This window comes from Serratia sp. JSRIV006, from assembly GCF_019968685.1.
GTDB classification, from domain to species: Bacteria; Pseudomonadota; Gammaproteobacteria; order Enterobacterales; family Enterobacteriaceae; genus Chania; species Chania fonticola_B.
This window is the reverse complement of record NZ_CP074137.1, coordinates 173,015-288,357: the sequence shown is the minus strand read 5'-3', so window position 1 is coordinate 288,357 and position 115,343 is coordinate 173,015. Positions and strand designations below refer to the sequence as shown.

98 protein-coding genes and 4 tRNA genes are annotated in these 115,343 nt (G+C 56.0%); 33 read left to right on the top strand and 69 right to left on the bottom strand.

From position 1 onward, the window contains the following. Positions 1–32: 32 nt before the first annotated feature. From ugpB to KGP16_RS01240, 7 genes are all read right to left on the bottom strand, one after another. Complete coding sequence (gene ugpB / locus KGP16_RS01270) at positions 33–1,352, bottom strand: sn-glycerol-3-phosphate ABC transporter substrate-binding protein UgpB (RefSeq protein WP_021181494.1); 1,320 nt, start codon at positions 1,350–1,352, stop codon at positions 33–35. A gap of 193 nt (positions 1,353–1,545) precedes the next feature. Beyond that, positions 1,546–2,733, bottom strand: a complete 1,188-nt coding sequence (locus tag KGP16_RS01265; RefSeq protein WP_223498719.1) for a PLP-dependent aminotransferase family protein — start codon at positions 2,731–2,733, stop codon at positions 1,546–1,548. 67 nt (positions 2,734–2,800) lie between these two features. Then, entirely contained in the window at positions 2,801–3,502 is a 702-nt protein-coding gene (gene livF, locus KGP16_RS01260; RefSeq protein ID WP_021807790.1) for a high-affinity branched-chain amino acid ABC transporter ATP-binding protein LivF, read from the bottom strand. A gap of 4 nt (positions 3,503–3,506) precedes the next feature. Then, the gene (gene livG, locus KGP16_RS01255; protein WP_025120109.1) at positions 3,507–4,274 is read right to left on the bottom strand and encodes a high-affinity branched-chain amino acid ABC transporter ATP-binding protein LivG; all 768 of its coding nucleotides are present in this window, start codon (positions 4,272–4,274) and stop codon (positions 3,507–3,509) included. Continuing rightward, positions 4,271–5,554, bottom strand: coding sequence for a high-affinity branched-chain amino acid ABC transporter permease LivM (locus KGP16_RS01250; protein ID WP_024529578.1), 1,284 nt, complete (start codon positions 5,552–5,554; stop codon positions 4,271–4,273). The genes livG and KGP16_RS01250 overlap by 4 nt, the downstream gene beginning before the upstream one ends. After that, positions 5,551–6,477, bottom strand: coding sequence for a high-affinity branched-chain amino acid ABC transporter permease LivH (gene livH, locus KGP16_RS01245; RefSeq protein WP_021181499.1), 927 nt, complete (start codon positions 6,475–6,477; stop codon positions 5,551–5,553). Before livH ends, KGP16_RS01250 begins: the two co-directional genes overlap by 4 nt. A gap of 148 nt (positions 6,478–6,625) precedes the next feature. After that, a complete protein-coding gene (locus KGP16_RS01240) occupies positions 6,626–7,741 on the bottom strand; it encodes a branched-chain amino acid ABC transporter substrate-binding protein (protein WP_037376583.1) in 1,116 nt (371 codons plus the stop codon). A gap of 463 nt (positions 7,742–8,204) precedes the next feature. On the opposite strand from KGP16_RS01240, the gene panM reads away from it, so the two are divergent. The 3 genes from panM to KGP16_RS01225 are packed head-to-tail and all read left to right on the top strand — an operon-like array spanning position 8,205 to position 11,879. Further along, positions 8,205–8,597, top strand: a complete 393-nt coding sequence (gene panM, locus KGP16_RS01235; protein ID WP_059199090.1) for an aspartate 1-decarboxylase autocleavage activator PanM — start codon at positions 8,205–8,207, stop codon at positions 8,595–8,597. After that, the gene (locus tag KGP16_RS01230; RefSeq protein WP_223500668.1) at positions 8,594–9,811 is read left to right on the top strand and encodes a DUF3142 domain-containing protein; all 1,218 of its coding nucleotides are present in this window, start codon (positions 8,594–8,596) and stop codon (positions 9,809–9,811) included. The genes panM and KGP16_RS01230 overlap by 4 nt, the downstream gene beginning before the upstream one ends. Then, positions 9,798–11,879, top strand: a complete 2,082-nt coding sequence (locus tag KGP16_RS01225; RefSeq protein ID WP_223500666.1) for a hypothetical protein — start codon at positions 9,798–9,800, stop codon at positions 11,877–11,879. The genes KGP16_RS01230 and KGP16_RS01225 overlap by 14 nt, the downstream gene beginning before the upstream one ends. A 58-nt stretch (positions 11,880–11,937) precedes the next feature. Here the strand turns inward: KGP16_RS01225 and rpoH are convergent, their stop codons facing one another. The 4 genes from rpoH to ftsY all read right to left on the bottom strand — a co-directional run bounded on the left by rpoH (position 11,938) and on the right by ftsY (position 16,277). Then, the gene (gene rpoH, locus KGP16_RS01220) at positions 11,938–12,795 is read right to left on the bottom strand and encodes an RNA polymerase sigma factor RpoH (RefSeq protein ID WP_021181503.1); all 858 of its coding nucleotides are present in this window, start codon (positions 12,793–12,795) and stop codon (positions 11,938–11,940) included. A 314-nt stretch (positions 12,796–13,109) separates the two neighbouring features. Next, on the bottom strand, positions 13,110–14,063 hold the full coding sequence (ftsX, locus tag KGP16_RS01215; RefSeq protein ID WP_021807785.1) for a permease-like cell division protein FtsX: 954 nt from the start codon (positions 14,061–14,063) through the stop codon (positions 13,110–13,112). Next, positions 14,053–14,724 carry a cell division ATP-binding protein FtsE gene (gene ftsE / locus KGP16_RS01210; protein ID WP_021181505.1) on the bottom strand — a complete coding sequence of 224 codons (672 nt, stop codon included), beginning with the start codon at positions 14,722–14,724 and terminating at the stop codon, positions 14,053–14,055. Before ftsE ends, ftsX begins: the two co-directional genes overlap by 11 nt. 5 nt (positions 14,725–14,729) lie before the next feature. Further along, positions 14,730–16,277 carry a signal recognition particle-docking protein FtsY gene (gene ftsY, locus KGP16_RS01205; protein ID WP_223500665.1) on the bottom strand — a complete coding sequence of 516 codons (1,548 nt, stop codon included), beginning with the start codon at positions 16,275–16,277 and terminating at the stop codon, positions 14,730–14,732. A gap of 209 nt (positions 16,278–16,486) precedes the next feature. Between ftsY and rsmD the strand changes: the two genes are divergently transcribed. Then, complete coding sequence (gene rsmD / locus KGP16_RS01200) at positions 16,487–17,110, top strand: 16S rRNA (guanine(966)-N(2))-methyltransferase (RefSeq protein WP_021181507.1); 624 nt, start codon at positions 16,487–16,489, stop codon at positions 17,108–17,110. Further along, positions 17,100–17,372, top strand: coding sequence for a DUF1145 family protein (locus tag KGP16_RS01195; RefSeq protein ID WP_021181508.1), 273 nt, complete (start codon positions 17,100–17,102; stop codon positions 17,370–17,372). The genes rsmD and KGP16_RS01195 overlap by 11 nt, the downstream gene beginning before the upstream one ends. 29 nt (positions 17,373–17,401) lie before the next feature. Here KGP16_RS01195 and KGP16_RS01190 read toward each other — a convergent pair whose 3' ends face one another. Next, positions 17,402–17,761 (bottom strand): DUF2500 domain-containing protein, encoded by a 360-nt coding sequence (locus KGP16_RS01190; RefSeq protein ID WP_021181509.1) that lies wholly within the window; start codon positions 17,759–17,761, stop codon positions 17,402–17,404. Positions 17,762–17,924: 163 nt separating this feature from the next. Here KGP16_RS01190 and KGP16_RS01185 point away from each other — a divergent pair, with 163 nt between their 5' ends. Further along, a complete protein-coding gene (locus tag KGP16_RS01185; protein WP_021181510.1) occupies positions 17,925–18,551 on the top strand; it encodes a lysoplasmalogenase in 627 nt (208 codons plus the stop codon). Positions 18,552–18,693: 142 nt separating this feature from the next. Further along, the gene (locus tag KGP16_RS01180) at positions 18,694–21,030 is read left to right on the top strand and encodes a zinc/cadmium/mercury/lead-transporting ATPase (protein ID WP_223500664.1); all 2,337 of its coding nucleotides are present in this window, start codon (positions 18,694–18,696) and stop codon (positions 21,028–21,030) included. 49 nt (positions 21,031–21,079) lie between these two features. Here KGP16_RS01180 and tusA read toward each other — a convergent pair whose 3' ends face one another. Further along, complete coding sequence (gene tusA / locus KGP16_RS01175; RefSeq protein WP_021181512.1) at positions 21,080–21,331, bottom strand: sulfurtransferase TusA; 252 nt, start codon at positions 21,329–21,331, stop codon at positions 21,080–21,082. A 198-nt stretch (positions 21,332–21,529) separates the two neighbouring features. Between tusA and KGP16_RS01170 the strand changes: the two genes are divergently transcribed. From KGP16_RS01170 to KGP16_RS01160, 3 genes are read left to right on the top strand one after another with little or no spacing between them, the layout of a single operon-like run. Further along, entirely contained in the window at positions 21,530–22,195 is a 666-nt protein-coding gene (locus tag KGP16_RS01170; RefSeq protein WP_021181513.1) for a 7-cyano-7-deazaguanine/7-aminomethyl-7-deazaguanine transporter, read from the top strand. Between the two features lie 48 nt (positions 22,196–22,243). After that, a complete protein-coding gene (locus KGP16_RS01165) occupies positions 22,244–22,678 on the top strand; it encodes a GNAT family N-acetyltransferase (protein ID WP_059199096.1) in 435 nt (144 codons plus the stop codon). A gap of 53 nt (positions 22,679–22,731) precedes the next feature. Continuing rightward, on the top strand, positions 22,732–23,298 hold the full coding sequence (locus KGP16_RS01160) for a DcrB family lipoprotein (protein ID WP_218519991.1): 567 nt from the start codon (positions 22,732–22,734) through the stop codon (positions 23,296–23,298). 35 nt (positions 23,299–23,333) lie between these two features. Here the strand turns inward: KGP16_RS01160 and glpC are convergent, their stop codons facing one another. Genes glpC through glpA form a run of 3 tightly spaced genes read right to left on the bottom strand, consistent with a single transcriptional unit; the run spans position 23,334 to position 27,440 of the window. Further along, positions 23,334–24,533 (bottom strand): anaerobic glycerol-3-phosphate dehydrogenase subunit GlpC, encoded by a 1,200-nt coding sequence (gene glpC, locus KGP16_RS01155; RefSeq protein ID WP_071681780.1) that lies wholly within the window; start codon positions 24,531–24,533, stop codon positions 23,334–23,336. After that, positions 24,530–25,801, bottom strand: a complete 1,272-nt coding sequence (gene glpB, locus KGP16_RS01150; RefSeq protein WP_115160213.1) for a glycerol-3-phosphate dehydrogenase subunit GlpB — start codon at positions 25,799–25,801, stop codon at positions 24,530–24,532. Before glpB ends, glpC begins: the two co-directional genes overlap by 4 nt. Next, positions 25,791–27,440: an anaerobic glycerol-3-phosphate dehydrogenase subunit A gene (gene glpA / locus KGP16_RS01145; protein WP_021807778.1), complete on the bottom strand. Its 1,650-nt coding sequence runs from the start codon at positions 27,438–27,440 to the stop codon at positions 25,791–25,793. The genes glpB and glpA overlap by 11 nt, the downstream gene beginning before the upstream one ends. A 361-nt stretch (positions 27,441–27,801) precedes the next feature. Between glpA and glpT the strand changes: the two genes are divergently transcribed. Continuing rightward, positions 27,802–29,154, top strand: coding sequence for a glycerol-3-phosphate transporter (gene glpT, locus KGP16_RS01140; protein WP_021181519.1), 1,353 nt, complete (start codon positions 27,802–27,804; stop codon positions 29,152–29,154). A 103-nt stretch (positions 29,155–29,257) separates the two neighbouring features. After that, a complete protein-coding gene (gene glpQ / locus KGP16_RS01135; RefSeq protein WP_021807777.1) occupies positions 29,258–30,337 on the top strand; it encodes a glycerophosphodiester phosphodiesterase in 1,080 nt (359 codons plus the stop codon). A 122-nt stretch (positions 30,338–30,459) separates the two neighbouring features. Here glpQ and KGP16_RS01130 read toward each other — a convergent pair whose 3' ends face one another. Beyond that, on the bottom strand, positions 30,460–31,362 hold the full coding sequence (locus KGP16_RS01130) for a LysR family transcriptional regulator (protein WP_021807776.1): 903 nt from the start codon (positions 31,360–31,362) through the stop codon (positions 30,460–30,462). Positions 31,363–31,793: 431 nt separating this feature from the next. On the opposite strand from KGP16_RS01130, the gene budA reads away from it, so the two are divergent. Beyond that, positions 31,794–32,573 (top strand): acetolactate decarboxylase, encoded by a 780-nt coding sequence (gene budA / locus KGP16_RS01125; protein ID WP_021807775.1) that lies wholly within the window; start codon positions 31,794–31,796, stop codon positions 32,571–32,573. A gap of 28 nt (positions 32,574–32,601) precedes the next feature. After that, the gene (alsS, locus tag KGP16_RS01120; protein WP_021807774.1) at positions 32,602–34,281 is read left to right on the top strand and encodes an acetolactate synthase AlsS; all 1,680 of its coding nucleotides are present in this window, start codon (positions 32,602–32,604) and stop codon (positions 34,279–34,281) included. A gap of 308 nt (positions 34,282–34,589) precedes the next feature. On the opposite strand, the gene yigL is transcribed toward alsS, so the two are convergent. Further along, positions 34,590–35,390 (bottom strand): sugar/pyridoxal phosphate phosphatase YigL, encoded by an 801-nt coding sequence (gene yigL / locus KGP16_RS01115; RefSeq protein ID WP_179249272.1) that lies wholly within the window; start codon positions 35,388–35,390, stop codon positions 34,590–34,592. 11 nt (positions 35,391–35,401) lie between these two features. Then, positions 35,402–36,439 carry a lysophospholipase L2 gene (gene pldB, locus KGP16_RS01110; RefSeq protein ID WP_218519994.1) on the bottom strand — a complete coding sequence of 346 codons (1,038 nt, stop codon included), beginning with the start codon at positions 36,437–36,439 and terminating at the stop codon, positions 35,402–35,404. A 116-nt stretch (positions 36,440–36,555) separates the two neighbouring features. Here pldB and rhtB point away from each other — a divergent pair, with 116 nt between their 5' ends. Further along, positions 36,556–37,176 (top strand): homoserine/homoserine lactone efflux protein, encoded by a 621-nt coding sequence (gene rhtB / locus KGP16_RS01105; RefSeq protein WP_021181524.1) that lies wholly within the window; start codon positions 36,556–36,558, stop codon positions 37,174–37,176. 33 nt (positions 37,177–37,209) lie between these two features. Here rhtB and rhtC read toward each other — a convergent pair whose 3' ends face one another. Genes rhtC through pldA form a run of 3 tightly spaced genes read right to left on the bottom strand, consistent with a single transcriptional unit; the run spans position 37,210 to position 40,615 of the window. Next, positions 37,210–37,836, bottom strand: a complete 627-nt coding sequence (rhtC, locus tag KGP16_RS01100; protein ID WP_179249273.1) for a threonine export protein RhtC — start codon at positions 37,834–37,836, stop codon at positions 37,210–37,212. 12 nt (positions 37,837–37,848) lie between these two features. After that, the gene (gene recQ / locus KGP16_RS01095; protein ID WP_021181526.1) at positions 37,849–39,681 is read right to left on the bottom strand and encodes an ATP-dependent DNA helicase RecQ; all 1,833 of its coding nucleotides are present in this window, start codon (positions 39,679–39,681) and stop codon (positions 37,849–37,851) included. A gap of 55 nt (positions 39,682–39,736) precedes the next feature. Beyond that, positions 39,737–40,615, bottom strand: a complete 879-nt coding sequence (gene pldA / locus KGP16_RS01090; protein ID WP_021807771.1) for a phospholipase A — start codon at positions 40,613–40,615, stop codon at positions 39,737–39,739. Positions 40,616–40,816: 201 nt separating this feature from the next. Here pldA and KGP16_RS01085 point away from each other — a divergent pair, with 201 nt between their 5' ends. Continuing rightward, positions 40,817–41,287, top strand: a complete 471-nt coding sequence (locus tag KGP16_RS01085) for a thioesterase family protein (RefSeq protein WP_021807770.1) — start codon at positions 40,817–40,819, stop codon at positions 41,285–41,287. A gap of 101 nt (positions 41,288–41,388) precedes the next feature. After that, entirely contained in the window at positions 41,389–42,276 is an 888-nt protein-coding gene (gene rarD, locus KGP16_RS01080; RefSeq protein WP_021807769.1) for an EamA family transporter RarD, read from the top strand. Here rarD and KGP16_RS01075 read toward each other — a convergent pair. The 3 genes from KGP16_RS01075 to ysgD form a co-directional block, all read right to left on the bottom strand. Further along, the gene (locus tag KGP16_RS01075; protein WP_209524014.1) at positions 42,268–43,329 is read right to left on the bottom strand and encodes an AbrB family transcriptional regulator; all 1,062 of its coding nucleotides are present in this window, start codon (positions 43,327–43,329) and stop codon (positions 42,268–42,270) included. The two genes, rarD and KGP16_RS01075, sit on opposite strands and share 9 nt — an antisense overlap. Before the next feature lie 132 nt (positions 43,330–43,461). Further along, a complete protein-coding gene (gene corA / locus KGP16_RS01070; protein WP_021807767.1) occupies positions 43,462–44,412 on the bottom strand; it encodes a magnesium/cobalt transporter CorA in 951 nt (316 codons plus the stop codon). 166 nt (positions 44,413–44,578) lie between these two features. Next, positions 44,579–44,650, bottom strand: a complete 72-nt coding sequence (gene ysgD / locus KGP16_RS27625) for a YsgD/CorL family protein (RefSeq protein WP_363136375.1) — start codon at positions 44,648–44,650, stop codon at positions 44,579–44,581. A gap of 208 nt (positions 44,651–44,858) precedes the next feature. Between ysgD and KGP16_RS01065 the strand changes: the two genes are divergently transcribed. Next, positions 44,859–45,332, top strand: coding sequence for a WbuC family cupin fold metalloprotein (locus tag KGP16_RS01065; protein WP_021807766.1), 474 nt, complete (start codon positions 44,859–44,861; stop codon positions 45,330–45,332). A gap of 344 nt (positions 45,333–45,676) precedes the next feature. On the opposite strand, the gene uvrD is transcribed toward KGP16_RS01065, so the two are convergent. The 6 genes from uvrD to KGP16_RS01035 all read right to left on the bottom strand — a co-directional run bounded on the left by uvrD (position 45,677) and on the right by KGP16_RS01035 (position 51,330). Continuing rightward, positions 45,677–47,839, bottom strand: a complete 2,163-nt coding sequence (uvrD, locus tag KGP16_RS01060) for a DNA helicase II (protein WP_021181533.1) — start codon at positions 47,837–47,839, stop codon at positions 45,677–45,679. Between the two features lie 77 nt (positions 47,840–47,916). Beyond that, the gene (yigB, locus tag KGP16_RS01055) at positions 47,917–48,633 is read right to left on the bottom strand and encodes a 5-amino-6-(5-phospho-D-ribitylamino)uracil phosphatase YigB (RefSeq protein WP_021807765.1); all 717 of its coding nucleotides are present in this window, start codon (positions 48,631–48,633) and stop codon (positions 47,917–47,919) included. Then, positions 48,633–49,544 (bottom strand): tyrosine recombinase XerC, encoded by a 912-nt coding sequence (xerC, locus tag KGP16_RS01050; protein WP_021807764.1) that lies wholly within the window; start codon positions 49,542–49,544, stop codon positions 48,633–48,635. The genes yigB and xerC overlap by 1 nt, the downstream gene beginning before the upstream one ends. Then, positions 49,541–50,245 (bottom strand): DUF484 domain-containing protein, encoded by a 705-nt coding sequence (locus KGP16_RS01045; RefSeq protein WP_021807763.1) that lies wholly within the window; start codon positions 50,243–50,245, stop codon positions 49,541–49,543. Before KGP16_RS01045 ends, xerC begins: the two co-directional genes overlap by 4 nt. Continuing rightward, complete coding sequence (dapF, locus tag KGP16_RS01040; protein WP_021807762.1) at positions 50,242–51,066, bottom strand: diaminopimelate epimerase; 825 nt, start codon at positions 51,064–51,066, stop codon at positions 50,242–50,244. The genes KGP16_RS01045 and dapF overlap by 4 nt, the downstream gene beginning before the upstream one ends. Positions 51,067–51,135: 69 nt before the next feature. After that, positions 51,136–51,330, bottom strand: coding sequence for a lipoprotein (locus KGP16_RS01035; protein ID WP_301178823.1), 195 nt, complete (start codon positions 51,328–51,330; stop codon positions 51,136–51,138). A 78-nt stretch (positions 51,331–51,408) separates the two neighbouring features. Here KGP16_RS01035 and cyaY point away from each other — a divergent pair, with 78 nt between their 5' ends. Then, the gene (cyaY, locus tag KGP16_RS01030) at positions 51,409–51,729 is read left to right on the top strand and encodes an iron donor protein CyaY (protein ID WP_021807760.1); all 321 of its coding nucleotides are present in this window, start codon (positions 51,409–51,411) and stop codon (positions 51,727–51,729) included. A gap of 42 nt (positions 51,730–51,771) precedes the next feature. Here the strand turns inward: cyaY and KGP16_RS01025 are convergent, their stop codons facing one another. Continuing rightward, positions 51,772–54,330 carry a class I adenylate cyclase gene (locus KGP16_RS01025; RefSeq protein WP_021181540.1) on the bottom strand — a complete coding sequence of 853 codons (2,559 nt, stop codon included), beginning with the start codon at positions 54,328–54,330 and terminating at the stop codon, positions 51,772–51,774. A 314-nt stretch (positions 54,331–54,644) separates the two neighbouring features. Between KGP16_RS01025 and hemC the strand changes: the two genes are divergently transcribed. The 4 genes from hemC to hemY are packed head-to-tail and all read left to right on the top strand — an operon-like array spanning position 54,645 to position 58,667. After that, positions 54,645–55,586, top strand: coding sequence for a hydroxymethylbilane synthase (hemC, locus tag KGP16_RS01020; RefSeq protein ID WP_021807759.1), 942 nt, complete (start codon positions 54,645–54,647; stop codon positions 55,584–55,586). After that, entirely contained in the window at positions 55,583–56,323 is a 741-nt protein-coding gene (gene hemD, locus KGP16_RS01015; protein WP_059199108.1) for a uroporphyrinogen-III synthase, read from the top strand. The genes hemC and hemD overlap by 4 nt, the downstream gene beginning before the upstream one ends. Before the next feature lie 22 nt (positions 56,324–56,345). Continuing rightward, positions 56,346–57,470, top strand: a complete 1,125-nt coding sequence (gene hemX, locus KGP16_RS01010) for a uroporphyrinogen-III C-methyltransferase (protein ID WP_021807757.1) — start codon at positions 56,346–56,348, stop codon at positions 57,468–57,470. A gap of 3 nt (positions 57,471–57,473) precedes the next feature. Beyond that, positions 57,474–58,667, top strand: coding sequence for a protoheme IX biogenesis protein HemY (gene hemY, locus KGP16_RS01005; protein WP_223500663.1), 1,194 nt, complete (start codon positions 57,474–57,476; stop codon positions 58,665–58,667). A 1,375-nt stretch (positions 58,668–60,042) separates the two neighbouring features. Here the strand turns inward: hemY and KGP16_RS01000 are convergent. The 19 genes from KGP16_RS01000 to trxA form a co-directional block, all read right to left on the bottom strand. After that, positions 60,043–60,119, bottom strand: a tRNA-Pro gene (locus KGP16_RS01000). A gap of 76 nt (positions 60,120–60,195) precedes the next feature. Next, positions 60,196–60,282, bottom strand: a tRNA-Leu gene (locus tag KGP16_RS00995). 47 nt (positions 60,283–60,329) lie between these two features. Then, positions 60,330–60,405 (bottom strand) — tRNA-His (locus KGP16_RS00990). Between the two features lie 70 nt (positions 60,406–60,475). Then, positions 60,476–60,552, bottom strand: a tRNA-Arg gene (locus tag KGP16_RS00985). A gap of 135 nt (positions 60,553–60,687) precedes the next feature. After that, positions 60,688–62,091, bottom strand: coding sequence for an amino acid permease (locus tag KGP16_RS00980; RefSeq protein WP_223500662.1), 1,404 nt, complete (start codon positions 62,089–62,091; stop codon positions 60,688–60,690). Between the two features lie 349 nt (positions 62,092–62,440). Continuing rightward, on the bottom strand, positions 62,441–63,181 hold the full coding sequence (gene wecG / locus KGP16_RS00975) for a lipopolysaccharide N-acetylmannosaminouronosyltransferase (RefSeq protein ID WP_021807753.1): 741 nt from the start codon (positions 63,179–63,181) through the stop codon (positions 62,441–62,443). Between the two features lie 8 nt (positions 63,182–63,189). After that, positions 63,190–64,557, bottom strand: a complete 1,368-nt coding sequence (gene wzyE, locus KGP16_RS00970) for an ECA oligosaccharide polymerase (protein WP_021807752.1) — start codon at positions 64,555–64,557, stop codon at positions 63,190–63,192. After that, on the bottom strand, positions 64,554–65,639 hold the full coding sequence (locus tag KGP16_RS00965) for a TDP-N-acetylfucosamine:lipid II N-acetylfucosaminyltransferase (protein WP_223500661.1): 1,086 nt from the start codon (positions 65,637–65,639) through the stop codon (positions 64,554–64,556). The genes wzyE and KGP16_RS00965 overlap by 4 nt, the downstream gene beginning before the upstream one ends. Beyond that, complete coding sequence (gene wzxE / locus KGP16_RS00960; RefSeq protein ID WP_059199111.1) at positions 65,636–66,886, bottom strand: lipid III flippase WzxE; 1,251 nt, start codon at positions 66,884–66,886, stop codon at positions 65,636–65,638. The genes KGP16_RS00965 and wzxE overlap by 4 nt, the downstream gene beginning before the upstream one ends. A gap of 1 nt (position 66,887) precedes the next feature. Next, complete coding sequence (gene rffA, locus KGP16_RS00955) at positions 66,888–68,018, bottom strand: dTDP-4-amino-4,6-dideoxygalactose transaminase (protein WP_037376578.1); 1,131 nt, start codon at positions 68,016–68,018, stop codon at positions 66,888–66,890. Further along, a complete protein-coding gene (gene rffC / locus KGP16_RS00950) occupies positions 68,005–68,724 on the bottom strand; it encodes a dTDP-4-amino-4,6-dideoxy-D-galactose acyltransferase (protein ID WP_037376577.1) in 720 nt (239 codons plus the stop codon). Before rffC ends, rffA begins: the two co-directional genes overlap by 14 nt. Further along, positions 68,702–69,583 (bottom strand): glucose-1-phosphate thymidylyltransferase RfbA, encoded by an 882-nt coding sequence (gene rfbA, locus KGP16_RS00945; RefSeq protein ID WP_059199113.1) that lies wholly within the window; start codon positions 69,581–69,583, stop codon positions 68,702–68,704. Before rfbA ends, rffC begins: the two co-directional genes overlap by 23 nt. Before the next feature lie 66 nt (positions 69,584–69,649). Beyond that, positions 69,650–70,717 (bottom strand): dTDP-glucose 4,6-dehydratase, encoded by a 1,068-nt coding sequence (gene rffG / locus KGP16_RS00940; protein ID WP_021807748.1) that lies wholly within the window; start codon positions 70,715–70,717, stop codon positions 69,650–69,652. Further along, positions 70,714–71,976, bottom strand: a complete 1,263-nt coding sequence (gene wecC / locus KGP16_RS00935; protein WP_021807747.1) for a UDP-N-acetyl-D-mannosamine dehydrogenase — start codon at positions 71,974–71,976, stop codon at positions 70,714–70,716. Before wecC ends, rffG begins: the two co-directional genes overlap by 4 nt. Beyond that, positions 71,973–73,103 (bottom strand): non-hydrolyzing UDP-N-acetylglucosamine 2-epimerase, encoded by a 1,131-nt coding sequence (gene wecB / locus KGP16_RS00930; RefSeq protein WP_021181555.1) that lies wholly within the window; start codon positions 73,101–73,103, stop codon positions 71,973–71,975. The genes wecC and wecB overlap by 4 nt, the downstream gene beginning before the upstream one ends. A gap of 86 nt (positions 73,104–73,189) precedes the next feature. After that, positions 73,190–74,242: an ECA polysaccharide chain length modulation protein gene (gene wzzE / locus KGP16_RS00925; protein ID WP_021181556.1), complete on the bottom strand. Its 1,053-nt coding sequence runs from the start codon at positions 74,240–74,242 to the stop codon at positions 73,190–73,192. Positions 74,243–74,261: 19 nt separating this feature from the next. Next, positions 74,262–75,359, bottom strand: a complete 1,098-nt coding sequence (gene wecA, locus KGP16_RS00920) for a UDP-N-acetylglucosamine--undecaprenyl-phosphate N-acetylglucosaminephosphotransferase (protein ID WP_024484187.1) — start codon at positions 75,357–75,359, stop codon at positions 74,262–74,264. Between the two features lie 277 nt (positions 75,360–75,636). After that, the gene (rho, locus tag KGP16_RS00915; RefSeq protein WP_021181558.1) at positions 75,637–76,896 is read right to left on the bottom strand and encodes a transcription termination factor Rho; all 1,260 of its coding nucleotides are present in this window, start codon (positions 76,894–76,896) and stop codon (positions 75,637–75,639) included. 447 nt (positions 76,897–77,343) lie between these two features. Beyond that, complete coding sequence (trxA, locus tag KGP16_RS00910) at positions 77,344–77,670, bottom strand: thioredoxin TrxA (RefSeq protein ID WP_021181559.1); 327 nt, start codon at positions 77,668–77,670, stop codon at positions 77,344–77,346. Positions 77,671–77,801: 131 nt separating this feature from the next. On the opposite strand from trxA, the gene rhlB reads away from it, so the two are divergent. From rhlB to KGP16_RS00895, 3 genes are all read left to right on the top strand, one after another. Beyond that, a complete protein-coding gene (rhlB, locus tag KGP16_RS00905; RefSeq protein ID WP_024484189.1) occupies positions 77,802–79,091 on the top strand; it encodes an ATP-dependent RNA helicase RhlB in 1,290 nt (429 codons plus the stop codon). Positions 79,092–79,100: 9 nt separating this feature from the next. Continuing rightward, positions 79,101–80,594 (top strand): exopolyphosphatase, encoded by a 1,494-nt coding sequence (gene ppx / locus KGP16_RS00900; RefSeq protein WP_021807744.1) that lies wholly within the window; start codon positions 79,101–79,103, stop codon positions 80,592–80,594. A 181-nt stretch (positions 80,595–80,775) separates the two neighbouring features. Continuing rightward, entirely contained in the window at positions 80,776–81,927 is a 1,152-nt protein-coding gene (locus KGP16_RS00895) for a Fic family protein (RefSeq protein WP_021807743.1), read from the top strand. 30 nt (positions 81,928–81,957) lie between these two features. Here the strand turns inward: KGP16_RS00895 and rep are convergent, their stop codons facing one another. Then, a complete protein-coding gene (gene rep / locus KGP16_RS00890; RefSeq protein ID WP_223500660.1) occupies positions 81,958–83,982 on the bottom strand; it encodes a DNA helicase Rep in 2,025 nt (674 codons plus the stop codon). A 115-nt stretch (positions 83,983–84,097) separates the two neighbouring features. Here rep and ppiC point away from each other — a divergent pair, with 115 nt between their 5' ends. Together ppiC and KGP16_RS00880 are read left to right on the top strand one after the other, a co-directional pair. Further along, positions 84,098–84,379, top strand: coding sequence for a peptidylprolyl isomerase PpiC (ppiC, locus tag KGP16_RS00885; RefSeq protein ID WP_021181563.1), 282 nt, complete (start codon positions 84,098–84,100; stop codon positions 84,377–84,379). A gap of 279 nt (positions 84,380–84,658) precedes the next feature. Then, the gene (locus KGP16_RS00880) at positions 84,659–85,813 is read left to right on the top strand and encodes an IS481 family transposase (protein WP_166733846.1); all 1,155 of its coding nucleotides are present in this window, start codon (positions 84,659–84,661) and stop codon (positions 85,811–85,813) included. Positions 85,814–85,895: 82 nt separating this feature from the next. Here KGP16_RS00880 and KGP16_RS00875 read toward each other — a convergent pair whose 3' ends face one another. From KGP16_RS00875 to bcsR, 10 genes are all read right to left on the bottom strand, one after another. Beyond that, the gene (locus KGP16_RS00875; protein ID WP_223500659.1) at positions 85,896–87,392 is read right to left on the bottom strand and encodes a pitrilysin family protein; all 1,497 of its coding nucleotides are present in this window, start codon (positions 87,390–87,392) and stop codon (positions 85,896–85,898) included. A gap of 319 nt (positions 87,393–87,711) precedes the next feature. After that, the gene (locus tag KGP16_RS00870; RefSeq protein ID WP_223500657.1) at positions 87,712–89,004 is read right to left on the bottom strand and encodes a dicarboxylate/amino acid:cation symporter; all 1,293 of its coding nucleotides are present in this window, start codon (positions 89,002–89,004) and stop codon (positions 87,712–87,714) included. A gap of 296 nt (positions 89,005–89,300) precedes the next feature. Then, positions 89,301–90,680 carry a DASS family sodium-coupled anion symporter gene (locus KGP16_RS00865; RefSeq protein ID WP_223500656.1) on the bottom strand — a complete coding sequence of 460 codons (1,380 nt, stop codon included), beginning with the start codon at positions 90,678–90,680 and terminating at the stop codon, positions 89,301–89,303. A 140-nt stretch (positions 90,681–90,820) separates the two neighbouring features. Further along, positions 90,821–92,833, bottom strand: a complete 2,013-nt coding sequence (gene hmsP, locus KGP16_RS00860; protein ID WP_223500654.1) for a biofilm formation regulator HmsP — start codon at positions 92,831–92,833, stop codon at positions 90,821–90,823. Positions 92,834–93,167: 334 nt separating this feature from the next. Next, positions 93,168–96,641 carry a cellulose synthase complex outer membrane protein BcsC gene (bcsC, locus tag KGP16_RS00855; protein WP_223500653.1) on the bottom strand — a complete coding sequence of 1,158 codons (3,474 nt, stop codon included), beginning with the start codon at positions 96,639–96,641 and terminating at the stop codon, positions 93,168–93,170. Further along, complete coding sequence (bcsZ, locus tag KGP16_RS00850) at positions 96,623–97,735, bottom strand: cellulose synthase complex periplasmic endoglucanase BcsZ (protein WP_059201913.1); 1,113 nt, start codon at positions 97,733–97,735, stop codon at positions 96,623–96,625. The genes bcsC and bcsZ overlap by 19 nt, the downstream gene beginning before the upstream one ends. Positions 97,736–97,743: 8 nt before the next feature. Then, on the bottom strand, positions 97,744–100,053 hold the full coding sequence (bcsB, locus tag KGP16_RS00845; protein ID WP_223500652.1) for a cellulose biosynthesis cyclic di-GMP-binding regulatory protein BcsB: 2,310 nt from the start codon (positions 100,051–100,053) through the stop codon (positions 97,744–97,746). 64 nt (positions 100,054–100,117) lie between these two features. After that, on the bottom strand, positions 100,118–102,721 hold the full coding sequence (bcsA, locus tag KGP16_RS00840) for a UDP-forming cellulose synthase catalytic subunit (protein ID WP_223500651.1): 2,604 nt from the start codon (positions 102,719–102,721) through the stop codon (positions 100,118–100,120). Further along, positions 102,718–103,455: a cellulose biosynthesis protein BcsQ gene (gene bcsQ, locus KGP16_RS00835; RefSeq protein WP_223500650.1), complete on the bottom strand. Its 738-nt coding sequence runs from the start codon at positions 103,453–103,455 to the stop codon at positions 102,718–102,720. Before bcsQ ends, bcsA begins: the two co-directional genes overlap by 4 nt. Positions 103,456–103,458: 3 nt before the next feature. After that, positions 103,459–103,653, bottom strand: a complete 195-nt coding sequence (gene bcsR / locus KGP16_RS00830; protein ID WP_223500649.1) for a cellulose biosynthesis protein BcsR — start codon at positions 103,651–103,653, stop codon at positions 103,459–103,461. A gap of 194 nt (positions 103,654–103,847) precedes the next feature. Here bcsR and bcsE point away from each other — a divergent pair, with 194 nt between their 5' ends. Genes bcsE through bcsG form a run of 3 tightly spaced genes read left to right on the top strand, consistent with a single transcriptional unit; the run spans position 103,848 to position 107,262 of the window. Continuing rightward, complete coding sequence (gene bcsE / locus KGP16_RS00825; protein ID WP_223500648.1) at positions 103,848–105,410, top strand: cellulose biosynthesis protein BcsE; 1,563 nt, start codon at positions 103,848–103,850, stop codon at positions 105,408–105,410. Continuing rightward, the gene (gene bcsF / locus KGP16_RS00820) at positions 105,407–105,604 is read left to right on the top strand and encodes a cellulose biosynthesis protein BcsF (protein WP_223500647.1); all 198 of its coding nucleotides are present in this window, start codon (positions 105,407–105,409) and stop codon (positions 105,602–105,604) included. Before bcsE ends, bcsF begins: the two co-directional genes overlap by 4 nt. A 2-nt stretch (positions 105,605–105,606) precedes the next feature. Continuing rightward, positions 105,607–107,262 carry a cellulose biosynthesis protein BcsG gene (gene bcsG, locus KGP16_RS00815; RefSeq protein WP_223500646.1) on the top strand — a complete coding sequence of 552 codons (1,656 nt, stop codon included), beginning with the start codon at positions 105,607–105,609 and terminating at the stop codon, positions 107,260–107,262. Positions 107,263–107,423: 161 nt separating this feature from the next. On the opposite strand, the gene KGP16_RS00810 is transcribed toward bcsG, so the two are convergent. The 7 genes from KGP16_RS00810 to dppA form a co-directional block, all read right to left on the bottom strand. After that, on the bottom strand, positions 107,424–107,723 hold the full coding sequence (locus KGP16_RS00810) for a helix-turn-helix domain-containing protein (RefSeq protein WP_021807729.1): 300 nt from the start codon (positions 107,721–107,723) through the stop codon (positions 107,424–107,426). Beyond that, positions 107,720–108,010 carry a type II toxin-antitoxin system RelE/ParE family toxin gene (locus KGP16_RS00805; RefSeq protein ID WP_371822216.1) on the bottom strand — a complete coding sequence of 97 codons (291 nt, stop codon included), beginning with the start codon at positions 108,008–108,010 and terminating at the stop codon, positions 107,720–107,722. Before KGP16_RS00805 ends, KGP16_RS00810 begins: the two co-directional genes overlap by 4 nt. Before the next feature lie 286 nt (positions 108,011–108,296). Then, positions 108,297–109,286 carry a dipeptide ABC transporter ATP-binding subunit DppF gene (dppF, locus tag KGP16_RS00800; RefSeq protein ID WP_021181580.1) on the bottom strand — a complete coding sequence of 330 codons (990 nt, stop codon included), beginning with the start codon at positions 109,284–109,286 and terminating at the stop codon, positions 108,297–108,299. Continuing rightward, complete coding sequence (gene dppD, locus KGP16_RS00795) at positions 109,283–110,263, bottom strand: dipeptide ABC transporter ATP-binding protein (RefSeq protein WP_021807726.1); 981 nt, start codon at positions 110,261–110,263, stop codon at positions 109,283–109,285. Before dppD ends, dppF begins: the two co-directional genes overlap by 4 nt. Positions 110,264–110,277: 14 nt before the next feature. Next, a complete protein-coding gene (gene dppC, locus KGP16_RS00790; RefSeq protein ID WP_218520002.1) occupies positions 110,278–111,180 on the bottom strand; it encodes a dipeptide ABC transporter permease DppC in 903 nt (300 codons plus the stop codon). An 11-nt stretch (positions 111,181–111,191) separates the two neighbouring features. Next, positions 111,192–112,211: a dipeptide ABC transporter permease DppB gene (gene dppB, locus KGP16_RS00785; protein WP_037376574.1), complete on the bottom strand. Its 1,020-nt coding sequence runs from the start codon at positions 112,209–112,211 to the stop codon at positions 111,192–111,194. 162 nt (positions 112,212–112,373) lie between these two features. Next, a complete protein-coding gene (gene dppA / locus KGP16_RS00780; protein WP_223500644.1) occupies positions 112,374–113,981 on the bottom strand; it encodes a dipeptide ABC transporter periplasmic-binding protein DppA in 1,608 nt (535 codons plus the stop codon). Between the two features lie 711 nt (positions 113,982–114,692). Here dppA and KGP16_RS00775 point away from each other — a divergent pair. Together KGP16_RS00775 and KGP16_RS00770 are read left to right on the top strand one after the other, a co-directional pair. After that, positions 114,693–114,983, top strand: a complete 291-nt coding sequence (locus KGP16_RS00775) for a DUF6516 family protein (protein ID WP_223500642.1) — start codon at positions 114,693–114,695, stop codon at positions 114,981–114,983. 2 nt (positions 114,984–114,985) lie between these two features. After that, positions 114,986–115,333, top strand: coding sequence for a glycosyl transferase family 1 (locus KGP16_RS00770; RefSeq protein WP_223500641.1), 348 nt, complete (start codon positions 114,986–114,988; stop codon positions 115,331–115,333). Positions 115,334–115,343: the final 10 nt, after the last annotated feature.

Genomic DNA, 115,343 nt, shown 5'->3' with positions numbered 1-115,343 from the left:
GTCGTTTGGCAAAAGAACGCCCAATCTGACGCTTACTTGGTGGAAGCCTCGAAGCGGCGCAGCAACACGTCACCGCGCTGCACCGCAGCATCCAGCGCCTGCTGCGGGGTTTTCTTGTCGGTCCATACGCTTTCCAGCTCTTCATCCACCACGGTACGGATCTGCGGCATATTGCCCAGACGCAGCCCTTTGGTGAACGCCAACGGTGGCTTGTTCAGCATCTGGCGGGTGGCCACATCGGCCCCTGGGTTTTTGTCGTAGAAGCCCTGTTGCTTGGTCATATCAAAAGCGGCAGTGGTGATCGGCAGGTAGCCGGTCTTTTGATGCCATTCGGCGGCAATCTCAGGCTGGGCCAGATATTGCAGGAACTCCGCCACGCCTTTGTAGGTCGCCGCGTCTTTGCCGTTCATCACCCACAGGCTGGCCCCGCCGATAATAGCGTTCTGCGGTGCATTTTTGGCGTCAGCATCGTAAGGCATCATGCCCACGCCGAAATCAAACTTGGCGTATTTGCGGATGCTGGCCAGCGAGCCGGAAGAGGCGGTCGCCATGGCGCAGTCGCCGTTGTAGAACTTCTCGGTAGGTTCGTCCTTGCGGCCGAAGTAGGTGAAGTCGCCCTTCTTGTTCATGTCTTGCAGGAACTGAATATGCTTCACCTGCAGCGGCTGGTTGAACTCCAGCTTGGCACTGGTGCCACCAAAGCCGTTGTTTTCACTGGCGAACGGCACGCCATGCCAGGCGCTGAAGTTCTCCAGTTGGATCCAACCCAGCCAACCGCTGGTGTAGCCGCACTTCATGCCAGCCGCGCGCAGTTTGGCGGCATCGGCCGCCAATTCCTGCCAGGTTTTCGGTGGCTGATCCGGGTTCAAGCCCGCTTTCTTGAAGGCGTCTTTGTTGTAATACAGCACCGGGGTGGAGCTGTTGAAAGGCTGGGACAGCAGATGGCCGCTCTTGTTATCGGTGTAGTAACCGGCCACGGTCGGCACAAACACCGATTCGTCGAACTTGACGCCCGACTCCTGGAATACCTGATACACCGGTTTGATCGCCTTGCTCGCCATCATGGTGGCGGTGCCCACTTCATAGACTTGCAGGATCGCCGGTGCCTTGCCGGAACGGTAAGCAGCTATGCCCGCCGCCAGGCTCTGTTCGTAGTTGCCTTTATAAACCGGGACGATCTTCACATCGCTGTGAGTTTGGTTGAAACGGTCCGCCAGAGAATCCACTTCGGTGCCCAGTTCCCCTTCCATCGAATGCCAGAAGGGGATCTCGGTGGCAGCTATTGCATGGCCGCTGACCGCCAGGGCCAAGGTAACGCACAACGTGGTTTTTTTAATCGCGTGAGCAAACATGCCTAACTCCTGAAAAAGCGGGTGTGATCAAAACGCGTGAGCGAAAAGAAACAGTTTTTGTTCGGATGCTAAACATGCCATGCGCGGATGACAGTAAAATAACTCTGGCGTGACAGCTAGATGACAGCGAGGTGAAGTGCAGATGGCGGTTTGATGTCGGCGGTAGGGAATTCTCCCCACCGCCGCAGAGAGATTACAGCGAGCGACGCAGTCGGGCGACGGCCTCTTGCATCTGTTGTTCGGTTGCCGTGGCAAACGACAGGCGGAAGGTTGAGCGATCCGGTTTGTCAGAGAAGAAGTATTCTCCCGGCACAAACACCACGCCCTGTTTCAGAGTGGTGTTCAGCCACTCGGTGGCATCGAATTGCTGACGGAAACGCGCCCACAGGAACATGCCGCCTTTCGGCATATCAAAGCTGATCACATCACCCAGCTCTTTTTCCACCAGCCCGGCCAGGATCTCACCTTTGTGCTTATAGGCCGCGCGGATCTTTTCGATCTGCGCCGGTAAACGATCCAGCCCCAGGTAACATTCGACGATGCTCTGCGACAGCGCGCTAGCATGCAGATCCGCCGCCTGCTTGATGATCGCCACTTTATGCAACAGGAACGGTGGCAAGATGGCCCAACCCAGGCGCAGGCCCGGAGCCAGGATCTTGGAGAAGGTGGAGGTGTAGATAATGTTTTCGGTATGGCCCAGCACCTGCTGCGAAACCTGATACAGCGTGGCATTACGCTCTTCGGTGAAGCGCAGCTCGCCGTACGGGTCATCCTCGATAATCAGGAAGTTATGCTCCACCGCCAGTTTCACCAACTGCTCACGGCGTGCGGCGCTCAGGGTCAGACCGCTTGGGTTGCCGAAGTTCGGCACCACGTACACCCCTTTGATCTTCTGGGTTTTCAGCAGTTCAGCCAGCTCATCCACCACCATGCCGTCGCTGTCAGAAGAAACGGACATGACGTTGGCTTCCGCCAGTTCCAGCGTTTGCAGCGCCGCCAGATAGGTCGGGCGCTCTACCACAAACACATCACCAGGGTTAATCACCGCACGCATCACCAGATCTAACGCCTGCTGGGAGCCTGCGGTCACCACGATATCTTCCGGCTTGGCATTAACGCCACGCTTTGCGCATAGGGTACAGATGCCTTCACGCAGCAGTTCGCTGCCTTCAGTCAGCCCATATTGGAAAGCACTTTTCGGTTGTTCGGTAATAGCCTGCTGGGTAGCAATGCTCAATCCTTCGAAGTCAAACAGTGCATCAGAGGGAATGCCACCCGCCAGCGAAATGACGTTTTCCATTTTGCTGTGCTTGAGCAATTCGCGGATTGCCGAGCTTTTGACCTTTACGATGCGCTGTGCGAGTAGTCCTTCTGTCTTCATTGCTTGTTCTCGTAATCGTTAAGAATAGGGGCGCCACTCAGTGCGCCCTATGTCAATTACCCATGGTTTAACCACCCAGGTATGCTGACCGCACTGCTTCGTTTGCTAATAATGCGGCCCCCGTATCTTCCAACACCACGCGGCCGTTTTCCAGCACATAACCACGATCCGCCAGTTTTAGCGCCTGGTTGGCGTTTTGTTCCACCAGGAAAATGGTCATCCCCTCTTCGCGCAGCTGCTGGATGATATCGAAAATCTGCTGGATGATGATGGGGGCCAGCCCGAGTGAAGGCTCGTCCAACAGCAGTAACTTTGGCTGGCTCATCAGCGCACGGCCAATCGCCAGCATCTGCTGCTCACCACCGGACATGGTGCCAGAGCGCTGGCTGCGGCGCTCCAGCAGGCGTGGAAACAGGGTAAACACCCGCTCAATGCGTTGGTGATACTGCTCGCGGTCGGCAAAAAAACCGCCCATCGCCAGGTTCTCTTCCACCGTCATGCGTGAGAACACCCGCCGCCCTTCCGGTACGATCGCCACGGCCTCGCGCATGATGCGCGCTGTCTGCCACTGGGTGATATCCTGATCCATCAAGGTGATGGACCCTTCACTGGCCCTTGGGTCGCCGCATAGCGTGCCGAGCAGGGTGGTTTTACCGGCACCGTTGGCGCCGATCAGGGTGACAATCTCCCCCTGTTGAATGTTCAGGCTGACCTGGTGCAGCGCCTGAATTTTGCCGTAATGGGCGGAAACCTGATTAAATGACAACATATGCTTATTCGCCCAGATAGGCCCGGATCACGTCCGGGTTATTGCGGATTTCTGCCGGTGAGCCTTGCGCCAACGGCGTTCCCTGATTCACCACGTAGATGCGATCGGAAATCCCCATCACCAGTTTCATATCGTGCTCAATCAACAGCACCGACACCTGGTGCTGGTCACGCAGCTCGACGATCAGATGATCCAGCTCATCGGTTTCTTTCGGGTTCAGGCCCGCCGCCGGTTCATCCAGCATCAATAGTTCCGGGCGCGTTACCATGCAACGGGCGATCTCCAGCCGACGCTGCTGGCCATAGGCCAGATTACCCGCCGAACGGTTAGCCATCTCCAACAGGCCCACACGCTCCAGCCACACTGCCGCACGCTCAAGCGCATCGGCTTCTGCACGGCGGAACGCCGGGGTTTTCAGCAAACCGGCAAACACGCCGCTTTTCAGATGCTGATGTTGGGCCACCAGCAGGTTTTCAATCACCGTCATTTCGCGGAACAGCCGCACGTGCTGGAAGGTGCGCACCACACCCATGCGGGCAATGGTCTGGCCGGAAAGCCCTTCCAGATGGCGATCGCGCAGTTTGATGGTGCCACTGGTCGGGCGATAGAACCCGGTCAGGCAGTTGAACACCGTGGTCTTGCCTGCGCCGTTCGGGCCAATCAACGAAACAATCTCACCCTGATGCAGTTCCAGCGCGACGTTGTTTACCGCCAGCAAACCACCAAAACGCATCGAAAGCCCGGCGACCGCCAGTAAAGGTTGAGTACTCATGCCTGCTCCCCCTTCACGGCTTTGATATCAGCCACTTTCAGCTTCAACTGCGGGCGTTTCATCGGCAGCAGCCCCTGCGGCCGCCAAATCATCATCAAGACCATCAGCGCCCCCAGCAGCAACATGCTGTATTCATTCAGATCGCGCATCATCTCACGGGACACTACCAGCAGGATCGCCGCCAGGATCACCGCAAACTGTGAGCCCATGCCGCCCAACACCACGATCGCCAGCACAAAGGCCGATTCCACAAAGGTGAAGGATTCCGGGCTGACAAACCCCTGACGTGCGGCAAACAGCGTGCCGGCAAAACCGGCAAAGGCGGCACTGATGGTAAAGGCGGTCAGTTTGATTTTGGTCGGGCTCAAGCCCAGTGAACGGCAGGCGATTTCATCTTCGCGCAATGCTTCCCAGGCACGGCCCAGCGGCATGCGCAGCAGGCGGTTAATCACAAACAGCGTCAATATCACCAGCAGCAGCGCTACCAGGTAGAGGAACACTATGCGGTCACTGGGATCATATTTCAGGCCAAAGAAGTTATGGAAGGTATCCCAGCCGCCGTCGCGGGCACTGCGGTTAAACTCCAGACCAAAGAAGGTGGGTTTCGGGATCTGGCTGATGCCGTTTGGCCCGCCGGTAATTTCGGTGTTGTTCAACAGCAGGATGCGGACGATTTCACCAAAGCCCAGCGTGACGATCGCCAGATAGTCTCCCCGCAGGCGTAATACCGGGAAACCAAGCAGGAAGCCGAAGATGGCGGTGACAATCCCCGCCAGCGGCAAGCTTTCCCAGAATCCCAGCCCGTAATAATGGTTCAGCAATGCGTAGGTATAGGCACCGATGGCGTAAAAGCCGCCGTAACCCAGCACTAACAGGCCGGAAAGGCCGACCACCACGTTCAGGCCCAGCCCCAGCATCACGTAGATCAGCGTCAGGGTGGCAATATCCACCGTGCCGCGCGACACCAGGAACGGCCAGACGACGGCGGCAATGATGATCGCCGCTGCCAGCACCTTCTGGCGCATGGTGGAGCCGTCAAAGCTGGGTAAGACGAACGCCGGGCCGGAGATTTTCTTCATCCCATGCTGCATCAGCGGACGCAGCAGTTGGAAGAAGAACACCACCACACAACCGATACCAATCCACATCCAGCGCACTTCGGCAGCACCGTGCACCACCAGCTTGGTACCGTCGAGGCTCAGTTGCATCCCCATCAGGAAGGAGGCCATGACAAACAGCACGACCGTGGCAATACAGGCGTTAAGCAGACCGAGTTTCATACTTTCTCAACCTCCGGACGCCCAAGGATGCCGGTTGGCATCACCAGCAACACCACAATCAGCAAGGCGAAGGACACCGCGTCTTTGTATTCGGTGCTCAGATAGGCGGAGGTGAGCGCTTCAGCTACGCCCAACACCAGCCCGCCGATCATCGCCCCAGGAATGCTGCCAATCCCGCCCAGTACCGCCGCGGTGAAGGCTTTCATCCCGGCCATAAAGCCGATGTAAGGATTGATCACGCCGTAGAACTGGCCGAGCAGCACGCCAGCCACCGCCGCCATCACTGCCCCGATCACGAAGGTGAGCGAAATCACCCGGTCGGTATTGATGCCCAGCAGGCTGGCCATCTTCAAATCTTCCGCACAGGCACGGCAAGCGCGGCCCATACGCGAATAACGGATAAACATCGTCAGCGCCAGCATCGCCAGGAAAGTGACGACCCAGATGATGAGCTGCATGGTGCTGATGGTCGCGGCAAAGCCGTTGCTCTCACCCAGCACCCATTGGCCGGTGACCAGGCTTGGCAGCGCCACATCACGCGACCCCTGCGTCAGGCTGACGTAGTTTTGCAGGAATATCGACATCCCGATGGCGGAAATCAGCGCAATCAGGCGCTTGGAGTTGCGCACCGGTTTGTAGGCCACCCGCTCGATGCTCCAGCCATAGGCGCTGGCAATCACGATCGACACCAGGAACGCTGCGCCGATCAGCAGCCAACCCACGTCGATGCCGATCATCATCAGGGCGGCGATCACGATAAAGGAGACATAGCTGCCGATCATATAGACCTCGCCGTGGGCGAAGTTGATCATGCCGATAATGCCGTAGACCATGGTGTAACCGATGGCGATCAATGCATAGGTGCTGCCCAGCGTCACGCCGTTGAACATCTGCTGCAGAAAATAGAGAAACTGCTCTGACATACTCTGACCTTCTAAGGTGTTGTACTGGCCGACAAAGAGCGGCCCAACGGCCTGCTGGCGTTGCAGGCGCCGGGAATTCCCGGTTTGTAGATTTTGCTGTCAAGGTGGCCTCCACGCCCAAAAAACGCAGAGGCCACCTTAAACGGGCTTATTTAATCGGCGTTGATGAGCCGTCGGCATGCCATTCAAACACCCCGAACTCGAAGCCTTTCAGATCGCCTTTGTCATCCCAGCTCAGAGGCCCCATCACGGTTGCCACCGGTTGGCCGGTTTTCAGATCTTTGACGATATCTGCCGGTTCCTGGCTCCCGCTGCGCTCCATCCCGGTGACCAGTGATTGCAGTGCAGCATAGGTGGTCCAGACAAATGGCCCTGTAGGATCCAGTTTCTTGGCTTTTAATGCATCGACCACCGGCTGGTTGGCTGGCACCTGATCGTAACGTTTTGGCAGCGTCACCAGCATGCCTTCAGACGCGGCACCGGCAATGTTGGACAGCGAGGAGTTACCCACACCTTCCGGGCCCATGAAGCGGGTAGTCAAGCCCGCCTGTTTGGCCTGACGCAGGATCTGGCCCATCTCCGGGTAGTAACCGCCGAAGTAGACGAAATCGACGTTTTCTTTCTTCAGACGAGCGACCAGGGTAGAGAAATCTTTATCGCCAGCGGTGATGCCTTCAAACATCACAACATCGGTCCCCTGCTTTTTCAGGCTGTCACGCACTGAACGCGCCAGGCCTTCACCGTATTGCTGCTTGTCGTGGACTACAGCGATGCGCTTGGGTTTAATCTCGTTGAGGATGTAGCTGGCGGCCGTTGGGCCCTGATCGGAATCCAGGCCAGTGGTGCGCAGGATCATCTTGTAACCACGGGTGGTCAGATCCGCGTTGGTCGCCGCCGGGGTGATCATGATCACGCCTTCATCTTCATAGATGTCGGAGGCTGGCTGGGTCGAAGAAGAGCACAGGTGGCCGATCACGTAACGAATGCCGTCATTGATGACCTTGTTGGCTACCGCTACCGCCTGTTTCGGGTCACAGGCATCGTCATACTCTACCGCCACCAGCTTATCGCCCTTGATCCCACCTTTGGCGTTGATATCGGCAATCGCCTGACGCGCACCGGTGAACTCCATATCACCATACTGCGCCACCGGGCCGGACATGGCACCCACTACGGCAATCTTGATGTCTTTTGCCACAGCGACATGGCCGATAGCCATCGCGATACAACCGGCCAGCAGCGCTTTACCCTTTGTTAATTTCATCCGCATAATCCCCATCTGTCGTTGTGAGTGTTGCTGTTGTATTTGTCACACCTAATCATTGTTTCTACCCGGCAGATTGCAAGTAACGGCCAACTGACCGTGGCTGGCAAAACGCCGGTAAATCGCTTTTATCTATAAGTAATAATGATTTAGGTACTTTTGCGACAATATTTTCTAATAAGACTTTATTTTTCATGTCATTAAACAGGAGTTTTCTTCTGCAAAGCAACTCCCAATGTCAGAAACAAGCGGTGTAAACAGCATAAAATCCGGATTAAATCTGCGCCGTTTAGCGCAAGGAACAGCGCGATGTGCTGGTTAACATGCCATTAACTAACCGTTTACTCGGAAAATGCCCGCAGCAAAAAACATTTCGCGCAGACCTCGTATAGAAAAACTTACACAACGCGCTGTGCAAGATCCATTACACTGTCGACATCCTTTATCGGTGCGGAAATCCGGCATGAAACTGACCATTGAACGCTTGACCAGCTTGTCTCCACAAGACCTTATCGACCTTGGTAAAATCTGGCCACATCAACAGCCTGAGCAGTGGCTAAGCTGGCTGGAGGAGGGTAAAGCACTGTTTGCCGCCCGCTTTAACGAGCGGCTGCTGGGGGCGGTAAAAATCGAGATAGCGGGCCAGAGAGCTCAATTGCACGACCTGCTGGTGCGCGAAGTGACACGCCGCCGTGGCGTGGGGCTGTATCTGATGGAAGATGCCCAACGCCAATTGCCACAGGTGCAACATTGGCAACTGGATACTACCGGGTTGGCCGCACGTGAACGTGGCGAAGTCGGCAACTTTATGCGTGCCTGCGGATTCCAGGCTCAGGGCGATTGCTGGCAAAAATGAAACGTTGGCTAGCTCTGATCGTCATTATGCTGCTCGCCGTCATGGCCTGGTTTGTAGGGCGCTACCAGGCCATGAATCTTCATCAACCTTGGGATCAGCAGGCCTACGTTTGGCAAAGGGTGTGGACACCTCAGCATGCCGAGGCGCTGGCTGCCAGCCGTGACCTGTTTACTACCCTGCGCGTGTTGGGTCTGCAGGTGCATCCCCGTGAGGGTTTCCGGGACATCACGGTCAATACCGCCATGCTGAAACAAGATGGCCGCCCGCTATGGTTGGTAGTGCGGATAGACGGGCAATTGATGCAGTTGGATGAGGCCACCATCTATGCACGTCTGCAACAACAGCTGCAACGCTGGCAGGCGGCTGGTTTACCGGTGATTGGTGTGGAGATCGACCATGACGCCGCCACCGTACGGCTGCCCAAATATCAACAATTTCTGCACCAACTGCGCCAACGGCTGCCCTCTTCATTACAGCTAGGCATCACCGCCCTGCCCGCCTGGATCGGATCCCCAGCGCTGCCCGGCGTACTGCAACAGGTAGACAGCTCGGTGCTTCAGGTACATGCGGTGCTCTCCCCCACCCAAGGTTTATTCGACGGCCGGTTGGCGCAGGAGTGGACACGCCAGTACGCTCGCCTTAGCCCTAAACCCTTCCGTATTGCCTTGCCAGCCTACGGCATGGCTCTGCTAGGGTTCGATGCCCAGGGGGCTCTGGTTGAGAGCGAAGCCTCGCAGCGCGTGGCGGGCAAGGTCCAGGAACTGACCGTGGCACCGCAGCAGGTTGCCGATTTCTTGCAGCAGCTCGCACAACGCCCACTGCCACATCTGCGCGGCATTATCTGGTTCCGCCTGCCGCTGGAAAACGATCGCCGCGCCTGGTCGATGGCGACGCTACGGGCGGTGATCCAGCACCAGCCATTGCTCACCCACTGGCAGGTTAAATTTTTGCCGCAGCCACAGCAAAATGGGCTGTATGATTTGATGATTGAGAATCAGGGTCCGGTGGATGCTCCGTTACCGCGTGAGATCCACATTCAGGCCGAAGGTTGCCTGGCCGCCGACGCGGTAGGTCATTACCAGTTGGCAACGGCATCGGACCCCCAACGCTTTATCCGCATTAGCGGCGATCAGCTACGAGCAGGGCAATCACGCCCCTTGGGCTGGCTACGCTGCCAACAGATCACGCCAGGAGGCACCCATGTCATACCTTGATTTGCACACTGCAGGGCACCGTCGCCGTGCGCTCCCGTTAGCATCACTGATCGCTGCAGCATTGATGGTGCCGCTGAGCGGCCAAGCCTGTGGGCCAGACTTCCCCAACCGCCTGCTGGTTAATCGCAACGGCACCCTGCTGTATATGCCTGAGGGCAACTTCGCTTTCGAAGCCACCCGTCTGGTACCGGTAGACCCACAGCTGCCACGCTGGCAGGCTCCGCCCATGGCCCCGGTGACACCGCCAAAACCGATGCCGCTTTCACCCGCACAGCAGGCCATTAGCCAGATGCGTGCTACCCACACCGTTGAAGAAGCCGACGCGGTGAATGCGCAAGGGCTATCTAATGCCGCGCGCTTATATACGCTGGGGGCGGTCGCCTTTGCCGCAAAAGATCCGCGGGCGTCGCAATATTTCCAGCAGGTGTTGGCGTTGCCAGCCGCCGAGCAGGAAGCATGGGGGTTACGGGCGCAATACTCGCTCGGCCGCCTGCTGATGGACGATCATGGCACGCCGGAAAGTGAATCCGGTAGCGAGCCGGTGGTGAAACATCCGGAGAAAGCGCAGCTTGAGCAGGCCTTGGCTGCCTTCCAACAGGTGATCGACCAGGTGAAAAGTGGCACCGCCGATCCCGATCAACTGGCACTGAGTAGCCTGGGCCAACAAGCACGTATTCATTTGTGGCTCGGGGAAATCGCTCCGGCAGCACAGCTATATGCTCAGCAGGCTGCCCAAGGCGATCCCGATGGCGGTCTCTCGCTGCAATATATCTCCTCCTATCTGATCAACCCGCAGCATGTAGAGGCGTTAAAACAGGCTATTCACGATCCGTTGGTGCAGCAATTGGTCACCATTGAGCTGTTCGCCCGCAGCAGTAATCTGGAGATGTCCGGTATCATTAACGGCGAGACCAGCGCCAAGCAGCTTGTCGATCAGACCCTGACGTTGCTCAATGACTCGGTTAAAAATGGTTTCACCGGTAGCGACCGGCTGGCGGCGCTGGCCTATCGTTCCGGGCAATATGCCATGGCGGCCAACCTGCTGAAAAATGCGGGAGATGGCGGTTTAGCCTGGTGGTTACGTGCCAAAATGGCCCTGCGTGAGGGTGATGTGAAAGCCGCAACCGCCGCCTATGCCAAAGCCGCAGCCGCATTCCCTACCGATGAAAGCTGGGGGGAACAGCGTAACGAAGACTTCGCAGCCGAAATGATCGTGCCGGATTGCCGAGTTGCCGGCGAGCAGGCCATTCTGGCACTGAACCGAGGCGACTATCTGCAAGCGATGGACCTGATGTATCGCGGCAAAGAAAACTACTGGGCAGACGTGGCGGATATCGCCGAGCGGGTGCTAACGGTCGATGAGCTGAAAGGCTTTGTGGATAAGCATGCGCCAGCCCCCACCACGCCACTCAAGCCGGTCAAACCCGATGAATACAATGGCGAGCGGATCACCCAAGAGGTTCAACTGCGTGAATTGCTGGCACGGCGCATGATGCGCGTGGGTCGCTATGAGGAAGCGGTGAACTACTTTGCCATTCCAAACTACCGCCAAGCGGCGCAGGACTTTGCCAACCTGATGAAAGCGGCGAAGGATAAATCGGCAGATAAGAACGCACGCGCCAAAAGCTACTATCAGGCGGCGGCGCTGTTGCGCTCGCAGGGGTTGGATTTCACCGGCTATGAAATGACGCCGGATTACAATATTTATGGCGCGGGGTATTCCTATCTGGGGGATGCGTTCAACACCAAGGACATCAAAGACAAGAGTTGGATCAGCGCGGCGGAAGCGGCACGGGCCAAGAAATCGTTGCCAGATGCAGATAACCGTTTCCTGCATTACCGCTGGCAGGCGGTGGATCTGGCGCAAAAGGCCGCCGACCTGCTACCGCCGAAAAGCCAGGCCTACGCTGCCGTGCTGTGTAATGCCGCTGGTTGGGTGATAGCCCGCGACGCCAAGACCGGCCGCGCGCTGTATCAGCGTTATATCAAGAATGGCACCCAGTTTGAGTGGGGTACCAAATTTGGCTATGACTGCCCGGCACCGGAGTTTGATCCCACAGCCAACTAACTACAAAAACAGAAAAGCCCGGCGAGCCGGGCTTTTCGAACGTTAAGCGCTATCAGTATCAGGCTTCGATCGCCATCTTCAGTTTCTTCATGGCGTTCTTTTCCAACTGGCGCACACGCTCGGCGGAAACGCCGTACTGATCGGCCAGCTCCTGCAGGGTGGACTTGTTGTCGTCGTCCAACCAGCGGGCGCGAATGATATGCTGGCTGCGCTCGTCCAGACCTTCCAGCGCGTAGGCCAGTTTGTCTGCGGCGTTGCTTTCCCAGTTATCTTCTTCGATCCCTTCGGCAAAGTCCGAGCTTTTATCCTGCAGATAGAGCATTGGGGCCATGGCATGGCCGTCACGCCCTTCGTCTTCCGGCGTTGGGTCAAAGGTCATGTCCTGTGCCGCCATACGCGACTCCATCTCACGCACGTCTTTGCTGGTGACACCCAGCTCGCGCGCGACCAGCTCCACTTCGTCCTGATTGAACCAGCCCAGACGCTGCTTGGTTTTACGCAGGTTGAAGAACAGCTTGCGCTGCGCCTTGGTGGTCGCCACTTTGACGATACGCCAGTTGCGCAGCACGTATTCGTGAATTTCTGCCTTGATCCAATGCACCGCAAAGGACACCAGACGTACGCCAACCTCTGGGTTGAAGCGACGCACGGCCTTCATCAGGCCGATATTCCCTTCCTGGATAAGATCTGCCACCGGCAAACCGTACCCTGAATAGTTACGGGCAATATGAGCGACAAAGCGCAGGTGAGACAGGATGAGCTGCTTAGCTGCTTCCAGATCGCCCTGATAATGCAGCCGTTCAGCCAGTTCCCGCTCTTCCTCTGCCGTCAGCATCGGATAGGTGTTGGCTGCCCGCAGGTAGGCTTCCAAGCTGCCCTGTGGGACTAAGGCTAAAGTGCGCATTTCTTTGGTCATTCAAAACCCTCTCTTGATAAAACTGGTCATGCAGGTGATTTCACGGCGGGGAGCTATTGATCTTGCGGCAGTTGCTGTTGCAAAAGCGGGTCCACACGCCGGGCACCTAAACATTTGCTGCAGATTTGGACCGTGCTCAACCCCAAAAGTTCACCGTTTTTCACACACAGTGCACACGACAATACGTCATGCAAGCTCAGGTTGATTGGGAATTTGTGCGTTTGAGAAGAGATCGGAGATGTTGAGGTCTGGCAACTCTTCTCCCGCAGCACGGCAACCGGGCCGCAGCAGGAGAAGAGTATACCAAAAATTCACTATTGTGGTGTAAATCGGCGTAAATGTTGCACGGTGGCCAACCAGGCGGCAATCCAGCCGATCATCGCCGAGATCAGCAGCAGCAACAGCGCCTCATCCCAACCCAGGCCATGCAGGGTAAAGGTGGTGCCAAACACCTTCGCCACGTTGGTCACTACCGACTCCAGCTTCCACACCAGCGCGCCAGACAGGGCCAGCGACAACAGTGCGCCGAAGAAGCCGAGCATTGCACCACCGTTGAGGAACGGCCGCAGGATAAAGCCGTCGGTGGCACCGATCAGCTTCATCACGTTGATGGTATCGCGACGGCTGAAGATGCTCAGACGCACGCTGTTACCAATCACCAGGAACACCGCCACCACCATCAGTATGCCGATCATCAAGGCCACCTGGCCCACCAACCCGGTCAGCGCCGCCAGGCGGGCAAACCAGCTGTCGTCCATCCTGACTTCATCCACGCCCTGCACCGCCGCCACGCGATCGCGCAGGGTGGTGAGCGTATCAGAACTCTGGAAACTCATCTGCGGCGTGACAATCGCCACGGCTGGCAGCGGGTTTTCTTCCAGCATATCCAGCGCGCCACCAAAACCAGACCAGTTGCGGAACTCGCCCCGCGCCTCTTCACGCGACAGGTAGTTCACCTTCTCCACCCCGGCTTCGGCCTTGATGGCATCCAGCACTTTGATCGCCGCGTCATCGTCGAGGGATTTATCCAGATACACCGTCAACTGTGGCGTTGGGTACCACTGTGTTGCAGCGGTACTGACGTTCTTCCAGACGATGTAGCAAACGCTCGGCAGCGTCAGGGAGATGGCGATGACCATCACGGTCAGCAGCGTTGCCAGTGGTTGGCGCAGCATATCGGCAATGGCGTTCATCCAAGCATAGCGCCACTGTTCACGCCAGCCACCACGCAGTGCCTTGCTCTTGGCGGTTTTTGCATTATTCGCCATGCTGTGCCCCCCCTACCATACGGCCCTGGCTCAGCGTCAGGATGCGGTAATTGCGCCGGGCGATCAGCCCGGTGTCGTGGGTTGCCATCAGCACCGTCACCCCAACGCGGTTAAATTCTTCAAACAGGCGCAGGATCCCTTCCGACAGGGCGTCATCCAGGTTACCGGTCGGTTCATCCGCCAACAGCACCGCTGGCTTGTTCACCACCGCGCGGGCAATGCCAACGCGCTGCTGCTCACCACCGGAGAGCTGAATGGGGAAGTTCTTCGCTTTATCCAGCAGCCCGACCTTGTCCAGCGCAGCCGAAACGCGGCGACGGATATCTTCGGTACTGGCTCCAGCGATGACCAGCGGCATCGCCACGTTGTCATACACCGTACGATCCAGCAGCAGATGGTGATCCTGGAAAATCATGCCGATCTGGCGGCGCAGGAAAGGCACCTCGCGGTTTTTCAACCGGCTGATGTCATGCCCGCCAAACCAGATATGACCGGCGCTTGGCCGCTCAATCCCACAAATCAGTTTCAGCAGGGTACTTTTCCCCGCGCCGGAATGGCCGGTCAGAAACGCCATCTCCGCCGGACGCAGATGAAAATCTACCCCCTGCAGGGCTTGCCGTCCGCCCAGATAAGCTTTACTGACCTGTTCAAAGCGAATCATCCGTATCAATCCTCTCGGGCAAAAAGTGCCTCAATAAAGTCATCAGCCTTAAACGGCCGCAAATCTTCGATGCCTTCACCAACGCCGATGTAACGGATCGGGATAGTAAACTGATCGGCAATGGAGAAGATCACCCCGCCTTTGGCGGTACCGTCCAGTTTAGTCAGCGTTATGCCGGTCAGGCCCACGGCTTCATTAAATAATTTCGCCTGGTTAACCGCATTTTGTCCGGTGCTGGCATCCAGAGTCAGCATAACCTCATGGGGGGCCTGCTCGTCCAGTTTTTTCATCACCCGCACGATCTTCTTCAGCTCTTCCATCAGGTGCGCCTTGTTCTGCAGGCGACCGGCAGTGTCAGCGATCAGCACATCGATATTGCGGGCTTTGGCCGCCTGCACCGCGTCGAAGATCACCGAAGCGGAATCGGCACCGGTATGCTGAGCGATGACCGGAATGCGGTTACGTTCGCCCCAGACCTGCAACTGCTCAACCGCTGCGGCGCGGAAAGTGTCGCCCGCGGCCAGCATCACCGATTTACCTTCGGCCTGGAACTGACGCGCCAGCTTGCCGATGGTGGTGGTTTTACCCACCCCGTTGACGCCAACCATCAGGATCACGAATGGCGTTTTGCCACCGACATTCAGTGGCTGATCCACTTTGGCGAGAATTTCCGCCATCTCTTCTTTCAGTTTGCCATACAGCGATTCGGCATCTTTCAATTGCTTACGGCTGGCGTGCAGAGTAAGAGACTCAATGATTTTACGAGTGGTTTCTACACCAACGTCGGCGATTAACAGCTGTTCTTCCAGCTCTTCGAACAAATCGTCGTCGATCTTCTTGCCACGGAACAGGCCAATAAAGCCGGAACCCAGATTCTGTTTGGTTTTCAGCAGGCTGCGTTTAAGACGGGCGAAGAAGCCTTCTTTGCTCGGGCGCTCTTGCTCTTGCGTTACCGCCGGAGCCAGCAGCTCAGGCTGTTCGGGTTCCGCGTCCAGCTCAGGCTCGATAACCTCTTCAATCACCTCTGGCTCAGGCTCGAAAATTTCAGCAGGCACTTCGATAACCGCTTCAATCACCTCGGGTTCAGGTTCGATAATTTCAGCAGGCGCTTCGATTACCGCTTCAATCACCTCTGGTTCAGGTTCGATAATTTCAGCAGACGCTTCGATTACCGCTTCAATCACCTCGGGTTCAGGTTCGATAATTTCAGCAGGCGCTTCAATCAGCTCGGGTTCTTCTACTTGCGCCTCAGGCTGTTGCGCTACGGTGACTTCTTCGATCGCCACCGGCTCAGCATGGTGTTCGTCCAGCGGCAGGATATTTTCGGTGATAGGCTCGCCGCTCAGGCTGCTATCCCACTCCCCTGGGGTATCTTTGGTGGCGGCTGGAGCAGATCCCTGGGTAGGAAGCTTATCGTCCAGTTTGGGGGCAGCCGGGGTTTCTGCGGCCTGCTGTTCCGCCTGTTCTACGGCAGATTCAGGTTGTTGCTGCTCTTCTTCCTTCTGGCCGAAGCCCAGCCAGGAGAAAAACCCACGTTTTTTATCTTTTGCCATGTTCTGACCCTACTCCGTACCAATGGCTTGCAAATGCGAAAAATTAATTCGCCGAGTCTATCACTTTCCCTGGCACAGCAACACGCATCGGCAATGCTTTCATCGCGGTAGTTTTAACGCTCTCACCGCCTCCAGGCTGCAACTTATCCGCAATCCGGTATAGAATGGCGGTAACTTTTCGTTAACTTCGCAACTGATTAAGACTCTTTATGGCAAAACAACCACCGCGCGGCGCGCTCAAAAAACCGCAGACGGCCTCCGCTGGCCAGATCCGCATCATCGGCGGCCAATGGCGCGGGCGCAAACTGCCGGTGCCCAACAGTGAGGGGCTACGGCCAACCACCGACCGCGTACGCGAAACCTTGTTCAACTGGTTAGCCCCGGTGATCCGTGGGGCTCGCTGTCTGGACTGCTTCGCGGGTAGCGGTGCGTTGGGATTGGAAGCCTTATCGCGCTATGCCGAAAGCGCCACGCTGCTGGAATACGAGCGGCCAGTAGCCCAACAGCTGGGGAAAAACCTGGCGCTGTTGCAAGGCAATGGCAGCGTGGTGAATACCAACGCTTTGACCTGGTTGGCAGGTAACGGGCAACCTTTTGACGTGGTGTTTCTCGATCCCCCGTTCCGCAAAGGGTTGCTGGCCGATACCGTCACGCTGTTGGAACAACAGGGTTGGTTAGCGAACGAGGCCTGGATTTACGTCGAGGCCGAAGCCGAAAGCGCCGCCACCGATGTTCCTGCGACCTGGACACTGCACCGCGAGAAGGTCGCCGGCCAGGTAGCCTATCGCCTTTACCTCCGCACCCTTGAAGAGAAAACCGAACATGCTGATTAACCTGGGCCGTCTGCTGATGCTGTGCGTGTGGGGCTTTCTGCTCACCAACCTGTTCCACCCGTACCCCAAACCACTGACCTACTTCATCAACGTAGCCTTGTTCTTTATGGTGGTTATGCACGGGCTACAGCTGGTGCTACTGAAATCCACCCAGCCGAAAGACCAGCCCATCAGCCGCTGGCTGGAAACCAAGATCTTTATTTTTGGCGTGTTTGAGCTGTTGGACTGGCAGAAAAAACAGCCGCCGCTGAAGAAAAAATAGCCTTTTAGCGGGCGCAGCATGCGGCGCCCCTACGATTTCTGTGCCGTGAAGGAGATAAAGCGGGTGCCCTGCAGGCTCAGCGTGCCCTGAGCGCCTTTATCTATCTGATTATATTGCTGCTGCGGCAACGGTATTTTGATCTCGCTGCCGCCCGTCAACGGACGGAAGTACACTTCGTAACGCATATCTTCCACCACGATATTTTCCCGCTGCCGCGAACGACGATTCGGCGAGGGGAACTCCCGCTTGGCGCTGACTTCCACCTGCAATGTACGCACCGGCTGACGGTCATTATCCGCATCCTGGCGGCGTTTGTTGAGGTATTGGCGGGTCGCCAGCACCGCGATCAGCGCGATCACGGCAACAAAGAACAACGGTGGCTTACTCATTGACGGTTTTCCTCTTTTATCCGGCGGATTTCATTCACGCCTAAAACCGCGTAAACATAGCATTCGGAAGAAAGCATTGTCGAACCCACGCGCGCTGCTTACACTGAGAAAGTGACAACCTGGAGTTGGTTATCCCGGCTCCCATAATAAATAAGGAAGACATATGAGTTGGCCGTTCCTTGCCGTATTTTTTTCCGGTTGGTTGTTCGTTGATGCCTCCTATCGCGGCCCGCGCTGGCAACGCTGGGTATTTAAACCAGTCACCTTACTGCTGTTGCTGTTATTGGCCTGGCAGGCTCCGGTATTGGGCCCTGCGGGTTATCTGATCGTTTTGGGCCTGTTGGCTACGCTGGCGGGTGATGCCTTGTTACTGCTGCCGCGCGAGCGGGTGCTGTACGCCATCGGTGCTTTCTTCCTCTCACACCTGCTGTATACCCTGAGCTTTGCCAGCCAGATGACCTTCAGCCTGTTCTGGCCTTTGCCGCTGGTGCTGCTGGTGATTGGCGCACTGCTGCTGGCCATCATCTGGAGCCGGTTGGAAGAGATGCGCTGGCCGATCGCCACGCTGGTCGCTATGACGCTGCTGATGGTGTGGCTGGCGGGGGAACAATATTTCCTGCGCAGTACCGACTTTGGCTTCTCATTGCTGGCGGGTACCTCGCTGCTGCTGTTGGCGAATATCGTCTGGCTGCTGAACCGCTACCGCTTTACCTTCCGTGCGGCAGATGCCGTGGTCGCTTTCTGCTACTTCTCCGGGCATTTCCTCATCGTCCGCTCGCTATATCTGTAATGACAGGTTACGGATTCGGGCAACCGGATCCGTAGCCTCCCCCTCAATTAACAATAACTCTCATATCGCACTTGACTCTGGAGCCAGCTCCAAGGTGTAGAGTGCTTGTTGAGAGGATATTGGATTGCCTGAAGGGGGCGCTATGCAGACTCATAAACCACATAATCACCAAGAGCATCAGCATCAAGAACATAATCACGATCACGGCTGCGGCTGTAGTCATGACCACGCCAAAACCCAGCATGGCTGTAGCAATGAAAAAACCCCGGTGGGAGCAACCGCTGCCCATGGCCATCACGCGGCCCACGATCACGGTGCCAGTTGCTGCAGTAGCGATGGCCCCGACGACCCGGATGAGGAAAGCGACAGGCTGGCTGCCGTTCCCCCTTCCGGCAGCCAGCGTTTCAGTTGGAAAGTCACCGGCATGGATTGCCCGAGCTGTGCCAAGAAAATCGAAAATGCCGTAACGTCGATCCCCGGCGTCGACAGCGCTCGCGTGCTGTTTGCCACGGAAAAACTGGTGGTGGATGCCCAATCCGACGTCAGCATGCGGATCCAGGACGCGGTAAAACAGGCTGGCTTTACCCTGTTGGGGAGTAACCCGGCGGCAATAGGCGATGAACCCAAAACCTCCCGGTTTGGTGAGTACGGCCCTCTGCTGCTGCTCTCCGCACTGATGGTGCTCAGTTGGGTTCTCGACTTCTTCAACCCACGGCTGGGCGAAATAGCCTTTATTGCCACCACCTTGGTCGGCCTGGTGCCGATTGCCAGCAAAGCCTTGCGCCTGATCCGTTCAGGCACACCGTTTGCCATAGAAACCTTGATGAGCGTTGCCGCCATCGGTGCGCTGTTTATCGGTGCCACCGCCGAAGCGGCCATGGTGCTGCTGTTGTTTATGGTGGGAGAACTGCTGGAATCCTACGCGGCCAATCGTGCACGCCGTGGCGTGAAAGCGTTGATGGAACTGGTGCCGGAAGACGCTCTGCTTATCCAGGGCAGCGTACGTAAACGCGTGCCGGTAGCCAGCCTGCGCCCCGGTGACGTAATAGAGATCGCGCCCGGTGGCCGCTTGCCTGCCGATGCCGAGTTGCTAAACCCGTTCGCCAGCTTTGACGAAAGCGCTTTAACCGGTGAATCCGTGCCGGTAGAGCGCCAACAGGGTCAGAAAGTGGCCGCTGGCAGCCTGTCCGTCGATCAGGCCGCGCAGATGAAGGTCACTTCCGAGCCGGGTAAAAATGCCATCGACCGTATCCTGCAGCTGATTGAAGAGGCCGAAGAGCGCCGCGCACCGATTGAGCGCTTCCTCGATCGCTTCAGCCGTTACTACACTCCGGCGATCATGCTGCTGGCCGTGGCGGTGATCCTGGTGCCACCGCTGCTGTTTGCCGAGCCTTGGGAGATGTGGATCTACCGGGGTCTGACCTTGCTGCTGATCGGTTGTCCGTGTGCCTTGGTCATCTCCACGCCAGCGGCCATCACCTCTGGCCTTGCGGCGGCCACGCGCCGGGGCGCGCTGATTAAAGGTGGTGCTGCATTGGAACAGTTGGGCCAAGTGCAAACCATCGCGTTCGATAAAACCGGTACGCTGACCGAAGGCAAACCGACGGTGACCGACGTGCTGCCTGCAGACGGCCTCAGCGAACAGCAACTGCTGGCCATTGCAGCGGCTGTCGAGACGGGCTCACATCATCCACTGGCACAGGCGATCGTCAAGCGCGCAGCGGAGAACGGGACTGCATTGCCACTGGCCGAAGGCCGCCGGGCTCTGGCGGGTATCGGGGTTGAGGGGAAGGTTGACGGTAAAACTATCCTGATCAGCGCACCGGGCAAGTTGACGGAAAACCAGTTGAGCAGCGAATGGCGCAGCCAGGTAGAGACGCTGGAAACGGCGGGTAAAACCGCAGTGGTGGTGCTAGAGGACGGGCAGCCTATCGGTTTGCTGGCGTTGCGTGACACCTTGCGTAGCGACGCTAAACAGGCGATTGCCGAGTTGACGCAATTAGGCGTTCGTGGCGTGATGCTCACAGGTGATAACCCGCGCGCTGCGGCCGCCATTGCCAATGAATTGGGGATCGATTACCGCGCCGGGTTAATGCCGGAAGACAAAGTGAACGCGGTAACCGAGCTGAGCAAGTTGCAACCTACCGCCATGATCGGCGACGGTATCAACGATGCCCCGGCGATGAAGGCCGCCAGCATTGGCATTGCGATGGGGAGCGGTACCGACGTGGCATTGGAAACGGCGGATGCCGCGCTGACACACAACCGGTTGACCGGCGTTGCCGAGATGATCCGCATCTCCCGCGCTACCCACGCTAATATTCGCCAGAACATTACCATTGCGCTTGGGCTGAAAGCGATTTTCCTGGTCACCACCCTACTGGGGATGACTGGCCTGTGGCTGGCCGTATTGGCAGACTCTGGAGCAACCGCGCTGGTGACCGCCAACGCCTTACGGCTGCTGAAGAAACGTACATAGTAGAACATCTGTCAGGCCCGTTATGGAAATGGGCCTGACAGCCAAAGGATTATTCTGCCAGGCCCTTACGCAGCAGGTAACGATATGGGGCCTGCTCGGTTTCCTGGGCCACCAGCGTATGTTCCATAAAGCGGCAAAAACCCGGGATGTCGCGGGTGGTGGCCGGATCGTCGGCAATGATCAGCAAGGTTTTACCGTTATCCATATGGCGCACGGTTTTGCGCACCATCATGACCGGTTCCGGACAGCGCAGCCCCAGCGCGTCTAGCGTCTGGTCTGCCTGGGCAAAAATGTCAGTCATACATCTCTCTCGATCTAAAACGATCGGCGAACCCTCGCCGGATCTGATTACCCGCTAGTTTACGCCGGTAGTTTTTCTGCGCAAGATACGTTAACGTTTGCGTTAAATTTAACCATTGCATTGAATGCCCAAACGCGTACCATGTCGCCGCGCAGTTAACAATGGGTTCCCTCACCCCACACTCAAAAAGGCTACATTATGTATTCGTTTACCGATCGACAACGCTTAATCGCGTTGGTTTGGCTATCGCTATTTCACATCGCCATCATTACTTCCAGCAACTACCTGGTGCAGTTGCCGATCAGCATTTTCGGCTTTCACACCACCTGGGGTGCCTTCACTTTTCCGTTTATCTTCCTGGCCACTGACCTGACCGTACGGATCTTCGGTGCTCCGCTGGCACGCAGGATTATCCTTGCCGTGATGGTCCCGGCGCTGTTTATCTCCTATGTGATCTCCACCGTCACTTTCCAGGGTGAATGGCAGGGCTTTGCCGCCTTGACCAGCTTCAACCTGTTTGTAGCGCGTATCGCCGCCGCCAGCTTTATGGCCTACGTACTGGGCCAGATCCTGGACGTGCAGGTGTTCAACCGCCTACGTCAACGCAGTGCCTGGTGGGTTGCCCCCGCCGCGGCCATGTTCCTTGGCAATATCAGCGATACCCTGGCCTTCTTCTTTATCGCCTTCTACAAAAGCAGCGATCCCTTTATGGCCGCCAACTGGGTGGAAATCGCGCTGGTAGATTACAGCTTCAAGGTGCTGATCTGCCTGGTATTCTTCCTGCCGATGTACGGGGTGCTGCTCAATATGCTGCTCAAACGTCTGGCAGAACGCCAACCCGCCAACCGGTTGCAACTGAGTTAACCCGCCTTCTGGTTTATACTGGGCAGCCTGATTTAACGGAGGCTGCCCATGCGCTTAACCACTCGCCAAGCTACACTTGAAGAGATCTACTCTCTTTACCTCTGCATTCCAGAATTTGGCAGTCTGCACAGCCTGAAAGATTTGCAGCAACGTATCGGGGATAACCCTTCTCACGGCTTGATTGCCGAAATTGATGGCCAGGCAGCCGGTTTTAAACTCGGCTATCAAACCGCGCCGGGGGAGTTCTACAGCTGGCTGGGCGCAGTTTTACCTGATTTTCGCCGCAAGGGTATCGCCCAAACCATGCTGGCGGAGCAGGAGCGTTGGGCGCGTTCGCAAGGCTATCAGCAGCTGTGGGTAAAAACCCGCAACCAGTTCCGCGCCATGCTAATAATGCTCATTAGCCACGAATATCAGATTTTCACTCTAGAAAAGAAAGGCGAAGTAGACGAGTATCGTCTATTACTTAAAAAAAACCTGTGACATCTAGCCATACGGTCAACCAACTCTATCTGCAAAGGAATAAGGAACACCAGATGCGTAAAGTAACAAAATTGATGGGTATCGGCCTGTTAGTGCTTGGCCTGGCGGCCTGTGATAGCGCCACCAAAGACACTAATGCCCCCGCAGGCAGCGCAGCAGCCAGCGTCCCAAGCGGACAACAGGTGAGTTTATTGGATGGCAAGCTGACCTTTACCCTGCCTAACGGTTTGGCCGATCAGAGCGATAAGCTGACCAACCAACCAACTAACGTGCACATCTATGCCGACAGCACCAACCAGCGTGCGGTGATCGTGATCGTTGCCGACAAGGCAGCGGGCGATCTGGATACCCTGGCCAAACGCATGGAAGAGCAGCAACACTCCCGCGATGCCAACCTGCAGGTCATTACCAATAAAGCGGTTGAAATTAACGGCACGCCAATGCGCCAACTGGATACCGTGATCACCGTGGCTGGCCAGAAAGCCTACTCTGGCGTGCTGCTTGCTATGCTGCCAGACGGTCAGCAACTGACCCTGCAAATCACGCTGCCAGCGGATAACCAGCAGCAGTCTCAAAGCGTAGCGGCTGGCGTGTTCAATACGGTGAAGATCAAGCAGTAATCGCACTGGGCCAGCATGCTGGCCCGTTTAATCTGTTACGCCAATGCCTGTGCTAACAGGGTGATCGGATGTTCACAGCGCTTGCTGGTGGACATCTCGATCTGCCATTTGCAGGTTTCACAATCGGTGATCACCATATCCACTCCGCTGGCTTCAATCTGGCGAAATAGCGAGGCACCAATGCCTTGCGAGGTTTCATAGTTTTCCGACTTGAAGCCGTAAGTCCCGGCGATACCGCAGCACTGCGAGTCCAGCACCACCAGTTCCAGCCCTGGGATCTGCCGCAATAACTCCAGCGTATAGGCCGTCCAGCCCATTTTCTCCATATGACACGGCGTGTGGTAAGCCACCCGCAGCGGCGTCTGTTTGAGCGGCAAGGTGCGCCCTTGGCTGAGCAGACGATAGAGATAACGCGTAGCCAGCTCCACCCGTTCACGCACCGCCGAGGTGTCCACCTCCAGCAAATGCGGGTACTCATCACGCAGGGTAAACGTGCAGCTCGACGAAGTAGCCACCACCGGTATGCCTTTGGTCAGGACCGCATCATGCAGCGATTCCGCATTCACTTTAGCCTGCTTCTTCGCCTGTGCAATAAAGCCGTTGGCGATCAGCGGTACGCCGCAGCATTTCTCCCGCTTGAGCAGCTGCACGCCGATATCCATGGCGTTAAACACCTTGATCAGGTCTTTGCCAAGCTGTGGATGGTTGTAGTTAACAAAGCAACCGTGGAAAAACGCCACCTGCTCGGCATAGCGCTGCTGCTGTTCCGCCTGCTGGCGGTACCAACGGCGGAAGGTGCCAAACGAGTATTTCGGCAGCTCACGCCGATGGTCGATCTTCAACGCCTTATCCAACAGCTTGCGTACCGGCTTCAGGCCGGTAGTCGCGTTAACGATAGGGGCAAACGGCGTCGAGAGCGTGCCCATGATGTCAGTGTGGCTGAGGATGGCATCGCGCAGCGTCGGTTTGCTTTGGCTGAAATTGGCCCGTGCGCGTTGGATAATATCGCCGATTTTAACGTCGGAGGGGCAAGCCACTTCGCAGCGCTTGCAGTTAGTGCAATACTTCAGCGCTTCGTCGTAAAGCGCCGGATCTTTCAGCCGCAGGCGCTCCCCATCAGGCCCGGCCTGCTTTGGCCCCGGATAGAGCGGGTTAGCCTTGGCAACCGGGCAATAGGTGGTGCAGACGGTGCATTTGATGCAGCTCTCGAAGCTGTTGTCTGGTAACAGGCTCATGCTGAAACCTCCTGTGCCAGGATCTGTTGGGCAACGTGCAGCGCGCCGAGCAGCGAAACCCCGGCGCCACAGCCCTGCTGCAACGGATCGTAACCGCCAGCCACGGCACCGATAGCATACAGATTGGTCATCGCCTCCCCCTGTTTTAACGCCCGTAGCGCGGTATCGGTCTGAACCCCAAATTGCAGGTACGGCTGCGGAGCAAACAGATTGGCATCGCTCCAGTCGGCGCGTTCGGTTTTGCTGTAAACGTCGAGGCCAAATACCGGCTCACGAATGCCGTCAAAACTAGCCACCAGGCCGTTGCTGAAGAAGCTGCCGCTGGCCAGTATCACCTGCTGCGCGCGCAGCGGAATATCGGTGTGATTGCGGGTATACAGACCGGTGACGCGCTGCCCGTCGAAGCTGGCACGCAGCACGCTATCCCCCGGCATAAACACCCCACCCAGTTGCTGCAAACGCTGGCGCAAGGCCTGATGCAGCCGCATGCCGAGCACGGAAGGCGGCAGCGTGGGTAACAGATAAACGGGCTTACCGACCAACCGGCGCAACGTCATCAACGGTTCATCATCCTCTAACCCCAGGCAGGCTGGCAGGAGGATGGCCTCAGCCTCTCCTGCCTGGCGCGTGATCTCCTCCGCCAACTGAGTCAGATGTTCTGGCAGATCCAGCACGCGGGCGATATTCACCGCGCGGAACTCGCTGGGATTATTACGTAGACGATCCAAAACAGGCAGATGCAAAAATGCCACCTCAGCCTTGAGACCCTGCTCTTGCATCAATGAGCTGGCCGCCATCTGCGGTTGGAAATCCAGGAAGCCTTCAATCCCCAGCACGGCGATATTCTGCCACGGCAACTTGCTGCCCAAGGGAGAGACAGGGATCGCCAGGGGGCTGAGCCAGGTGGCACGGCGGGTCCCGAGAGGGGTCACGCGTAGATGGTTTTGGCTGCTATCACCCTGCATCTGCCACCCGCAACGCTGTAGCAATTGCTCAGCCTCCGTTGCCAGCGCGGCCACCTGTGTGGCTCCCATCAGGCTATACGGATGCTGCGGAGCCTGTTGCGCCAGTTCGGGCAAGGCAGACAGAGGTGATGCCACCGGCGTACCATCGGGCAGATGGGCCAACAGATCGAGCGAGCCGGAAGAAAAATAGAGCGCGCTTTGGCCGGAACTGACTACCGCGCAGCGTTTGCCATGCTCGGCTAAACGGATAGCACAGCTCATCCCGGCCAAGCCACCACCAATCACCACCGCATCAAATTGCATCATCCGCCTCCTGCTTAGGATCGCCTTGCGCATCTAACCCACATAACCCTTGATATACCCAACTGGTGAATTCGCTCTCCCGCAGGGCATCGCCCCAGGCGATAGGCCGCACGCCTTTCCAGCGTTCATTGAGGAAATGGGACAGTTGGGTGATGGATTGCTGCGGCGTTACCACGTTAAACCGCGTCAACAAACCTGCGGCACGGCAGGCGCACAGCTCACCCTGGCAGGTCCCCATACCCACGCGGGTACGGCGGCGCAGATCGACCAGATTGTTGACGGTCAGAGAATCCACCGCATATCGCACCTCACCGGCGGTCACTGCTTCACACTCACACACCAGGCTGTTGTCCAGCCGGTTACCAGAAGGGACCAGGCTGGCGCGATCGCCATGGCGGTACACCGCCGACCCCCGGATGCTGGCAGGCAGTGAAACCACGCTGCGCACCGTTTCTTCGGCGCTCTGACGGGAACCGGGCAACGCCGCTTCCGCCGTGGTGCAAGGGCTGTCGATGCCCAGCTTGGCGCAGACCAGGTCGGTGGTCCATTCGGCCATCAGCCGGTAAGTCATCAATTTGCCGCCGGTAATGGTGATAAAGCCTTCCAACCCATCGCGCGCCGCATGATCGAGCAGCACGATGCCACGGCTGACGTTACGCCCGGAGGGATCGTCGTCGCTGGCGACCAGTGGCCGCACGCCCGCATAGGCACGCAGAATGCGCGTTTGCGCCAATTTCGGAGCCAACAGAGTGCCTTCTCGGATTAATATATCCACTTCCTGTGGCGTCACGACCATGTTGTCGATCTGGTCGTAATCGATATGGGTAGAGGTGGTGCCAATCAGCGAGATAGTATCGCCAGGCACCAGAATGTCGGCATCCGCCGGTTTGCGGCAGCGGTTAATCACCATGTTATTGATGCGATGGCCCAGGATCAGCAATGCCCCTTTGGCAGGGAACATGCGGATGCGCAGATCGGCATACTCGGCAATTTGCTGGCCCCAGATCCCGGCGGCGTTGACCACCACCTGAGCATGAATATCGTACTGTTGTGCGGCCTTGTGATCGAAAACGCGCACGCCCGTCACGCGATCGCCAGTACGCAACAAACCGGTAACCTGATGATAGGTGAGGATTTGTGCGCCATGTTCACGCGCATCAAGCATGTTGGCCGCCGTTAAGCGGAAAGGATCGACGGTGCCATCCGGCACCCGCACTGCGCCGATCAGCGCCGGGTTAGCCGCAGGCTCCAGGCGTAATGCCAGCGCGGGGTCAATGGCTTCGGCCTCGATCCCGGCGCTGCGACAGGCGGCAATAAACTGCTGCTGAAAGGCCAATGAGTCCTGAGGCAAGGTAATGAACAGGCCATCGGTACGTTCGATGCAGTGGTGGGCAATACGCTTGAGAATGCGGTTTTCTTCAATACATTCGCGTGCAGATTCGCCGTCGGTGACCGAATAGCGCGCTCCGCTGTGCAACAACCCGTGGTTGCGGCCAGTAGCGCCAGTGGCGATGTCATGCCTTTCCAGTAAAACGCAACGCAGACCGCGCCGCGCACAGTCACGGGCAATCCCCGCGCCGGTAGCGCCGCCGCCAATGATGATCACGTCCGTTTCGGTGATTGGTGAGTTGTTGCTCATCACGCCCCCTGAGCCTGTAGTTATGGCTTTATTTAGCCACAGTCAGTAGGGTTTTTGTTTGATAAAGAACAATAACGAACAGAAAACGAAAATAATATGGCCATAAAAAGCCATGAATGTGACAAACATCACGTATTTGTGCTATTTAGCCATTCCAAAATGTTAACCGATCACTCAAAATTCGCCACAGTTTCATAAAAGTGTAACAAATGAGCCATCCATCACGGTGTGACCGGGGGGTTTTCTCTAGCATTGCGCTCGTTATGGAACATTTAACAACACTTCAGGTATCCGCAAGCTCATCTTCAGGACAGCCGTTTCCTGTTGAGGCAATAAACAGATAAAGCCATCGGAGGCGCTCATGTTGAGTATTTTTAAGCCAGCCGCACACATTTCTCGTGTGCCAGTCGACAAGGTAGACCCGCTCTACCGTAAGCTGCGCTGGCAGATTTTTATGGGGATCTTTTTTGGTTACGCCGCCTACTATCTGGTGCGTAAAAACTTCACCCTGGCGATGCCGTATCTGATCGATCAGGGCTTCAGCCGTGGTGACCTGGGCTTCGCGCTGTCAGGGATTTCCATCGCCTACGGTTTCTCCAAGTTCATCATGGGGTCGGTTTCAGACCGCTCCAACCCGCGCGTATTTCTACCCGCCGGCCTGATACTGGCCGCTGCCGTCATGCTGTTTATGGGCTTCGTGCCTTGGGCAACCTCCAGCATTGCCGTGATGTTCGTGCTGCTGTTCCTGTGTGGTTGGTTCCAAGGTATGGGCTGGCCGCCTTGTGGCCGTACCATGGTGCACTGGTGGTCGCAGAAAGAGCGTGGCGGTATCGTTTCGGTATGGAACTGTGCGCACAACGTCGGTGGCGGCCTGCCTCCACTGCTGTTCCTGCTAGGTATGGCCTGGTTTAACGACTGGCATGCGGCGCTGTATATGCCCGCCTTCGGTGCGATCCTGGTGGCCCTGATCGCCTTCGCCTTGATGCGTGACACCCCGCAATCTGTTGGTCTGCCACCGATTGAAGAATACAAAAACGACTATCCGGATGATTATACCGAAGAAGCAGAAGAAGAGCTGACGGCCAAGCAGATCTTCATGCAGTACGTGTTGCCAAACAAACTGCTGTGGTACATCGCGATCGCCAACGTGTTCGTGTATCTGCTGCGCTACGGCATCCTGGACTGGTCACCAACCTACCTGAAAGAAGTGAAACACTTCGCACTGGATAAGTCCTCCTGGGCCTACTTCCTTTACGAATACGCTGGTATTCCAGGCACCCTGCTGTGCGGCTGGATGTCGGACAAGGTGTTTAAAGGCAACCGTGGTGCCACCGGGGTGTTCTTCATGGTGCTGGTAACCATCGCCACCATCGTTTACTGGCTGAACCCGGTGGGTAACCCTGGCATCGATATGGCCTGTATGATCACCATCGGCTTCCTGATCTATGGCCCAGTCATGCTGATCGGCCTGCACGCGCTGGAACTGGCACCGAAGAAAGCGGCAGGTACCGCCGCCGGCTTTACCGGTCTGTTCGGTTACCTGGGGGGCTCGGTCGCAGCCAGCGCCATCGTCGGCTATACCGTTGACTACTTCGGTTGGGACGGCGGCTTTATGGTGATGATCGGCGGCAGCATCGGTGCGGTGATCCTGCTGGTGCTGACCATGATCAGCGAGAAGAAACACCACGCAGAAATCGCGGCTAAACGCGGCTAAAAGCTAAGCGGGCGCAGTATGCAGCGCCCCTACCCTTTATCGTTAATCTAAGGCCGCGCTTGTGCGGCCTTTTTCTTACCTCTACAACATGGAGCTACACAGAATGCGGACTCAAACCAAAGCCCTGCTGACAGGGATCATTCTTGCCACTTCAATGCTCAGTGCCGCCCAGGCTGCGGATAAAGTCGTTATCGCTCACCGCGGTGCCAGCGGCTATCTGCCGGAGCATACGTTACCGGCCAAGGCAATGGCCTACGCGCAGGGCGCCGACTTCCTTGAGCAAGATCTGGTGATGACCAAAGACAACGAACTGGTAGTGTTGCACGACCACTATCTGGATCGCGTCACCGACGTTGCCGAACGTTTCCCGGACCGGGCGCGTAAAGATGGCCGCTACTACGCCATCGACTTTACGCTGCCTGAGATCAAATCACTGAAGTTCACCGAAGGCTTTGATATCAAAGACGGTAAGCAGGTGCAAAGCTACCCTGGCCGCTTCCCGATGGGCAAATCCGACTTCCGCGTCCACACCTTCCAGGAAGAGATCGAGTTCGTGCAGGGCCTCAACCATTCAACCGGCAAGAACATCGGCCTCTACCCGGAAATCAAGGCCCCCTGGTTCCATCAGCAGGAAGGAAAAGACATCTCCACCAAGGTGCTGGAAGTCCTCAAGCAATACGGCTACACCAGCAAGAGCGACAACGTCTATCTGCAGTGTTTTGATGCCAACGAGCTGAAACGCATCAAGGATCAGTTGGAACCCAAAATGGGGATGGATCTGAAGCTGGTACAGCTGATTGCCTACACCGACTGGAACGAAACCTACGAGCAGAAGGCTGACGGCAAGTGGGTCAACTATGACTACGACTGGATGTTCAAACCGGGCGCGATGAAAAAGATCGCCCAGTATGCCGACGGCATCGGGCCTGATTATCACATGCTGATCGTCGAAGAGAAATCGAAGCCGAACCAGATTGTGTTGACCGATATGGTCAAGGACGCTCATGCCAGCAATATGGCGGTGCACCCTTACACCATTCGTGCCGATAAGCTGCCGAAATACGTCACTGACGTGAACCAGCTGTTCGACGCGATTTACAATCAGGCGGGCGTTGACGGCGTGTTTACCGACTTCCCGGACAAGGGTGTACAGTTCCTGCAAAAGCAGGGGCAACATAAGTAACGACAACTCCCCACCGGGTTACCCGGTGGGGATCAGAACCAAGCCTGCCGTAACAGCAAAGCAACCACATAAATGCCTATGCCAGAGGCTGAACCGGGATTGAAAAGCTCGATCGAGCCACTTCATTGCCAGCTTGGAGGTTGACCAATACGCTCAGTGAGCAAACTCATAAAAACGCTCAATTTGGCCGAAATTCTGGCTGCTGGGCGCAATAGATAGATCCCTTGTTCCTCGCCGCGTGGATCTGCCAGCAGGGGCAACAAACTTCCTGCCTGAATATCCGGCCCCACCACCCAGTTAGGCAAGAAAGTGATGCCTAATCCGAGTAATGCCGCTTGGCGTTGTGCCGAGAAATCATCACAGCGCAACACCATCTTGCACTGATTCATCAGAGGTTCACTGAGGATTTGCGCCCAGCAAGCGGGTTGCTGTTTGTGATAGCGGGCGATCAACTGATGATCACGTAACTCCTGTAGGTTGGCCGGTTTCCCATTGCGAACGATATAGTCCGGGCTGGCACACATGAACCAGCGCTGTGTAGCGATGCGGTTTGCGTACAGTGAACTGTCTTTCTGCTCGCCGATACGGATGGCGGCGTCCAGCATTTCTTGTTTCGGATCGGTCTGGCGTTCGGTGAGATCCAACTCAACTACCAACCTTGGATAACGCTGGATTAGCACCGGTAAGAGCGGCAACAGATAGGTTTTACCGAAAGTGGGCAAGCAACTGATACGCAGCACGCCTTGCGGAGTCTCGTTTTGCGCTGCCAGTTCGGCGCGGATATCGATGATTTGCGTCAGCAACTGTGAGGCGCGCTTTTTCAGCATTTCACCAGCTTCGGTCAGCACCAGGCCGCGAGTTGAGCGCACAAACAGCATGACGCCAAGTTCACCTTCCAGCGTATCGATATGCCGCACCAATGAAGAAGGCACCATGCCCAGTTTGCGTGCGGCGGCAGAGAAGCTACCCAATTGGGCAACATCGAGAAAGATCGGCAAATGTTCGGCATAGCGTGCGTCATTCATCTTTGCATTATATGCAAAAGCATTTCTTATGAATACTCGGTTCTCTACCGGCTGAGTTAACGTTACTCTACCTCCAGAGTAAAGCAGCAATATCGCACTGAAAATATTAAATTATCAAGATAAAATGCCTTGGTTTATTTTTATAAACCTTAAAATTTGATATGGAATAGTGAATTAATCTGCTGAATTTATTTTCAAATTAATACCACATTAACCGTAAACGTGATGTGTCACGGTTAAAATCATTAGAAGGTCTTTGTTTTATCTAGACTCTGCTTGAGTCCGGCACGTTGCCTGTTTGTATCACTGTTTTTTTGCCGTTGCCAGCTGAAGGGTTCTAAGTGGGCACTTTGGCAGCGGCAGGTTTGCTCATGCTCTTGAGCATTTAAACGCATAGCACTTTAGATGCCGTGCGGGTGGAGGAGGTGGTAATGAATGAAAATCACGGCTGTTCATGTGCGCAGCAGTTGGCGCAAGGTTTTGCCAGGCAAGCGCTGGATTGTGGTCAGGGGGAAATTTATCAGACCTCATTGATGAGCGCCTTGCTTGGTGGCGTTTACGAAGGGGATGTCACTATCGCCGAATTGCTCACACACGGTAATTTCGGTCTAGGGACCTTCAACCATCTTGATGGTGAACTGATCGCTTTTGATCGGGAAGTACATCAGTTGCGTGCAGATGGCAGCGCCCGCGCGGCCAGTCTGCAACAAAGAACGCCGTTCGCGGTGGTCACTTTTTTTCAGCCTAGCGTGACGCTAAAGATGGAAAAACCGATCTGCAAAGCCGACCTGCACCGGTGCATCGACCAGCAGGTAGCTTCACCTAATCTGTTCTGTGCGCTACGGGTTGATGGTCTGTTCAGCCACGTGGAAACTCGGACCGTACCGCGGCAAGAGCGGCCCTACAAACCGATGCTGGAAGCGATCGAAGCGCAGCCGACCTTTGCATTTCAGCAACGCAGCGGCACATTGGTAGGATTCCGCTCACCTGATTATATGCAGGGCATCAGTGTTGCGGGTTACCACGAACACTTTATCACCGACGATCGCATCGGTGGGGGTCATGTATTGGATTATCAGCTCGATCATGGCCGTCTGCAGTTTGGCGTGATCGCTCGTCTCAATCTTCAATTGCCGCACGATGCGGATTTCCTGTGCGCCGATCTCTGTCCAGAGGATTTGGATTGCGCCATTCGTTCTGCCGAGGGTTAATCGGCGTCGTTTTTTCAGGAGGTGGATTATGGTTGGTTCAGACAATCACTGGCGGTGTGGGGCAGATTTGGTGGTTAAAAATCTGCACGCGCAGGGTGTGAAACAGGTATTTGGTATCCCCGGAGCTAAAATAGACCGCGTATTCGATGCGTTGGAAGATGAACCTGAGATAAAAACCGTGGTGGTACGTCACGAAGCCAACGCGGCGTTTATGGCAGCGGCAGTTGGCCGCTTGACCGGCAAGGCAGGGGTCGCACTGGTGACCTCCGGGCCGGGCAGTTCTAACCTGATCACCGGGCTGGCCACCGCAACCTCCGAAGGGGATGCGGTGGTGGCCTTGGGCGGAGCGGTGAAACGTGCTGACAATCTGAAACAAACACACCAGAGCATGGATACCGTCAGCATGTTCCGGCCAGTCACCAAATATTGTGCCGAGGTACATACCGGTTCCGCCATTTCAGAAGTCATGGCCAATGCGTTTCGCAGTGCTGAATTTGGCCGTCCTGGGGCTGCGTTTATCAGCTTGCCGATGGATATCATCAATGAACCGGTTACGGCACCGGTGCTGACCGGATGCCGCTCACCCCGTCTGGGGGCCGCTTCAACCGAAGACATTCATGAGGCGCTTAAACTGATCCAGCAGGCGAAATGTCCGGTACTGTTACTGGGGCTGCAAGCCAGCCGCCCAGAAAACAGTGCCGCAATACGCCATTTGTTACAGCGTACGCATATGCCGGTGGTAGGAACCTATCAAGCCGCCGGAGTGATTGATGTTAATGATTTTTCCCGCTTTGCTGGCCGCGTCGGGTTATTCAACAATCAGCCTGCCGACCAACTGTTGCAAAAGGCCGATCTGGTGGTCAGTGTGGGTTATAGCCCGATCGAATACGACCCCTGCATGTGGAACAGCCAAAGGCGGTTGATGCTGGTACATATCGATGTACAACCGGCCGAAATTGATACCTGTTACCGCCCAGATGTGGAGCTGATTGGCAATATCAACGCCACTATCAATTTGCTGACCGAAGGTTTCAGCAATGTGCTCAGTATGCCTGCCGAAGTGGAACTGATCTTATCCGATCTCGGCCTGCAGCGCGCAGAGCTGGCAGAGCGTGCTGCAGGCCGTGGCGGCATGCCGATTCATCCGTTGCGCATCGTCAAGGAACTGCAGGATATCGTCAGCGATGACGTGACGCTATGTGTGGATATGGGGAGCTTCCATATCTGGATCGCTCGCTATTTGTATTGCTTCCGTGCCCGCCAACTCCTGATCTCCAATGGCCAGCAGACCATGGGGGTTGCCCTGCCGTGGGCCATTGGTGCGGCGTTGGTCCGGCCAGGAGACAAAGTGTTATCCATCTCCGGCGATGGGGGATTTATGCAATCGAGTATGGAGTTGGAAACCGCAGTGCGGCTGAAAGCCAATATTGTGCATGTGATTTGGGTGGATAATGCCTACAACATGGTGGAGATGCAGGAGGTGAATAAATATCAACGCAAGTCTGGTGTAGAGTTTGGCCCGATTGATTTCAAAGCCTATGCAGAGGCATGCGGCGCCGTCGGATTTGCAGTGCAATCAGTGGAGGATTTGCGGTATATGTTGCGTAAGGCTATGGAAATTGAGGGGCCGGTGGTGGTGGCGATCCCGGTAGATTATGCTGACAATTACAAACTGATGGCTCAAATGAACTTTAGCCAAATGATTTGATTCGGGCTAGGGAAAACGTTCCCTTAGGCTACCCCTTGGAGACTGTAAACGTCGTTCACCTGACGGTGCACTACGCCAGGAGGGCATTTGCCTTCCTGTTTCCATAACGCAAGTGCTCTGCTATAAGCCGTGCTTTATGCCGTGGCTATCAACAGCCGGCACAGATCGGTCGGATGGTGTCGGTACCAACACAGACGTTTTCCATCTCAGGTGCATAGCACTGAACCCAATGGTAAATCGTTTTGTGGCACGGAATGTGAGCTGAGTCGCTCGGCGGGCGCAGCCGGTGAAGACTGCGCCCCAACCAGTTAAATCGAGTACATTTTACGCAGGTAATGAGGCACCGCGTCGTCAACGTTGGAGCCAATCACTTCCAGCTCCGGCAGCTTGTCTTTCAGACGCTGCTGGGCATCCTGCATGATGCAGCCTTTCCCCGCCATTGACAGCATTTCCAGATCGTTCATGCCGTCGCCAAAGGCGATGCACTCTTTGAGCGAATAGCCGATGATCTTGGCGACTTCTTCCAACGCATGGCCTTTCGAGACGCCACCGGCCATCACTTCCAGGCAGGTTGGGAACGAGAAGCTGACGTTGACCCGATCGCCCCAGCGTGCGTTGATGGCATCTTCCAGCGGCAGCAGTTTCTCATGATCGTCACAGGTGAAATACACCTTGCACACGCCATCGGTTTCCAGCAAGCCCGGCTCAAACAACTGATATTTAAAGATCGATTCCTGGAAAAATTCTTCCTGCTCCGGGCTTTCACGGTTCATGAACCAGTCGTCGTTGCGGTAGACGTTGGTCAGGATCTCCTGGTTGTCGTGCATCATGTTGTACAGATCGCGGGCGATATCCTCATCCAGGTTGTGGCTGAAGATCAGCTCACCGGCGGTGTTATGTACCCGCGCACCGTTGGAGGTGATCATAAAAGCACTGATGCCGAGATTATCGCGGATCTGGGAAACGTCGATATGGTGGCGGCCGGTAGCGAAAACAAAGTGCACGCCCTGCTGCGTCAGCAGCTGCAGCGTTTCTTTGGCGTACGGTGTCAGGGTGTGCTCAGGGGACAGCAGAGTGCCATCTAAATCGGAAGCAACGACGTGATACATAGCGATATGTTCTAACCTCTAGTGGAATTTTCGGCGGCAGCAGTACCACCTAAGTGCTGAGCAAAGAAACGCAGGATTGCGTTCAGTGCCTCGGCGCGCATCGCGTCCCGTTCGAACAGGATCTCATGGCGAGCGCCTTTGATAACCCACGGTTTTCCCCCTTCACAAGGGTGCCCCGCGTCTGACAGTGCCTGACAAAAAGCGCGCTGGGAACGGTTGTCGACCACCCGATCCTCACCGGCCTGCAATAATAAAATCGGCGTAGTGATGTTAGCAGCCTGGGCGATGATCTGCTGCCCGGCCTGAATACTTTCCTTGACCCAGTGATAGGTTGGCCCACCTACCCGCAGTTCGGGATGATCGGCGTAATAACGCAGGTTGCGGCGATAACGCTCGCGGCTGTGGGTCAACGTATTGACCACAAAGGGTAAGGGACGCCAATGCCCGGTGCCCACCGCGTAATAGTCACGCAGCCCTGGGCGTTTTTCCGTCCAGCTCAAAATACCGTTGGCCATCCAGCCCGGCATCGGCAGATAAATGCCCAACATCGGCGCGCAGAGTGCGACGGCGGCGAACGACTGTGGCTCACGTGCCAAAAACTGCGCCAGTATCGCGCCCCCCATAGAGTGTGCCAGCGCGACGTGCTGCCGGTAACCCAAGGGTTTAACCTGCTGATGATAAAACTGGGCAAAATCGTCTACGTAGTCGGCAAAGTTTACCACATGCCCCCGGTGCGTATCTGCCAGCATCCGCCCGGATAACCCCTGACCACGATGATCGATGATCATCACGTCATAGCCGCAGTGAAACAGATCGTACGCCACTTCGGGGTACTTGATATAGCTTTCGATGCGCCCGGGGCTTATCACCACCACCCGCTGGTGTAGCGGGGAAGCTAAGCGCACAAAGCGGATGGGTACGCCCCCGACGCCGATGAACTCCCCTTCCTCACGTCTCCGCCAAAAATCCAGCAGTGGCCCAGTCGCGAAGGCAGAAAACTGCTTTTCACGGTTTAACCATTCAGCTGGATCGAGGGTGATTGACGACATGGCCTACCTTTTAACGGGATGTTCAGAGAGGTAAATGTGATCTCTGGCACGGGAAATCATACTAGCGTATTGTGGCACAAATTGGTGACAAATTGGTGTATTCAGGGAGCATTGCGATGACCTTAGACTGGTGGTTAACCTATCTGCTGACAACCCTTATCCTCAGCCTTTCCCCCGGCTCCGGTGCCATCAACACCATGAGTACCGGCATCAGCCACGGCTATCGCGGAGCGGCAGCGTCAATTGCAGGCCTCCAGGTTGGCCTGAGTATCCATATCGTGCTGGTGGGGATTGGCCTCGGCGCGGTAGTCTCCCAATCGCTGCTGGCCTTTGAACTGCTGAAATGGTTTGGTGCGGCCTATCTGGTGTGGCTGGGTATCCAGCAGTGGCGTGCCGCAGGTGCGTTGGATCTGCACACTCTGGCAGGCACCATGCCACGGCGCCGTCTGTTTCGCCGCGCCGTACTGGTGAATCTGACCAACCCCAAGAGCATCGTGTTTCTGGCAGCCCTGTTCCCGCAGTTTATCATGCCCAACCAGCCCCAGGCCGAGCAGTATGTCATTCTCGGCGTCACCACGGTGGTGATCGATATTCTGGTGATGATTGGCTATGCCACGCTGGCCACGCGCATTGCCGGTTGGTTAAAGACCCCTCGCCAAATGCAGTTGTTAAACCGGATTTTTGGCTCGCTGTTTATTCTGGTGGCGGGATTACTGGCAACGGCTAGAAAGGCATGATCTACCGGGCCGCAGGGGTCGGCCCGGTAATCATTAACGCGTGAAGATCAGATGCAGGCCAAAACCGGTGAACAACACCCCGGCCAGGCCATCGATCCACTTCGCCATCCGCTGATAGCCCCGGCGCATAGCGGGTAACGCAAAGATGATCGCCACCAGGGTGAACCAGATAAAGGTTTCACCGGTGATCAGAGCGAACAGTCCCCAGCGCGCTCCGGCACCTACATCCTCGCCGACAAACAGCGAGAACACGCTACCGAAGTAGATAACAGCCTTGGGATTGGAAAGGTTGGTGAGCAAGCCACGGATAAAGCTGCGGCCCGGCTTGGGTAACGCCACCTTCACTTCTGCTGCCGGAGCAGTTTGCGCATTCTGGCCACGGGCGGAGCGCAGCAGTTGCCAGCCCATCCAGCACAGATACAGGCCACCGCCCACCATGATGATCTGGTGCAACCAGGCCATCTTTTGCAGGATCAGGTTCAACCCCAGCAGCGCCACACCGGCCCAGACCATGACGCCGAGGGAAATCCCCACCACGCCCATCATCGCCTCGCGACGGGAGCGGCTGGCTGCGGTTTGCGATACAAAAAAGAAGTCCGGCCCTGGGCTCATCAGCGCAATCAAATGCACCATCGCCACCGTTAAAAACAACATCAGCATGAGTGATTATCCTTATTCGTCGTCACCGTCGAGGTGAGCGCGGATCAGCGCCATAAATGGCGCACCAAAACGTTCCAGCTTACGCTGCCCCACGCCGTTGACGCTCAACAACTCGCTGGCCCTGATCGGCATCTGTTCGGCCATCTCCAGCAGCGTTGCGTCGTTGAACACCACGTACGGGGGGATGTTCTCTTCGTCGGCAATCGATTTACGCAGCTTGCGCAGTTTGGCAAACAGCTTGCGATCGTAATTGCCGCCGTAGGATTTCTGATTGGCGCTGCTGCGTACCTTGAAGCTCTGAATACGCGGCACCGCCAGCTGTAATACCACTTCGCCACGCAGCACCGGGCGCGCGGCCTCGGTCAGTTGCAGTGCCGAATGCATCGCTATGTTCTGGGTGATAAAGCCCAGATGGATCAGTTGGCGCAGCACGCTGGTCCAGTGTTCGGTGGTCTGATCGCGGCCAATGCCGTACACCGGCAGCTTTTCATGACCAAACTCGCGGATACGCTGGTTATTGGAGCCGCGTAGCACCTCCACCACATAGCCAATGCCGAAGCGTTGCCCAACGCGGCCAATCGCCGAGAGTGCCTTACGGGCATCCTCCAGGCCGTCATAACGCTTGGGCGGATCGAGGCAGATATCGCAGTTGCCACAGGCCTGCTGCTTGCCTTCACCGAAGTAGTTCAGCAGCACCAGGCGGCGACAGGTTTGCGCTTCGGCAAATGCCCCCATGGCGTTGAGCTTATGGCGTTCGATATCCAACTGCTGCCCTGCCGGTTTCTCTTCCAGGCAACGGCGTAACCAGGCCATATCCGCCGGGTCATACAGCAGGATCGCTTCCGCTGGCAGGCCATCACGCCCTGCACGGCCAGTCTCCTGATAATAGGACTCTATGTTGCGCGGAATATCGAAGTGCACCACAAAACGCACGTTAGGTTTGTTGATGCCCATACCGAAGGCGACGGTAGCCACCACCACCTGCAAATCATCACGCTGGAAAGCCTCCTGCACCTGGGAGCGGCGTTCGTTGTCCAGCCCGGCGTGATAGGCCCCAACGCTCAACCCACGGCTTTGCAGACGTGCGGTGGTGTCTTCCACCTTGGCGCGGCTGTTGCAGTAAATAATGCCGCTTTTACCGCGCTGGTCCTGCACGAAGCGCCAAAGTTGGTCGAGCGGCTTGAACTTCTCCACCAGCGTGTAGCGGATATTGGGGCGGTCGAAACTGCTGATCTGGATTAGCGGCTCGTCTAGCGCCAACAGGCGAACGATATCCCCCCGCGTGGCTTCATCGGCGGTGGCCGTCAATGCCACTACCGGCATGGTCGGGAAACGTTGCTTCAACTGGCCCAGTGCGCGGTATTCCGGGCGGAAGTCGTGGCCCCACTGGGAAATACAGTGCGCCTCGTCCACCGCCAGCATCACCGGCGGGCAGTGATCCAACAGTTCGAGGAAGCTGTCCATCATCAGCCGTTCAGGCGCGATATACAGCATCTTGATCTGGCCGCTGCGGCAACCTGCCATCACCTCAAGCTGCTGCTCGCGCGTTTGCGTCGAGTTATAGCAGGCGGCGGAAACGCCATAGGCCAAGAGCTGATCGACCTGATCTTTCATCAAGGAAATCAGTGGAGATACCACCAGCGTCAGTCCATCCATCACCAGCGCCGGGATTTGATAGCACAGCGATTTACCCCCGCCGGTCGGCATCACCACCAGGCAATCCTGGCCGCCGATAATTGCGTTGATAATCGTTTGTTGACCCGGACGGAACTGCTGGTAGCCGAAGGTATCGCGTAATACCTGCTCTGCCAGCAACTCTCTGTTTATCACTGCTGCGGTTGACACACACTTCCCCATTTATCGCTATCACGGTGCCTGACTGACACCGCTATTACCTAAACTACATAATATCGTTAAGCATGACACCAACACCCAGCCGTGTCTGCTTGAAGTTGTAATCAATCATCGATTCGCCGTAGCCGCTGAACACCTGGGTATAGAAACGAACATGGCTGGTAATTGGGTAGCTCCAGCCCACCTGCGCGCCGCCATAACCGCTATTCCAGTTGTACTGGCCTTCGGCACTGAACACGCTTTCCCCCAAGGCATAGCCCACCGTCAGACGGTAATAGCCCATATACTTGGTGATATCCGGGTTATCGTCGTTGCTGTCGCTTTCCGAGAAGCGGAACCAGGGTTTGACCTCGACCTGCCAGTCGCCGTTCTGCGCCATCAGGCGTGCATAGCCACGGTTCCAACTGCGTGAGGTAGGATCTTCACGGCCATTGGACTCATGATTCAGACCCACTTCGATATCACGCAGCGTCCAGCCGGCAAACTTATACGCCGTAGCCCAGCCGACAAAAATTTGCGGTTCGTAGTTGGTTTCACGAAACGGTGAGGACTCGTCATGGTTGGAGAACTGCCACCAGGAACGTTGGGTGTACGATGCTCCCAATACCGAGTTCTCACCGGCAATGCCACGCCAGATCGGGAAGGCCAGGCTGAGCTGGAACTTTACCTCATCCTTGCGGGCATTTTCCGCCCAGCTATAGGATTTGATCGCTTCTTTGTTCAGATCGCTGGTATCGGTATAAATCAGGTAGTTCGTTTCATAAGGATACAGAGTGAACGGATTATCATAGTGTTGCAGCATGTTACCGATGATGCTGCCACGAACCGCCGGTTTATTCAGATTCTTTTGCTCGGTGGCCTCATCGGCCTGCACCACTACTGGCGCAAACAGCATCGCCATCACAATCCCAGACAGAACGCGCATAATTTTTTCACTCTCGAAAGATAAGGAAAAACCCGGAAATAAAAGCAGGCTATTTTACACACATTGCTGGTTTTACCGCACTAGTGAATACATTTATCTGCCAGGCCTGGAAAGCAACAAAAGATAAGCATAAAATCCACAAGTCATTAACCTGGACTGACCAGTACATCGGCTGGCCGAACTCAAATAAAGAAAGGAACTATGTCACACACAACTTTGACCCTCGAGGCCGCCCGCCAGAAAATAGGCGAAATCTTCGTCTATCACATGCCGTTTAACCGTGAATTGGGGCTGGAGCTTCGCCGCTTTGAGGATGATTACGTTGAATTGAGCTTTACTAACCAACCTAAGCTGGTGGGCAATGCCGCCCAGAAAATCCTGCATGGCGGCGTGATCGCTTCCGTACTGGATGTTGCCGCCGGGCTAGCGTGCGTGGGCAGCGTGCTGATGCGTCAGGACCCGCTGATCGAGGAAGAGCTGGCGTCCCGTTTATCGCGCATGGGGACGATCGATCTGCGCGTCGACTATCTGCGCCCAGGCCGCGGCGAGCATTTTGTTGCTTCCGCCAGCGTACTGCGCAGCGGTAATAAAGTGGCGGTGGCACGCGTTGAGCTGCACAACCACGATGGCTTACACATCGCCAGCGCCACCGCCACCTACCTGGTGGGCTAAGGGTGCCAGCCGGTTGTGATCCATACACCACACAATTGTGGGACACGGCCGGTTATCTTCAGTAAAATCACCGCATCTCCTTTTCCCACCCGGTAACCGTCATGGACGCACAACAGACGCGGCAGGGCATTTTCTTTGCTCTGGCCGCCTATTTTATTTGGGGTATCGCCCCCGCCTATTTCAAGCTGATCCAACAGGTCCCTGCCGATGAAATCCTCACCCACCGGGTGATCTGGTCGTTCTTCTTTATGCTGGGGCTGGTGTCATTGGGCCGCAATTGGCCGCAGGTGCGGGCCGCTTGTAAAAACCGCAAGCGGCTACTGCTGCTGGCCGTTACCGCGCTGCTGGTGGGAGGGAACTGGCTGCTGTTTATCTGGGCGGTGAATAACCACCATATGCTGGAGGCCAGCCTGGGCTATTTCATCAATCCACTGGTGAACGTGCTGCTGGGGATGCTGTTCCTGGGCGAGCGTTTCCGCCGTATGCAGTGGGTGGCCGTAGCCTTGGCCTTTACCGGGGTGTTGGTACAGCTGTGGCAGTTTGGTTCGCTGCCGATCATCGGGCTTGGCCTGGCCTTCAGCTTTGCCTTCTACGGCCTGCTGCGCAAGAAGATTGCCATTGATGCACAAACCGGCATGCTGATCGAAACCCTGTGGCTGCTGCCGGTGGCCGCCATCTACCTGTTCCTGATTGCCGATAGCCCAACCAGCCATCTGAGCGCCAACCCCTGGTCGCTGAATTTACTGCTGGTTGCCGCCGGGGTGGTCACCACCGTGCCACTGCTGTTCTTTACCGCAGCGGCCACCCGTCTGCGCCTGTCGACGCTCGGGTTCTTCCAATACCTCGGGCCAACGTTGATGTTCCTGCTGGCAGTCACCTTCTACGGTGAGACCATCGGCCAGGATAAGCTGGTGACCTTTGGCTTTATCTGGGCGGCGTTGGTGTTGTTCCTGTTGGATGCCTTATACCAGCAACGAAAGCTACGTTGATTGTACCGGCTGGGCATGGTTAGAGATGAATCTGGCCATCGCCGGGCCGGTCAGCAAAATAGTAAACAGCCGCAGCGTCTGCATCGCCATCACAAAGGTCATATCAACCCGGCTGCCTGCGGCGATGATCGCCACGGTATCCAATCCGCCGGGGCTGGTGGCCAGATAGGCCGTCAACAGATCGACCGGCAGGAACAGGGTCAACATCCACCCCAGCCCGCTGCAAAACAGCATCAGCGCGACAATCGAGACCACCATCTGCGGCAAGGTGCGCAATGCCAGCAGGAAGATGGCCCGGGTAAAACGCAGCCCGACGCTCCAGCCAATCAGCGTGTAGGCCAGCGCCAGCAGCCATTCGGGCACTTGTAACATCATGGTGCCAGTGGAATGTAATGCCGCCCCCGCGATCATTGGCAACATCAGCGCACCGGAAGGAATGCGCAGGCGCGGTCCTAACCAGGAGCCGATAACGGCTACGGCCAAAGTACCGGCAAAGCGCCAGTCGAGGGCGGGGAACCACTCCAGAGCGGCGCTCCCATGCCCAGCTTCATCTCCCAGGCCGATACGCGCCACGACCGCTGCTGCCGTCGCGACAAACAGCACGCGCAGATACTGCATAAACGCCACCAGCCGCACATCTGCGCCGAAATCTCCCGCCATCGCCACCATCGCCGATGCGCCGCCAGGGGAAGATCCCCAGGCACCGGTAGGGCCAGGCAGACCACTGAAACGCACCAGGCACCAGCCGGAAACGCCGCTCGCCAACAACGTCGCGATCAGCACCAGCAATACCAGCGGCCAATCATCCAACAGGGGGGTAAGAATATTGGGCGAAAGGCTTTGGGCGATCATACAACCCAGGATCGCCTGTGCAGCAATAAATAGGGGGCCAGGGATGCGCACCGAAGCGCCGAGCAGCCCCATCGCGACGCCGACAATCATCGGCCCAAGCAACAAGGCGGCAGGAACATGGAAGGCCTGTAGACCAAACCCCAACACCAGCGAAGCCAGCAGCAGGATCAGCCATTGAATGACGCGTGGAAACTTCTCCATTAAGACGCATGCCTTACGAGCCGATAAGCAGTGGGGATATTCTACCCCGGTTTAACGGGCTAAAGCGGGGATCATTGAAGATAAAATGGGGCGGTGGTGTAGACCACCACCCGAAGCGTACGAGAGCCGGATTTAAAGCCAGTTCTTGCGTTTGAAGTAGAGATAAGGTGCCAGCCCTGCCACGATCATCAGTGCAATCGCCCCCGGGTAGCCGAAGGACCAACGCAGCTCAGGCATAAACTCAAAGTTCATCCCATAGCTTGAGGCCACCAGCGTCGGCGGCAGGAACACTACCGATACCACCGAGAAGATCTTGATGATGCGGTTCTGTTCGATGTTGATAAAGCCCATCGCCGCCTGCATCAGGAAGTTGACCTTCTGGAACAGCGATTCGTTATGCGGCAGCAGGGATTCGATATCGCGCAGCACTTCCCGCGCCTGCTCCAGCTGGCTGGTTGGCAAACGCGCCTTGCGCACCAGGAAATTCAGCGCGCGTTGGGTATCCATCAGACACAGGCGTACCTTCCAGCCGATATCTTCCAGTTCCGCCAGGGTGGAAAGCGCTTCATCATATTCGTCGCCCTGGTGTCCTTCCATAATCACCCGGCTGAGCTTTTCCAGATCGCTGTAGACGTTTTCAATCTCGTCGGCCAACTGCTCAATTTTGGTTTCAAACAGATCCAGCAGCAGCTCGTAGGCGTTGCCGTCCACCATTCTTAGGCTGCGCGCACGCATTCGGTAAAGCCGGAAAGCGGGCAGTTCGCGTTCACGCAGGGTATACAGGCGGCCATCGCGGATGGTGAATGCCACGGTAGAGTTGCCCGCGTGATCTTCGGCGTCTTCGTAGTAGAAAAAGGAGTGGATATGCAGGCCGTCATCGTCTTCGAAGAAACGGGCCGAGGCTTCGATATCATCCAGTTCGGGGCGTGTCGCCAGGCTTTGGCCCAACTCATTTTGCACGCGCTCGCGTTCGCCCTCCTCCGGCTCGACCAGGTCAACCCACAGCGACGAGGTCAAATCATCTGAGTCATCCAACTCCAGACGGGATAAGCGGCTGTTATCTAATTTAAAAGCGCTTAGCATGTGCCAAAACTCCCTAATGGTAACGGGGTAGACAACGCATTGAAGCACAGAAAGCGAGGGAAGTATGCAATACCGGCTCGTTCCAGACCATGAAGAGATCTGACTCGGAGCGACGCTGGGGAGGGTCGCCGACAACCACGAAGGGTATCAGCGCAATGGGATAGCCTTAGAAGTTGTACCTGGTGTCCAGGTCTGTGAGCCAGTATCTACTGGGTGTGTCCAAGGCGTGTGTCCTCATTGATATTCGTGCGCGCATGTTACGCCGAGAAGAAAAAGCCTGTCAACCGGTTAGGGTGGATAATCGCGCAACAATTCAGCACGCTTGAGGCCAGTTTGTAACACTCCCGCAACCTGGACCACGCCTGAAGGAAAACCGCGTCGCGATCTCTGACCGCAGCCACGAATCTTGCTAAGATTAGCGCACAGAAATATTGCGGATTGACGAAATGAAACAGATTACCGCCCACGACTTGACGACCATGAGCGAACAGGCAGCCACACTGCCACGCCTGCGTGCCCACCGTACCTTACATGAAGAGCTGAGCGATACGGTGCAGCGCCTGGCAATTGCCATGGAGCCTGGCACCTATATTCGCCCACACCGCCACCCGCAGACCTGGGAGTTACTCACCCCGCTGCGTGGCCGTTTCGTAGTGTTGCAGTTCAATGACGAAGGCGTGGTCACCCAACGTACCCTGCTAGGCGAAGAAACCAAGGTGCTGGAGATGCCGGCGTTTACCTGGCACGCCGTGCTGTCTGTCGATCCGGGTGGCGTGGTGTTTGAAGTGAAGCAGGGCCCTTATCAGGCGCTCGGCGAGGAAGACTGTATGCACTGGGCTCCGCCGGAAGGCGGCGAGGGGATCGAAGCAGTGATGCGCTGGTATGCGACGGCCAAAGTGGGCGATCGTTTCACTCACTAAATTATTGCCCCCTCACCTTCTCCCACAGGGAACCGATCGAGTTGGACTGAAAAAACGGTGATACATCATGGACTTTTGTTGACTCACCTTAGATGAAGGTAAACTCAATTTTTGCTGAGATTATCTTCTTACTTCCAACAGAGCAGGGGCTATCAGCTCCCTCTCCCAAAGGGCGAGGGGACCGATCGAGTTGGACTGAAAAAACGGTGATACATCATGGACTTTTGTTGACTCACCTTAGGTGAAGGTAAACTCAATTTTTGCTGAGATTATCTTCTTGCTTCCAACAGAGCAGGGACTTTGAGCTCCCTCTCCCTGTGGGAGAGGGTTGGGGTGAGGGGATGTTACACCGTTTCCAGCTTGGCGTAGGCTGCTACCAGCCACTTGATGCCTTCACCCTGAAACGCGATCTGCAACCGGCTGTGTTCACCGCTGCCTTCCAGGTTGACGATGGTGCCCTCACCAAATTTGGCATGGCGCACGCGCTGTCCAAGCTTGTAACCAGTGTCGTTTTCACTGATCGGCGTCCCCATCCTGCGGTGGCTTACCGAGCGGGAGACGCTGGCCCGCAGGCGCACCTCTTCCACACAGTCTTCCGGGATCTCACCGATAAAGCGTGATGGCCGGTGATACACCTCTTTACCATACAGGCGGCGGGTTTCCGCATAGGTCAGCGTCAGCTTTTGCATTGCACGGGTCAGGCCAACATAGGCCAGGCGGCGCTCCTCTTCCAGGCGGCCACCTTCGTCCAGCGACATCTGGCTTGGGAACATCCCCTCTTCCATGCCGACGATAAACACCTGGCGGAACTCCAACCCTTTAGCCGAGTGCAGGGTCATCAGTTGCACCGCGTCCTGATAGGCATCTGCCTGCCCTTCCCCCGCTTCCAGCGCGGCATGGGACAGGAAGGCCTGCAACGGCATCAGATCCTGATCTTCATCCTGGTAGCTGTATTGGCGCGTGGCCGTGACCAGTTCCTCAAGGTTTTCGATACGCGCCTGGCCCTTCTCGCCCTTTTCCTGCTCATACATGATGAACAGCCCGGAATCGCGGATCACCCGGTCGGTTTGCACATGCAGTGGCATTTCGGCGGTTTCGTGGGCCAGTGAGTCCACCAGCTCCAGAAAACGCTGCAGGGAGGACGCTGCACGGCCCGCCAGCACCTTATCTTGCAGCAGCGCACGCGTAGCCTGCCACAGCGTCAGTTGGCGGTCTCGTGCCGCCTGGCGCACTACGTCGAGGGTACGATCGCCAATGCCGCGCGTTGGGGTATTCACAACGCGCTCAAAGGCCGCATCATCGTTACGATTGGCGATCAACCGCAGATAGGCCAGGGCATCCTTGATCTCCTGACGTTCGAAGAAGCGCATGCCGCCGTAAATGCGGTATGGCATGGCGGTTTGCAACAAGGCCTCTTCCAGCACACGCGATTGGGCGTTGCTGCGATACAGGATGGCACAGTCGTTCAGCGCGCCGCCGTTGTCCTGCCAGGCCTTGATGCGGTTAACCACAAAGCGGGCTTCATCCAGCTCGTTGAACGCACAGTAAATCGAGATCGGCTCACCTTCGGCACCTTCGGTCCACAGGTTTTTGCCCATGCGCCCGTCGTTATTGGCGATCAGGGTGTTGGCAGCCTTCAGGATGGTGCTGGTCGAACGGTAGTTCTGCTCCAGACGCACCGTTTCCGCACCGGGGAAATCCTTCAGGAAACGCTGGATGTTTTCCACCTGCGCACCACGCCAGCCGTAGATTGACTGGTCATCATCCCCCACGATCATCACGTTGGCCTTCCCCCCGGCCAGCATGTGGATCCAGGCGTACTGGATGCGGTTGGTGTCCTGGAATTCGTCCACCAGGATATTGGTGAAGCGCTCACGATAATGATTGAGGATATGTGGCTTGTTCAGCCATAGCTCATGGGCGCGCAGCAGCAATTCGGCAAAATCGACCAGCCCTGCACGATCGCAAGCCTCTTGATAAGCCTGATAGATCCGTAACCAGGTGGCTTCCACCGGGTTGCCGTAGCTTTCGATATGCTGTGGGCGTAGGCCGTCGTCTTTCTTGCCGTTGATGTACCACATCGCCTGGCGCGGCGGCCATTGCTTCTCGTCAATGTTCAGCGCCCGCACTATACGTTTCAGGAGGCGCAGCTGGTCTTCACTATCCAGGATCTGGAAGTCCTGTGGCAGGTTGGCGTCCATATGATGAGCGCGCAGCAGGCGGTGTGCTAAGCCGTGGAAGGTGCCGATCCACATGCCGCCCTGGCTGGTACCAATCAGGTGTTCGATACGGTGGCGCATCTCTGCCGCCGCCTTGTTGGTGAAGGTCACCGCCATGATGGAGTACGGCGAGCAGTTCTCCACCGCCAGTAGCCAGGCAATGCGATGCACCAGCACCCGGGTTTTGCCGCTGCCTGCACCGGCCAGCACCAACAGGTTGCTGCGTGGCGCAGCCACGGCTTCACGTTGTTTATCATTCATGCTGTCGAGCAGGTCGGAAACGTCCATAGGCACCATTGATTGGTAAAGGGAAAACCCGCTTCCACGCGCTTTCCACTGGGAATTTATACAGAGTTCTGCTGGGATTATAACAATGCTGTCAGCGATGCCAACTGCGAAATCTCAATATGTGGTAGCAGGCGGCTGTCAGCTACCTGCATCAGGCTCCGCTGACGGTCGTTGATCCAACAGGCTTGCAGGCCCGAACGCAGCGCCCCGGCAACGTCGGTGGTCAGGTCATCCCCGACGTGCAGGATTTGTTCCGGTGCCACGCCCAACCTTTCGACCGCCAGTTGATACATATCCTGATACGGCTTGGCGCGGCCATCTGGCCCGGAGCGCAGCACAAACTGGAAGTATTGCTCCAACCCGCACTGGGCCGGATCGGCATTACCATTGGTGATCGCCACCAGCGGATAACGTTGCCCCAGCGCCCGCAAGGTCGCGTGAGTGGCTTCTGGCACATCGATCCGGCTACGCCACAGGGCAAAGTTCTGCATGGCGGCATCGGCACCGATGGACGCTTCAGCATCGCGCAGCCCCTGACGGCTCAACGCCAAGTGGACCGCCCGCCAGCGCCATTGGGTAACGTCGTGGTAAATCTCCGGATCCTGTTCACGCAGTTCCTGCCGCAAACGGTGGAAGTCCGCCGACTGAAAGTGGCTTAATCCCGGATGGTAGTTCTGCAAAAAGGCCACCGACTCATGCTCGGTCTGCTTGATCACCGGGCGGTTGTCATACAGCGTGTCGTCCAGATCGAAAGTCAGCGCGGCCAGTGGGCGTAACGGACGGTAAAAGTGCATCAGGATTTCCCTCGTTTGGCGCGTGGATGCGCGGCATCGTACACGTTCGCCAGATGTTGAAAGTCGAGGTGGGTATAAATTTGCGTGGTAGTCAGGTTGGCGTGCCCCAGCAACTCCTGCACCGCGCGCAGATCGCCGCTCGATTCCAGCATATGGGTGGCAAAAGAGTGGCGCAGCTTGTGCGGATGGATATGGCTGTTGACGCCCTGCTTGACGCCCCACTCGGCAAAACGTTTTTGCACGTTGCGCGCCGAGATGCGCTTGCCCTGATTGGAGAGGAACATGGCATCATCCTGCGGTGCAAACAGATCGCGCAGCGCCAGCCAGTGCTCCAGCCAGGTAACCGCCGTACGGCCTATCGGCAATTTACGTTCTTTGCTGCCTTTCCCCAGCACCCAGATCTCACCGCCGCCCAGATCGACATGGCGGCAATCCAACCCCACCAGCTCGGCCAGACGCAGCCCGGCCCCGTACATCACTTCCAGCATCGCACGATCGCGAACCGCTAGCGGATCGTTGAGATCGATATTCAGCAGTTGGTTCATTTCGTCGACGTCGATATTCTTCGGCAAATGACGGCCACTGCGCGGCGTGCGGATGCCTTTGGCGGGGTTGGCGCTTATCACACCTTGGCCAACCAGCCAGTCCAGAAAACTGCGTAATGCGGAGAGGCGCAGCGCCAGGCTGGAAGACTGCAATCCGGCGCGCTTACTGCGGGCTGCCAGCTGACGCACTCTGGCGGCATCCAGCATCGGCCATTCGCTGATGCCCAGCTCGATTGCCATGGCGATCAACGCCTGCAGCTGGCGCGAATAGCTGATCTGAGTCAGTGGGCTGAGTTGCCGCTCCACCTTTAAATAACGCAGGAAAGCGTCCACCGGCGGTTGCAGGTTGGCCGCTACGCCGGTCATGCGCGTTCAATCCAGCGTTCCAACAGTTTTGGCAACATACGCGCCAACTGGCCGAGCATCACGGTGCCCATCCCCTGTTGATAATGTTGAGTATCGCGGCTGCTGAAGATCACCATGCCAAGATCGCCCTGATCCCCCAGCAATGACAGCGCCACGGAGCCAACCTGTTTGGCCTGCGGCAGCAACAGCAGCAGTTCGGGGCCATTGAGGTTGCCGAGGTAGTGATAGCGATCGCCCAGGCGTTGAATACGCAGCGGCTCAAACGCCGAGCGCGTCAGGCCAAGATGGGTGAAATCCGACGGTGCGCCAATATTCCAGCGATCGGCAAACAGGCGGATATTCGCCCCTGCCAGCCCAAACCCGCGCGCCCAACGCTGCAAGCGGTTGAGCATATCCTGCAGGCTGCTGGCGGTGGCCAGGTCAGCCTGTAGATGCAGCAGGCGGCCAAATAGCGATTCGTTGGCACTGGCCTGCTCCATCAACAAGGTGATCTCTTCTTCCAACTGGGTGATCTGGTTGCGCTGACGCGCCAGATGCCACTCCACCAAAGATACCGTGCCCCGCACCGGGTGAGGCACTCGCATCTGTTCAACCAGCCGTGCATTGCGCATAAAGAAGTCCGGATTCTGCATCAGAAATTGCATCACCGTGTCATCATCAAGCTCAACGCCCATGGCTATCCGATCGTCAACCTGCTTCATAAGTGAATAAATCCGTCATAAACATGGGTGGCCGGGCCGGTCATGAATAACGGCTCCCCTGGCCCCTTCCAGCGAATATGCAGGCTACCGCCAGGCAGTTCGACATGCACCTCTTCCGCCAGTAGCTCTTGTTGAATGCCCACCGCCACGGCAGCACAGGCACCACTGCCACAGGCCTGCGTTTCACCGGCACCACGCTCATAAACCCGCAGTTTGATGTGCTCACGGTTCACAACCTGCATAAAGCCGATGTTGGCACGTTCCGGGAAGCGATCGTGTCCTTCCAGCACCGGTCCCAACAGCTCCACCTTGGCCGTTTTCACGTCGTCCACCTGCAACACACAGTGTGGGTTACCCATTGAGACTACGCCGCACAGCACCGTATGTTCCGCCGCGCGCATAATGTAGGTCTTTTCCGCTTTGGTGGCGCGAAACGGCACGATCTGCGGATCGAAATTCGGTTCACCCATATTGACGCACACCAGGTCATCATCGGTAACGCTCAGGATCATACGCCCGGTCTGGGTGCTGACGCGGATATCACGTTTGTTGGTCAAGCCTTTCAAGCGCACAAAGCGGGCAAAACAGCGGGCGCCGTTGCCACACTGGGCCACTTCGCTACCGTCAGCATTGAAAATACGGTAATGGAAATCGAGTTCGGGATCGTACGGCGGTTCTACCACCAGCATCTGGTCAAAACCCACGCCCAAATGCCGGTCGGCCAGACGGCGGATCAGCTCAGGTGAAAAATAGACGTTCTGTGTAACGGCATCGACCACCATAAAGTCGTTGCCTAAACCGTGCATTTTGGAGAACTGCATATCATACTCCGCTATCTGGACGACGTACCGTCTGATATTTATGGTGGCATCAACCACCATAAAGGCTCATTACTGATTGCTCATCGACGGTTGCTGCTGAGTGCCAGCGGGTTCTTGTTGGTTTTTGCTAACGGTGCCAGCACTGGTTACCGGTTGCTCTGCCGGTTTGTCCTGCGGTGGAAAATACAGCGGGCCCTTCAGGCCACAGCCAGAGAGCCCAGCCAGCAAAACGGCCATCAGCGCATAGCGTAGTTGTTTTTTCATTTGCATTAATGCCTGTAATTCATGCGTCCAAGCTCACTATAATCGCAGGTGGATCATGAAAAGCAATAGGAATCGAATATGAACGATAGCGAGTTTCACCAGTTGGCCGACCAACTGATGCTGAATATTGAACAGACCCTGGACGATTTTGATGGTGATGCGGATATCGATTACGAAACTAACGGCGGGGTGATGACGCTAAGCTTCGAAAACGGCAGCAAGATTGTGATCAACCGTCAGGAGCCGTTGCACCAGGTGTGGCTGGCCACCAAGGCCGGTGGCTATCACTTTAGCTATCGTGACGAGAGCTGGCATTGCGATCGCAGCGGCCGGGAATTTTATGAGTTGCTGAGTGAGGCGGCCAGCACACAGTCCGGCGAGACGGTCAGTTTTAGCTGAGTTTTGCAGAGGGGCGCAAGCAATGAACTGCGCCCTCAAGCATTAATGCAGCTGGAACTGTTGCTTCAGAGGCTGTGCGGCATTGCCGTCGGCGACCGAGATACACAGGTTCGACAGCGCATTGCTGCGGAATGGGATCACCTGGGTACGGCCATCGATATGCACAATCTGATAGAACTGCGGCAGGTTGAAGTTGATAAAGCTGGAGCCGTAGGTAAAGCGATCGTGTGAGGAGGAATAGAAGCGGCTGACGTCGCGCACCAACTCCTCTTTGCTCCCTTCACAATGGTGATAAACCTCAACCCGGTTCGACTCATCCAGAATGTAAATGTTGAAGCCTTTATCATCCGTGGTGTCTTCAAAGAAGAACTGGATGATCCCCTCGCTGGCAAAACCATCAACCACCGGTGGCAAATGCACCTGATCGGTTTCCACCTTGATCGACAGGCCATGCAGTTTGTTGTTGGAGATCGCCCCGTAGAACTCCACGGCGTTTTCCAGCTTCTGCACCGACACGCTCAGGCGTTCGAAGAACAGGCCCCAGGTTTGCCCGGCCACACGCACCGCTTTAAACCGGCCCGGCTCCAGGCGAGTGCTGGAAAGACGCAGCTCGATACACTCGGAAACCAGTTGTTGAATGCGGGTACGGATCAGGCCACGTAAGTGCTGGCTGTAACAGAACACCTCCACCGATTCCGGCGGTGCCGCATCCTGATGCATCTTGCCCAGAATGGTCTTCAACGCTTCAAGCACCGACTGCTCACCGCTGAAATGCAGGGTACGCACTTCGTTCCATGAGTTGCGATACAGCAGATCGATACTGCCAACCAGGCATTGTTGCTGCTGGCCAAAGCTGAACACGTCCAGCTTACGGAAATCGAAATGCACCACCTGATTACGGAAAGCCGCCGTCGGGTCGTTTTCCAGGTTGACGATAATCGCCAGATGGCGGATTTCGCACGGGCTGTAGAGCGCTTTCGGCGTCGGAGCGGCCAAGCGCAGCGGGAAATGGTGCGACACGTCGGTAACCAATTCCTGCAGTTTGGCGGTGTCGCAGATATTGCCACTCTTGATATGCAAGCGGGTGCGCGAAGTGAGCAGGCCGTTGAAATAGGCCCAGGCCACCAGCTTGTTGAGATAGCGGTTATATTCCAGCGGCTGATGGCTGACGATCGAGCTCATCTCCGGTGCCTGGTTATACAGATACCAGCCGGTGCGGTTGGCGCGGCCAATCGGCACGTGAATAAAGGTCAGGTCGTTTTCTGACAGGTCGGGTGAAATCTGCGGGTTCACCAGCGTCACCTTACCCGGCAGTGCCTCAAAGGCCGCGTACAGTTTACGGGTCAACACTCCGATATCCTGCGGGCTGGCACTGACGCTGAGGTTGTTGCGGCGAGCGAAGCGGATCAGGTTGCGATAGCTTTGCATCATCGCATCCAGCAGTTCGTTGTGGGCTTCGCGCACCCGTTCGATCTTCCAGTTAGCCCGATTATCGAGGATCTCCAACCGCTCTTCGTCCCAGCCCCACTCACTGACCAGTTGGCTGAGGATTTCCCGCCGCCAGCCGATAGTGGCGTTGTTGGACTGCGACAGCTTCTCGCAGACCTTCAGATAGAAGCAGCGGCGAACCAGGTCAAGGCGGGTGGTATCGTTGATTTCAGTCAGATAGTGGGTGACGCGCTCCAGCATCATGCAATAGGCATCAAGGCCAAAGCAGACGATCTCCCCCTGGTGCAGACGATGTTTGATCCCCATCGCCAGCAACTGAGTTTTCGGATATTCCCATGAATAGGCTTCAAGCAGCAGCGTTTTCAGCACCGCCTTGTAGGGCGAATCAATGCTCTTATACAGCTGCCACAGGCTGGCACCGAAGTACTCTTCAGCGGAGAGCGTGCTCAATCCGCCGAGATCCAGCCACTCATTCGGGGTTAGTACCCCCTGGGAATAGAGCGAAAGCACATATTCATCGTAATGCGCTTCCTCTTCGCCCGGCACCATGTTCCACAGGATACGTTTCCCTGCCAGACGCACGGCCGTGCGGTAGAACTCATCGAGCAACAGAATATGTTGGGTCGAGCCGCAGTCTTCTCCGCCCAGGCTGCCGCTTTCGTTATGGCGGAAACGGTTTTCGTCGATCAGGAAGAAGCTGACTTCCACCCCCATCGAGGCCGCCCATTTCTCCAGCAGGCTGCATTTTTGCTGCAGGCGGCTGCGTTCTTCGTTGTCTAGCCAAGATTGGTGGCAGACCCAGATATCCAGATCCGAAGTGCAGCTCTGGCCGATCGAGGAGGTGCTGCCCATGGAATAAAGCGCCGTAATCGGCAGTTCACCCGTGGCCATTTTTTCAAACGGGCTACCCCATTTGTCTTCTAGATCATTGAGATAGGCTTGTTGGGTTTCATCAGGCGTGTAGATACAGATGCCATGGGGAACGTTACCGTTGAGGTAGCCCGGCATCAGTGGATGATGGTGGTGCAATAAGGTAGGCAGCAGACTGTAGACCCGTTGGAACGCGGGCTTCATGGCCGCCAGGGCACGATCGACACGTAGTTGGTTGATCGCATCCAGTCTTTGTTTCAGTGTCTCGATGTAGAGGTACAAGACGTCTCGCCTGATTATCCCGATGCTTGAAAAAAACCCGTATTCCCGCTGCGTCTTTAGTTTAGAAGAATTTTTGACGACTTATTGCTGGAAACGTGATCAATCTAACACCTTGCTGATTGACCGTAAAGGAGGTAAAGCGACACACTTATCCTAGCACTTCTATAAATGATTTACCCGCAGTGTGAACTGCCGCCAACTTCTCCTCACGCCCCTTTGATTCCGTTGTCCTTTCTCCGCCTGTGGCTTCTTGCACTGACAGTTTTGATCCTCAGTGGTAGGATGGACGGCGAATTATAAAAACGGTAACCAGCATGTTAGACAAAATTATTCGAATTGCCACCCGTCAGAGCCCACTTGCCCTATGGCAAGCACACTATGTTCAGCAGCGTCTGATGGCTAGCCACCCTGGCCTGCAGGTGGAACTGGTGCCTATGGTCACGCGCGGCGACATCATTCTGGATACGCCGCTGGCCAAGGTTGGCGGTAAGGGCCTGTTCGTCAAAGAACTTGAGCTGGCTCTGCTGGAAGGCCGGGCAGACATTGCCGTGCACTCGATGAAAGACGTCCCCGTCGACTTCCCCGCAGGCTTGGGGCTGGTCACCATCTGTGAACGTGACGACCCGCGTGACGCTTTCGTCTCCAATAACTTTGCCTCGCTCGATCAACTGCCGCTAGGCAGCGTGGTCGGTACCTCCAGCCTGCGCCGTCAATGCCAGCTGCGTCGCCGTCGCCCGGATCTGATCGTGCGCGATCTGCGTGGCAACGTCGGCACAAGGTTGGGTAAACTGGATAACGGCGATTACGACGCCATTATTCTGGCCGTGGCCGGGCTAAAACGTCTGGGTCTGGAACAGCGTATCCGCTGCCCGCTGAGCGCGGAAGAATCCTTGCCCGCCGTCGGCCAGGGCGCAGTCGGTATCGAGTGCCGCCTTGACGATGACGTCACCCGAGCTTTGCTGGCCCCTCTCAACCATCGCGAAACCGAAATTCGTGTCCGCGCAGAACGGGCGATGAACACCCGCCTGGAAGGGGGCTGCCAGGTTCCCATCGGCAGCTATGCCGAACTGACAGGCGATGAGCTGTGGTTACGTGCGCTGGTCGGTGCCCCCGACGGCAGCCAGATGGTCTGCGGTGAACGCCGTGGCCCGTCGGCACAGGCTGAGCAAATGGGTATAGAACTGGCAGAAGAACTGTTGGCTGCCGGTGCCCGTGAGATCCTGCATGACGTTTATCAGGGAAATCCTCCGGCATGACCATTCTGGTAACCCGCCCTTCTCCCGCCGGGGAACAACTGGTGAGCCGCCTGCGCGCACTTGGCCGGGTTGCCTTTCACGCGCCGCTGATCGACTTCGCCCCCGGTAACGATCTTGTCCGCTTACCTCAGGGGCTGGCAGAGTTGCAGGCGGGCGATCTGGTGTTTGCCCTGTCGCAGCACGCCGTCAGCTATGCCAGTTCGGTCATCAATCGTGCCGGGCTTCAATGGCCTGGCCAGTTATCCTATTATGCTATTGGCCGCACCACCGCACTGGCAATGCATCGCATCAGCAGCCTGCCGGTAGACTATCCGCGTGAACGTGAAATCAGCGAAATGCTTTTGCTGCTACCCGCGTTGCAACAGCTCACCGGTAAACGAGCGTTGATCATGCGAGGTAACGGCGGCCGCGAGCTGCTAGGCGAGACGCTGGCTGAGCGAGGGGCAGTGGTAAGCTATTATGAATGTTATCAACGCAGCCCGGTGCATTATGATGGCAGTGAGCAAAGTGCCCATTGGCAACGCGCCGGTATCGATACGCTGGTAGTGACCAGCGGTGAAATGTTACAACAGCTCTATACTTTAGTTCCTGATTACTATCGCTCTTCCTGGCTGTTACGTTGCCGCCTGATAGTGGTCAGTGAACGTCTTGCTACCCTTGCCCAGGAGCTGGGTTGGAGCACGATTCGGGTAGCTGAAAACGCAGATAATGACGCGCTGATCCGCGCGCTACAATAACCTGACTATGGGATGTGCCACTATGACGGAACAAAACACTCCATCCGCCGCGGTTGAAGAATCAAACCCAGCGGTTGAGAGCCCCCAGCAGCCAGCCGCTGACCACCGGAAAGGCAAGAACACCGGCCCGGTATTAGGTGCGATTGCCATCGTGCTCGTCATCGCTCTGGGTGCTGGCGGCTATTATCACACGCACCAGCAGGCGCAGACATTGATTGCCGCCAACCAGGCTTTACAACAACAGTTGGCAGAACTGAAGCAGAGCCAGCAGCAGGGAAAGAGCGCACTGGAAGGCTTGCTGCAACAGCAGGGTAAAACGCTGGAGGCCACCGATCGCGAGCAAACTTCGCTGGTGCGTCAGCTCAATGAACTGCAAGATAAGGTTGCCACCATTTCCGGCAGCGATGCCAAAACCTGGCTGCTGGCACAGGCGGACTTCCTGGTGAAAATGGCAGGCCGTAAACTGTGGAGCGATCAGGATGTCACCACCGCGGCTGCGCTGCTGAAAAGCGCCGACGCCAGCCTGGCAGAGATGAACGATCCGAGCCTGATCGATATTCGCCGCGCCATCACCGAAGATGTCGGAACCCTTTCCGCCGTGGCGCAGATAGATTTTGACGGCATCATCCTGAAGGTCAACCAGCTGTCCAATCAGGTCGACGACCTGCGTCTGGCGGATAACAACCGTGATGAACGGCCAATGGATGAAGACGACGGCGAACTGTCCAGTTCGTTGAGCGAATGGCGTCAAAACCTGACCAAGAGCTGGCACAACTTTATGGCGGACTTTATTACCGTCCGCCGTCGTGATAGCAGTGCTGAACCGCTGCTGGCGCCGAATCAGGATGTCTACCTGCGTGAGAATATCCGTTCGCGCCTGCTGGTTGCCGCACAGGCTATCCCTCGTCATCAGAACGAGGTGTATAAACAGTCGCTGGAGACGGTATCAACCTGGGTACGCGCCTACTTCGATACCACCGATCCGGCTACCAAGGCGTTCCTGGAAGAGTTGGACAACCTGAGCCAGCAATCGATCTCCATGGACGTACCGGGCCAGCTGAAAAGCCAGCCGATGCTGGAAAAACTGATGCAGACCCGGGTGCGTAATCTGTTGGCCCAGGCCCCTGCCACTCACCAGGAGGGATAAGCCATGTTACGCGTGTTATTCCTGTTTCTGGTGCTGATTGCCAGCCTGGTGCTGGGGCCGATGCTGGCCGGGCACCAAGGCTATGTGCTGATCCAGACCGACAATTACAACGTCGAAACCAGCGTCACCGGTCTGGTGATTATGGCGGTGCTGCTGTTCCTGGCGCTGTTTGTCATCGAATGGATCCTGCGCCGCGTCTTCCGCACTGGCGCGCGAACCCGTGGCTGGTTCCTTGGCCGCAAACGCAGCCGCGCCCGTAAACAAACCAAAGCGGCGCTGATCAAACTGGCGGAAGGGGATTACAAGCAGGTAGAGAAACTGCTGACCCGCAATGCCGATCATGCCGAGCAACCGGTGGTGAACTACCTGCTGGCGGCAGAAGCTGCACAGCAACGTGGCGATGACTTCCGCACCAATCAGTATCTGGAGCGTGCCGCAGAGGCTGCCGACACCGATCAGTTGCCGGTAGATATTACCCGCGTGCGTATTCAGTTGGCTCAGGGTGAAGCCCATGCGGCACGGCACGGCGTCGATAGCTTGCTGAACCAGGCACCGCGTCACCCGGAAGTGCTGCGGCTGGCGGAGCAGGCCTATCTGCGTACCGGAGCTTATGCCTCACTGCTGGAAATTCTGCCTTCGATGAGCAAAATCAACCTGCACAGTGAAGAAGAGCTGCAGGCTTTACAGCAGCAGGCCTATATCGGCCTGATGAATCAGGCCATGGCCGATGAAGGCAGTGAAGGGTTGAAGCGCTGGTGGAAAGATCAGAGCCGTAAAATCCGCCACGAAATCCCGCTACAGGTAGCGATGGTGGAACATCTTATTGAGTGTAATGACCATGAACTGGCACAAAGCATTGTGCTGGACGGTCTGAAACGCCAATACGACGAGCGGCTGGTGTTGTTGATCCCACGTATCAAATCTGGCAGCCCGGAGCAGTTGGAAAAAGCGTTACGCCAACAGATCAAGCAGCATGGTGCGACACCGTTGCTTAACAGCACGCTGGGTCAGTTACTGATGAAACACGGTGAATGGCAGCAAGCCAGTGATGCGTTCCATGCAGCACTGCAACAGCGGCCAGATGCCTATGACTACGCCTGGCTGGCAGATGCGTTGGATAAGCTGCACCGCAGCGATGAAGCCACACAGATGCGCCGTGAAGGGCTGATGTTAACGCTCAAGCAAAACGGCGAGTAACTTCCCCGGTTGGCTTGTCAGGGCTCAGCATGCCGTGCTGGGCCCTTTTTTTGCCTGAAACTTTCCTTGGGGCAAAAAAAAACACTTGTCGCGAGACAAGTGTATAAAAGAAGCAATCAGGTCTAGGACAACTGGGGTGGTGCCTCACTCAACGTTTTGCCCGGAGTGTGATGAAGCCGTTGCAAGCAACCCTTTCATCGTTCAGGTGGGCAATAGGCACCCTAAAATCGGCTCTGCATCATTCCTGGGTTTATGAGGCCTAAGGCGAACATAAGAAGTGGAATGAGCATCTACGATAGAGGTATTGCACTTGGCGTGCCAACTTTTAACTGCTGAGTGCCAACAGGCAAAAAATTAACTCATCATTTTGAATTTAAACGATTTTAAATTATCTTCATTGACCCCTCTGATTTTTCCCTCCCGTTCGCTGCGATTTGCCCCTCTACGGATCCTGTCGCCTTAAAACGACGGGTTAATGAGAAGTCTTTTTTATTGATTAAAATCATCAGGTTAAATGTCTCAAACTGACGACAGCAGGCATGCCCATAAAGGACAAAAGGAGACAGGTTGAAATTTCGTAGGGTTTGCCAAGATAAAACCGCTCGATAAAACGACTCGCGATAAAATAAAACGCTGGTTTAATATTTTTGTGAGGTACATCACAAAATACTTGATCGATTTGGCGGCCAGGTGTAGCCTATTTGTGTGACGTTAATCACACTATTAATAACTCTCTGGGGACTGCAACTATGAAACTGATTAACAAAATCATCACCGCTTTCAACAACGTAGACTTCTCATTCGGCACTATCAATCTCTGATTGCCGACGTAATGCCTGCCTGAAATAAAACGACTGTTATCTGGGGCAAGAACGGCATGATGCCGATATGCTCCAGAAGTCGTTGCATTGTTTATCCTCCATTTCGCACCCTGCAATTTTCCAGCTTTACTCTCTTGCTTGCTTCTGCTCATTCCCTGGTAAGGCTTAAAGTCGTCTGCTTCCCCTCACCCCAACCCTCTCCCAAAGGGAGAGGGAGCTGCCCTGAGCCCTTGATTAGCCTGTACTGCTTCGGAAAATAACGAATAAAAAGAAAGGCAGAGCGTTACACAGAGAATCAACGAACTCGAGCGTACCGCTTCGGAAAGTGATGTAACAAGAAGAAAGACAGAGCATTACACAGAAAAATCAACGAACTCGATCGGTCCCCTCTCCCTGTGGGAGAGGGTTAGGGTGAGGGGCCAGCACGATATCTCAGGTATCGTACGCCCACAATTTCATCCAGCATAAAAAGCAAAAAACCCGCTCATTGCTGAGCAGGTTACACAAACTCCAGACGTAAAAAAGCCCGCTTTTAAAGCGGGCTTTCTTGAAATTGGTCGGCGAGAGAGGATTCGAACCTCCGACCCACTGGTCCCAAACCAGTTGCGCTACCAAGCTGCGCTACTCGCCGATTTCTTGTTGCTGATACTACCGAACTTTCCAGCCTATGTCTATGTAAATATTAAATTTATCAGACATTTTGTGTGTGGTGCGAAGAGAGGGACTTGAACCCTCACGTCCGTAAGAACACTAACACCTGAAGCTAGCGCGTCTACCAATTCCGCCACCTTCGCACTGTCACAAAACAGCTTTCAATTCTTGTACTTTACCCTAGGTAAAGTGGGGTGGCTAATGGGGCTCGAACCCACGACAACTGGAATCACAATCCAGGGCTCTACCAACTGAGCTATAGCCACCATAACTACTTTATCTACTGCTTACTTCACGCGGTAATCATACCACCGCAGCTCCTGCGCACAAAATTAATGGCGCGCCCGACAGGATTCGAACCTGAGACCTCTGCCTCCGGAGGGCAGCGCTCTATCCAGCTGAGCTACGGGCGCGTAGCGCCGTTGCGGGTGGGGATACTACGGTTTTATGCCCATCCTGTCTAGTGCTTTTTCTCAGAAATGTTGAGTTCGCTGACCCTTTGCTCACTCTTGCAGCAGAAAGAGCCCGACAGGGCCCTTTTCTTAAGCTTAGCGCTGACTTTCTGTCCGCTTTTCAGGCTCATGATGGACTTTGTGCATACCGAATACAAAGTAGCACAGGCTCACCGCAGCCAGGAAAATCATCCCCACCACCAACGAAATCCGCGTATCCGGATTGATCCCCATGCCAACCAGCACACAAATCAGGAAAGCGATGGTCAGGTAGTTCATGTAAGGGAACATAAATGACTTGAAGCTGTGAGTCTTCATCGCTTCTTTGTGGGCTCGGCGGAAGTAGATCTGGCTGATCAACACCACGAACCACGGCATCATGCCCGGCAGCACGCTGGCGCTATAGACATAGACGAACACCTGCTGAGGATTGGGAATAACGTAGTTCAGCGCCGACCCCGCCAACAGGCAAATGATGGTGATGGCAATACAGTTGACCGGCACGCCGCTGGCAGAAAGCCTGGTCAATGCCGCAGGCAGTTGACGGTTCTTGGCCAAGGCATAGAGCATGCGGCCGCCGCTATACATGCCGCTGTTGCAGCCGGAGAGTGCGGCGGTCAGCACCACAAAGTTGATGATACCCGCAGCGGCAACAATACCAATCTTGGCAAAGGTCAGCACAAACGGGCTGCCAGCGGTGCCGATACCGTTCCACGGGAAGATGGTGACAATCACGAAGATGGCACCGACATAGAAAATCAGGATACGCCACAGGATGTTGTTGATCGCACGTTTGAGCGTTACCTGCGGGTTTTTGGCTTCCCCGGCGGTAATACCGACCAGCTCAACTCCCTGGTAAGAGGCCACCACGATACACAGCGCAAACAGGAAGCCTTTCCAGCCACCGGCAAAGAAGCCGCCGTGAGCCGTCAGGTTGGCAAACCCGGTCGGCTGCCCGCCGTTGCCGAAGCCGAAGAAGATCACCCCCAAGCCCACCAGGATCATCACGATAATGGTGGTGACCTTAATCATGGCAAACCAGAACTCCAGCTCACCGTACAGACGCACCGCCGCCAGGTTGGCTAACGCGACCATGGCGACCGCAATTAACGCAGGCAGCCACTGCGGTATCTCTGGGAACCAGAACTGCACATAGACGCCGATAGCCGTGATTTCCGATATCCCCACGGCAAGCCACATAAACCAATAGCCCCAGGCGGTGAGATAGCCGAAAAAGGGGTTCATGTATTTGTGCGCATAGACGGCGAAAGAGCCCGCCACCGGCTCCAGGAACAGCATCTCCCCCATCGAACGCATGATGAAGAACACAAACAGGCCGGCGATGATATAGGCCAGCAACACTGAAGGCCCTGCCCATTTTAGCGTACTGGCCGATCCCATAAACAGACCCACGCCAATCGTCCCACCCAGGGCGATCAGCTCTATATGTCGCGCTTCTAACCCGCGATGTAAACCTTGTGGTTTTTCTTTGCTTGCCATAAATCCTCAGTCATATCTTTTATGATGTTGTTTGCCTGCCGATCGGTGCCGGTCATTATTGTTTTAGACAAGTTGAGTGTAATTCATCCCCCACCCGCGCAAAACGCTACTTGGCGAGCAATCCGCACCATGTAATGACGAGGAAGTGACACTAGGGCCTGGGGAAATTTGCGGGCGTTATGGTTTCGCATTTTGCCGCTATAAGCAAACCGCGAATTAAAACCTTATGGAATAAGTGACGAGGGAATGATTGACCGAGGTTATAGCTTTGACCACGTTATGGCCGACAGGGAGATTATTTGCGCAAAACAGACGCTGGAGCAACAGATGGGCTGCTCCAGCCGGAGGATCACATCTTGCCGGTATAGTAATAGCCGACGAACTTGAGTAGCCGAAGCTGGCGGCGTATACGGCTCGGCTGGCTGAGCAGGCGATAGAGCCACTCCAGGCCCAGATTCTGCCACACCTTGGGGGCACGCTTCACATGGCCGGTAAACACGTCATAGGTGCCGCCAACCCCCATATACAGCGCCTGTGGATGTACCTTGCGGCAATCCCGCATCAGGATTTCCTGCTTGGGCGATCCCATTGCCACGGTCACGATAGCCGCGCCGCTGGCACGAATGCGTTCAAACAAGGCATCCCGCTGTTCTGGTTTGAAGTAGCCATCCTGGCTGCCAACCAGATTCACATTCCACTGACTACGCAGCTTCTGCTCGGTCTCTGCCAGCACCGAAGGCTTGCCGCCAACCAGAAACACCGGCGTACCTTCCTGCCCGGCACGCTGCATCATGGCTTCCCACAGATCGGCCCCAGCCACACGCGACACCTCCGCGCCAGGATACTTGCGGCGGATGGAGCGCACCATGCTGATGCCATCGGCATATTTATACTCCGCCTCATCCAACAGGGCATGCAGCGCCGGATCGGTTTCTGCATTGAGGATTTTCTCGGCGTTCATCGCCACTAGGGTGCCTTGCTTGACCCTGCCACCGTCGAACAGAAAATCCATGCACTGCGCCATGTTGCGAAAGCCCCACAGGCTGAAACCACGCAGCTCATACTTGGGAACCGAAATGTTTGCTTCCATTGTCACTATTACCTTGGCACAAGGGAGTTGGCTGCTGGAGCCAACGCGCGCTTGCGCATAATTCGAGTCTTGATAAGCCCGGCAGCATCAAACAGCCAGTACAGTAATTTTGCCAATATCAGGCAGGCACCAAAAATAATGCAGAAGAACACCACGCGTGAGACAAACGAATCGACCCCCTCACGCGCCAGCACGATGATATTAAACACCGCACCAAAGCAGAACCCTTGCAAAATCGCCGCCTTAAAGCGGTTCTGTTCACTTTTACCTAGCTCATACAGCCAGTCGAACCACTTGATGATCAGGCCCACCACAATGGCGCCCAGTGGGATAAACAGCACCCCACCCATCACCACCAGCGAGCCAATCAGCGTTGGGGAAATCGCCAGCCCGGAGTGGTTGTCCAGCACTTCCCAGGTAAAGTAGTTGGCAGTATTCAGCACCAGATCCGGCCGCCCCGGCCACAGCCAGGCAGGGATGAAGACATAGAAATCACGCACGATCGGGGCCAACCCCTGGAAATCGATCTTGTCGTAATTTTGCAGCAGTAGCCCCAGGTTCTCCCACGGCGAGAAGGTATCACGGGTCAGATACAGGAAAGTGTAGAACGCTTCCGGGCCGCTGACATCCAGGCTATAGCGTTTCAACGCCAGCCAGAACATGCCGACGATGCCGAACACCCCGGCGGCCACCAGCATCCACAGCGAGATCCAGCCGCGCACAATGCCGATAAACAGGAATAGAGCGAACGCGATGATGATGTTGGCACGGGTGCCGCCCACGATCACGTAGGTCAGAATGCCAAACGCCACCGTGGCCGCCAGGAAGAAGAACCAGGCGCGCAGATCCTGTTTCAGGAAATAGACCACCAGCATCGCCGGGATAAAGAAGTAGAAGAAGCGCTTGAGCGCCACCCCTGACACATCGCTGGAGAAGATTTGGCTGTAGGAGTTAAGCTTGAACAGCAGGAAACCGTTCTGCATAAAGAAGATGCCCACGGTGCCGATCGCCACCAGCGCCAGCAATATCCAGGTGATATGCGTCTCAACCCGGTTCATGGTGAACACCGGCTTATGCGGCTGGCCAGTGCGTTTACGCAACCGCGTCTTGTAGCTGACGTAGTAAATCGCGTAGAAGGCGGTAGCCGAAAGGATGGCGTAAAGCAGGAACTCTACCGGCACCACGGCCACGTCAAACTGGAATACCAGCAGGCAGGTCAGCGGGAAGCCAAAGTAAAACGTCAGCAGATAGAGCAGGGAAAAGAAGACGTTAAAGTTGAAGCGGACGCGCCGAAACTCCTGATAGGTCAGGGTCAGCACAAACAGCGCCCCGATCAGATAGACGACAAACAGCCCGCCAAACTGTGCCAGCGTCATGGGTTTTCCCCCGCCGCCAGCGCCAATGCCTGCTGCCAGCCATCCACGTAGTTCGGATTGAAAAAGGCAATAGACTGCTTATCCAGCGTTGCCAGTTGGCGCTGTGATTCGCGCACCACGGCTTCATCCAGCGAGTCGCCATAGAACAGCACCGGCAGATGCTGCTCAGCCAGATCCTGCCAGAACGGGTTCTTGCGGCTCAGTACAAAAGGCACGCCAAACTGGATCAACAGGCACAGCGTACCGATCCCCTGCTGACGGTCGAAAATGAAGTAGCCGAGATCGCACTCACGCAGAATATTGAGATAATCGTCAAACGCCACCTGTTGGGTCAGCAGTTGCAGATTCTGTTCGGAGAACAGCTTCAGGCCCGCCGCGCGCACCTGGGCAATATAGGCGTCGTTATTGGCCGGATAGCCCATCGGCAAAATCACCCGCACCTTGTCACCAAATTGCTGATGGATCGCCTGCAACGCCTCAATATGGCGGTTGGTGGTATCACCAGAATTGCCCACCAGGATAGTCATCGGCCCAGCCAGGTTCTTTTCAACTTCGATACCCGTCAGGGCAGGATCCATCCGCGTTGGGAAATACAGCAGCGAGGCCGGAACGCGTGCGTGCCGCTGCTGATAGTGGATCAGGTCGCCTCGGGTAGCAAACACGTGGCCCACCCGCCCTTGGGCAATGCGGCGCAGCACGTAGAACAGGCGGTATTTCCAACTGGTGGCGTTTTCATACAGATCGGCCCCCCAGATATGCCAGCTCACCTGGTGCGGCTTGATCTTGCCGCTCAGCAAAGCCAGCCACAACGTTGCGTTAAACTGGCCATGCAGGAACAGGCGAGTGTCACGGTTGGCCTTGGCACGGGCAATCACTGCCTCTGCCAGGCTCTTCTTGCCAGGGAAAGCCTCGATGGTCAACTTTGGAAAGTGGCCCAACGCGGCCACGTCTTTGGCTGCCACCATGAAGTGACACACTTGTTCTGCGGGCAGGCGGTCAGCCAGCACGTCATTAAAGAAGCGCAGCACCGTCTGATTATGATGCGGGATATCAGATCCCAGTACGTGGATTAGTATGGTCATACTCGTCTACGATAAAGAATAAATACGCAGCTACAGAGCGCAAAATACACGATGTAGGTTGCCATATAGGCCTGTGCCGCCCCTAATGCGCCGTGCAGCGGGATCAGCCAGTGCGAGAACAGCGTCAGCAAGGCAAACTGGCTGACCTCTGTCAGAATATAAAAACGGAGCGACGCCTTGGCGATCACCAGGTAACCGAAGACGTAGGCCCCGACTTTCAGCACGTCCCCCACCAGTTGCCAGGCAAACAGATCGCGCATGGCAACGAATTTCTCAGAGAACAGCAGCCAGATGGCGAAGTCACGCAGCAGCCAGACGGTAAAGCTGGCAGCGGCGACCGCAGGCAGCACAAACTTCAGCGAGCGCACGATCTCCCGCGAAATGGCGCTTTTCTCTTGCAGGCGCGACAGCGTTGGCAGCAGATAAACGGTGAAAGAAGCGGTAATAAACTGCAGGTAGGCATCGGAGATACTGCTCACCCCTTGCCAGATCCCTACTTCGTCCCAGCCGTAATGTTCTGCCAACAGGTTACGCATCATTACATAGGCAACCGGCAAGGTCACGGAGGTGATCAGCGCCATCAGGGTAAACTTACCGAGATGGCTGGCCAGCGCCTTATCCCAGGCCAGCGCCAGATAACGCAGCGGCAGCGCCTTGCGCCGCCACAGCATGAAACCAGCAGGCAACACCACCAGGGCAGGAACCAGAGCCAACCCGGCCAACGCGCCTTCATAACCGCCCAGCTTAAAGCATAGCGTAAAGGCCACCACACCTATCAGGCTACCGGCGATCACCGCCAGCGCGTTACCCATCGCATCGCGATAACCTTTGAGGATCGCCAGGAACAGGTTGGCGTAGGCAATCCCCATCTGGATAAACGCCACCGCACGCACCACGTTCACATAGTCACCATGGCCAAACAGCCCACGGCTGATCGGCTCGGCAGCAAACAGGAACACCAGCGCCAGCAGGGTTGAGAAACCCAGCACGATGCTGGACGCGGTGCCCACCGCCATACGCAACCGCTGCGGATCCTGATGGTATTCCGCCACATACTTGGTGATACCGTTAAAAATTCCGGCCCCCGACAGCACGCCCAGCACGGTGATCAACTGGCGGAAGTTACCCGCCTGCCCGACCCCGCTGGGGCCGAAGGCCACCGCCAGCATTTTTACCACCAGCAACCCCACGCCGATCTTGATCAGCGTGGAGCCCGCGGTCCAAATCGATGCTTTTGCCAGCGACATATCAGGCGAGGAAGCTCAGAATGGTATTGATCACCGTACGTTGATTGACGTCTGACATGTTAAAGAACAGCGGCAGACGCACCAGGCGCTCGCTCTCTTTGGTGGTGAAGCGGTCTTCGCCGGAGAAACGGCCAAACTTCTCACCCGCCGGGCAGGCGTGCAGTGGGATGTAGTGGAACACCGACATGATTTCGGCTTCTTTCAGGTAGTCGATAAACGCGGTACGATCCTGCACGTCTTTCAGCTTGATGTAGAACATATGGGCGTTGTGCACGCAGTTGGCCGGAATGACCGGCAAGGCGATACGCCCTGAGTCTGCCAACGGTTTCAATGCATCGTAATAGTTCTGCCACAGCTTCAGGCGGCGCTGGTTGATCGTCTCGGCGGCCTCCAGCTGTGCCCACAGATAAGCGGCTTGCAGATCTGACATTAGATAGCTGGAACCAATATCGCGCCAGGTATATTTGTCTACCTGACCACGGAAGAACTGGCTGCGGTTGGTGCCTTTTTCACGGATCACTTCGGCACGATCGATCAGGGCCGGGTCGTTAATCAGCGTCGCGCCACCTTCACCGCCAGCGGTGTAGTTTTTGGTCTCATGGAAACTGAAGCAACCGATATGGCCGATAGTCCCCAAGGCTTTGCCTTTATAGGTCGACATCACGCCCTGCGCGGCATCTTCCACCACCATCAGGTTGTACTTCTTCGCCAGCGCCATGATGGTGTCCATTTCACAGGCTACGCCAGCGTAATGCACCGGCACGATGGCACGGGTTTTATCGGTGATCGCCGCTTCGATCTTGGTCTCATCGATGTTCATGGTGTCTGGACGCAGATCGACAAACACCATCACCGCCCCGCGCAGCACAAAGGCGTTAGCGGTGGACACGAAGGTATAGCTCGGCATGATCACTTCATCACCCGGCTGGATATCCAGCAGGATGGCGGCCATTTCCAGTGACGCGGTGCAAGACGGCGTCAGCAGCACTTTTGGGCAGCCAAAATGCTGTTCCATCCACTGCTGGCAGCGACGGGTAAAACCACCATCACCACAGAGTTTGCCGCTGCTCATCGCAGCCTGCATATAATCGAGTTCCGTGCCAACAACCGGTGGAGCGTTAAATGGGATCATGTAAACCTCTATAGAACCAATACGCGGTGCTTTCTAGGGTGGCACCGTGCCGTTGATAGAGCCGTAACGCGGCAATATTACTTATTTGAGTCGCGATCCGCAGGCGCTGCAGCCGTTGCTGCTGGCACCAGGCGATCGCGGCAGTCATCAGCCGAGAACCGGTCCCTTTACCTTGTACACCTGGAAATGCCGCCAGCAGGCCGATACGCGCCTCTTGCTGGCCAATATCACGCAGGCTGACAAACCCTTCTGGCTCCCCATCGCTACCCAGCACCAGCAGGCACTGATGGTCAAACGTCCCCAGCACCGCTTTTTCAATCCAGGTGGCGTAAAAACGCCCGCTGTCCTGCGGCTGATACCAAGGCGCGCGAAAACGGCTGGCGGCAAAAACCTTGGCCGCCACCGAACGCAACAGTGGAATATCTTCGGGCTGGGCGATGCGGATGGCCGGTAAATTCAATGCACAATCTGTGCCAATTGCCAGGGCAAAGTCCACTTCGCCCTCCACCAGCCGAAACCCCGCGGCTGCCAAACCATCGGCCAAATCCAGACGCTGGGCCGGGATCTTGGCCTGAACCAGCGCAAACGCATCCAGTTCAGTTGCCGTAAGCGCAGGAGCCGCCTCGTCAAAATGCAATTTGGCGCTGGTGAGTTGGAAATACTCGCTTTCCCAGCCCAAAGGCTCAATATTGGCGTGGACGGACATGCAGTAAATCCAGTAAGTATTTGCCATAGCCGGTTTTGGCTAACGCCTGCGCCGAGCGTCTTACGCCATCATCATCCAGCCAACCGTTACGCCAGGCGATCTCTTCCAGACAGGCAATCTTGAACCCTTGGCGCTTCTCTACCGTCTGCACAAAGGTACTGGCTTCGATCAGGCTGTCGTGGGTGCCGGTATCGAGCCAGGCAAAACCACGCCCCAGCAGCTCGACGCTCAGTTCGCCACGCTCCAGATACATCTGGTTGATGCTGGTAATTTCCAGCTCGCCGCGTTCGGAAGGCTTCACCTGCTTGGCGAAATCCACCACCTGGTTGTCATAGAAATAGAGACCGGTGACCGCCCAGTTGGACTTCGGCTTCAACGGCTTTTCTTCAATCGACAGCGCGCGGAAGTTATCGTCGAACTCCACTACGCCAAAGCGCTCTGGGTCCATGACCTGGTAACCGAATACCGTGGCACCTTTCAGACCCTGGACCACGCTTTTCAGTTTCGGGCTGAAGCCCTGGCCGAAGTAGATATTGTCGCCCAGCACCAGGCAGCACGGCTCGCCGCCGATAAACTCTTCGCCAATCAGGAAGGCCTGTGCCAACCCGTCCGGGCTCGGTTGTTCGGCGTAGCTGAGGTTGATGCCAAACTCTTCACCGCTGCCCAGCAAACGGCGAAACGAGGGCAGATCTTCAGGCGTAGAGATAATCAGAATATCGCGGATCCCGGCCAGCATCAGCACCGAGAGCGGATAGTAAATCATCGGTTTATCGTAAATGGGCAGCAACTGCTTGGAGACGCCGCGGGTGATCGGGTGCAAACGCGTCCCCGAACCGCCGGCTAGAATAATACCTTTCATCATGACTCCTGAACTTCCGCTAGCCGCACGGCGCTTATAGCCTTCCGTGCGTTTATCTAGATAGGATTATTGGTTTAGCCCTAAACGCTCGCCTGCATAGGAACCGTCTTGCACGCGGCGCCACCAGGTTTCATTGTTCAGATACCAGGAAACCGTTTTGCGGATGCCGCTTTCAAAGGTTTCCTGTGGGCGCCAACCCAGTTCACGTTCAATTTTGCCCGCGTCGATGGCATAACGCATATCATGGCCTGGGCGATCTTTGACGTAAGTGATCAGATCGCGATATTTCGCCACGCCCTGCGGTTTGTTCGGTGCCAGTTCTTCCAGCAGATCGCAGATGGTCTGTACCACTTCGATGTTTTTGCGCTCGTTGTGGCCGCCGATGTTATAGGTCTCCCCAATCACACCTTCTGTCACCACCTGATATAACGCCCGCGCATGGTCTTCCACAAACAGCCAGTCACGCACCTGCGCACCATCGCCGTAGACCGGCAGCGGTTTGCCGGAGATGGCATTAAGGATCACCAGCGGCACCAGCTTCTCTGGGAAGTGGTAAGGGCCGTAGTTGTTGGAGCAGTTGGTCACGACGGTAGGGAAACCGTAGGTACGCAGCCAGGCGCGCACCAGGTGGTCGCTTGAGGCCTTGGAGGCAGAATACGGGCTGCTTGGCGCGTAAGGCGTGGTTTCGGTAAACAGATCGTCGGTACCGTGCAGGTCGCCGTACACTTCATCGGTAGAGATATGATGGAAACGGAAAGCCTGCTTTTTCTCTGCCGCCAGCGCCTGCCAATAATGGCGGGCAGCTTCCAGCATGGTGTAAGTGCCCACTATGTTGGTTTCGATAAAGGCCGCCGGGCCGTCGATCGAGCGGTCAACGTGGCTTTCTGCCGCCAGGTGCATCACGAAATCCGGCTGGTACTGCGCAAATACGCGGTCTAGTGCGGCACGGTCGCAGATATCTACCTGCTCGAAAGCATAGCGCTCGTTGTCCGCTACACCCGCCAGCGACTCCAGGTTACCGGCATAGGTGAGCTTATCAACCACCACTACGCTATCGCGGGTCCCCTCGATGATATGTCTTACCACGGCAGAGCCGATAAATCCGGCCCCGCCGGTGACCAAAATACGTTTCAACGCCAAACTCCTTTGGTGTCCACGATCCAGGACTGCTTAATCTCTTCCGGCCTGATGGCCTTGAATTCTTTATGATCGACCAGCATGACGATCACATCCGCCTGCTGTAAGGCCTCAGGCAGTTTTTTCAGCGTAACGAGGCCCGCCAGTGACTTCGGCAATTGCTCAACGTTTGGCTCGACCGCCAGAGTTTCACCTACGTGCCAGTCGGCAATCAGGTGGGCTACTTCAACCGCCGGGCTTTCACGCAGGTCGTCGATATTAGGTTTGAACGCCAAACCGAAGCAGGCAATTTTCACTTCAGAAGCGCGCTTGTTGGTGGCCGCCAGGCAATCTGCCACGGCTGCCTTGACCTGATCGACCACCCAGAGCGGTTTGCCGTCGTTTACCAGACGCGCAGTATGGATCAGACGAGCCTGCTGCGGGTTCTGCGCCACGATGAACCAAGGGTCAACGGCGATACAGTGCCCGCCCACGCCTGGGCCAGGTTGCAGAATGTTGACGCGCGGATGACGGTTGGCCAGGCGGATCAGTTCCCACACGTTAATGCCCTGCTCGGCACAGATCAGCGAAAGCTCGTTGGCAAACGCGATGTTAACGTCGCGGAAGCTGTTTTCCGTCAGTTTGCACATCTCGGCGGTGCGCGAGTTGGTGATCACACACTCACCTTCGAGGAAAATCTTGTACAGCGCGCTGGCGCGCTCGGAGCATTTTGGCGTCATCCCGCCAATCACGCGGTCGTTCTGAATCAGCTCAACCATCACCTGCCCAGGCAGCACGCGCTCAGGACAGTAGGCAATGTTCACGTCAGCCTGCTCACCGGCATCCTGCGGGAAGCTCAGATCGCTACGCGCCTCTGCGAGCCACAGGGCCATCTGCTCGGTAGCGCCCACCGGTGAAGTAGACTCCAGGATCACCAGGTCGCCCTTTTTCAGTACCGGTGCCAATGACTTGGCGGCGGCTTCAACGTAGGCCAGATCGGGTTCGTGATCGCCTTTGAACGGCGTTGGTACGGCAATCAGGAACGCATCGGCCGCCAGCGGTTTAGTCACCGCCTGCAGGTAACCGCCTTCTACCGCTTCTTTTACCACGCGATCCAAATCAGGTTCGACGATGTGGATGGCACCGCGGTTAATGGTATCTACCGCGTGCTGGTTAACATCTACGCCCACCACTTTCTTCTTGCGGGAAGCAAACGCCGCCGCCGTTGGCAAACCGATATAGCCCAGGCCAATAACTGAAATAGTGTTAAAACTCATAGTGTCACCTGATGATTCTTTAAAGCTTCGAGGATACGTTGGCAGGCATGCCCGTCACCGTATGGGTTATGCGCCCGGCTCATGGCGTGGTATTCGCCTTCGTCTGTCAATAACCGGGTTACCGCATCAACAATTTTAGCTACGTCCGTTCCCACCAGCTGTACCGTGCCGGCATCTACCGCTTCTGGCCGCTCGGTGGTATCACGCATCACCAACACCGGTTTCCCCAGCGATGGCGCCTCTTCCTGAATGCCGCCCGAGTCGGTCAGGATCAGATAAGATCGCGTCATCAGATAGACAAACGGCAGGTAATCCTGCGGATCGATCAGAATGATGTTATCGATCCCCTTCAAAATACGGTTAACCGGCTCGCTGACGTTCGGGTTGAGATGCACCGGATACACCACCTGCACGTCAGGATGCTGAAGAGCAATCTCGGCCAAGGCGCTACAGATGCGCTCAAACCCACCGCCGAAGCTTTCGCGACGGTGCCCAGTCACCAAGATCAGCTTTTTGTTGGCATCCAGGAAAGGATAACGTTGGTCAAGGCTGCTGCGCAGCTCTGGGTTGTGCATGATGCGGTCGCGCACCCACAGCAACGCATCGATCACAGTGTTACCCGTGACGAAAATATGGTCGTCCCGCAGCGATTCACGTAACAGGTTCTGCCGTGAATTTTCGGTTGGCGAGAAGTGATACATCGCCAAATGCCCCGTCAACTTGCGGTTGGCCTCTTCAGGCCAAGGAGAATAGAGATTACCGGTACGCAGGCCCGCTTCGACATGCCCCACCGGGATACGCTGATAAAACGCCGCCAGGCTGGTCGCCATGGTGGTCGTCGTGTCACCGTGAACCAACACCACGTCCGGCTTGAAGTCCTCCAGTACGCCTTTGATCCCTTCCAGAATGCGGCAGGTGATTTCACTCAGCCCCTGGCCCGGTTTCATAATATTCAGGTCGTAATCCGGTACGATTTCAAACAAACGCAGTACCTGATCCAGCATCTCGCGATGCTGTGCCGTAACGCAGACTCTTGACTCAAAGGCATCATCCTGAGCCAGAGCATGTACCAGAGGTGCCATTTTGATGGCTTCCGGTCTGGTGCCAAAAACAGTCAACACTTTCACAGCGAATCTCTTTTGGTCGGTGAAGTGCAGGCGAACCTGCAAAGTTGGGCACTCAGTGCCCAACAGCGAAATTATTATATTATTAGTTAACTACGTGGCCGGCGTACCAAGGCGACGCCCGCACCAATCAGGCCACCGATTGCGCCCCACATAATCAGCCAGAATACCCGGCGTGGACTATCACGTTTCACCGGCTCTTCCGGCGTACGTAAATAGCGGTAGGTCTGGAATTTGGCATCCAACGTCGGGCCAACGTTCAGAGTTGCCAGCATCGCCCGGTTCTGATCGTAACTCACATCGTAAGCCGGGCCGGAAGCCTGTAAACCTTCCAGACGCGCCTGCAGCATAGGTTTGCCCAGCAGGAACAGATCGGAGTCTGGCAGCTGTTCGGCTGGCGTATCGGTCTGCGTACGGCTAATCCCCTGCTGCTCGGCGATTTTCAGCGCCTGCTGCACGGTCTTGAGCTCACGCTGATAAACCGCATCGGCTACCGCTTCCTGGCGTTTGACCTGTGCACTCATCGAGGTGGTACGCGCCGCCCAGGCTCCCTGGATCTCTTCATTCAGATGCTGCGCCGCGCGGTGGCTGGCAAAGGCAACATACTGACGCAGCAGATGGTTGGAGTCTGGCGCGGTCTCGGCGGTGAGTTTCACGCTATCATTCAGCACTTTTTTGTCGTCGCGCGGCGTGAACTGGATATTGTTAATCAGGTCATCAAGCAACGCCGCATCGGCACGGGCATCCCCTTCCTGGCGCTGCTTGTAGTAATCGCTTTGCAGCCAGAAATCACGGCGCGTGTCATAGGCGGCCAACTGCATGATAAATTCATTATAGGCTTCATCGGCGATGCCTGGCTGATCGCTGGCAACCGCAGGCAGCGTGCGCTGATCCAGGTTACGCAGGAACTGCTGCTGAGAGTAATATCCCCCCAGCGCATTCACCGTTGGCTTATCGGTGATCGCCGTAGCGCTCCACTCCTGTTTCACCAGGTAGGAAACGATCAGCGCGACGGCAGCAAACAACACCGCAAAACCGATAATCCATTTTTTGCCGCGCCACAGGGTGCAGCACAGACCGCGGATATCGAGTTCGTTATCGACCACCGGGGTATTCTTGTCAGACGTTGTTTCAGGATTCATCACTGCCCTAAAGCCTCAGTTAAGGTACTTGCTTATTGTTCGTTGCATTCCGCAGGCGGCGCTTGAGACGTTTGATATAGCGCGCGACCCGCCATGCACGTTTAATGCAATAGCCATACAAGAAGAATGCAAGCAAGAATAATGCCAACATAACCCATTCAGGTATGAAAGTCAGACGTTCGCCTATCACACCAACCGCCGCCAGCAGCGCTGCGGCTAGGGTGATGAGCACAAAAGCCTGACGAGGCGTAAAGCCCGCTCGCATAATCAAATGGTGGATGTGTTGACGGTCTGGCGAAAACGGGCTCATGCCCTTACGCAGACGGCGATACATGATGGCAATCATATCCATCAGCGGGATGGCGATAATCCACAGCGCGGTGACCGGTTTGATCGGATGGTTTGGCCCTTGCGAGCTTTGCACCAGCAGCCAGATGGCGGTAAAACCGATCAGCGTACTCCCGGCGTCACCCATAAAGACCTTATAGCGACGGCCAAGGATGCCGAGGTTGAGCAGAATATAGGGAACAATGGCCGCCAGCATCGCGAAGCACCAGAAGGCAAGCTCGCTATGGCCGCCTTGATACAGCAGGATCCCCATCGCGCCGAACGACACGCAGGAGAGACCGCCGAGCAGGCCGTCGATACCGTCGACCATGTTAAAGGCGTTAATCGCCGCCCAAACGGCAAACAGCGTCACCAAATAGCCAAACGGCCCCAACTGCATTTCCCAGCCACCAAACACATAGCCGAGGCTGCGCAGATAAAGACCTGCAAATACCATCATGGCGATGCCGACCAGTGCCTGAATGGTGGCGCGGATCTTGACGCTGATATCGAAGCGATCGTCCAGTGCGCCGACGAAGACCAGGACACCGGCGCAGGTGAGATAGAGTTTGCTGTGCGCAATCGTCTGGTCGGTGATCAGGAAGGCAAAGCAGATGCCAGCGTAAACAGAAATCCCACCCACCAGCGGGATCAGCCCCTGATGACGTTTGCGATAATTAGGCTTATCAACCAAACCAATAGGTTTTGCTGCCTTGCGAGCAACAAATAAAAAAGCCAGAGAAAACAGAAAAACAAAAAGAATTTCAGTACTCATGGTGAGTAAGTTCACGGTTAACAAATCTCTGAAGAAGATGAGGCAGCTTAACATGGGTAAAAAACCGCGCCACATGACCAAGCGACCTTTCAGTCATTTCCTATGACATAGACACTTATCAATGCCCAAAACGTGTCTTGCTTCAACGCGTTAATGCAAAAACTGGCGCAAATAAGATAAGTTCTCAATAAGTCACAAGAATAACTTACTTTCCTTTACTGTTACTTATCGTATCCGCCAAAAGCAAAAAACGCCACGACTAGGCGTGGCGTTCCTCGAATATTTTACTTATTTATGAGCGTTTCATCATGTCGAAGAATTCATCGTTGGTTTTGGTCATCGCCAACTTGTTAATGAGGAACTCCATCGCGTCGATCTCACCCATTGGGTGAATGATCTTGCGCAGGATCCACATCTTCTGCAGTTCTTCAGAGGTAGTGAGCAACTCTTCTTTACGCGTACCGGAACGGTTGTAATCGATAGCAGGGAACACGCGCTTCTCGGCGATTTTACGCGCCAGATGCAGTTCCATGTTACCCGTACCTTTAAACTCTTCGTAAATCACTTCGTCCATCTTCGAACCGGTATCAACCAGTGCGGTAGCGATGATGGTCAGGCTGCCGCCTTCCTCAACGTTACGAGCCGCACCGAAGAAGCGCTTCGGACGATGCAGGGCGTTGGCGTCCACACCACCGGTCAGCACTTTGCCTGAGGCAGGTACTACGGTGTTGTAGGCACGCGCCAGACGGGTGATGGAGTCCAGCAGGATGATCACGTCTTTTTTGTGTTCGACCAGGCGCTTGGCCTTCTCGATCACCATTTCGGCAACCTGTACGTGGCGGGATGCGGGTTCGTCGAAGGTAGAAGCGATCACTTCGCCTTTTACCAGACGTTGCATCTCGGTCACTTCTTCCGGACGTTCGTCGATCAGCAGCACCATCAGCACGCAGTCTGGATGGTTGTATGCGATGCTCTGCGCAATGTTTTGCAGCAGCATGGTTTTACCGGCTTTCGGCGGTGCCACAATCAGGCCACGCTGGCCACGGCCGATTGGCGCTGCCAGATCCAGTACGCGAGCCGTCAGATCTTCGGTAGAGCCGTTGCCGCGCTCCATACGCAAACGTGAGTTGGCGTGCAGCGGCGTCAGGTTTTCGAACAGGATCTTGTTACGGGCGTTTTCCGGTTTGTCGTAGTTGACTTCGTTAACTTTCAACAGGGCAAAATAGCGCTCGCCTTCTTTTGGCGGACGAATCTTACCGGAAATGGTGTCACCTGTGCGGAGGTTAAAGCGGCGGATTTGGCTGGGAGAAACGTAGATATCGTCGGGGCCTGCGAGGTAGGAACTGTCTCCGGAACGGAGGAAACCAAATCCATCCTGCAATATCTCCAGCACGCCATCACCGAAGATATCTTCTCCGCTTTTCGCATGTTGCTTGAGTATAGAGAAGATAATGTCCTGTTTGCGCAGGCGGGCCAGGTTTTCCAGCCCCATATTTTCGCCGAGAGTAATCAGCTCAGAAACCGGCGTATTCTTTAATTCGGTAAGATTCATAGTGGGGGTTCTTAAACTCGGGGTGTGTCTCGAACTAGTATCGTGAATGGTATGGCAGCGTGTTATACCCATAACCTTTCAAGCTACAACGTGAAATTCATAGGGTATGCGTGCCTGTTACTGGACGTTCGATCGCCGGGCTGCTGGGCCGCCGCAGTAAGAAATGGCTTAGCTGGGGCGCACACGCTGACGGTTTAAGATCGAAGGTGCCTTAAAACTGATTTTTTTGTAAAACCGCTTGATCGTCAAAACACGGGCTCGGTTCACAGTAAAATGCTAGTGCCGATGGTTCAACGTAGAGTAACGCTTAGATTCAGACTCTTTAGATTTAATACTTATGGCAAGTTCAGAATGCAGTATGGTTAAACTTAACACGCTTCTTGGCAGGCGTCTAGCGGTGAATGAAAATCCCCCTCCAGACGCCCGTCACGGGGCTTCCCGCCCTAATTACAGATTCGCGTCCAGGAACTCTTTGAGCTGGCCCTTGGACAGCGCGCCGACCTTGGTCGCTGCCACTTCACCGTTCTTGAACAACAACAGCGTCGGAATACCGCGGATGCCGTACTTAGGCGCGGTAAGCGGGTTTTGATCGATGTTCAGTTTGGTAATGGTCAGCTTGCCGGCGAACTCTTCGGCAATCTCGTCGAGGATCGGAGCAATCATCTTGCACGGACCACACCATTCAGCCCAGAAATCGACCAGGATTGGCCCTTCGGCTTTCAGCACATCGGAATCGAAGCTGTCGTCAGTCAGGTGAATAATTTTATCGCTCATGTTCTACTCCACAGGATTAGGTCTACCTTGTTGGTGTAGCATCAAACCAACTCAGGTGATTTTATTTCACCGCTTTTATTTCAACGGATATGCTTTCGTAAAGCAATAGTTAGCTGATATTCTACCACACTATGAGCAAAACACACTTGACCGAACAGAAGTTTTCCGACTTCGCCCTGCACCCGTTAGTCCTTGAAGCCCTTGAGAAAAAAGGGTTTCACAACTGCACGCCCATCCAGGCGTTGGCATTGCCGCTCACCCTCAGTGGGCGCGACGTTGCAGGTCAGGCGCAAACCGGTACCGGAAAGACGCTGGCATTTTTAGCGTCTACTTTTCACTATTTGCTGTCCCACCCGGCGAAAGAAGGTCGCCAGACCAACCAGCCGCGCGCCTTGATCATGGCGCCTACGCGTGAACTGGCGGTGCAGATCCATTCCGATGCAGAAGCGCTGTCGCAGTCTACCGGGTTGAAGCTTGGCCTGGCCTACGGCGGTGATGGCTATGACAAACAGCTGAAAGTGCTGGAAAGCGGCGTAGATATTCTGGTGGGGACCACCGGCCGTTTAATCGACTACGCCAAACAAAATTATATCGATCTGGGTGCTATCCAGGTTGTGGTGCTCGATGAAGCCGACCGCATGTACGATCTGGGCTTTATCAAAGATATCCGCTGGCTGTTCCGCCGTATGCCTGCGGTCGATCAACGCCTGAACATGTTGTTCTCTGCCACCCTGTCCTATCGCGTACGCGAGCTGGCCTTTGAGCAGATGAACAATGCCGAATATGTGGAAGTTGAACCGGAACAGAAAACCGGCCACCGCATTCAGGAAGAGCTGTTCTACCCTTCCAACGAAGAAAAAATGCGCCTGCTGCAGACGCTGATCGAGGAAGAGTGGCCGGACCGCTGCATCATCTTCGCCAACACCAAGCACCGCTGTGAAGACATCTGGGGCCATCTGGCTGCCGATGGTCACCGCGTAGGCCTGCTGACCGGCGACGTGGCGCAGAAAAAACGCCTGCGTATTCTGGACGACTTCACCAAAGGTAACCTGGATATCCTGGTTGCCACCGATGTCGCCGCACGCGGCCTGCATATTCCGTTGGTGACTCACGTCTTCAACTACGATCTGCCGGATGACTGCGAAGACTACGTGCACCGCATTGGTCGTACAGGCCGCGCGGGCGAAAGCGGTCACTCTATCAGCCTGGCCTGTGAAGAGTACGCGCTGAATCTGCCAGCCATCGAGACTTATACCGGCCACAGCATTCCGGTGAGCAAGTACAACAGCGATGCGTTGCTGAGCGACCTGCCAGCCCCGAAGCGCCTGGTGCGCCCTCGTGGCAACAACGGCCCACGCCGTAACTCTTCCGCGCCACGTCGTGGTGGTGCGCCGCGTAACAACCGTAAACGTTCGGGCTAATAGACGACTATGCCAGGTTCCAGCACCCTCTATGCCGCCATCGATCTGGGTTCCAACAGTTTCCATATGTTGGTGGTACGTGAGGTGGCTGGCAGTATCCAGACGCTAGCTCGCATCAAGCGCAAAGTGCGCCTGGCGGCCGGGCTGGATCAGCACAATCACCTGTCACAGGAAGCCATGCAGCGCGGTTGGCAATGTCTGCGGCTGTTCTCGGAACGCCTGCAGGATATCCCGCGCGATCAAATTCGGGTCGTCGCCACCGCAACGCTGCGCCTGGCCAACAACGCGGCCGAATTCCTGCAAACCGCCGAAACTATCCTTGGCTGCCCCGTTCAGGTCATCAGCGGCGAAGAAGAAGCCCGCCTGATCTACCACGGCGTTGCCCATACCACCGGCGGCCCGGATCGGCGTCTGGTGGTCGATATCGGGGGTGGCAGCACGGAGTTGGTCGTAGGGACAGGAGCGCAAGCCGCACAGCTGTATAGCCTTTCGATGGGCTGTGTCACCTGGCTCGAACGCTTCTTCAGCGATCGCAACCTGGAGCGGGATAACTTCGAAGCCGCCGAACAGGCCGCGCGTGAAAAGGTGCGGCCGATAGCCGCACAACTTCGCCAACATGGCTGGCAGATTTGCGTCGGTGCCTCCGGAACCGTGCAAGCGCTACAGGAAATCATGGTGGCGCAGGGGATGGACGAACGTATTACCCTGCCCAAACTGCGGCAGTTGAAACAACGAGCCATTCAGTGTGGCAAGCTGGAAGAGCTGGAAATCGAAGGCCTGACGCTGGAACGTGCCTTGGTGTTCCCAAGCGGCCTGTCGATACTGCTGGCCATTTTCCAAGAGTTAGGCATTGAAAGCATGACGCTGGCCGGTGGTGCTCTGCGCGAAGGGCTGGTGTATGGCATGCTGCATCTGCCGGTCGAGCAAGATATCCGCAGCCGCACGTTACGTAATCTGCAACGCCGTTACCTGCTGGATATCGAGCAGGCCGAACGCGTCAGCCAGTTGGCAGCGAACTTCTGTTTGCAGACCACCAACGAATGGCAATTGGATACGCGATGTCGTGAATTACTGCATGCGGCGTGCCTGATCCACGAAATCGGCCTGAGCGTCGATTTCAAACAGGCTCCTCAACACGCCGCCTATCTGGTCAGCCATCTTGATTTACCTGGCTTTACCCCGGCGCAGAAAAAACTGTTAGCTACCCTGTTGCAAAACCAGAGCAATGCCCTCGATCTGCCGCTGCTGAGCCAACAGAACGCCGTGCCACCCCGCGTGGCACAGCGCATGTGTCGTCTGTTACGTCTGGCCATCATCTTTGCCAGCCGCCGCCGTGACGATACCCTGCCCGCGGTACGCCTGCGTGCCAACGATGAAGAGTTGCATGTGATTTTGCCGCGCGGCTGGTTGGAACGACATCCGCTGCGCGCAGAGGCGCTGGATCAGGAAAGCCACTGGCAGAGCTATGCCCACTGGCCTCTGTTTTTGGAAGAGCAGTCTTAAGAGCATTTCCCCCTTTTCTGCAACCGTCTCTTTAACCGTTTTATGTGAAAACGCAACTCAATGGCTGGCTCCGTCCTAAGAGGTTGCGTGATAACAAGGCTAATTAAAGAGACTTTTAATGACCTCCTATGTTATTAAAGAATAGTTTAATAACGCACAATCTTATTAAAGGGGGGTTTTAATGAAGCGTATTTCTGGTCGATTTGTGACAATTCAGAGTCATCAGGAAACGGTCAATGCCTTCGTACCAGCGCCTTTACCACCAACTGATCCCCCCATTGTTGCCAAATCCTATCAGGAACTCAATAATCGAGCTGAATTGGCTTTAGCTAGACTATCAGCTATGTCCGGTCTGGTTACATCTGGAGAATGGTTAATTTACAGTGCAATACGTAGAGAGGCTTTACTCACCTCCCAGCTTGAGGGGACACAGGCAACACTGACTGACGTTTTTGATGAGGAAGCAGGGCTGGCCGTAACAAATGTGAATGATGTTGAGGAGGTCACCAGGTACCTGCAAGCATTCAAGTTTGTGCGTGAGCAGATACTCTCGCCAACAGGATTACCTGTATCAGTCCGGTTACTAACACAAGCCCACAAAGTTCTTCTGGCTGGTGTTCGGGGTACAGATAAACAACCCGGTAGTGTACGGACCAGTCAAAACTGGATTGGTGGCACGCGGCCAGGTAACGCGTCGTATGTCCCTCCTCCCCCAGAGGAAATTACCAATTTACTCGCAGAGCTGGAGCTTTTTATTCACGACGAGCAACCAACATTACCCCCGTTGGTGAGGATAGCGCTGATACATGCCCAGTTCGAAACCATTCACCCTTTTCTTGATGGTAACGGACGCATAGGTCGTCTGTTGATTGCCATGTTACTCGAAACGTGGAAGCTTCTGCCTGAACCACTATTGTATGTATCAGGATATCTGAAGGCCAATCAGGCTGAGTATTATCGCTGTTTATCTGAAACAAGGAGAAATGGTGATTGGGAGTCTTGGGTATCATTCTTCCTTGAAGGCGTTGAAATTGCCGCAGGGGAAGCACAACAGAGCATCATTCAGATAGCCTCACTGATTGCTGTCGATCGGAAAAAAGTTCTCGATACGGCATCCAGTACATTACAAACGTTGCGTCTTTTTGAATTACTACCAACAATGCCAAAATTAACGGTAGAAAGAGCCCAGGCAGAGTTAGATGTCACGTTTCCTACAGCGAGCACGGCCATTAAAGCACTAGAGAATGCGGGGATACTGGTGGAAACTACAGGTCGAGTGAGAGGTAAAAGCTATGTCTATCAAGCCTACGTAGATACTTTACGTAATGAATAATAGCAACAGGGCGTTTTCGCGCCCTGACCCTCAGCTACCGCCCTTAGCCTTGGCCAGCATCGCCTTCACGCTGGCCAAATGGCTCTGGCCCTTCTCCATCCGCTCCTGCGGGCTAACGACTTTGCGTTCCGACTCCCAGGCCAGATCGTCCTGCGGCAATTCCAACAGGAAACGGCTGGGTTCTGGCCGCACCAGTTCACCGTACTGGCGACGTTCGCGACACAGGGTGAAAATCAGCTCTTTCTGGGCACGAGTGATCCCAACATAGGCCAGACGCCGCTCTTCATCGACATTATCCTCGTCAATGCTGCTCTGATGCGGCAATAATCCCTCTTCCATCCCCACCAGGAACACATAGGGGAACTCCAATCCCTTGGAAGCATGCAGGGTCATCAGCTGTACCTGATCCAACTCTTCATCGCTTTCACCGCGCTCCATCATGTCACGCAACGTAAAGCGCGTGACCACCTGGGTCAGCGTCATCGGTTCGTCCAGATCGTTGCCTTCCAGCATCTCGGTCATCCAACCAAACAGGGTGTTGACGTTTTTCATGCGCATTTCGGCCGCTTTCGGGCTGGGCGAGGTTTCAAACAACCAGCTTTCATAGTCGATGCCGCGGATCAGATCGCGCACCGCTGCCACCGGCTCACGCTCCACCATTTGGATGATCCCTTCCATCCAGTGGGTGAAACGCTGTAAAGACTCCAACCCCCGCCCGGTTAGATACTGACCAAGGCCAAGATCGAAGCTGGCGCGGAACAGGCTCTTGTTACGCTGATTGGCCCACTCCCCCAACTTTTGCAGCGTCGCCGGGCCAATTTCCCGCTTCGGCGTGTTGACGATACGCAGGAAGGCGCTGTCGTCATCCTGGTTGGTCAAAACCCGCAGATAGGCCAGCAAATCCTTGATTTCCGGGCGCGAGAAGAACGAGGTGCCGCCAGAAATCTTGTACGGAATGCGGTTCTGCATCAGCATTTTTTCAAACAGCCGCGACTGGTGGTTTCCGCGATAGAGGATCGCATAGTCGCCGTAGTTGGTTTTCTTCACAAAGTGATGAGCGATCAGTTCCCCCACCACCCGCTCGGCCTCGTGATCTTCATTGTTGGCCGTGACCACCTTCAACTCTTCGCCGTAGCCCAGCTCAGAGAACAGGCGTTTTTCAAAGACGTGCGGGTTGTTGGCAATCAGGATATTGGCAGCTTTCAGAATACGTTCGCTGGAACGGTAGTTCTGCTCCAGCTTGATCACCTGCAACGCCGGGAAATCTTCCTTTAGCAGTACCAGGTTCTGCGGACGAGCACCGCGCCAGGAGTAGATCGACTGATCGTCATCCCCCACCACGGTAAAGCGTGCGCGGTGACCCACCAGCAGTTTCACCAGTTCGTACTGACTGGTGTTGGTGTCCTGATATTCATCCACCAGCAGGTAGCGGATACGGTTCTGCCAGCGCTCACGCACCCCCTCATTACGCTGTAGCAACAAGGTAGGCAGCAGGATCAGATCGTCAAAATCCAGGACGTTACAGGCCCTCATGTGATCGTGATACAGCCCGTAGCAGTGGGCGAACAGTTTGTCCCGCTCGGAGCGCGCCAGCCCCATTGCCCGCTGCGGATCCACCAGATCGTTCTTCCAGTTGGAAATGGTCGAGATCAGCTGTGCCACCAGAGTCTTGTCGTTTTCCAGCCACTTCTCGGTCAGTTCCTTCAACAACGCGAGCTGGTCTTGATCGTCAAACAGCGAGAAGTTGGACTTCATCCCCAACGCGGCATATTCGCGTTTGATCACTTCCAGCCCCAGCGTATGGAAAGTGGAGATCATCAAGCCACGCGACTCTTTGCGCCCCATGGTTTGCGCCACACGCTCTTTCATCTCACGCGCCGCCTTGTTGGTAAAGGTTACGGCGGCAATATGCCGCGCCTGATAGCCACATTGGTGGATCAGGTGGGCGATTTTATTGGTGATCACACGCGTTTTGCCGGAACCGGCACCGGCCAGCACCAGGCAAGGCCCGGTAACGAATTCGACGGCTTGTTGTTGGCTGGGGTTTAATCGCATGGCGCTTTGTTGCTCAATATTGGAGTGCTGGGGAGAGGGATTGTAGCAGAAAGCGCCAAACAGATTTAACAGGTATAATGGCGGCAAATTCTACACGACTGATTGGATTATTAAGATGGCAAAGACCGCTAGCGCGCTGCACATCCTGGTGGATAACGAAACACTGGCCAACGAACTGTTGGCCAAACTCAAGCGCGGTGTCAGCTTCGATACGCTGGCGCGCAAATACTCGAGCTGCCCGTCCAAGCGCAACGGCGGCTCCCTGGGTGAGTTCAACAAGGGGACTATGGTCGCAGCCTTCGATAAGGCGGTGTTCAGCATCCCGTTGCTCAAGCCCTATGGCCCGGTGAAAACCCAGTTCGGCTATCACATCATCAAGGTACTTTATCGCAACTAGGCCCCTCACCCTAACCCTCTCCCACAGGGAGAGGGGACCGATCGAGTTAGGCTGATAATGTCGTGTTCCTTCTGAGCACCGGCTGACTCACCTTGGTTTCGTTGATTTCTCTGCGTAATACCTGCCTTTCTTTTTACTCCCAACTCTCCGAAGCTGCACGGCCTAACCAGGCTCTCCGGGCAGCTCCCTCTCCCTGTGGGAGTGTACAGACCGGGGACATCATGAACACTTGTTCGGGGACATGGTAGACACTTACAACATAGGTATGAGTACTTCTGAGTGGAGTTGCTTATGCCGTGGGATGAGAGATCTGCCATGTCATTACGTACCGAGTTTGTGCTTTTCGCCTCGCAAGAAGGCGCTAATATCCGTGCGCTATGCCGTCAGTTCGGCATAGCGCCTGCTACCGCATACAAGTGGTTACATCGCTGGCACTCTGATGGGCGCGCCGGTCTGAACGAACGTTCTCGAGTGCCACACCATTCCCCCAGCAGAACCTCTGACACCGTTGTCCAACATCTCCGCGCTGCACACCTGGCCCATCCGATGTGGGGCGCACGCAAGCTCAAGCGGTGGCTCGAGATGCAGGGGCATACGTTACCGGCCGCCAGCACCGTGCATAACCTCATGCGCCGCCATGACCTGCTACCGGGCGGTCCGTCACCGGCGCCCACCGTCGGACGCTTTGAACATGACGCCCCGAACCGACTCTGGCAGATGGACTTTAAAGGCCACTTCCCCTTCGCCGAAGGGCGTTGTCATCCGCTGACCTTGCTGGATGACCATTCGCGCTTCTCGCTCTGTCTGGCGCACTGCCCGGACGAGCGACGTGTCACCGTGCAGTCACAGTTGATAGCGGTGTTCGAACGTTATGGCTTGCCGGAGAGAATGACCATGGATAATGGTGCCCCCTGGGGCGACACGACGGGCAGTTGGACCGCGCTGGAACTGTGGCTGATGCGTCAGGGTATCCGGGTGGGTCACTCTCGGCCTTATCATCCTCAGACTCAGGGTAAGCTGGAGCGCTTCCACCGCAGCCTGAAGGCAGAGCTCCTGCAGGGACGGTGGTTTACCCATGCCGCGCAGTTGCAGGAGGTGTTCGACGCCTGGCGAGATACCTACAACCTGGAACGCCCACACGAAGCCCTGTCAATGGCGGTGCCAGCGTCCCGTTATCAGCCTTCATCGCGACAGTACAATGGCAATCCGGCGGCAGCCGAGTATGACGAGGGGGTCCTGGTCAGGAAAGTGGATGTCAGTGGAAAACTAAGCCTGAAAGGGATGGGTCTGAAAGTGGGCAAGGCCTTTATCGGTGAATATGTCGGGCTGAAGGAAAGTGAGAGAGAGGGCTACTACGAGATATGGTGGTACAGCACGAAAGTGGGGATGATCGACCTGAGAAATAGGTCGATCATCATGGGTAAAGGATGTTAAAAAGTGTTCACCATGTCCTTGAACACCTGTCTACCATGTCCCCGGTCTGTACAGGGAGAGGGTTGGGGTGAGGGGTCAATGATTACTGTGCACTGGCTTCCGGTGCTGCGGTAGCCGCTTCCGCCGGTTTTGGCTCTTCACTCACTACGGCCGGTGCTGGCGCCATGATGCCGTTATAGGTTTCCTGTAGCTGCTTCATATTCATCTCCGGCTCCCCCTTAGGCTGTAATAGCACCAAGGTGGCATCCTGCGACAGTTGCAGCTTCAGTTCCTGATTCAGCGATTCCAGCGTCAGCGACGACAAGAAGGCCTGACGCAGCTTCTGGTATTGCTCCGGAGCGATATCCACTACGCCACTTTGCTGTGAACGCAGACGCTGGCTCATCAGCACGTCGGTATCAGTGCGGGCATAGGTGGCAAACAGTTTGCTCAACTGATCGGTTTTCTGTGCCAGCAAGGCATTGAACTCATCCTGAGACAGGCCGTTGTTACGCACATTAGCCAATTCGCGGGCAATAAAGGCCAGTCCGCTGTTCAGATTATCATTCGGTGAATTCAGATGGATCGCACACTGGGCGCGTTGGTACTGCACCCGGCAGTCAAAGCCCAGCTTGATGTTTTTCTGCTCGCTCTTTTGCAGCACCTGCTGAATGTGCCAGAACAGGGCTTCACGGGCCATATCACTGCGCCAGTAACGGCTCAGGCTTTGCGAATCGCGAATCGGATGCCATGGCGTATCCCACATGATCGACAGCGTATCCTGCTTCACCTGATCGCTGATCAGACTGACTGGCTGCGGCGGCAGAGGAGTCAGGGTTGGCATAGTTGCCGGCGCTTCGCGCTTGCCTTGGAGAGGCGAGAACGCCTTGTTGATCTGTTCGGTCAGGCTACGGCTATCAACTTTACCCACCACGTATAACGTCATGGCATCTGGGGTATACCACTGCTGATAAAATTTCTGCAGTTGCTCGATATTGACAGGCCGCTTGACCAATTGGCCCGGATCGTGTGCCAGTAACGTTGAGCCTTTCAGGCGATAACGCCACCAGCTGTCTTTGGGATCCGGCGGGAAGATACCGATAGGATCCATATTGGCATTCATCACCGCCTCTACCGTTGGCTCATCGATAGCCAGCTTACCCGTGGTATCCGCCAGCCAGGCCAGCGCCTCTTTCAACAGATCGGGGCGGTTATTGGGCAGGCTAAGGTTGTAGATGGTGAAATCATAAGAGCTAATGGCTGGCGGCAATGGCCGTTCACTGTCCACGCTCTGTTGCCACAGCGACTGTAGCTGCGGCTGGGTAAAACTCTCGCTGCGCGTAATCGCAATACGCGGCAGCAAATGGGCAAAACCGATCTGCTGGGCCGACTCCACCAGCGATCCGGTATTGACCATCAACCTTAACTCAACGCGATCGCTCGGGCGCTGTGGTGTATCAAGGATCTGCCAAGAAAAACCGTTATTCAGCTGCCCCTGCTGCCAGGCAGGATCAGGTTGTAGCGCTTCAGCGTGCACGCTGCCGTTGGCCGCAACCAACAGCAGCCCACCCACTAAAAGACGAATTCTGGTGCCCTGCATGTGAACCCCTACTTAATGACTAGCCAATTTTTTATGCAAATACGGATATTCCGTTCATTGGAATATAAGGCATCGTCTCGCCGCGATGTTGACGAGTACGGCCTGAACTGTGCGTGGCACAGCAACGATCACACCCTGAGTTTCACCGTAGGGCGGAAAGCGCAAAGTGTACCATTCTGTTAGACCGCGCGCCTTGGCGGATGTCACTCATCACAGTGAAAAATAATAGCTGTAGGGTGTTATGGAGAAAAAATGAACGAGAAGCAAGGGGAAATGACATCGGCTGCCATGGCAGCCGATGTTGAAAGCAGGAAAAAACTTAGACGGAAGGCAGCTTTTTGTCAGTAGCAACCTTATCTGTTCTGTTATTCAGCACGTCTTGCAGCTGCTTCTCATCCAGTTGGTTACACCATTTGGCCACCACTACCGTCGCCACACCGTTACCGACCAGGTTGGTCAAGGCGCGAGCTTCTGACATAAAGCGGTCGATACCGAGGATCAGCGCCAGACCGGCCAGCGGCAAATGCCCTACTGCCGAAATGGTCGCTGCCAGTACGATAAAGCCACTGCCGGTCACCCCTGCAGCCCCTTTCGAGGAGAGCAGCAACACTACCAACAAGGTCACCTGATGCATGATGTCCATATGGGTGTTGGTTGCCTGGGCGATAAACACCGCCGCCATCGTCAGGTAGATCGAGGTACCGTCAAGGTTGAACGAGTAGCCCGTCGGGATCACCAGCCCCACCACCGATTTCTTGCATCCCAGATTCTCCATTTTATCGAGCATGCGCGGCAGCACAGATTCGGAAGACGAAGTACCCAGTACGATCAGTAGTTCTTCTTTGATATAGCGAATAAATTTGAAGATGTTGAAGCCGTTGTAACGGGCAATCGAGCCCAGCACCACCACCACAAACAGCACGCAGGTGACATAGAAGCAGACTATCAACTGGCCCAGTTGCAACAGGGTGCCCACACCGTATTTACCGATAGTGAACGCCATGGCACCAAAAGCCCCCAGCGGCGCCAGGCGCATAATCATATTGATGATGCCGAAAATGACACGGGAGAAGCTGTCGATGACGTTAAAGATCACCTGACCTTTCTCACCCAGGCGATGCAGAGCAAAACCGAACAGTACCGCAAACAGCAGCACCTGCAAGATGTTGCCGCTGGCAAAGGCACCTACCACGCTACCCGGGATAATATCCAACAGGAAAGGCACGATGCCCTGCTGCGAAGCCTGCTCGGCATAGACTGCTACCGCTTTGGCATCCAGCGTTCCCGCATCGACGTTCATCCCGGCACCGGGTTGCACCACATTAACAATCACCAGGCCGATCAGCAACGCAATGGTACTGACGATTTCAAAGTACAGCAGGGCAATCGCCCCGGTACGGCCCACGGCCTTCATGCTCTCCATGCCCGCGATGCCGGTCACCACAGTACAGAAAATCACCGGAGCGATAATCATTTTGATTAATTTAACAAATCCATCACCCAGGGGTTTCATCTGGGCACCGAGGTCAGGGTAGAAATGGCCAAGCAGGATCCCCAGCGTAATCGCTGTTAACACCTGAAAATAGAGGCTTTTAAATATAGTTGTTTTCATTAGCACATCCTTTGGGGGGAGACAACGCGGCAGCCGGGCAATCACTCGTCCGTCCTGTTTTATCGCTTGCGCGGAAAATAACACCCCTATAACAACATGGAAATAACTTGTTGGAAAAATCCAGGCCTATTGGTGTGAATTTAAGAGCTGAAACGCGTCAGTCAGTGTACAACTTCCGGCCTTACGTCAACTTTCCTTTGCATTAACTCAGATTAGATAACGGTAGAAACTATTTTTTGACTAGTAAATTAAGCGAACTCTCCCGCCCGAAAAGTACCGGGCGGGAGGATAGAAACTCAGCGCCAGATAAACCAGGCGAACAGGCTCACCACCAGAACACAAACTATGTTCAGCCAGAAACCAACCTTGACCATTTCACTTTGCCGTATTTCACCGGTGCCATAAACAATTGCATTCGGTGGTGTCGCCACTGGCAGCATAAAGGCGCAGGAAGCCCCGATGCCAATCACAATGGTCAGCAATGCCGAAGGCATCCCCAAAGCCTCGGCAACCGTCGCAAACACCGGCACCAGCAGCGCTGCGCTGGCGGTATTGCTGGTGAATTCTGTCAGGAATATGATGAAAGTCGCCACAGCCAGAATGATGATAAACCAGTGGCTGGCACCGAACAGTGTTGCCATGCCGTGCGCCATCACGGCGCTAGCCCCTGAATCTTTCAGGATCACACTCAGCGTTAATCCACCGCCGAACAGCATCAGCACTCCCCAATCAGTGTTCTGCTGGATCTGCGCCCAACTGGCCACTCCGCTGATACCGATCAATACCGCAGCACCTACCGCCACCACGGTATCAAACTGCTTCAATCCCCCCAGGGCCGCGCTGATATGGCTGCTGAAAATCCAGCACACTACGGTGAGCAGGAAAATACCGAGTGTCATCTGACGCACTGGCGTCCAAGAGAAGCTTTCCAATGTGATTTCAAAGCGATGACTCAGTCTTGGCCGCAACATGACGTACAGCGTAGCCACCATCAATGGCATCAATACCAGCATCACTGGCACACCAAACTTCATCCAGCCGATGAAATCCAGCCCCAGCTGAGCCGCCGCGATAGCATTGGGCGGGCTGCCAACCATGGTACCCAGCCCGCCAATGCTGGCACTGTAGGCGATACCCAATAGCAGAAAGACGTAAGTGTTATGCTCGCGTTGGCGATCCAGATTACTCAAAATACCCATCGCCAATGGCAGCATCATAGCAGCGGTGGCAGTGTTGCTGATCCACATAGAAAGTAGGGCAGTGGCACCAAACAGCATCAGAGCAGCCACCAGCATCCGGCCTTTGGCAAGCAACAGCAGCCGGTTGGCGATCAGCCGATCAATCTTCTGGATATGCAGTGCAGTGGCCAGCGCAAAACCGCCAAAGAACAGGAAAATGGTGGGATTGGCAAAGGAAGCCAGCGCCTTATCCACATTCATCATGCCCATACCTACCGCCATAACGGGAACCAGCAGTGCGGTAATGGTGACGTGCACGGCCTCGGTAAGCCATAGAATGCCGATAAACACCAGCAAGGCCAGGCCCATATTCTCCTTAGCGCTAAACGGCAGGGTTTGCAGTAGAACCACAAACAGCAACAAGTCGGCCACCAGGATACACAACCCCCGACGGGTGGCGGGTGATGAGGTAGAAGATTTAAGCGGTATGTCAGCCATGGTGTCGTTCCCTTTTATTGCTAAGATCCTGAATTTACGGATAGAGTAAAGGGAATGGCTTTTGCGGTTGAGATAATGATCTAATTTTTGTGAACATTAACACATTAGAAACAAATTTCATTGCCGATTTTCCACTGAGGTCACGCTTCGGCAACGCAGGCAAACTGCGCTTCAAACTCCTTGCGGGGTAAGGGCTTAGCAAACAGGAAGCCCTGGCCAGTACGAATACCGTGCTGTAATAGCCAGTCTCGCTGCGCCGCGGTTTCCACCCCTTCCGCCATTACCGGCAGGTTAAGCACCTCGGAAATCGAGCTGACGATCCGCACCATCGCATCGTCCTCTGGCAGGCCATCGATAAAGCTTTTGTCGATTTTAATCAGATCGATCGGCAAGGATTTCAGACGATTGAGGTAATTCAGGCTGGCATAGCCCATGCCAAAATCATCCAAGGCGATCAACACGCCTAAATCATGCAACTGACGTAGTAATTCCAACGCCTCATCAAGGTCGTGGATACGCACCGTCTCGGTGATTTCCAGCAGCAGCTTATGCGGGTCGATCTGGTGCTCGGCCAGCAGCCGTTTCAACTGGGGCACAAAGTCTTTATGCTGCAGCTGGATCGGCGAAATATTTACCGCCAACGGCAACGTGATGCCCTGGGATTGCCACGCGGCCAGAATACGGCATGACTCTTCCAGCACCCAGTTACCCAGTGGCACGATCACGTCCAACTCCTCCGCCAGCGGGATCACATCCGCCGGGAGAATAATCTGCCCGTCTGGCAGTTGCCAACGCAGCAGGGCTTCCGCGCCGGTCACCTGATTGGTTTGCATATCCCACTGCGGTTGCAGGAATAGCGCAAACTGACCTTGCTCCAAGGCCTGCAAGATCTCGCTTTCCTGCGTCAGACGTTTTTGGGTTTTTTCGGTCAGGCAAGGTTCGAAGAACAGGATCTGATTTTTACCCTCACGATGCGCCGACATCATGGCCGAGGTGGCACTACGCAGCAGTTGCTCCGCGCTTTCCCCCGAATTGGGATAATGGGCAATGCCGATACTGGCGCTTGGCCGCAGCGGCATCTTCTGTTGCAGGTTCAGTGGCGCGTTGATGGCCGCCATCACTCTTCTGGCCAACTGCATGGCGTGAATGGGTTGCTCAATATTTTTCGCCAGGATGGCAAACTCGGCATTGCTCAGCTGTGCCAGCACGCAGTCCACGCCGATAACCTGACGCAGCTTTTTCGCCAGCGTCAGCAACAGCGCTTCACGCATGGATGGGTTCAGCGCGCCGGAGGCTTCATGCAGGGTTTCGATCCCCACGACCAACAGATTAAAGCGCGGTGGCCGCATACTGGCAGCAATATGCTCTTCAAGCAGCGCAGCAAACAGCACCGGATTGGGTAATTCGGTCATCGAGTTATGGGTGCTCAGGCGGCTCATGGCGGTATGCGCCTTGGCCAGCGTTTGCTGGTTGCGGTTGTAATTGCGCACCAGCAAGCCCAATTCATCGTCCTGATGTTGGGCTGGCAACATCAGTTGATGGTAAGGGAGATCTTCCTGAGGGACATTTTCCAGTTCGCGCGCCATGGCTCGCAATGGATAAACCAACAGCCGGTTCATGCACCAGCTAACGGCAATCGACAGGATCAGCGCCAACAGCAGATAGGTCGACAGCATGGTCGATAACGTGCTGAGGATAAACTGATACATGCGGTACGAATCGGCCTGCAACACCAGATAGGCCAGCGGCTGAGGGTTGGCAGGCACCCGCTCAAGCGAATAGAGCGGCACAGAAATCTGTACCGGCAGCTCAAAGATACGCGCCACTAGCGCAGGGACCGGGCGTTCCGGCGGGAAATTGGCATGCAGCGCCTGAAACTCGTTCGGCAGGACGATATCCGCTCGGGTGAGGATCCCCACTGGCTGCAGAGAGTTGAGCACGCGTTTGGTTTCCGGCACATCCATCCGCAGCACGGCTTCTGCCAGAGGCTGACGCACGGCCTGGGCTACATTCTCCAGTTGCTGAGCGTAGTCATCCCTGCGCTGATGCACAAAGTGGAATAACTGGATCACGATGAAGATACAGATCGTCACCAGTGCCACACCAGACACCGCCGCCATCTGCTTAATCGTTAATGAACGCCTGACCCGCAAAAACCTGCACTCCTAGATTGATAAGGACGGATAGAGAGTTATGCCCCCCTCACCCTAACCCACTCCCACAGGGAGAAGGGATTGAATGCTCTAAAACCTGACTCTTGTGCCTGACCGCAGCTCCATATCAGTTCCTGCAAGGAGGGACTGGGGTAAGGGGAAAAATTGCTTGCTGGATAAGCGGCTTGAGTATACTCGATTGCCCCGCGTGTTTTCCTTACCAACCGCCTGGTGGCAGCAGGAAAAGCGCGGGTTTCGGTATTATCCTAGCCGGAATAGCCACAGGGTAGCAAAACTACCCTGTGGGCGACACCACGAATCGACCAATTTCACGTTACTTGAAGTCGGCGTAAGGCGTCAGCGGCTGCGGTGGCAGATCGAGATCGCCCTGCCAACCGGCGAGCGAGTAACGCAGATAAATCAACGCATGGCTCGGGGTATAGTCTTTAGCCTGTTGAATATCGATGCCGGCCCCCAGCGTCCAATGGGAACTGAGGCGGCGTTCGATCAGAGCTCGCAGCGTGTAGCCCACGCCAGAGGAGGAGCCACCACTTTCCACTGCGTCCCTGTCTGGCAGGGAGCTTGGGATCAGTCCTTGCAGGGGATAGCGTTTTTCATCGTTGGTTTTCGAGTGCGAGATCGACACCGATCCCCCCACTTCCCACGACCAGTTTTCCGTGCGCTGGCGATAGTTCACCGGCACCGCCAGCGAAACATATTGCTGCGGGCTGTAATAGCCCCCCTGCCCAAGAGAGTAACCGCTCAAGTCCTTCTGATAGTGCCAGAGCATGGTGCTCAGCCCAACGGTGGCACGGCGGTTATCTTCGTTTATCACCTTATAGTAATAACCGGCCATCAAGCGCTGGCGCTGGTTATCCTCGACATTCTGGCCGGTAAGCTGATGAGCACTGAGATCGGCCCACACGCCGTTGGCTTCACCGCGATCGTAGCTGGCGCTCAGGTTGATACCGGTAGCACGTACGCCGCCCCAGGTAGTGCCGGTGTTCGGATCGCGCGTCCCGCCGAAGGCCAACAGCGAGCTGGTAATCGGCCGCCGTGAGGCGCCCAGCGTCCAACCGATATGATTCCAGTCACCGCTATAGGCCACGCCGCCGACCCAATCCACCACCTCAAATCCCATCGGGGTAGTGCCGATATCGGTTTGCCAATGGTCGTTGGCCCAACCGGCCGCCACGCTAGTGCCGGTGGTTTTTTGCCGTTCGTTACCGCTGCAACCCTGCGTGTTACAGGTGCCAAAGGTTTCGAAGTACTTGCCGTTATTATCGGTCGAGAAGCTGCCCGCGTTCAGTTGGACGGTGTCGGTTCGCAGGAACGCCCGGCCGTCATACAGCGGCATATCCAACTGCAACATGGTGTCATGTGCCTGATAATCCGAGATGCCACCGGTGCCGCTCGAACGCCAGTAGTCATGATCGAGCGTGACCCTGACGTCCTGTTGGCGATAAAGATCGGCGGCATCGGAGCGAATGCCGCGTTTTAGCCAGTCATCCTTCGCGTTATTGCGGGTCAGACGGGTATAACCGTCATTATCCTCAGGAACCGTTGGCGCAATGCCGCTGGCCACCATCGCCTGGCGATAATCCTGCTGCGCCGGTTGCGGTTGCAACTGCTTTTGTTCCAGCCTGGCAGCATCACGATACACCAAGGCTTTGGCCTGTCCCGGCGGCTCTTGCTGGGCAGCCACTTTTAACCGTGTGAAGATGTTGGTCGCTTTCTGCGGCTCACCCACCGCCGTCCAGGCATTGGCAACACGGCGCTGGCCATTGATCGACTCGTCCGGTTGCACCGGTACCGTTTGCAGCCGTTGGCGGGCCTCGCTCAGCTGACCTTGAGCCACATAGGCTTCAATCTCCCCCAAACGCGCATCCGGATTATTCGGCTCACGAGCACGCACCCGCTGATAATCCGCCAGCGCCTCGTCATACTCTCCCCGCTCCAGCGCCCAGTCAGCCAAGGTCAGGTCGATGCGCGTTGCCGGGGGCTGCTGGCGCAGATAGGCGATGGCTGCGGATTCATCACCAGCCGTTCGGAGCCGTTCAGCATGATCGAGCGTGGCCTGCATCTGCAAGCGCTGTGCCATCTCACGCATCCCGTCGTTCCACTGCGCTTTGGGCAATGTATTCAACTGGGCCAACGCCTGGTTATCACGATCGCTGCCAGCCAGGTACAGCGCATAAGCGTAAACCTGCTGCGGATCGCCGGACTTCTTCGCGGCCAGTTGACGCATCAGCACGTCGGCCTGCTGCGGTTGCCCGGCCTGACGCAGAGTTTGCGCATAGTGGTAAGTCAGCCAGACTTCATCAGGATCCTTCTGGTGCGCCTGCCGGTACTTTTCCGCCGCCTCTGGCCACTGCTGTCGCTGGGCCAGTTCGTCGGCCTGCTGTTTGAGCATATCCAATTGCAGCCCGTCGAGAGTGCTGCGCAGCTTGTTCTGCTGCCCCCGAGGCAGACCATTAAGGTAGGCCAGCGCTTTTTGTGGCGACTGCCGCTGGTAGATATTCACCAAGCCCCGCACCGCGCTACCGCTGCCCGGATCCAGGCGCAGAGCCTGCTGATAATAACGCTCGGCGGCAGCATCATCCTTACGGGCGACGGCAACGTCGCCCAGGCCGATCAACGCATCGCTGTCACTGTTATCAATCTGCCGTGCCTGCTGGTATTGTTGCTGTGCCAACGGCAGGTTATTGGCCTTTAACGCCTTGTCACCCGCATCGATCGCCAGCCAGTAACGGGTGGTTTTGATCAGGCTCTGCCATTTGCTGCTGTCGTAGTTATCCTTGTCTGCCTTCTGCGCCTGTTGGAACAGGCTCAACGCCTGCTGCCGGTTGCCGGCGCGGGAATAGGCCAAGCCAAGTGCGCCAAGCACTTCGGCATCATTAGGCGCACTCGATAGCGCTTTTTTCAGTTCCGGGATTGCCGCACGACCGCCGCCTTTATTCACCTGCGCCAGCCCGGTCATGCGCGCGCGATAGGCCGGATCGGCCAACAGCGTCCGCTGGCGCGCCAGTTCCTGTTGTGCGCTAATCACCTGTTCACCACTTTCAAACACGCCGAGGAAACGGTTCAACGCCGCCACGCTCTGCGGGCTGACCGGCAACGCTTTGACCTGTTCCAACCACAAGTCCGCCGCAGAACCGCGGCCCGCGGGATCGGCTGCCACTTGCTGTAACAGTTCATAGGCCTGAGCGTCGCGATCCTGGCTGAACAGCATCCGCGCCAGCGCCATGCGCAGCGTGATGTTGCCGGGATATTGCCGATCCAGCGCCTGTAGTTGCTTTGTCGCTGCTAATTCCTGGCCGGGTAGCCTGGCCACCAGACGCCAATACTCCACCGCCAGATCGAGCGTTGGCAGATTGCCGTGAAACAGCTCGTCGTACTGGGCTTTAGCCTCCGGCAAGCGCCCTGCGGCCGCCATCAGGCGTGCCTGTTGCAGCTTCTGGCGGGTTTCCGGCTGGGTCAGCAGCATGTTCATTTCTGCCTGGCGGAACACCGGCGATTGTGGTGCCACCCCCTTCAGCTTATCCAACTGTTGCTGCGCCAAGACCTGATTCCCCTGCCGCAACGCCAGGCGCATTCGCGCCGCTATCACATCAGGATTATTCGGATCCATCAGCTCAAGACGATACAGCGATTGACGTACCAGTTCATCTTTGTTGCTGGCTTCGCCGATGCGTACCTGCTCAAGCAGCCATTGCTCCGGGGCAACGCTCTCGGCACTCTGCGCCTGCGGCAGCAAAGCCAGACTTAAAGGAAACAGGCTTAGCCAGCCTAGTGTGAAGTTGCGCATTGGCTACTCCAGGCGGGTTGAAGTTCACCCTGACGATTGAAACGATAGCGTTGCTGATCCCATCCCTGGCCGAACAACAGCAAAGAGGCGCTGAAATAGGCATCATTACCCAGAGGGTTATCCTGAATACGTTGGCGTTGCACCGCCAGGGCATCAGGCTGTGCGGCCAATAACGGCAACATCGCGGCGGAGAAGCCTACCGGGCCAGTACCGTTGGCTTTTCCGCTAGCTGTATCGACCGTCTCCGGCACTGCACCAAGCTGGGCGGTAAGGCGTACCATCGGTTGGAACTGCTTCATCAGCGCCGCTTTATGAGGATCGTCGTCCGCCAACATCCCGGCCCAGAGATAAACGCGGATGGCGTCATAGCTGCCGACATCAGGTTTGACGGGATCGGGCTGCCAGCCTTTGCCCGCTTGCCACTCGGCCCAGTCTGGTGAAAATCCTTGCGGAGCCGTTTCCAACAGCAACCGCTGGCTGGTTTTCTGCATCGCTCGCCACGGCCCGTTCAATTGGGCAAAGCGGGCCAGCAACTGCGGCGGTAAATAGCTGGGGTTCAAGCGCCAGCGATCCTCAGCCACAAAACCCATCTTCCCCGGCAGCAGCATCAGCCCCAAACCGGGGATATTCGCCACCTCTTCACGGCCAATCCGTTGCAACAACAGCGTGCCCAATGTTTGATAGCGGCGGCTTTGCCACAGCCGCCCCGCCTCCAGCAGGTTATACGCAATCCACAGATCCGCATCGGCAGCCGAGTTGCTGTCCAGCACCTTCCAGGCCTTGTTATCATCCTGCCCCCACAACCAAGCCGGCAGATGTGCGCTCAGGTCACCAGAGGCGAGATTGTTCTCCGTCCACGCCAACAGCTTATCGAAGGCAGGCCGATCGTTGGCCACCAGCGCGAAGAACATGCCATAGCTCTGCCCTTCGGACGTGGTAATGCGCTTCGGGCTGCTGGGATCGATTACCCGCCCTTCCTCGCTAAGATAAAACTGTTGGTACTGCTGCCAGGCAGGCCAATCACAGCTTGCCGCCGTGCTGAACGCACAAAGCAACATCAGACCAGGCAGCAGGCGGCGCAGGCAAATCCCCATCATGGCAATTAATCCCGATCTTCCGGTGACAGACGACGACGGCTAAAGGCCTTCAGACCACGCCGCAGCAACAGAGCCATCATTACCACTACCAGCGCGGCTATCGCGCCCAGCAACAGTGGATGCGTCGACAACGCGAACCATATACGTTCCCACCACGGCAGATGGCCAACGTAGTAAACATCCCCCACACGCAAACTATCGACGCCGGACTCACGGATCACCGCCACGGAACCAAACATCGCCGCACGCTTACCGCTGTCTAACTGCGCATTGTTCAGTAACTCATAACCCCGTGGGCTGTCTGCCAGCAGGGCCACAATACTGCGCTGATCGTGGAACGGGGACTGCACGCCGATCACGGCCGCCATCGCCCCTTCCGAGCTGATGGTGGTTTTACTGCCCGGTGTGGCGTCGTCCTGCTGCACATCCATACTCGGCAGCGGCAGTTGGCGCATCGGCATTTTCACCCAGCTCAGCGTCGCCTCTACCAGCAGATTGATTTTCTTGTCATCACGCAGTTCCGGTGGAATGGTGCCGATCAACAGGATATCGGCGTCCTTATCCTTGGCCTGCGACCAGTCATCGGACAGCGAGAAAGCCAGCGCCGGATAACCGGTTTGCGCCCCCATGTTACCCATGGCGTTGAGCAAGGCGCTCACTTGAGCGGGTTGTGGCTGTTTGTTCACCAGCACCAACGTTTGCGACAGATCTGCCAGGCGGCTGAAAGGGAAACCGGCGTTGGCAAAGGAGCGTAGATCGGGCATGGTAATAAAGTGACGATAGCCGGAGAAATCGATGGTGGAATTGCCGTCGATCACCGCATGGTTCGGCGCCAAGGAATAGGTTTCGCAACGCCCTTCGGCACCGCTGGCCAGCAGCGTGGTGTAATCGAAGTCAAAGCGCAACTGGTTGGTCGCCCCCAACTTCAGTACCGGAATATTGACCACCTTGTCAGAATCTAGCAATCCCTGGGCCAGCGGCAGGCGCAACAGCTGTGCGCCCTTCTCATGCTCCGGCACCAGGGCATAGGACTGCACAAACTGATTGTTCAGGCTGATGCTCAGGCGGGAACCATCTTCAATACGCGGCGAGGTATAGCGGTATTTCAGCTGCATATCGATGCCGTTGCTGTGGATCAGGAACAGATCCGGCGGCAGGTTCATCGACAGTGAGATCGGCCCAGGTTCGACGCCGTTAGTCTGCAACTGCTCGGCATATTGCTGCAGTTCGCTGAACTTCATCGCACGATCGGTACGCACCCAGTTTGGCGCATCGTACGGCTGGCGAACGGCCAACTGTTCAACCTTATCCACGCTCAGATTCTGGCCACGGAACAGAATATTGCCCTGGGCGATGCCCTTCACCGCCGTGATCAGGTCGTTATCATCACGGCCCTGCACCAACAACAGCTTCACATAGGGGTTATCCGGGTGGCTGATCATCTCCACCGTCGGCCCGTTGACCGCCGGATAATCTTTCAAGAAGTCCGGGCGCTGTTTATTGGTGGCAAACACGATGGCGTGCTGGCTTGGCAAGCGGTTAAACAGCGTCGGGAAGGACTGGCCGCGCCATTGCGCCTGAGTGCCGAACCAGGAGGCCAGGATCCCCGCCGCCCGCTGTTGTTCCAAATCCGGCTGCCCGGCAAACACCATCGGCAGCGTTAATGGCCGATCGTCGCGGCTGTCAAAGAAGGGTTCCGGGAAGTGGGAAAGCTCATTTTTCACCGGCAGCGTCTGGTAACGCAGGCTCAGCGAACTGGATTTGCTGACGTCCAGCCACAGCGTGCTGTTGGCCGGGTTCTCACAGATGTTCTGGTAATGGCCGACAAACACCAGGCGAATGCGGTTAAAATCGGTGATATAGCGCGGATCGATCGGCAACTGGACACGATTCGGCTTACCCAACTGCTCCTTGGCGATGGTGATGACCCCCATCAACTCATCGTTGAGGTAGATCTTGACGTGCGACTCCACCGGGATCAGCGACGGTGAAGGGGTAAACTCCAGGTCCAGCAGCGCCTGCGAAACTACTTCGTCACTGCGCACGCTAAACTCAATCTGGCCTTCAGGGCGGGTGCCACGCAGGATAAAGGTGCCAGGCGGTGGTGCTACCTCGGTAAACGGCAGTTTTACATCGCGCACCGGCGCATCGGGTGCTTGCGGCACCACCACTCCCATAGGTTCAGTGAGCGGAGCTTCGGCCACGGTACTCGGGGGCGAAGTCACGCCAGCCGCTGGTGTGGGGGCCGTTTCCGCCTGAGATAAGCTACTGATGCCTAAGGCCAGCGCGGTAAACCAGTTTATTTTTCTCGTCATCGTATCATCATCAATGTTGGGGCCGGTTCGCCGGGCTTGCGAACGGGCAGTTACGATACACAGCCTATGCCACAGCCTCTGGGGCCGTAGGAGCGCGGTCTCTTCCTACGCCATGCGGAATAAATGACAGGATCCAGGTGGCCAGCGAGGTCAGGCCAAGCAGGATCTTGCGCAACGTTGGCGGCGCATAGTCCGCCATGCGCCGGTAGCCGTGAAAACCTAGCATCAGTACGTCCCGCAGGCTGTCCACTGGCCGGTCTTCCGGGAATGCGTCTTGCCACAGTGCCCAGGTATCCGCCCGGGCAAAGGTGCATTGAATAAATTCGATATGTTGGCGGGTCGAGAGTTCGACCAAGCGGACCCCCACCGAGCGGCCATGAGATCGCGTCACCACGCAAGGGAAGCTGAACTCCTGCTGGCCACGTTTAAGCAGCAGCGCAATCTGGTCATGCTCTTGCAACCGATCCGCTACACGCATTTCGATACCCACGCCACCATCGGAGTAATCACGCAACGTACAGGGGAACAGATGTCCGTCAGCCCGGGCTATCGCGGCAGGCATGGCGATCTCTACGCGATGCGATTGCCGTACCTGCCTGGCCTCCACCGCCACGGCCACCGCTCCACCGAGGATGGTCATGTTATAGATCACCCAAATCAGGCTGATCACCACCGTCATCATCTCGTCCGTCGGGCCGTAGAAAAAGCGCCACACGCCAAAACCCAGGCCTGCCAGATTGAGTGTCACCAACAGCAGGTAAGGCCGGGTGATCACCCAATCAACGTGCTCTTGCGTAACCAGCCCGCCTTTGGCGGTGACGTTGAACTTGCCTTTATGCGGGTTGAACAAGGCCACGGTGGTCGGTCGAGCGATATACCAGGCCAGCACGGTTTCGTAGATTTCACTCCAGAAGGAGTGGCGGTATTTACCCTGAATACGTGAGTTGGTCAGGCTGGCGTGGATCATGTGGGGCAGCACATACAACGCAATCGCCAAGGCTGGCGCGAAGATGATGTAAGCATGCATCAACAAAAACGCCAGCGGCGCGGTCAGGAAGATCAGACGCGGAATACCGGACAGGAAATGCAGCATCGCGTTGGCATAGCACAGGCGCTGGGCAAACTTCAGCCCTTTGCCCAGCAGGGGGTTATCCAAACGGAAGATCTGCACCATGCCGCGCGCCCAACGAATACGTTGGCCGATATGGGCAGACAGGCTTTCCGTTGCCAGCCCGGCGGCCTGCGGAATACGGATATAGGCAGAGGTGTGGCCAAGACGGTGCAGACGCAGCGAGGTATGGGCATCTTCGGTCACCGTTTCCACCGCGATACCGCCGATCTCATCTAATGCCGTCCGGCGCAAGATGGCGCAGGAGCCGCAGAAGAAAGTGGCATCCCACATATCATTGCCGTCCTGCACCAGCCCATAAAACAAAGTACCTTCATTCGGCGTCTGGCGAAAACGCCCCAGGTTGCGCTCAAACGGGTCGGGCGAAAAGAAGTGGTGCGGCGTTTGCAGCATCGCCAGCTTCTTGTCTTTAAAGAACCAACCCATGGTCAGTTGCAGGAAAGAACGCGTGGGAACGTGATCGCAGTCGAAGATGGCAACAAAATCACCGCTAGCGTGCTTGAGCGCATTGTTGATATTGCCCGCTTTGGCGTGTTCATGGGTCGGCCGGGCGATGTATTTCACCCCAACCTCTGCGGCAAAGGCTTTAAACTCTGGCCGGTTACCGTCGTCGAGGATATAGATGTTGATTTTGTCTTTCGGCCAATCGATGCCCAGCGCCGCATAAACGGTGGGTTTCACCACGCCCAGATCTTCGTTGTAGGTCGGCACCAGCAGATCGACGGTCGGCCAGATGTTACTGTCGGCAGGCATCGGCACCGGCTGGCGATTCAACGGCCACACGGTCTGGAAGTAGCCCAGCACCAACACGACCCAGGCATAGGTTTCCGCTGCCAGCAATAGCAGGCCGCAGGTCAGGCTGAGCGGATCGTCCCAGTTCAGCGTTGAGGTATAGCGCCACCATAAATAACGGCAGGAAACGGTCAGCGACAGCACAATCAGCATCAGGCTGGGTAACCGGCCCGGGATACGCCGCACCACCATGGCAATACACCACAACAGCAGCACAAAAATAAACTGGGCGGGCAGTTCAAAGGGCTGGGAAATGCACAGCAGAGCCAGCAGCCCGGCCAATAGGCCAGCAAAGATAAACAGCACCCGACGCACCCGGTGATTCATCCGATTAAGGCGTTGTACCGTACGCTCCTCCATTCCGGCACCCTGCAAGCGTTGCGGCAAGCTTTGCAACCAGTTGGCATAACGCAGTTGCAAACGGTGCCAACCGGCAAAGTAGGATCGTCCCATCGGTGCCGGACCGCTGTGGGTCACTAGCAGCCAAAACCCCTGTAACAAATAACGCAGTGCATCTGCCGGGCGTGGACGATGAGGAGAAATATGGGGGAACCAATAGCTTTGGCCTGCCTGCACCTTTTGCCAACTAGGGGACTCAAACCGCAGCAACAGCCAGCCGATGGCCACCATCAGGGTCGTGAGGCCAGCGGTAAATGCCGGAGCCCCCGCATGGCGATAAGCGCGGTAGCGTTGTTGCACCGCCCGGTGAACGGGAGGCACCAGCAGCAGGCTCAATACCCTGCTCATACCTCGGCGTCCTGCAGGTTGAGCAGACACCAGTTGGCCAGCGTCAGCACTTCGTCGGCCGCCAGACTTTCCGGTCGATACTCTCCCAGCGGCTGCTTGACCGCCATCGCTTCCGCCAGCGCTTCATCACGATGGATCACCAGCGGCAACAGACCTGCCAGCGTTTGCAGCCACAGCTGATGCAGATCTTGTTGCAACGGGCTGGCCGAGGAGTAGTGATTAATCAGCAGGTGGCAGCCCGTAGGCAACGATTGCTGATGCAGGCGCGCATGGCAATTGGCATCGGGGTTAAGCAACAGGAAAACCTGGTCGGCCAACGCCAGTTGCTGTTCAATCTGGGGACCATCACCCGCCGGGATATCCAGCAGGATCCAGCGATACTGCCCAGAAGCACGCAGCTGAGCCAGAAAATCATGCCAACGTTGTGGGGTATCACTCTGTTGCTGCCGTACTTTTACCCGTTCGGCCGCGCTTAACCGGCCAAACGGCAGAAAATCGAGTTTTTTACCGTAACGCATTGCCCCTTGCTGCCACCCGGTGCCATCCAGCTCTGCACGAGCCCAGCCCCGGTTCAGTTCGAAGGGCATATTAAAGTGTAATCGCAGCAGGTTGTCCGGTGACAGGTCAATCGCCAGTACCGATTCGCCCAACTGCTGTAGCGCCCAAGCTAACGCAGCAGTGATTGACGTGGTGCCAATACCGCCCCGAACCCCTTGCAGTGCAATGACCGGCATGGCTTAAGCACTCCCCGTCTTGTTGGTCAGCTCCGCCAATAGCGGCCAGCGGACCATCATTTGTGCTAGCCGTTCCTGGCGTGCAATATCGATGTAGTTTAACTTGGGCAACGAAAAAGCGCGGCTCAAGGCCTGCAGATCGTCCTGAAGTTCTACTGGTGCTTTCTCCCGAAGCCCTCTTAACGCATCATTATTCATCTTGCCGCCTTATAAAATAGGCTAATGTTAAATGACTATAGCAACGTTCGGAAAAAATTGGGCCAATAAGATGAATCTTAACGGGTATTATCCCTCTAATGGCTAGATTTGCTATGCTAACTCTGGCATTACGCTTTTAAAGTGACCCGTTCGGGTTTGGTCTACGCCACTTTCAACAAAAGTAGAATAAATCTATGGCGAACTCTTTTTCATTAGGTATCCGACGGATTTGGCAAGAATTGTCGGCTATGCAATCCCCAGGTTTTTACTGGGTGAATATCGATCGCCAGAGCGATGCCAACCTATTTTGCCGGCAGATCATCGCCGCCCAGGAAGAAAATGCCCAGTTGGCACTGATTTGTAGCGGCAATCAGGTAGATACTTTATTGGCCACGCCTCTTTCCCCTGCGATTAAAAAGTTTCCTTTATATAGCCTGCCAGAAAAAAAGGCGGCGCTGCTGCATTTGGCCGACGATCTGATGCGTGAGCTAAAACCCAGCAACCGCTTACTGATCCTGTTGGCCCACGCCAGCCTGTGGCAAACCTTTACCAGCGATGAATTGCGCAACTGGGCCGCTCAACTCGGCCAATGGTTACACCAGCGGCAGTGTACGCTGGTGATACTCAGCCACGGCAGCGGCGTGAGTAAACTCAAAGGCCAGCTAGCCGCCGAGCACCGCATTCTCAACGGCCTGGCCAGCCTGCAGGGGCTACAAGGCAGTGCCCAGTATCTGGTGCACTGGTGGAGCACGGCAAACGGCATCAATGCCAATCAGTTGTTCACCCTGACCGAAGGCCCGGAAGGCTGGCAAGGGGCAGACGACAGTAACCAACCCTCCCCTACCCCGGAACGCAACGACGAGGGCCTGTGCCTGGCGGAACAACGCATTCTCGAGGGCGCCCCGCCGCTATCGGCCAGTTGGCAACTGTTTGAGGACAATACCAAGTTGATGCAGCGTGGCATGCTGACCATCGCCGCCACGCTGATCTTCGCCCTGTTTCAAAGTGACGAAATTGACGAGTTGGCCCATCAGATCCATAGCCTGCGCCGCAGCAGGGGCGACGGACTGAAGATTGTGGTGCGCGAGATGAGCGCCAGCCTGCGCTACAGCGACGAACGCCTGCTGCTGGCCTGCGGTGCCAATCTGATCGTGCCCCACGTGGCACCGCTTTCCAATTTTTTGACCATGCTGGAAGGTATCCAGGGCCAGCGACTATCGCGCCATATTCCGGCGGATATCGATAACCTGCTCACCGGTTTGCGGCCAATGCAACTGAAAGGCTACCTGCCGCTGGAGGAATTCAGCCGGGCGGTGACTTCCCTTATGGAAAATACCCTGTTGCCGGAAGATGGCAAAGGGGTGATGGTCGCCCTGCGCCCATCACCGGGGTTGAGCGCCCGCCAGTCGATGACGCTGTGCCATTTGCGGCGTTTTGGCGACATCATGACCGTGGCGCAGAATCGACTGTTCCTGTTCCTTTCCACCTGCCGGATTAACGATCTGGATACTGCACTGAAATTCGTCTTCCGCCTGCCAGTGAGTGAGGCGTTCAGTAACCGAGTAGTGTGGCATCTGGATGTCGATATTATCGATAAAATCAGGCTGATGCGGCAGCATATCGAGTTTTCGCTCCCCGCCAGCAAGCTGCAATCGGCCGCTGTCACCACCCACGCCGTAGAAACGGAACACCAGACCGAACGCCGGGAACCCATTCCCTTCACCCTGATGAGCCTCGGGCAGGAGGAACAGCCATGAACGCACTTGACGATATCGTGCAACTGGTGCTCCTGTGCGCCATAGTGTTTATCCCTACGGGATACCTGCTGCATCGCCGTTTCCCCAACTGGCGCCGATCTTGGCAGAATTTGTTGTTATCACCGCGCTATTTAAAGTCGGCAGGGCTATGGGTGCGCGCAGGTTCCACCTCTCAAATCAAGCGTAAAAAATAACCATGAGTGACGATAAAATAACGCAACCTAACAATACCTTATGGCGATACTGGCGCGGTCTTGGCGGCTGGAACTTCTATTTCCTGGCCAAGTTCGGCCTGCTGTGGTTCGGCTATCTGAACTTCCATGCGCTGCCCAACCTGGTGTTTATGGCCTTTTTACTGATGCCGATCCCTTCGCCGCGCTGGCACCGCTGGCGTCACCTGATCGCCATTCCTATCGGTATCGGTTTGTTTTACCACGATACCTGGCTACCGGGGATTAACAGCATCCTTAGCCAGGGCTCGCAGCTCACCGGTTTCAGCGCGGATTATCTACTGGAGCTGACCAACCGCTTTATCAACTGGCAGATGATTGGCGCCGCCTTCGTGCTGCTGATTGCCTACCTGTTCCTGGCCCAATGGATACGCATCACGGTATTTACCGTGGCGGCATTGGTGTGGTTGAACGTGGTCAATATTGCTGGCCCGGCGGTCTCCTTGCTGCCTGCCACCCATACCGCTACGGTGACGGATACCCCGTCTACACCGGCCACGGCGAGCACGCCAGGCGGCAATCTGCCTGCGGCCAATGGCCCACCGACCAATGCCAACCTCACGGCCTACCTGGAGCAGTTCTACCAGCAGGAAAAAGCCCGAGCGACCACCTTCCCGGCCGCCTTACCCGCCGATGCCCAGCCGTTTGACGTGCTGATCATCAACATCTGTTCGCTGGCCTGGGCCGATCTGGATGCCGTCAATCTGCGCAACCATCCGCTGTGGGCCAAGATGGACATTATGTTCACCAACTTCAACTCGGCCACCGCGTACAGCGGCCCAGCGGCCATCCGCCTGCTACGCGCCAGCTGCGGCCAGCCTTCGCATCACGATCTGTATCAACCCGCCAATCAGCAGTGTTATCTGTTTGACAACCTGGCCAGGCTGGGCTTTAAACAACAGCTGATGCTGGATCACTCTGGCGTGTTCGGTAATTTCCTGAAAGAGCTGCGTGAGCAAGGTGATATGCAGGCTCCGCTGATGTCCCAGGCAGGGATCGGCAATGAGCTGGCCTCATTCGACGGTGAACCAATCTATAACGACCTGCAACTGCTCAACCGCTGGCTCGATCAGCAGAAACAGGGCGGCGATGCCCGCACCGCCACCTTCTTCAACCTGATCCCGCTGCATGACGGCAACCGCTTTGTCGGGGGTAAACAGACCGCCGATTATCAGCCTCGAGCGCAAAAGCTGTTTGATCAGTTGAACACCTTCCTTGATGAGCTTCAGAAATCCGGACGCAAGGTGATGGTGGTGATCGTGCCGGAGCACGGTGCGGCGCTGGCGGGCGACAAAATGCAGATGTCTGGCCTGCGGGATATCCCAAGCCTGAACATTACCCATACGCCGGTTGGTATCAAACTGGTAGGGATGCAGGCCCCGCACCAGGGCAGCCCGGTGGAGATTAAAACGCCGAGCAGCTATCTGGCGCTGTCTGAGCTGATTTCCCGTCTGGTGGATGGCAAGGTATTCAGCGCGCCAAGCGTCGACTGGCCAGTGCTGACGCAGAACCTGCCGCAGACTGCGGTGATCTCGGAGAATGACAATGCCATCGTGATGCAGTATCAGGGTAAGGCGTATATTCGCCTTAATGGCGGGGATTGGGTGCCTTATCCCCAGTAACTGGTGAAGGGAGTTTTGCGGTTATAGACTGAAACTGCAGACATTCCCTCACCGGGCTCAAAATATAGGGGCGCGGCATGCTGCGCCCCGTTTTGAGTTGATTGGGGAATTTTTGCAATCTTCGGTTAATTAGACCTGGCTCGAGACCAAAGCACCTTCGATCAGATATGGAAGACTCGCCCACCGCCTTCCGGCATCTCTACAGTCAGACTCAACTTCCCACCCATAGCTTCAATATAGCGTTTTAGCGTCGCTAACTTTACGTCATTACCACGCTGCTCTATTTGTGCAACCGCGGATTGGCTTACGCCCATAGCTTCGGCCAGGCTTTTCTGTGACAGTTGCAGCTCATCACGCATCAGTTGCAAACCTGTTTCTAGCATCATTTCGTCGGCCATTTCCTTGATACGGGCTTGGCTCTCAAGAGAACGGGCAGCGACTGCATCACGTAACGTTTTCATTTGGATACCTCTTGTGTGGCTAAATACGCCGTAAATTCATCATCCGCTATTCGGATCATTGTCTCGTAAAAACGCTTATCATTACTTTTATCACCAGCGCACAACACAATGGCTTGGCGTTTGGGGTCGAAAACAAAAAAGGCACGGATTGGGCGGCCCGAATACTGAACACGCAGCTCTTTCATATTCTTGTATCTTGAACCTTTTACCGTGTCAGCGTAAGGACGTGGCAGTTGAGGCCCATACGTCTCCAGGTTCATCAGGTCAGCCAGTACCTTCTCCTGCATCCCTTCTTCCTGCTCTTGCAACCAAGAATCAAATGTCGAGGTAAAAATAACAGTCCACAAAGCCTTCTCCTTTATAAGCTACAACTTATAATTAATTCTATAAGTCATAACTTATAGCGTCAACAATATCGACTAAAAAGTAATCACCATGGGATTTGCTTCGCATCTATAAGTAAAAAAACGCCGGTATCGCTACCGGCGTCAGATTGAAGATCGAGTGTTAATGTCGCTGAGGTAACCGGGCGCAGCACGCAGAGTATCTACGCTGCGAGCCCGGTTAGTAGTCTCAAGACCCAGCAGCTTCATCCTGGTCAACGGCAAAGCAGGCCACCATCTGATCGCCATACTGCTTGAGCTGCGGTTGCAGCTGGGTGCAGGTGCCAAAGGCACGGCGGCAGCGGGCGTTGAATGCACAGCCCGGCGGTGGATTCATCGGGCTTGGCAGCTCGCCGGTCAGCTTGATGCGCTCCCGGCGCATATCCGGGTTCAGGCGCGGCGTAGCGGAAAGCAGTGCCTGAGTGTACGGATGGCGCGGGTTATTGAAGATGGCGTCTTTACTGCCCTTCTCCACGCAGCGGCCGAGGTACATCACCATCACTTCATCAGCAATGTGCTCCACCACCGACAGATCGTGGGAGATAAACACGTAAGACAGCCCCAGATCCTGTTGCAGGTCCATCATCAGGTTCAGCACCTGCGCACGCACGGACACGTCCAACGCAGAGACAGGCTCATCGGCAATCACCACGTCCGGGTTGAGCATCAGCCCACGCGCAATGGCAATACGCTGCCGTTGGCCGCCGGAGAACATATGCGGGTAACGGTCGTAATGCTCGGTTTTCAGGCCGACCTTCGCCATCATCTCCAGCGCTTTCTCACGCCGTTCGGCGCTGCTCAACGAGGTGTTGATCAACAGCGGCTCCTCGAGGATCTGCCCCACCTTCTTACGAGGGTTAAGCGATCCGTAAGGATTCTGGAACACGATCTGGATCTTCTGGCGGCGCAGCTTCTCTGCCGTCACGTCCGGCTTAAGCAGATCTTGCCCCTGATAGTACAGCTCACCACCGGTAGGGATTTCGATCATGGTCAGCAGGCGGCCCAGCGTGGACTTGCCACAGCCAGACTCCCCAACCACCGCCAGGGTTTTACCACGCTCAAGGGTAAAGGAAACCCCGTCCAGCGCCTTCACCAGTCGTTCCGGGGCAAACAGCCCCTTCTTGACCGGGTAGTGTTTTTTCAGGTCAATGGCCTGCAATAAAGGGTGGTTCTGGCTCATACGGTCGGCCTCCCCGCATCATCCAGCGGTGTGTGACATTTAACCTGACGGCCGGGAATGCTGCGCAGTTCCGGCTCTTCTTCGCGACAGTGTTGGGTAGCATACGGGCAACGCGGGTTCAGCAAGCAGCCTTCCGGCCGATCGTACTTGCCCGGCACCACACCAGGCAGCGAGGCCAAACGCGCCTTGTCGGTAGCAAACTCCGGCAACGCACGCAGCAGCGCCTGGGTGTACGGGTGGCGCGGCGAACGGAAAATTTCTACCGCCTTGCCGGATTCCACCACCTGCCCGGCATACATCACGATGATGTGGTGTGCCGCTTCCGCCACCAGCGCCAGATCGTGGGTGATCAGCAGCAGCGCCATGTTTTCACGCTGTTGCAGCTCGAGCAGCAGCTCAATGATCTGGGCCTGAATGGTCACGTCGAGCGCGGTCGTCGGTTCATCCGCAATCAGCAGCTTGGGCCGGCAGGCGATCGCCATGGCGATCATCACACGCTGGCTCATCCCGCCAGAAAGCTGATGAGGGTAAACATCCAGCCGCGAGGCCGGATCGGGAATGCCTACCTGATTGAGCAGGTCGATAGCGCGTTGGCGACGGGTACGGCGATTACCGCCCTGATGCACCTTCAGCGCTTCCATAATCTGGAAACCGACGGTATAGCACGGGTTCAGGCTGGTCATCGGGTCCTGGAAGATCATCGCGACTTCGGAGCCCACCAGCTGGCGGCGCTCTTTTTCCGAGATTTTCCGCAGGTCCTGGCCGTTGAACTCCAGCTTGTCGGCCATCACCTTGCCGGGGAAATCGATCAACCCCATGATCGCCAGCGAGCTGACGGATTTACCGGAGCCGGATTCGCCGACGATGCCAACCACCTGCCCCTGTTCTACGCTGTAGCTGATTCGGTCTACCGCGCGGAACGGCGCACCTTCGTCACCGAAGTGCACCGAAAGCTTGTCTACATTTAATAACGCCATTCTCTCTTCCTCTGTTACTGCTTGAGTTTGGGGTCGAGAGCATCACGCAAGCCGTCCCCCATCAGGTTAAAGGCCAAAACCGTCAGCAGAATGGCCACCCCTGGGAAGGTCACAACCCACCAGGCACTTTGCGCGAACTGCAACACGTCGGAGAGCATAGTGCCCCACTCCGGCGTTGGCGGTTGCGCACCCATACCCAGGAAGCCGAGAGCGGCCATATCCAGAATGGCGTTCGAGAAACCAAGAGAAGCCTGCACGATCAGCGGTGCCAGGCAGTTTGGCAGGATATTGACGAACATCTGACGCGCCGCCCCAGCCCCCGCCACGCGCGAAGCCGTCACGTAATCGCGGTTCACTTCCACCAGCACCGCAGCGCGGGTCAAGCGGACATAGTGCGGCAAAGCAACGAAGGTCAGCGCCAGCGAGGCGTTAACGATCGAGGGCCCAAACACCGCCACCAGCACCAACGCCAACAGCAGGCTTGGCAGTGCCAGCATGATATCGACCACGCGCATGATGATGGCATCGACTACGCCGCCGAAATAACCGGCCAACAGGCCGAATACCACGCCCATCACCAGCGAAAGCACCACCACCAGGCAGCCGACCAGCAACGAGAGCCTGGCACCGTACATCAGCCGCGACAGCACATCACGGCCGACATCGTCGGTACCCAGAATAAACTTCCAGCTTCCGCCAGTCTCCCAGACCGGGGGCCTAAGCAGGGCATCACGGAACTGTTCGGCAGGCGCATGTGGAGCCAGGAACCCGGCCCCCACGGCAACCACCAGCATGATAACGATATAAGCCAGGCCAACCACGGCCCCTTTGTTGCGCTTGAAATAGTGCCAAAACTCCTGGAACGGGGTCATTGGCTTCGGCGCACCTTTCACTACAGACTCGGTCATTTGAGACATCAGAGCGCCCCTTATTTCTTGTGGCGAATACGCGGGTTGACCACTCCGTAGAGCACGTCTACCAGCAGGTTAACCAGAATAATCATACAGGCGACCAACAATACGCCGCCCTGAACAACCGGATAATCACGGCGTTGCAACGCATCCATCAGCCAGCGGCCAAGCCCCGGCCAGGAGAAGATGGTTTCTGTCAGGATCGCCCCGGCCAGCAAGGTACCAACCTGTAGGCCGATCACCGTCACCACCGGCAGCAAGGCGTTACGCAACGCATGCACCACGATCACCCGCATACGGCTCACACCCTTGGCGCGCGCAGTACGGATATAGTCTTCACCCAGCACTTCCAGCATGGAGGAACGGGTCATACGCACGATAACCGCCAGCGGGATGGTGCCCAACACGATGGCAGGCAGGATCATATGCATCACGGCGTCGATGAAATCACCCGGCTCACCCCAGAACAGGGTGTCGATCAGCATAAAGCCGGTCAGCGGTAGGCTGTCATCGAGGAAGACCGTATCGCTTATTCGCCCCGATACGGGCGTGAGGTTGAGCTGTACCGAGACCAGCATGATCAGCATCATGCCCCACCAGAAGATCGGCATTGAATAGCCGGTCAGGGAGAGACCCACGGCGGTATGGTCAAACACCGAACCTCGCTTGACGGCCGCCAGCACCCCCACCGGGATACCGACAATCACCGCGAAGAGCATCGCGCACAGGCCCAGTTCCAGGGTGGCCTTAAAGCGCGGCACAAACTCTTCCCACACGGAGATACGGCTTTTGAGGGACGTCCCCAAATCGCCATGCAGCACGTTGGTGACGTAATTGAAGTATTGGTGATAGAGCGGTTTATCCAGCCCCATCTCTGCCATGAGTTGTGCATGGCGCTCTGCGGAGATCCCGCGTTCCCCGGCCATAATGGTCACCGGATCGCCGGGGATCATATGGACGAATGCAAAAGTCAGCAACGTTATGCCGATAAACGTTGGGATAACTAACCCCAAACGTCGGAGTATGAACTGCAACATATCCCGAACTCTCTGTATAAAGTGCCTGGCAGCTCATCGTCCGCCAGGCTTATTAAAACTCACACGCTTCACGACATTCTTCTGGGGACGGGAATGCAGGGGCGCAACGTATTGCGCCCCTGCAGATTAACTATCCCAGTCCTTCAACCCGCCTTGGTAGGCTTAGTCCAGAGAAACGTTCTCAAAGTGATGTTTACCAAGCGGATCGACCACATAGCCCTTCACTTCTTTACGCACTGGCTCGTAAACGGTGGAGTGGGCAACAATCAGCGCCGGGGCCTGATCGTGCATGACTACCTGAGCCTGCTTGTAGAGTGCGACACGTTTGTCGTGGTCTGCTTCGGCACGGGCCGGTTGGATCAGATCCTCAAACGGCTTGTAGCACCAACGGGAGTAGTTGGAACCATCTTTAGCGGCCGCACAGCTGAACAGCGTGGCGAAGAAGTTGTCTGGATCCCCATTGTCACCGGTCCAGCCCATCATGACCGTCTGGTGCTCACCGTCTTTGGCACGCTTGAGGTACTCGCCCCACTCGTAGGTGACGATCTTGGCATTGACGCCAATCTTCGCCCAGTCGGACTGGATCATCTCAGCCATACGACGTGCGTTCGGGTTATACGGACGCTGTACCGGCATCGCCCACAGATCGATGGAGAAGCCATCTGGCATGCCTGCTTCTTTCAGCAGCTCTTTGGCCTTGACAGGATCGTAAGTGTAGTCTTTGATCTCGTCGTTATAGCCCCACATGGTTGGTGGGATCAGGTTCTTGGCAGGTTGACCCGCCCCCTGATACACCGCATCCACGATGGCCTGCTTGTTCACCGCCATGGTCAGTGCCTGACGCACCTTCACGTTATCCAGCGGCTTCTTCTCGGTGTTGAACGACAGGTAGCCGACGTTCAGGCCAGGCTGTTCCATCAGGTTGATGGTTTTGTCCTGCTTCATGCGAGCGATGTCTGCCGGGTTCGGGTACGGCATGACCTGGCACTCGTTTTTCTGCAGTTTGGCGTAACGCACAGAGGCATCTGGCGTGATGGAGAACACCAGGCGATCGATCTTCGGTTTGGTGCCCCAGAAACCGTCAAAGGCCTTGTAGAGGATTTTGGAGTCTTTCTGGTACTGCAACAGTTGGAACGGCCCGGTACCCACAGGGTTCAGGTCCACTTTCTCTGGCGTACCGGCTTTCATCATCTTGTCGGCATATTCTGCAGACAGAATAGAAGCGAAGTCCATGCCCAGGTCAGCCAGGAATGGCGCTTCTGGACGGGTCAGCGTGAAGCGAACGGTGTTGTCGTCCACTTTCTCGACTTTGCTGATCAGATCCTGCATGCCCATACCCTGGAAGTATTCATAGCTGCCGCCAGAAACCTTGTGGTAAGGGTGGTTTGGATCGAGCTGACGCATGAAGGAGAACACCACGTCGTCGGCATTCAGTTCACGGCTAGGTTTGAAATCTTTGCTGTCCTGCCACTTCACGCCTTTGCGCAGGTGGAAGGTATAGGTTTTACCGTCTTCGCTGACGTCCCACTTCTCTGCCAGGCCGGGTTCCAGTTCGGTGGTGCCCAGTTTGAACTCAACCAGACGGTTATAGATTGGCACTGAGCTGGCATCATAGGTGGTACCGGAGGTGAACAACTGCGGGTTGAACCCTTCAGGAGAGCCTTCAGAACAGTAAACCAGCGTCTTTGCCTGCACGCTGGCCGCAACGGTCAGCGCAATCAGGCCGATACCGAATTTCAGAATCCCTGATTTACCCAAGGAACTTGTCATCGCTAGTGCTCCGTATGTGATGTGGTGTGTGTATTACCGCCAGAGCCTAATATTTTTTGTTACGCGGCCTGTGCGGTCAGTGCCCGAAGGCAGGAGGAATAAAAAGCGCGAGAATGCCGGATGGAACGCATCACGGCAGGGCGTTTGAGCGAGTGAATTCCACTCATACACCTCTCACTCTTATCCCTGAGGGTACCAAATTGCCAACTGTTTGGGGTGCCGTCAATATAACCAGTAGGGATTTACCTAGACTGTGAGAAACAGCAAGCAAACATAAAAAAAACCTTTCAGCAACATTTACAGCATTAAAACTTGTGCTACGGGTTAAATCTTGGCGTCATGAACCGGCTATCAGGTTCTATCCAGCATTAACCTCCAATAAAAAACCAAAAAAGATTATTGCTGAATGATGAATATCTGAGCGGTTATTTTTGTGATCCCGGTAAAAGACAGGAGGAAATGCTGGGGCACTACCCGAAAGAGGGAGCTGGGTGGAGGGGTTGTGCGTGAGGGATTTCTTACCATTTCGCTGGCTACTTGACCCCACGTTGCGAGTGGACTCGCAACCATTAAAAGAGCCCTCTTGCCAGCCTCTACTTCCCCTCACACTATTGATGCCTAGCTAGAGGTAGACATTTTTTGCCATATGGGCAGGTGTTGTCATCATTGACAACACTTGAGTGCGTTGTTATTTTGAACAACAGAAGGGAGATGGAATTGCCTTCTCAACTCATCTTTCAGGACAGGATCGCGCTGACGGAAACCGAGTTTGTACAAATGGTTATTTGGTTTGTCGAACCCGCAGTCAGAGCCAGTGCTCATCACTATAAGTACCGATTCGCCTATGTGAAAGACGGCATCTGCCGCTTACGCTATGACAACGAGGCAGGCAAAGGCGATCATAAACATCTGGATGAAAAACAACAGCCCATCAATTTCACCAGTCCAAAAGCGCTGATACGCAGTTTCTTCGATGAGGTTGCACAGCTAAGAGGAGACTAAAGATGAATACAGTCACCATCCGAGTCGCTTCTCTTGAGGAAGCGCAACGCTATATGGAAGCCGCACTGGAAGGCGACGAACAGCACAAAGGGAATTACATTACCTTTCTGGATTGGAATTCGTTATGGAAGACACTCTCGCCCAAAAAAATGCATATCTTGCACTGCATGACCGGGGCCGGGGAGCTTTCAATCAGAGAAGTTGCTCGTCGCGTTGAGCGGGATGTCAAAGCTGTGCATACGGATCTTCAGGCGTTGTTGGCTTGTGGCATCGTTGATAAGGGTACAGCCGGAGTGATATTCCCCTACGACCAAATCCATTTCGATTTTGTCATTGGTAAGGCAGCCTGAGCAATAAACT

Bases quoted from the DNA above. Each gene is read 5' to 3' on its own strand.
- bcsE (WP_223500648.1), top strand. From the start codon at position 103,848: ATGGCGAACTCTTTTTCATTAGGTATCCGACGGATTTGGCAAGAATTG.
- KGP16_RS00875 (WP_223500659.1), bottom strand. From the start codon at position 87,392: ATGCAGGGCACCAGAATTCGTCTTTTAGTGGGTGGGCTGCTGTTGGTT.
- pldB (WP_218519994.1), bottom strand. From the start codon at position 36,439: ATGTCGTCAATCACCCTCGATCCAGCTGAATGGTTAAACCGTGAAAAG.
- rfbA (WP_059199113.1), bottom strand. From the start codon at position 69,583: ATGAAAGGTATTATTCTAGCCGGCGGTTCGGGGACGCGTTTGCACCCG.
- rffC (WP_037376577.1), bottom strand. From the start codon at position 68,724: ATGTCCGTCCACGCCAATATTGAGCCTTTGGGCTGGGAAAGCGAGTAT.
- KGP16_RS01075 (WP_209524014.1), bottom strand. From the start codon at position 43,329: ATGGAGAAGTTTCCACGCGTCATTCAATGGCTGATCCTGCTGCTGGCT.
- hemD (WP_059199108.1), top strand. From the start codon at position 55,583: ATGACCATTCTGGTAACCCGCCCTTCTCCCGCCGGGGAACAACTGGTG.
- KGP16_RS01265 (WP_223498719.1), bottom strand. From the start codon at position 2,733: ATGAAGACAGAAGGACTACTCGCACAGCGCATCGTAAAGGTCAAAAGC.
- yigB (WP_021807765.1), bottom strand. From the start codon at position 48,633: ATGCACTTTTACCGTCCGTTACGCCCACTGGCCGCGCTGACTTTCGAT.
- bcsZ (WP_059201913.1), bottom strand. From the start codon at position 97,735: ATGGGGATTTGCCTGCGCCGCCTGCTGCCTGGTCTGATGTTGCTTTGT.
- KGP16_RS01165 (WP_059199096.1), top strand. From the start codon at position 22,244: ATGCGCTTAACCACTCGCCAAGCTACACTTGAAGAGATCTACTCTCTT.
- glpB (WP_115160213.1), bottom strand. From the start codon at position 25,801: ATGCAATTTGATGCGGTGGTGATTGGTGGTGGCTTGGCCGGGATGAGC.
- KGP16_RS00805 (WP_371822216.1), bottom strand. From the start codon at position 108,010: ATGCAGGAGAAGGTACTGGCTGACCTGATGAACCTGGAGACGTATGGG.
- dppA (WP_223500644.1), bottom strand. From the start codon at position 113,981: ATGACAAGTTCCTTGGGTAAATCAGGGATTCTGAAATTCGGTATCGGC.
- dppD (WP_021807726.1), bottom strand. From the start codon at position 110,263: ATGGCGTTATTAAATGTAGACAAGCTTTCGGTGCACTTCGGTGACGAA.
- glpQ (WP_021807777.1), top strand. From the start codon at position 29,258: ATGCGGACTCAAACCAAAGCCCTGCTGACAGGGATCATTCTTGCCACT.
- bcsR (WP_223500649.1), bottom strand. From the start codon at position 103,653: ATGAATAATGATGCGTTAAGAGGGCTTCGGGAGAAAGCACCAGTAGAA.
- KGP16_RS01195 (WP_021181508.1), top strand. From the start codon at position 17,100: ATGCTGATTAACCTGGGCCGTCTGCTGATGCTGTGCGTGTGGGGCTTT.
- KGP16_RS01180 (WP_223500664.1), top strand. From the start codon at position 18,694: ATGCAGACTCATAAACCACATAATCACCAAGAGCATCAGCATCAAGAA.
- xerC (WP_021807764.1), bottom strand. From the start codon at position 49,544: ATGACCGGCGTAGCGGCCAACCTGCAACCGCCGGTGGACGCTTTCCTG.
- livF (WP_021807790.1), bottom strand. From the start codon at position 3,502: ATGTTGTCATTTAATCAGGTTTCCGCCCATTACGGCAAAATTCAGGCG.
- wzzE (WP_021181556.1), bottom strand. From the start codon at position 74,242: ATGAATCCTGAAACAACGTCTGACAAGAATACCCCGGTGGTCGATAAC.
- rsmD (WP_021181507.1), top strand. From the start codon at position 16,487: ATGGCAAAACAACCACCGCGCGGCGCGCTCAAAAAACCGCAGACGGCC.
- KGP16_RS00810 (WP_021807729.1), bottom strand. From the start codon at position 107,723: ATGAAAACGTTACGTGATGCAGTCGCTGCCCGTTCTCTTGAGAGCCAA.
- KGP16_RS01225 (WP_223500666.1), top strand. From the start codon at position 9,798: ATGTCATACCTTGATTTGCACACTGCAGGGCACCGTCGCCGTGCGCTC.
- bcsC (WP_223500653.1), bottom strand. From the start codon at position 96,641: ATGCGCAACTTCACACTAGGCTGGCTAAGCCTGTTTCCTTTAAGTCTG.
- KGP16_RS01190 (WP_021181509.1), bottom strand. From the start codon at position 17,761: ATGAGTAAGCCACCGTTGTTCTTTGTTGCCGTGATCGCGCTGATCGCG.
- wecC (WP_021807747.1), bottom strand. From the start codon at position 71,976: ATGAGTTTTAACACTATTTCAGTTATTGGCCTGGGCTATATCGGTTTG.
- trxA (WP_021181559.1), bottom strand. From the start codon at position 77,670: ATGAGCGATAAAATTATTCACCTGACTGACGACAGCTTCGATTCCGAT.
- dppF (WP_021181580.1), bottom strand. From the start codon at position 109,286: ATGAGCCAGAACCACCCTTTATTGCAGGCCATTGACCTGAAAAAACAC.
- rho (WP_021181558.1), bottom strand. From the start codon at position 76,896: ATGAATCTTACCGAATTAAAGAATACGCCGGTTTCTGAGCTGATTACT.
- hemC (WP_021807759.1), top strand. From the start codon at position 54,645: ATGTTAGACAAAATTATTCGAATTGCCACCCGTCAGAGCCCACTTGCC.
- wzxE (WP_059199111.1), bottom strand. From the start codon at position 66,886: ATGTCGCTGGCAAAAGCATCGATTTGGACCGCGGGCTCCACGCTGATC.
- corA (WP_021807767.1), bottom strand. From the start codon at position 44,412: ATGCTAAGCGCTTTTAAATTAGATAACAGCCGCTTATCCCGTCTGGAG.
- cyaY (WP_021807760.1), top strand. From the start codon at position 51,409: ATGAACGATAGCGAGTTTCACCAGTTGGCCGACCAACTGATGCTGAAT.
- KGP16_RS01240 (WP_037376583.1), bottom strand. From the start codon at position 7,741: ATGAAATTAACAAAGGGTAAAGCGCTGCTGGCCGGTTGTATCGCGATG.
- dppB (WP_037376574.1), bottom strand. From the start codon at position 112,211: ATGTTGCAGTTCATACTCCGACGTTTGGGGTTAGTTATCCCAACGTTT.
- KGP16_RS00865 (WP_223500656.1), bottom strand. From the start codon at position 90,680: ATGGCTGACATACCGCTTAAATCTTCTACCTCATCACCCGCCACCCGT.
- uvrD (WP_021181533.1), bottom strand. From the start codon at position 47,839: ATGGACGTTTCCGACCTGCTCGACAGCATGAATGATAAACAACGTGAA.
- bcsF (WP_223500647.1), top strand. From the start codon at position 105,407: ATGAACGCACTTGACGATATCGTGCAACTGGTGCTCCTGTGCGCCATA.
- pldA (WP_021807771.1), bottom strand. From the start codon at position 40,615: ATGCGCGTTCTGTCTGGGATTGTGATGGCGATGCTGTTTGCGCCAGTA.
- bcsB (WP_223500652.1), bottom strand. From the start codon at position 100,053: ATGACGAGAAAAATAAACTGGTTTACCGCGCTGGCCTTAGGCATCAGT.
- KGP16_RS01185 (WP_021181510.1), top strand. From the start codon at position 17,925: ATGAGTTGGCCGTTCCTTGCCGTATTTTTTTCCGGTTGGTTGTTCGTT.
- glpC (WP_071681780.1), bottom strand. From the start codon at position 24,533: ATGAGCCTGTTACCAGACAACAGCTTCGAGAGCTGCATCAAATGCACC.
- bcsQ (WP_223500650.1), bottom strand. From the start codon at position 103,455: ATGCCGGTCATTGCACTGCAAGGGGTTCGGGGCGGTATTGGCACCACG.
- yigL (WP_179249272.1), bottom strand. From the start codon at position 35,390: ATGTATCACGTCGTTGCTTCCGATTTAGATGGCACTCTGCTGTCCCCT.
- tusA (WP_021181512.1), bottom strand. From the start codon at position 21,331: ATGACTGACATTTTTGCCCAGGCAGACCAGACGCTAGACGCGCTGGGG.
- wecG (WP_021807753.1), bottom strand. From the start codon at position 63,181: ATGGAAGCAAACATTTCGGTTCCCAAGTATGAGCTGCGTGGTTTCAGC.
- KGP16_RS00870 (WP_223500657.1), bottom strand. From the start codon at position 89,004: ATGAAAACAACTATATTTAAAAGCCTCTATTTTCAGGTGTTAACAGCG.
- livG (WP_025120109.1), bottom strand. From the start codon at position 4,274: ATGAGTACTCAACCTTTACTGGCGGTCGCCGGGCTTTCGATGCGTTTT.
- KGP16_RS00770 (WP_223500641.1), top strand. From the start codon at position 114,986: ATGAATACAGTCACCATCCGAGTCGCTTCTCTTGAGGAAGCGCAACGC.
- KGP16_RS01085 (WP_021807770.1), top strand. From the start codon at position 40,817: ATGTCACACACAACTTTGACCCTCGAGGCCGCCCGCCAGAAAATAGGC.
- bcsG (WP_223500646.1), top strand. From the start codon at position 105,607: ATGAGTGACGATAAAATAACGCAACCTAACAATACCTTATGGCGATAC.
- rhtC (WP_179249273.1), bottom strand. From the start codon at position 37,836: ATGCTGATGTTGTTTTTAACGGTGGCGATGGTGCATTTGATTGCGCTG.
- dppC (WP_218520002.1), bottom strand. From the start codon at position 111,180: ATGTCTCAAATGACCGAGTCTGTAGTGAAAGGTGCGCCGAAGCCAATG.
- ppiC (WP_021181563.1), top strand. From the start codon at position 84,098: ATGGCAAAGACCGCTAGCGCGCTGCACATCCTGGTGGATAACGAAACA.
- glpA (WP_021807778.1), bottom strand. From the start codon at position 27,440: ATGAGCAACAACTCACCAATCACCGAAACGGACGTGATCATCATTGGC.
- alsS (WP_021807774.1), top strand. From the start codon at position 32,602: ATGGTTGGTTCAGACAATCACTGGCGGTGTGGGGCAGATTTGGTGGTT.
- rhlB (WP_024484189.1), top strand. From the start codon at position 77,802: ATGAGCAAAACACACTTGACCGAACAGAAGTTTTCCGACTTCGCCCTG.
- wzyE (WP_021807752.1), bottom strand. From the start codon at position 64,557: ATGACGCTGGCACAGTTTGGCGGGCTGTTTGTCGTCTATCTGATCGGG.
- hemX (WP_021807757.1), top strand. From the start codon at position 56,346: ATGACGGAACAAAACACTCCATCCGCCGCGGTTGAAGAATCAAACCCA.
- KGP16_RS01065 (WP_021807766.1), top strand. From the start codon at position 44,859: ATGAAACAGATTACCGCCCACGACTTGACGACCATGAGCGAACAGGCA.
- KGP16_RS01035 (WP_301178823.1), bottom strand. From the start codon at position 51,330: ATGAAAAAACAACTACGCTATGCGCTGATGGCCGTTTTGCTGGCTGGG.
- ppx (WP_021807744.1), top strand. From the start codon at position 79,101: ATGCCAGGTTCCAGCACCCTCTATGCCGCCATCGATCTGGGTTCCAAC.
- KGP16_RS00775 (WP_223500642.1), top strand. From the start codon at position 114,693: ATGGAATTGCCTTCTCAACTCATCTTTCAGGACAGGATCGCGCTGACG.
- dapF (WP_021807762.1), bottom strand. From the start codon at position 51,066: ATGCAGTTCTCCAAAATGCACGGTTTAGGCAACGACTTTATGGTGGTC.
- ugpB (WP_021181494.1), bottom strand. From the start codon at position 1,352: ATGTTTGCTCACGCGATTAAAAAAACCACGTTGTGCGTTACCTTGGCC.
- KGP16_RS00895 (WP_021807743.1), top strand. From the start codon at position 80,776: ATGAAGCGTATTTCTGGTCGATTTGTGACAATTCAGAGTCATCAGGAA.
- KGP16_RS00965 (WP_223500661.1), bottom strand. From the start codon at position 65,639: ATGACCATACTAATCCACGTACTGGGATCTGATATCCCGCATCATAAT.
- KGP16_RS01230 (WP_223500668.1), top strand. From the start codon at position 8,594: ATGAAACGTTGGCTAGCTCTGATCGTCATTATGCTGCTCGCCGTCATG.
- rarD (WP_021807769.1), top strand. From the start codon at position 41,389: ATGGACGCACAACAGACGCGGCAGGGCATTTTCTTTGCTCTGGCCGCC.
- rhtB (WP_021181524.1), top strand. From the start codon at position 36,556: ATGACCTTAGACTGGTGGTTAACCTATCTGCTGACAACCCTTATCCTC.
- ftsX (WP_021807785.1), bottom strand. From the start codon at position 14,063: ATGGCGAATAATGCAAAAACCGCCAAGAGCAAGGCACTGCGTGGTGGC.
- glpT (WP_021181519.1), top strand. From the start codon at position 27,802: ATGTTGAGTATTTTTAAGCCAGCCGCACACATTTCTCGTGTGCCAGTC.
- bcsA (WP_223500651.1), bottom strand. From the start codon at position 102,721: ATGAGCAGGGTATTGAGCCTGCTGCTGGTGCCTCCCGTTCACCGGGCG.
- ftsE (WP_021181505.1), bottom strand. From the start codon at position 14,724: ATGATTCGCTTTGAACAGGTCAGTAAAGCTTATCTGGGCGGACGGCAA.
- livH (WP_021181499.1), bottom strand. From the start codon at position 6,477: ATGTCAGAGCAGTTTCTCTATTTTCTGCAGCAGATGTTCAACGGCGTG.
- panM (WP_059199090.1), top strand. From the start codon at position 8,205: ATGAAACTGACCATTGAACGCTTGACCAGCTTGTCTCCACAAGACCTT.
- KGP16_RS01250 (WP_024529578.1), bottom strand. From the start codon at position 5,554: ATGAAACTCGGTCTGCTTAACGCCTGTATTGCCACGGTCGTGCTGTTT.
- KGP16_RS01170 (WP_021181513.1), top strand. From the start codon at position 21,530: ATGTATTCGTTTACCGATCGACAACGCTTAATCGCGTTGGTTTGGCTA.
- rffA (WP_037376578.1), bottom strand. From the start codon at position 68,018: ATGATCCCATTTAACGCTCCACCGGTTGTTGGCACGGAACTCGATTAT.
- hemY (WP_223500663.1), top strand. From the start codon at position 57,474: ATGTTACGCGTGTTATTCCTGTTTCTGGTGCTGATTGCCAGCCTGGTG.
- KGP16_RS01160 (WP_218519991.1), top strand. From the start codon at position 22,732: ATGCGTAAAGTAACAAAATTGATGGGTATCGGCCTGTTAGTGCTTGGC.
- KGP16_RS01130 (WP_021807776.1), bottom strand. From the start codon at position 31,362: ATGAATGACGCACGCTATGCCGAACATTTGCCGATCTTTCTCGATGTT.
- rpoH (WP_021181503.1), bottom strand. From the start codon at position 12,795: ATGACCAAAGAAATGCGCACTTTAGCCTTAGTCCCACAGGGCAGCTTG.
- KGP16_RS01045 (WP_021807763.1), bottom strand. From the start codon at position 50,245: ATGAAGCAGGTTGACGATCGGATAGCCATGGGCGTTGAGCTTGATGAT.
- KGP16_RS00980 (WP_223500662.1), bottom strand. From the start codon at position 62,091: ATGGCAAGCAAAGAAAAACCACAAGGTTTACATCGCGGGTTAGAAGCG.
- budA (WP_021807775.1), top strand. From the start codon at position 31,794: ATGAATGAAAATCACGGCTGTTCATGTGCGCAGCAGTTGGCGCAAGGT.
- rep (WP_223500660.1), bottom strand. From the start codon at position 83,982: ATGCGATTAAACCCCAGCCAACAACAAGCCGTCGAATTCGTTACCGGG.
- ftsY (WP_223500665.1), bottom strand. From the start codon at position 16,277: ATGGCAAAAGATAAAAAACGTGGGTTTTTCTCCTGGCTGGGCTTCGGC.